A 115343-nucleotide genomic window follows, 5' to 3' on the forward strand; every position below is an offset into this window, starting at 1 on the left:
GGACCTTAGCACCCGCCCCCTTGCTGCCCCGCTGCGGGCGTCAAGCATTCGGAGTTCGTCAGGACTTGATAGGCGGTGAAGCCCTCGCATCCTATCGGTCGCTCTACCTCTTGACGCTATCGCGGAACGCTGCACCTAAATGCATTTCGGGGAGTACGAGCTATCTCCGAGTTTGATTGGCCTTTCACTCCTACACTCACCTCATCCGGAAGCTTTTCAACGCTTATCGGTGCGGACCTCCATCCCGTGTTACCGGGACTTCATCCTGGACAAGTGTAGATCACTCGGTTTCGCGTCTGCCTCCACGGACTCTGCGCCCTATTCAGGCTCGCTTTCACTGCGGCTCGGCGCCTTAGGCGCTTAACCTTGCCCGTGACGGCAACTCGTAGGTTCATTATGCAAAAGGCACGCCGTCACATGCAACGCATGCTCCGACCGCTTGTAGGCGTATGGTTTCAGGGGCTATTTCACTCTCCTCGTCGGAGTTCTTTTCACCTTTCCCTCACGGTACTGGTTCACTATCGGTCTCACGGGAGTATTTAGCCTTGCCGGATGGTCCCGGCGGATTCGCGCAGGATTCCTCGTGTCCCGCGTTACTCAGGATACCGCTATGCCGGCATGAACTTCGCGAAGGGGGCTGTCACCCGCTACGGCCCGACTTTCCAGACGGTCACGCTCGCTCATGCTCGTACAACAGCGCGGTCCTACAACCCCGGATGTGCCTCGACACACCCGGTTTGGGCTCTTCCCCGGTCGCTCGCCACTACTGGGGGAATCATTGACTTATTTTCTCTTCCTGCGGGTACTAAGATGTTTCAGTTCCCCGCGTTCGCCTCATGACATTGCCATGATGACCGCCTTAAGGCGGCCGGGTTGTCCCATTCGGAAATCCGCGGGTCAAGGGTCATTTGCACCTAACCGCGGCTTATCGCAGCTTATCACGTCCTTCATCGCCTCCGTGAGCCTAGGCATCCGCCATACGCCCTTATTTGCTTTTCCTATGAAGATATCATCCCACATTTGCGGAACGACTCATTCAGCTCTGTACTTTAACGTTGTGTTCTCTACTGTTTTGCTTGTGCCAATATGTCAAAGATCGTTCGTCCAAAAAGGACACGTGGAGAATAACGGATTCGAACCGTTGACCCCCTGCTTGCAAAGCAGGTGCTCTAGCCAGCTGAGCTAATCCCCCAAGTCAGGCGGAAAGCCCTTCTCCTGTCTTTCATCTTAAAATATATCAGAAACTGCGCAGTACAAGAAAACAGGAATAAAAAACTTCTTCCGTTTTCTCATTTCCCTTTGCTTTTCTCCTACCATCATCTATGGCGTCCGCTCCAGAAAGGAGGTGTTCCAGCCGCACCTTCCGGTACGGCTACCTTGTTACGACTTAGCCCCAATCACCGGTTTCACCCTAGGCCGACCCTCGCGGTCACGGACTTCAGGCGCCCCCGGCTTTCATGGCTTGACGGGCGGTGTGTACAAGGCCCGGGAACGTATTCACCGCGCCATGGCTGATGCGCGATTACTAGCGAATCCAGCTTCGTGGGGTCGGGTTGCAGACCCCAGTCCGAACTGAGAGGCACTTTATTGATCCGGACGTACTTGCGCACATCCAACTCGCTGTATGCCCCATTGTAACACGTGTGTAGCCCCGGACGTAAGGGCCGTGCTGATTTGACGTCATCCCCACCTTCCTCACACCTTACGGCGGCAGTCTCCACAGAGTGCCCAGCACGACCTGATGGCAACTATGGACAGGGGTTGCGCTCGTTATGGCACTTGAGCCGACACCTCACGGCACGAGCTGACGACAACCATGCAGCACCTTCACAGGAGCCCCGAAGGGCCTCACCATCTCTGGATCGTTCTCCTGCAATTCAAGCCCGGGTAAGGTTCCTCGCGTATCATCGAATTAAACCACATGTTCCTCCGCTTGTGCGGGCCCCCGTCAATTCCTTTGAGTTTCACCGTTGCCGGCGTACTCCCCAGGTGGGATGCTTAACGCTTTCGCTTGGCCGCTGAAATCCAAATCCCAACGGCGGGCATCCATCGTTTACCGCGCGGACTACCAGGGGATCTAATCCTGTTCGATACCCGCGCTTTCGAGCCTCAGCGTCAGTTGCGCTCCGGTAAGCTGCCTTCGCAATCGGAGTTCTTCGTGATATCTAAGCATTTCACCGCTACCCCACGAATTCCGCCTACCTCGTGCGTACTCAAGTCCTCCAGTTCGCGCTGCAGTGCCACGGTTGAGCCGCGGCATTTCACAGCACGCTTAAAGGACGGCCTGCGCTCCCTTTAAACCCAATAAATCCGGATAACGCCCGGACCTTCCGTATTACCGCGGCTGCTGGCACGGAATTAGCCGGTCCTTATTCGTGCGGTACCTGCAATATGGGACACGTCCCACACTTTATCCCCGCACAAAAGAGGTTTACAACCCATAGGGCAGTCTTCCCTCACGCTACTTGGCTGGTTCAGGCTTACGCCCATTGACCAATATTCCTCACTGCTGCCTCCCGTAGGAGTCTGGACCGTGTCTCAGTTCCAGTGTGGGGGACCTTCCTCTCAGAACCCCTACCGATCGTAGCCACGGTGGGCCGTTACCCCGCCGTCTAGCTAATCGGACGCATCCCCATCCGTTACCGCTGAACCTTTAGTCCTAATTAGATGCCCGCAAAGGACCACATACGGCATTAATCCGCCTTTCGACGGGCTGTGCCGTGGTAACAGGCAGGTTGGATACGCGTTACTCACCCGTGCGCCGGTCGCCATCAAAGGATGCAAGCATCCTTCATGCTGCCCCGCGACTTGCATGTGTTAAGCCTGTAGCTAGCGTTCATCCTGAGCCAGGATCAAACTCTCCACTGTAAAATTTCTTTATAATGTGACACAGACCCGAAGGCCGTGTCCGTTAGTCTGTCGCTCAGAACGCCATCCGGTAGTATTTGACCGCGTATACATATTATATATATCACGGCAGAAATTGAACGGTTTTCATTCTTTACCCTCCCTGCAGAACAAGTCCGCAGGATGTTTCTTGTACTACTCTTGTCTCTGTATATTTCAGTATCTCAAAGATCTCTTTCTTCAGTGCTCAGGGAGCGTCAGCTCTCAAAAGCGGATGCAAAAGTACGGGGTTTTCGCCAAACTGCCAAATGTTTTCTGAAAAAAGTTTTAATTTTAGACTGATTTTAACAGTCGTTTACATATTGAGTGCGGATTTTACACCATTCACATTATTATATTTTACAAAAGAAATAGGCAGACTTGTGACACTGGAACGGGAAATAAAACAGGTAAAGATGGATGAAAATTATACACTAATGGCAAATTCCAAAGGCCGATGGCAGAATTTAAAGGAAAAACTGAAATCAGGAAGCATGAAGATTGACAAAAAGCGAAAACACAAACAACACATTCATGCAAAAAATCGGACAGGACAAAAGTAAAATATTGTATGTATGATTTAAAATCCCATTCTGACTGAGAAAAAGGCATGAAAGACAAACTTCTCCAAGAGGACAGGAATAAAAACCATTAAGAGCATTGCCACGAAAAAGGAGGAATCATGAAAATAATATAAAAGAGTATGATGCAGCCAATCTGCCATTAGGATGCAGACGCGTTAAATTCCGCAACCGGACAGACGCTCTCAGGCGCCTAATTATTTTATCTTGAGAGTATAGCCGTCTGCTTTTCGTTGACACAGCCTTACATGACGGCAAAAAAAGAAAACGGAAACACGGGCGAATACGAGACGACAGATTTAGAATAATGAATAAAAATAGAGGAAAAGGTTGTATGATTAAAAAATATTTCGATACATTTGCAAAATTCATAATACAAGTATTTACAAACAGAAGATTTGTCTAAATTTAAAAAACCTGCATTAAGAAAGACATGAGAAAATTTTTTATCGCGGCCATAACAACGGCCATGCTGACGGCAACAGCCGCAATAGCACAGATTCCGCAAAACTATTACAGTTCGCTGAAAGGCAAGAAGGGAGCCGAACTGAAAACGGCAGTGCATAACATAATAAAGAATGCCACTGTGCTAAAATACGGCTCAGGCTCAGGACGCACATGGGAAGGCTTCTACACGACAGACCGCCTGGACGACGGACAGGTGGTTGACCGCTACAGCAACGACAAAAGATACTTCGGCAACAAAGGTCAGGCTGTAAGCGGCATGAACATAGAGCACTCTTTCCCGAAAAGCTGGTGGGGCGGAAGCGAAAACCAAGCATACAAAGACCTGTATAACCTGATGCCGTCGGAACAGAAGATAAACTCGGCAAAATCGAACTACCCGATGGGAAAGGTGAACAATGCCAGCACCGACAACGGATGCACCAAGGTGGGCACGGGCAGCAACGGATATAAGCTGTGGGAGCCGGCAGACAAATGGAAAGGCGACTTTGCGCGAGGATATATGTATATGGCTACGGCATACCAGGACTTTACATGGTCGGGCACGCAGGCCCTGCAGATACTTCAGCAAGGAGACTACCCCACCCTGCGCGAATGGGCATACACCTTATATATAGAGTGGGCCAAGACCGACGGCGTTGACCAGACTGAAGTGGAGCGCAACAACGAAGTGTACAAGATTCAGGGCAACCGCAATCCGTTTGTAGACTTTCCAAACCTCATGGAATATATATGGGGCGACAGCATAGACTATGCCTTCGACCCGGAAAACACCGTAACGACATCTGACTATACTGACAATCCGGACGTTCCTACGGAAGAAACAATATATCAGGCAACATTCACATCAGAAACCGGCAGCTTCACGGCAAAGAACATAAGCGAGCCATACAGCGGATTTGAGGTGTGGATAAGAGACACGAAATATGGATGGAAAGGCACAGGATATGCCAACAACAGGGCATACGCGGCAGAAGCAACGCTGACTTCTCCTGAAATAGACCTTACAGGATTCAGCGAGGCAACACTGACATTTAACCATGCAATAAACTTCTGCAAGTCGCCCGAAAGCACATTCAGCGTAGAAGTAATATGCGACGGAACAACAACCGCACTCGACGGAATAACATGGCCGGCAGGCAACAACTGGACGTTTATCGACTCGGGCGAGATATCGCTAAACAGCTATGCCGGAAAGAAAATCAGCATAGTGTTCCACTACAAGAGCAACGACTCGGAGGCAGGAACATGGGAAATAAAAAGAATGACGATAACAGGCAAAAGGACGACAACTGGAATAGACGGCACAACGGCAGACTGCACGCCGGACATGCAGAAGCCATACAAGGCATACACCGCTGACGGACAGAGAATAGCTTCGCCAAAAGACTATAAAGGAATAATGATTATCGTACAGGACGGAAAGACCTGGAAGGTGATGAACAGATAATACTGAAGAAAAAGGCCACCGGCCTGCGCAGCGTTGACAGTATCTTTTGTCTACGCGTGCGCAGGCCGGCAGAACAATAACGGACATCTGAACAGAAGCACGAAAAAGCATAACGACAAGGACAAGACAAAGCATCAAAAAGAAAAGCACGAAAAAGTGTAAGGAAACTGCTCCTGTTTTATTTCAACCAGGCAAAACTAAACGTCAAAAGCGCAAATAGTGAAAGCAAAACAGTATGAATAAGTTTTAAATCATTAACCTATTGTTTTCATCCCGAAAACGGGCCACTTTTGAAGCAAAAACGGCCGCTTTTTTGAATGAAAACCAATGAGTTTTGAGCAACATCCGCACCACATACTCCAACGCAAGCAATAAACGGCAAGGAAAGAAATGAGAAACTTAACACGAAAACGGCAGCAAGAGCACAAAAATAACATGAAAACATATTGAGATGACGCAGAGACACGTAGTCATACTGCACAGCAATCCCCCAAAAAGCAAAAACACATACTATAGGAAAAAGACAAAAGGCAGAAAGCCTAGGGCATTTATGAAAAGGATATAAAAAAGAAAAAGGCCGGACAAACGGCGCCTGCCGTATGTCCGACCTTATGATTATATTATCTAAGTTCTAATGTTCTGATTATTCAGCACTCTCGGGAGCCTTGTCGATAAGGTCCATGAACTGGTCGAGTTTCGGAGTGATGATGATCTGAGTGCGGCGGTTGCGCTGCTTGCCAACCTCAGTATCGTTAGATGTAACAGGGTTGAACTCGCCACGTCCACCAGCAGTTAGACGCTTCGGTTCTACGCCATACTGATTGATAAGAGCCTGAACAACGCTTGATGCACGGAGACAAGACAAATCCCAGTTGTTGCGGATGTTCTTCATCGCAGCTGAAGATGTGTTTACAGGCACGTTGTCGGTGTTACCCTCGATGAGCACATCATAGTCCTTATAGTCCTTGATGATCTTTGCAATCTTGCTCAGAGTCTCGGCAGCACGGTCGTTGATCTCGTAGCTTCCGCTCTTGTAGAGCATGTTGTCGGCAAGAGAGATGTAAACAACACCCTTGAGCACCTGAACGTCAACCTCTTTCAGCTCTTCCTTGCTGAGCGAGCGTGTAAGGTTGTTTGTGAGGATAAGGTTCAGAGAGTCGCTCTTGCTCTTAACCTCAACGAGGTGACGGATGTACTGGTTTGACTCGTTGATCTGGTCAACCAGCTTAGAGATGTTCACAGTTGTCTGGTTGCTTGCAGTAAGGCTCTTGTCGAGCGAGCTCTGCAGTGCCTCGTATGCGCTCTTAGTCTGAGCAAGCTGCTCCTCAAGACTTGTAACGCGCACCTTGCTTGCTGCAAGTTCAGAGTTAGCGTCAGAGAGTTTGCCTTGTGTTTCCTGATATTTATTTGTCAGTTCCTTGTTCTCAAGCTGGCAGTTTTCCAAGTCCTTTTTACTTACGCAGCTGCTCACCATGAAGCATCCTGCAACCAATGATACAATCAATAAATTCTTCTTCATCATAAATTTTCGTTTATTTTTAGGTTATAATTTGTTGCAAATTTACGTATAAGACGGATAAGTTGCGCTAAAGTTGAATGTCATTAGCATTATTTAACGCCAATAAGCGTGTAAAGTAAACAACCGTTAAACCGAAACAGCCATAAGGCACATATAAATTCAATGCACTCCACAGCCTTTTTACATGCCATGAGGTGCATTGAAAATCAGTTATTTAATCTTTTCCGGCAAGCCTGCAGCTGCTGACTTTCAGCAATACTGAAACTGGTTGACAAGCGGACATTTGGCTATCGTCGTAGACAGCCGGATAACCCATGTTCCGTATATCTGCCTAATATTCTGAGGCAAAAGATTAGCATCTCTCAAACCGGCGAGCAGGAGTCTTAATGGCTTGCCCGGATTTGGAAGAGAATCGTCTAACAAACCGGCACGGGCCAACTCACGGTTGGCTTCCATGTCGTTAATTTCATTCTTGCCTGCAAGCGACATATACTCGTCGAGACAAGTCTGAATAGCTGAGAAATTTTTAAAATCTATCATGATAACAAACTATAAATTGAGACTTCACAAATATAGTTCTTTATTTTCAGAAACAAAAATACGAGGCATAAAAAAAGCGTTACAATTTCATTTTTTAATTATTTTCAAGACAAAAATTACTTTTATTAACTAAACAAACAGTATTTTACACTTTTTGCAATACATATTATTGAAAACAAAAGCAATTTGTCATCAGAAAAGAAACAAAAAGAACATGAAGAATATATGGGAATGAAATCAGTTTCAATGTGAAACACTAAGAAAGACGTCAGCATCAACAAGATAAAAGGAATAAAATAAAACAAAGCAAAATCAGCAGGCAAGATATGTTCTAAATGTTATATAAGCATATCGGTGTATTCTGCCGTCTTCTTGTTTTCTATTGTAGTATTGTTTGTCTTTCCATTAACAGCCCTCTATGGCCAAGAAAACAAAAGCGGAAATACAATCAACATAAAAACTACAGTCTGCTGAATACTGATTACAGCTGTAGTTAAATGAATCATGACGTCATGGCATGGATGCCGGAAAGGCACAAACCATGACGTCATGCATCAGAAGTCAAGTTCACGTGTAAGTATGCTCTCAAGCTGTTCTGCCGACAAGCGCAGGTGGAACTGTCCCTTTATGGCCACCGAAATGCGCCCGGTTTCTTCTGACACGACAATGGCTATGGCATCGCTGTCCTGCGATATGCCCATTGCAGCACGGTGGCGCAGTCCGAGTTCCTTCGGGATATCTATGCTGTGGCTCACAGGAAGGATACATCCCGCAGCCCTGATACGCTTCTTTGATATGACCATCGCACCGTCGTGCAGAGGCGAATTCTTGAAGAAGATATTCTCTATAAGTCGCTGGTTTATGTTTGCATCGATGATGTCGCCGGTTTCAACTATATCGTCGAGCGACGATATGCGCTCGATGACAATGAGCGCTCCGATGCGCGCCTTTCCCATGTTCATGCAAGCCATCACGACAGGCATTATCGACTCCATGTCAACCTTGTCCTTATTATCGCCCGAGACAAAGAGCCTTATTATTCCGTTCACGCGGCGGTGCGCACCAAGATTATACAAGAACTTGCGTATTTCTTCCTGAAACAATATTATTATGGCAATGACACCCACGCTTACCAGCTTGTCCATAATGCTTCCGAGCAGGCGCATCTCAAGGATCTGACTCACGAACAGCCAGACAACGATGAACACCATGATGCCGATAAACACGTTGAGCGAGCGCGACTCCTTCATCAGTCTGTAAATATAATACAGCATCAGGGCCACGCAAAATATATCGACAAAATCTTTTATGCCAAATTCAAACATACTTAAATACTTCTTTTACAATAGTAACAGCCTCAACACACGGCTTTACGTCGTGTACTCTCAGAATTGACGCACCCGAATTGATCATGGCAATGGTGTTGACAACCAATGTGCCGTTGAGCGAATGATCGGCATCAGTGCCGAGCAGGCGCGCAATCATCGACTTGCGCGACACGCCGACAAGCAGCGGAAGATTAAACTCGCGCAACTTCCCCAAAGAGGCAAGCAGTTCATAGTTCTGCTCAAGCGTCTTGCCGAAGCCGAAGCCAGGGTCGAGAATCACGTCCTTAACACCAAGAGAATGGAGCGTCTGCACTTCATGAGCAAAGGCCTTCATCATGCTCATTATGTCGGGCTTGACCGACATGAGTATGTAAGGCACGCCAAGACGGGCCACCATCCTGAACATCTCGGGACAATCACATCCGCCTTCGCCGACCTCATCGCCTGCCGTATAAGCCTCGCTGCCGCCGAAAGCACCGTTGACGTTGCCTTCAGATACATCATTTATTATGCCAGCCCCAAACTCTTCTACAGCCATACGGGCCACTTCGGGTCTGAATGTGTCGACAGAAACGGGGGCATCGGGCTGCACGCTTCTTACGGCTTTCAATGCCATGCGCATGCGTTCCATTTCTTCTTCCTCAGTAACATGAGCCGCACCGGGGCGCGTAGAGAAAGCCCCTACGTCGATAATCTTGCCGCCTTCGGCCATTATCTGGTCAGCCCTTGCAGCAATCTCAGCCTCAGTCTGCTTGCGGCTGCCGGCATAAAAAGAATCGGGAGTGGCATTGAGAATGCCCATAACACAAGGCTCAGACAAATCAATCAGTTGCCCGTTAACGTTCAATATATATGGAATAAAGCTTTTCACAATATAAATTAAAGAATAAAATTAATCTCAACAGATGGCAAAAATACTCATAAATATTGAGACTCTTTATATTTTTGACGTTTTTTATAAAGAATAAAAACAAGTCGGAAAATATATTTATATCCAAGCCGCCTGATTTGGGTTTAAACCTCAATGAGCCGACGGAACAGCCTTACACTTGCCGCTGAACTCAATTATGTCAAGACGTATTATGCCTACACGATGAAACGATTTTTCAGCGGCCTTAATTCCGGCTTCTTTATATTCAGGCGCCAACTTGTCTATCAGCAGTTGCAGTGCGTGCCTCTTTTCTTCATCATCAAGCGCCGTTACAGCGTGACATTTCACCACCACACTTTCATATTCTGTAGTGAAGCGAGACGGCAACAGATTAGTATGGCCAATTATGCAGAACGACGCATCCTGATTGTGCGCCAAGGCCCTGAGTTTCTTTCCTTCAGGAGCACAATGTATATACAAGCTGTGTTCGCCGTCCCAAACATAATTCAGCGGCAGGCCATAGGCTCCACCGTCAGCATCTACCATGGACAACACTCCATATTCGCTGTCTCTAATAAGCTGCAAGGCACGCTCCTCGTTGAGCAGGCGGTCCTGGCGGCGCACCGTTTCGTTTACGTATTTCATTTTATTCAAAAAGTTTCAGATTAGCATTTATAACAATATATCTTTTGTTTCATCAATAATTTTTTCTGTATCAACAGAGTCACAAAGGTAAGAAAATATGTGCAGAACAGATTATTATTTGGCCGCAAAATTGTCATGGTACGATTTTTTGATGTACTTTTGCACCCAATAAAACTATCACACATGGACATATCAGAATTATACAGAATCTTCACTGAGCATCCGCAGGTTACCACCGACAGCCGCGACTGCCCTAAAGGTTCTATTTTCTTTGCGCTGAAAGGCGAATCGTTCAACGGCAACGCCTTTGCAGCCAAGGCTCTTGAACAGGGCTGTTCGTATGCCGTTATCGACGAAAAAGAGTTTGCCGTTGAAGGCGACGACAGGTATATCCTTACCGAAGACTGTCTGACCACGCTGCAGCAGCTGGCCAACTATCACCGCCGCAAACTAGGAACTAAAATCATTGGAATAACCGGTACCAACGGCAAGACCACGACAAAGGAACTCGTGGCAACCGTATTGGCCGAAAAATATAACGTGCTCTACACTCAGGGCAACTTCAACAACCACATCGGCGTGCCTAAGACGCTGCTGCGCCTCACGGCCGAAAACGATATTGCCGTGATAGAGATGGGAGCCAACCATCCGGGCGAAATCAAGACTTTGGTCAACATCGTCGAGCCTGACTACGGCATAATAACCAACGTGGGAAAGGCTCACCTTAAAGGTTTCGGCTCGTTTGAAGGTGTGATACGCACCAAGGGTGAACTCTACGACTATCTGCGCGAGCACAACGGAACGGTGTTCATACACAACGAAAACGAGCATCTGCTGAAGATTTCAAGCGGACTGAACCTTATAAAATACGGCACCATGGACAGCGATGAACTTAGCGTATGCGGAGAGTTTCTGTCATGCGACCCGTTCCTCAACTTCAGATGGCGCCACGGCAAAGAACAGTGGAACGAGGTTAGGACTCACATGATTGGCAGCTACAACATATACAACATGCTCGCTGCGGCATGTATAGGTCTTTATTTCGACGTTACAGAAGAGCAGATATGCCATGCTCTTGCCAACTACGTGCCTACCAACAACCGCTCGGAACTGGAGGTTACGGCAAGCAACAAACTGATTATCGACGCATACAACGCCAACCCGACAAGCATGGAGGCTGCACTGAAGAACTTCAAAGAGATTAAGGCAGACCACAAGATGGCCATAATAGGCGCAATGAAGGAACTTGGCGAAGTGAGCGACGAGGAACATCAAAAGGTTGCAGACATGCTGAAAGCCTTAGATATCGAGCAGGTGTGGCTCGTTGGCGATGAGTTTAAATCTACAGACTGTACATTCCGCAAGTTCAACAACGTTGATGAGGTTAAGCAAGCCATTGACGAGAACAAGCCTGAAGGTTTCTGCATACTCATCAAAGGCAGCAACTCTACAAAACTTTACGAACTGAAAACGAAACTCTAAGAAGTGAAAAGATAAAAGTGAAAAGTGAAGAATCCATTAGCCATTGTATTAAAGCAAGATAGCTAATGGATTTTTCACTTTTATATTTTCACTTTTAACCCAAATCTGGCATTAGTATTCGGCCGGGATTTTTGCTTTATATTGAGCGGATTTTCGTTAGATTTTTCGCAGGCATAGCGGGCTATGTCAAGAAAAAGCGAACAAAAAGACGCCAATAGAAACAAAAATACGGACTGAAAGCATGAATGCACGAAATAGATAAAGCTATATACGGTCTAATGACTGATTTGGGTTTAACTTAATTCAACATCAGGTTCATTTCTGCCCCTACGCCATCAAACAGAAATTCTGCCAGGCCGTTTATTGTCAGCTTCAAGGCATCTGCGTAAGGCTCATCCGTCTGACGCACCTTCCCGTTCTTTATTACATAGTAGGCATTATTCATCGGAATGTCGCCATCGCCTTCAACCCTCAGCACCATATCTTTGTCAGGATTCAGTTCGGCATACAGTTCCAGAGCCTTCTTGGCGTTTATCACGCGCAGCATGGCCTGAATGTTTTTGGCCTGCGGACGATATTCATCACCTGCCAGGCGTATGTCTTCGCGTATAACCTCATAGCCTTCTTCATCATGCAGAAGCACACAACGCGTTGCGCGCTGAATGCGGTCAAACTCTTCAAACGGAGTAGCCATGGCATCTGCCGGCGGAGGCGTGCATGTCATCACGCGGGCATATCCGCACTTCTCATACCATTCATATAACCATTCTTCGGCAGGAATAAGAGAAGCAAATACTATCTCTCTGTAATATATGCGGAAATGTGCCTGCCTCATCAGGTTGTTGCCTATGTCCTGACGGCGGTATTCCGGCCGTGTGCTAACTCCGCTTACATATACAGTCTTCACCTCGCGTCCGTCATAAAGCATGGTGTAAGGCAATGTCTGCAACGCAGCCACCACCTTTCCGTCTATCTGGCAGCACACGTTATACTCGCTGCGGTAGACACGCGAGAAATAAAGGTCGATAAACTTGTCTGGATCGTTGAACACCTGTTTCCATATCTCGCGCGTTTCTTCCTTTATGCGGTCCTGGTCTTCAAATGCCGCCAGCGGATGTTTCTCCATTATCACGTTCTTCTCAAGCAGTATGTCGGGCTTATACGACAGTTTGGCGCGCCGCAGCCCTTCGTCGCCCATATCCTCCTCACGGTTGATATAATAATACTGCTCGGGCAGATGCTTCACAAACTCCTGATTTATTATCGTGAACGCTCCTTCATAGTTTACGTCGGCCTTCTCAACACACACGTCAAACGTACACTGGTTTATCGGGCAGCCGAAGGTGAAGGCCACAAGCTTGTCGTCTACAAATATTGTTCCGCCAACAAGTCCCAGCCTATCCCATCGGTTAAACGCACGCGTCATTGAGCGCAGTTCCTCTGAAAGGTCTTCATCGGGCACATCTCCGTTGTCATCTTTCGATGTGCGGCGCCACTGCCGTTCCAGTTCGAGGCATTGCGGAATAAGTTCCGGCGTAAGCTCGCGGTATCTGTAGTCAGGATAAAGGTTCTTAAACTTGTTTATGTGGTTGCGCTTGCTCTGCAGTTTCTTTCCCGAAAGGTTTATCAGTTTGTCGCGTGTGTAGATATAGTCGCTGAAGTCGCGGTCGGGCTTTATGTCGAACGTGTCGGGAAAATGCTCCTCAATGATGTCGCGCATATAGTTGCACACGCCAAGCATCAGAAACGGATGCCCCATGGCTATCGAGTCGTCGCGTATGGCACGTATCACGCTAACCGAACATTCGTCACACGGCTCCACCTTAAACGTACCGTCTTCTTGCCGCTTCGGCCGCGGCACAGGCATCATGTAAGCCAGATGATGTCCCATGTAGAAACGGAACACAAGATAGTCGTCCACTATCGCAAACTGTGTGTTGTAAAGAAAGCGCCAGCTTATCAGGTTCGAGAACGACAGGTCGCAGTTTTGTCTTTCGCCCCAAAGCGTAAAACTCTGTATCAGTTCCTTGTCGTCTTCTGTTATATCCTTAAACTTTATCATAAAAATTGTCTGTGTTTCAATTGGCAAATTTATAAAAAATAGATGTAAACAACATCAATGCACCGATAAAAAATTCAGGTGCACAAACAGTCCTTGGTAGCTAAGTCCGGAGATAAATGTCTGACTGTCATAAGATAGACTTCACGACATGCTTCCGTTTTATTAACAAAGTTGACAGATATCGGCCAGCTTAAATCTGCATGACCAATGCCCGTCAACGTTATAAAACCCAAATCATCATCAGACCGCATATAGTTTTATCCATTTTATGTATTTCTGCTTCCATCCGTCTTTTTGTTTCTTTTGGCGCAAGGTGCTAAGCGCAAACGAAGTTCAGCGCCAGCTAATTGTTAATTATGAATTATAAAAGTGCCTGCGAAAAATCAAACGAAAATCAGCTCTACACAAGGCAGAAATACCGGTAGAATCATAACTCCAGATTTGGGTTAACACAATGAAAGTAAGCTTCTTAATGTTTATGGCAGCTTCACTCTACTGCATTACGGCATCTCTACTTCGCTGCCCTCGCCTACCGTATATTGTGAGAACTGCTTGGTCTTTGCCTCGCGTGTCAGCACTGATGAGCGGAACACTCCTGTTGAGCGCGCTCTCAGGCGGACGCTGTCGATGTTGGCAGAGGCGGTGAACTCTTCGGGACTGTTGGCCGGCAATGTTCTCAAACCTGCCGAGAATATGGCCAAGTCGTCCAGCTTAACGTTCTTGCCGTCCATCACGAGTTCCTTGATACATGCTATCATGTCTTTCAGCACTCCGTGGATAACACCGGCTGAGAACGGCGAACTGTGTGATGACATGTGAGCCGCCAGCTTCTCTGTATCGTAAGTTTCCTCGCACACCGCGCGTGCATACCATTTACCGTTTGTGTTACTGTTTGAATTGCGGTTCTGATAAAGTTTATACCTAATCATGTTTCTTTCCTTTCTTTTTGGTTGTTATACATTATTTGTTTATTATCTCTCATGCCTTCCAGAACTGCCGCTACGTTCATTTCCGCCTGCCGGCTGTGGCTTTAATATCCGTGCTGCCTTGTTCCTTTCGACATTGCAAAGATACAACAACCAATTTCGCGTTTGCAGATTACTGCAGGTTACGAAAGGTTTAAGAGGATTGTTGGTTGTAAAGGATAAGAAAGTTATATGAAAAGATCGTATTTCCTGTTATTTACCATTCGAACCGGCCAACTCCGCTGATATCATTTCTGCCTGTTTTATCACCGTTTCAGTAGCTAGCAGCTGCATGTCTGGCGGATATCCAAATCTTCTTAACAGCCGCTTAACCGCAACGCGCATCTTTGCTCTTACATTTTCTTTTATCTCCCAGTCAATGGTCACGTTGTTGCGTATTGTTTCCGTCAGAACTACCGCAAGCTCTCTCAACTTGTCTTTACCCATCAGTTCCACTGCACTTTTATTGTCAGCCACAGCCGAATAGAAAGCATATTCATATTCTGTCAAGCCAAGGTCGTGTGCAACCTTGTCTTGTTCTATAATCTGTTTGCTCAGGCCGATAAGCTCGTCAATAACCTCAACGGCCGTGATTACCTTGTTGTGATACTTGTTAATCGAGGCTTCCAGCATTTCCATAAGACTTTTTCCCTGCACCATGTTGTGTTGCATGCGTGCCTTTATTTCGTCATTAAGCAGTTTGCGCAACACTTCAAAGGCTATATTCTTATGCTCCATGCCTTTCAGCTCCATAAGGAACTCTTCCGAAAGTATTGATATGTCAGGCTTTTTTATTCCAGCTGCGTCAAAGATGTCCACAACCTGCTCCGACACCAAGGCTTTGTCTATCACCTGACGGATTGTCGTCTCTATTTCTTCATTTGTCTTGTGTGATGATGTAGCATCAAACTTGCACAAGCGTGCCTTTACGGCCTGAAAGAATGCCACTTCCTCTTTTACAGCCATGGCTCTTTCATGCGGTATGGCTATGGCAAATGCTTTCGACAGGGCATTAACTTCGTTTACAAAACGCTTTTTGCCGTCATCAAGTCCGAGGATGAAATCTTCTGCCTGCAATATCAACGAAAGTTTATGAGAAACGTCTGCCGAAAAATAAGGCTGATAGTCGAATCCGTGAAGAAGATGCTGCACAACTTCCAACTTCTCGTTCATAATTGCCACGGCTTCATCCTGTTGCTCCGTAGGATTGCCTTTTCCTCCCGAATCTGAATAGAACGACAACGCCTTCTTCAAGTCGGAGGCAATGCCCAGATAGTCTACTATAAGTCCGCCCGGCTTGTCCTTATAGACTCTGTTTACACGCGCAATGGCCTGCATCAGGTTGTGTCCCTGCATGGGCTTGTCTATATATAAGGTGTGCAGGCACGGCACATCAAAACCTGTCAGCCACATGTCGCGCACAATAACGAGCTTCAGTTCATCGTCAGGGTCTTTCATGCGTTCTGCCAGCATGCGGCGCTGTTCTTTGGTGGTATGGTGGCGTGCTATCTCTATTTTGTCCGAAGAGGCAGAAGTCATCACCACTTTTATCGCTCCGCGACTGATGTCGTCTGAATGCCATTGCGGCCGTAAAGCTATGATTGCGTCATACAGTTCAACGGCTATTCTGCGGCTCATAGCCACAATCATGCCTTTACCCTCGAACACTTCCTGCCGCTGTTCAAAATGCGTAACTATGTCGCGTGCTATGTTCTTCATTCGCGACGGACTTCCTATCAGTGCTTCCAGTTGCGTCCACTTGGCTTTTGCCAGCTGCACGTCGTTCATGTTCTCTGTTTCCAGTTCACGGTCGAGCGACTCTATCAGCTTTCGGCCTTCGTCGCTAAGTTCAACCTTTGCCAGTCGGCTCTCGTAGAATATGCGCACCGTTGCGCCGTCTTCTACGGCTTTGGCTATGTCGTAAACGTCAATATAATTACCGAACACGGCAGGAGTGTTTACGTCTGCTGTTTCGATAGGCGTTCCAGTAAATCCAAGATAAGTGGCGTTAGGCAGGGCGTCGCGCAGATATTTGGCAAATCCGTATTTCGTTTCTGAGCCTATCACCTCGTCGGCTTCGTTCTTCACTTCCACGGTCTTTGCCTTAAAGCCGTATTGTGACCTGTGCGCCTCGTCGGCCATTACGATCACGTTGCTTCTGTCGGTCAGCGTCTCATACACGTTTCCGCTTTCCGGCTGGAATTTCTGTATCGTTGTAAACACCACTCCGCCCGAAGCCACGTGCAGAAGTTTTTTCAGCGTGTTTCTGTCTTCCGCCTGCACAGGTGTCTGCCTCAACAGCTGCTTGCAGTCGGCAAAAGTGCTGAACAGCTGGTCGTCAAGGTCGTTGCGGTCTGTTATCACTACTATTGTCGGATTGTTCAATATGCGCACCACCTTACCGACGTAGAACACCATCGAGAGTGATTTTCCCGAACCCTGAGTGTGCCATACCACTCCTGCCTTATGGTCGCCAACGGGCTGTTCGTTGACATCTCTCAGACCGTAAGCTGCGGGAGGCTCACTTGCCAGTCCTTCGCCGTGCCTGTTTATTCCCGTTGCGCGTATTGTCGACTCTATTGCTTTGTTCACAGCGTAATACTGATGATAGGCTGCCACCTTTTTCACTGTCTTTATTGTTGTTATCCGTGTTTTCGGATCTTCTGTCTTTGTCTTTTCAAACACGGTGAATGATCGCACAAGGTCGAGCAATGTCTCTTTGTTGAGCATGCCCTGAATCAGTACTTCCAGTTGGCTTACCAGATGTGAAGCCTCGGCCTTGCCGTCGGCGCTCTTCCATGCCATCATTCTGCTGAAGCCAGCCGACAATGAACCGGCGCGGGCTTCCAGTCCGTCGGATATCACTATCAAGGCGTTATAAGTAAACAGCGAGGGTATAGCGTCCTTGTATGTTTCTATCTGTCTGAAGGCGCTTTGCAGCGTTGCGTCTTCGCTGGCAGCATTTTTCAGTTCTATCACCACCAGTGGCAGACCGTTTACAAACAGTATAAGGTCGGGGCGCTTGTTGCGTCCGTTTTCTATTATTGTGTATTGGTTTACTACCGTAAACTCGTTGTTCAGCGGATTTTCAAAGTCAATCAGCCAAACCAGTTCTCCTCTTTCACCGCCGTCATGATGCACTGACACCGAAATCCCTTCTGTCAGCATACGGTGAAACTGCTCATTGTTTGCCAACAGGTCAGGCGATGCTATGCGCAACACTTCATTTACAGCGTCGTCGCAAACCTCAGACGGCAAGTCGCAATTGATGCGGCGAACTGCATTTCGCAACGTTTCTTTCAGCACAACGTCTTCAAACGATGCACGCTGTGCTGCCAGGCCGTCTGGAGCTATGTCTGGGCCGTAAAGCGATTTATAACCAAGCTGCTCAAAAAGCTGAATGGCGAAATCTTCTATTTGGGATTCGGTGAGTTTTGTCATTGCCGTTTAAAAATACATTTTTTTGGCTTCATCTGTTATTTTATAAAGCTTTCGATTAGAACCTTTAGGTATACGCGATATAAGATTTTTTTCTTCTGACATTATCTTTACACGTTTTCCAATTAACTGTGGTGAAATATCTAACTCTTCTGAAATTTCGCTCGCAAAAGTTCCATCTTTCCGCTTATTTAATTCAAATAAAATAGAATAATCTATTTCTGGCAAGAATAATGAGGGATCGATCTTATTTAGATCTTCTTTTATGTCATTCGCAATATAATCAATTTCCACCTTAGAAGAACATTCAGGGCATTGCATATGAAATCGTTTAAACATTTGTATTTCATCATAGGGATATACTTTACCACATGTTGGATTAGTACATACAATTTGTTTTGTATCTTTTAAGAATTCAATTGTATAGCCCGAAAAATCAAATGGACGTGAAATAAAATATTTTCTATAATTGTTACCTTTAGGCTTTCCCCATCTTAAATTATATTTCATTGCCAATCCATAATTTATAGCAAATATAGAAACTTTTTTTCCATCGCGGTCACTTAATTCTGCATATTTGGTTATAAAGAAATTAAGCTCTAAAGTTGATAAAAATGATTCAAAATCAGGAACGATATAAAAATGACTCGTGAAAGGTTGTGTATTATCATAAATAATACTTGTAAGATCACCAGAAATCATTTTTCTTTTTAGCTCCTTAAGTTTTTCAACATATAACTCTATTAATTTTTTTTGTTGAAGAATAGATATTTTATTTCTATACGCCATTACACTATACGTAGACTTATCAAAAAATGGATAGATATTATTTTCATAATAAGTTTGTGCTGCTACTTCAATAGATTTTTTATTTATTGGACGTTTATAGACTAATTGATTTTGAAAACAATAATATAAAATATATCCAAGTATTCTTGGGATATTCATCGAAGTTTGAAATAACATCTCATAATAAACATCCATTGGCTCATTTTTTGTATCGAAAAAACATTCTATCTGTTCATTACAAAAATAAGCAATTCTATTATTTATTAAACGTTTCGTGAAATCTATAGCCCGTTCTTCCATTGATTCTCTATCAACTTTATATAAGTTGAAAAAATCCAATTCGATTATATCTATTTTTCCTCTATCTATATTACCATAATGTATACGACCTGGATAAACTGCTATCTTGAATTTAATAAATTCATCAGACCAGTTGTTTAGAGGTGCAATCAGAGTATCTATGAAAGTTTTTATTGCAGATTCATCAATTTCAGAAACATCATCTAACATGACTATTAGATGTTTAATTTTTAATGTCTCCAAAATATTTTTGATTTGAATAATAACATCTTTTATCTTAAATACTTTTAAGAATATCTTGGAGAATTCTTCTTCACATTTATTACTATTTGTTTCTTGAAGCTTTTCTTGATTATTTAAAGAAGTTTTAAACTGTGAATTTAAACTTAAGTTAAGCCCACAATTAGAGGAAAAAGTGTCCTCTTCATTTTCAATATGATTATCAACAGTTTTAATTGTAACTTCTTTTAGTATTGGTATTTCTACATCTTTTAAGATTTCATTATTCTCTACTTTTTGCAATAAATCATTAAGTTTTTTATTTACTTCTGTTGTTTTTTGAATTCCCAATATTTTTTTTAATTTATCAAACGAACTACTATATTTTTTATTTATTGCGCCAATAATCTTAATTAAAATTTCTTGAATAAATGTCCTTTGAAGGTTGTATCTATCCAGAACATTTTTTGGTAATCTGTCTTTCAAATAATCAGGAATATCTGAACTTACTCCTGATTCATACACAGTCTTAGCGTCTATGTAACAAGCAATATATTTATTATTAGACTTGTACTCTTCTTCAAGTCTAAGAAAAATAGTAGATTTGCCCGTTCCTTTCCGTCCTACAAGAAAAGTCGTATTATCTTTTAAACACGTCCTTATAATCTGATCATTTGGTAAAGCATCTACATATAATTCTTTTATCAGACTATTACCTTTATTGTCTGTAATTTCTGCACGTCTGTATTTTTTTAAAGAATCAACGGCACTAAAGAAACTATTAATATCATTGTCGTTAAGCATAATTTTATATTTTTATTTTATTAAATATTAATCTTGGTAATAAGGTATCTCTCATTTTCATTAGATTACATATCTGTAACTTATTCTTATCTATTTTTGTAAAGTAAGGTGTTACTATTTCACTAAAATTTGCTGCAAAATTCTTGTTAGTTGGCATTTGGTATTGATTATTATACAATAAAGTTTTGTAATCCAAATTTTTTATTCCAGAACTACCATTCTCTATATTAAAAAATTCGTCTTGTCTATATAGATATTGTAAATAACAATAAACGAAATAAGAATATTTTTTTTCAACTCTCAACAATCTACAGAAATTTGAGAAGATAATAGGATAATCGAACAATCCACATACCTCTTTATTAATATATAATGAACGTCCCGTAGATTGACTCTCAGTCCCGCCAGATATTTCTATTATTATGTCACCATCAAGTGGTTTTATCTTTTCATATTTTGACTTTTTAATGAATCTAAGCGGAGTTTTTGATGGAATACCTGTATTCAATGCCGCAATATCAGTCCCCCGTATACATTTTACTGGTTTTACAAAGTCATCTTGTGAAACTTCTTTTCCCCATTCTCCTCCAATTGTATCTAAAATGTAATCTCCTAAATAACCTTGCTTGACAGAACTCTCAGTATTCTCAATAAACCATTTACGGAAAAGAGTTTCTGCCATTGCTTCAAGAGTTTCGTTCTCACGATGAAGCAAATCTATTTTATCATCTAAAGAACCGAGAATAGAGGCTATGCGCTTTTGTTCTGAGAGCAAAGGTATAGATATATTTAATTCATAAACATGATTTCTGTTTAATGATGGGACTGCACTACCTGTATTAAATTGGGTAAAATCAATCGTTTGTAAAAGATAATAGACAAACTTTTCATCATTTCCATGAAAATCTTTTACGTATAAAACAGTATTATGTGCCCAAAAATTACCTTTATAAAATTTCGGTACACCGATATTACCACTACGTCCTATTGTAATTCCCGGACCTTCTGTAGTATATTGATCATGATATCCGATTATTCCATTTGACCCTGCTACTGGTATTTCACCATTTTTCATTTTTGCTCTCGGCAAATCATATCCTCGCTGAAGTGTTATTATCTCTCCCAACTTATATTCTTTCCACTCACTCATACTCACACAATTAAAATATTATTCCAAGAATCCCAAGAACAGCAGCCACTGCGATAGAAATCCAAGTTAAACGTTGCTGCTTTATGAAACGAATTTCTTCTGCTGATTTAAAATTATTCTTAACCAATGTTCTCAGTTCTTCGTTTACAGAAAAGGCTACGTTAAATATATCTCCGATGTTAAGCTCATTATCAGTAAATTTGCACGGCCAATATTTTTGAGGATTAGAAGCGTCGAACCAATTCTCATTTCGGTCTGCAAGACAGATAACCTCGTTGTCATTAACAGAAATAAAATCCGGCCTAAGCCATTTTGATTTTTTCGCACCGATAACTAAAATATCATCAGTAACAAAAGGAATCATCGTTATGTATTTCTTTTTGATTAAAGTGTCTATAATAGAAAGCAGCCCTGCGACATACCCCAAGCCGTTTCTATCGAACCATTCTTCATAGATATCCTTTCGCAGAAATATGATATTTTTACCACAATGCTGCACTATGCCAATGCCTCTTTTCTCCAGCAACCGGCTCTTATTGAGTACGTCTGCCAAAGACTGGGCTTTGCCGTCGTATTTTACGATAGCCCGTATAAATTCTTTATCTGTCTTGTTTAAGTTCATACACCTTCGTACACAAACTGCATAAAATACAGTTACTATCTATAGCTCCGACAAAAGTCCTTTCGTTTTAAGTTCTTCTTTCACATGTTCTTTCCAAATATCAAGGAACACATTATACCATTCCTTTTCTTCTTTTTTCTGATCATCAGATAAATTAAATGACATATCTATCTTCTTTTCAGTAAGCTGCTTTATACATTTTGTTCCTTGTTCCAGGATAGTATTAGACAATTTAATTGCTATTCCGTTATTAATATAATTAATTGCGAATGCGGACAATGTTGTTCCAGCAAGCCAATATGGTAGTTCATCTTTAGCTTTATTAATTTCAGAAGCGATGTTTGCCCATCCTATTGTCGCAACAATATTATATAATACAGGAGAAGAATTTCCAATACTGGCAATACTTTTAAATACATCGTACGGGTTCGGATATTGTTCTCTATCAACTTTATAAAGACTGTTCATAATTATACCATTCTTATAAACACCAGTTGTTAAGTATTTCTTAATAACTGACTTTTACTATAAGTCATTATCTTTATTCTTTTTTTTAGGTAGCTTTGAAGTATCTTTCAAGATATGTTTATCCTCTTTTGCAACTCTACGTTCTACCTTCTTTATATTCTCTGCCGGTGGAAGATTTTCAGGTTTAATGCCTCTCTCCAACAACATGCCACGGACGCTTGTATTATTTTGAACATGTTCGTTTGTTATAGGTCTCTCGCCTCTTAAATCTTTTTGTTCAACATTGTAATTTGTCATTTCTGTAGCCAGATTCTTTGCAGCAATAGTCAATGTTGGCAAATGGTCTGCAAGAGGCCCACTTTTAACGCCAAGACGATTTTTCATTTGCTCTGTAGTCAGTCCGCCAAACAAAGCCGTATCTCCTTTCGAACGTATTCTGGCAAATCCTTTGTCATCAACTCCCCTTTCATAGATATTTTTACTTAATTGTTTTTCTGAATTTTTTAACCTTTCGCGTGTTTCTAATCGTGATAAGAGCTGTAATCTTTCTTCAATTAGTTCTACTTTACGGGTTTGAACGGCAAAATAACTTTGGGCGAATGCTATTTCTTCTTTTTTGGGATCTCCATTTTGTGCAATCAAATAGCAGGCATATCTTGTCAACATAAAATCGTTGACAGGTCTGTTGGTTCCACTTCCTATAGGTACCATTTTCGTGACCTCACGAAAATGGTCGTCGACATTGACATTCTGAGATTTACAAGATGCGATAGCACGTGAGATAGCCAATGAGAAATTTTCCCATCTAGAATAGCCGAGAACTTTCTGAAGTTCACGAGCATACCATACTTCCATCGTCTCATTATTATCATCTAAAGTTTCCTTTACAATAGAATCAAATAATGATTTATATTGATTTATCTTCTTTATATCCATATCTTTCAGATTTTTATTGATGCCAGATTTTCCATAATAAGTTTATTCAAACGTTCCTCTTCTTTCAGCTGCTCCTCAAACTCAGCCTTCAGTGCTGTGAAGCGTTCTTCAAAGTTGAAATCGTCTTCTTCATCCGGCAAGCCTACATAACGGCCAGGGGTAAGCACATAGTCGAGCTCTGCAACACGTGACAGCGGCACTGACGCACAGAAGCCTGCCTCGTCCTGATACTTGCCTCCTTCTTTACGCCAATTATGATACGTGTCTGAAATCAGCTTAATGTCATCAGCAGAGAACTCACGTGTGCGGCGGTTGATAAGGTGTCCCATATTGCGGGCGTCTATAAACAATATCTCCTGGCTGCGCTCTCGGAACTGTCCGTCAGCATGTCTGTTACGGCTCATGAACCATAGAGAAGCCGGAATCTGAGTGTTGAGAAACAGTTTTGTTGGAAGGTTAACTATGCAATCAACAAGTCCGGCATCAACAAGTGATTTGCGGATGTCGCCCTCGCCGCCTATTTTTGATGTAAGCGCACCCTTAGCCAAGACGAAACCGGCCTGCCCATTAGGTGCAAGATGATAGATGAAATGTTGTATCCATGCAAAGTTTGCACTGCTCACAGGTGGTGTTCCATACTGCCAGCGCCCATCGTTGCGCAGCAGGTCGCCGCTCCAGTCGCTGTCATTGAAAGGCGGGTTTGCCAAGACATAATCTACTTTTACGTCGCGGTGGGCGTCGTTAAGGAACGAGCCTTCGGTGTTCCATTTCACTTGTGATGAGTCTATGCCGCGTATGGCAAGATTCATCTTGCACAATCGCCATGTTGTCTGGTTGCTCTCCTGTCCGTAGATAGATATATCATCAACCAAGCCCTGATGCTCCTTGACAAACTTCTCGCTCTGCACAAACATTCCGCCAGAACCGCAACAGGGGTCGAGAACACGGCCCTTATAAGGTTCAAGCATATTGACAAGCAGCTCCACAACGCATCGCGGAGTATAGAACTGTCCGCCCTTCTTGCCTTCAGCCAGCGCAAATTCGCCAAGGAAATATTCAAACACATGTCCCAGCAGGTCGGCGCTGTTGGTAGATGCGTTGAGAGTGCAGTTGCCGACCAAATCTATAAGTTCGCCCAAACTGGTAGGGTCAAGATTAGGACGGGCAAAAACTTTTGGCAAAACACCTTTTAGTGACGGGTTGTCTTTTTCTATTGCATCCATAGCCCCGTCGATAATCTTACCTATCATCGGGTCCTTAGCCTTTGACACCAACGTGCTCCAACGGGCTTCAGCAGGAACATAAAACACATTTTCGGCCTTATACTCCTCACGGTCTTCAGGGTCGGCACCAAGACTCACCTCATCTTTCAGCCTGTTATATAAATCTTCGAACGAAACAGAAATATATCGCAAGAATATTAATCCCAGCACAACATGCTTATACTCAGCAGCATCAACACTCTTACGCAATTTGTCTGCTGCTTTCCAAAGCTGTTTTTCCAAAGGTTCGTTAACTGTTTGTTTTTTCTTTGCCATAGCATCTAATTTATTGTTTTGCGATGTCGCACACCTTTAATGAATGCAGAATAATGCAGCAACTTTATCAAGATACAACATATCCAACTAATGATGCACAACTATAAACACGACTGACCATCTTTTATGTCTTTACTATCAGTCATATTTACTTTTACTTATTCAACAACACTGAAACAGACAGGACAATGTTTCTACTGGTCTGTTGTCTGATTGAATTTATCGCAAAGTTATCTTTTTTATTCTGAATGGTAAAATATTTCATAAAAATTATTTTTTAACATATTCAAAACGCATCAAAAATAGCTTTAAACAGACTATTTAGCGCATTTATGCCATTACTTTATAGCATAGAAACCTTATTTCATAATAATAGAGCAAGGCGGATCTCTATAGATGTATTCGACGTTATGGAACAATACGTCTATATTTGCCTACAATAAAAATAAAAAATCTGTTTACGGCTCCCCCAGCGCCTCAACAATCTCTTTTACCTCGGCAGGTGTCCATGTGCGCGACTTGCCGCTGCCTAACGTCTCGAGACGGGCGGTGAGGCCGGGACTTAGGGCTATCCACTGACGGAGCTTGCGGTAGGCGGCACCGGGAGTCAGTGTGGGACAATAAAGCTGGGCTAGTTCTGTGCGGCCATAGGCGCGAATCCTGAATTCAATCTGTGTCTGTGTATCTTTCATGATATTTATGTTTTTGTTTGTTATCCTTATTTATTTTGCTTACGCCGTCCTGCTTAATCATAAAGCAACTTTTACTGACATTATATATTATACAGCCGGGCACTTATCTGACGCAAAGATAATGCAAATCGAGAGCAGAAGCATCAAGCTAGCTTGAATGTTATGCCGAGATGCAGCTTATCTTGTACAAAGATAACGCAAATCGAGAGCAGAAACATCAAGCTTGCTTGAATGTTATGCCGAGATGCAGATTATCTTATGCAAAGATAACACATCTTGAAAGAGAATGCAAATTTTAACACGCTAGACATCACGCTAGATGTTTACAACAAACTGATTTTCAAATCATTACAAAGCCAGTAAATCAGCACAATGTAAAGATTTAAGAACATTGACATGGTGAGTCAGCTAAGATCAAATCAAATTTGGCGACATCAAAAAGTAGAATAAATTTTGACAAGTCCAAAAAACTGTAAGGAAAATCGTGGATTGTGATTAACATAAACGCAAAAAGAATACAGATTAAGGAATAACTGTAAGCAAAATCATGCGTATTGGTTTCAAATCATTAACCTATCGTTTACGGGTCGTAAATGGCCCACTTTTGATGCAAAAGTGGGCCGTTTTTTAATCGTAAATCAATGTGTTTTCTGACGAAAGTGAAAAAAGAAAAACAAAAAGTGAAAAATCCAATTGCTGAACTACTTTATTGCAACAAGGCATTTGACTTTAACTCCCGTCTCGTGAAAGTGAAAAAAGAAAAATGAAAAGTGAAAAATCTAATTGCTAAACTACTTTATTGCAACAAGGCATTTGACTTTAACTCCTAGCCAACTTGTTGGCGATAACTACTCTAACTCCTTTAACTCCCCTCTTACAAAAAATTGCAGCACTGTTTTACGGCAAACAAAAAAGGGCGGCCGAGAATGTCGGCTGCCCTAGGATGAAGCATTTATTACTATAATGATTAACCATAAATCCACATTAAGCCTAAATCTCGGCGAACGCCTTTTTGAGACGCTCTATGAAATCGTCGGCCATGGATTTGGTGAAGCACAGGGGCGGAAGAAGACGGAGAATGTTTGTTGAGGCACAGCCCGTGAAGCAGTGCTGTGTGTAAACAAGATTCTGACGCAGCGCCTTGTGAGACATGTCGAGGTCGATGCCTATCATGAGGCCGCGGCCACGCACCTCCTTGATGTGAGGCTCCTCGGCCTGAAGTTCCTTCAGTTTAGCCATGAGATATTCGCCTGCCTCATGCGCATTGTCTACAAGATGCTCGCTCTCAATAACGTCGAGCACGGCAAGAGCTGCTGCACATGCCAGATGGTTGCCGCCAAATGTTGTTCCGAGCTGTCCGTATTCAGGCTTGAAGTCGGGCGAGATAAGTACGGCACCCATGGGGAAGCCGTTGCCGATGCCTTTGGCTACGGTGATGATGTCGGGACGTATGCCGATCCACTGATGAGCAAAGAACTTGCCCGAACGGCCGTAGCCGCACTGTATCTCGTCGCATATCAGTACGGCACCATACTTGCGGCATGCAGCCTGAAGTCCCTTGGCAAACTCCTCTGTGGCAAGCTTTATGCCGCCCACACCCTGTATGCACTCTATGATGCAGGCGCAGACGTCGCCCTTAGCCAGTTCGCGCTCCCATGCCTCAAGGTCGTTAAGAGGCAGATAAGTTACGTGATTGTTGGCATTGATGGGTGCGATAATCTTAGGATTGTCTGTCGCTTCAACGGCAAGCGAGGTGCGTCCGTGGAACGCCTTTGAGGCAGACAGCACGCGCGTGCGTCCCGTCTTAAACGAAGCCAGCTTCAGCGCGTTCTCGTTAGCCTCGGCTCCGCTGTTGATCAGGAACAGCTGATAGTCGCCGTAGCCACACGCCTTGCCAATTCTTTCAGCAAGCTGACGCTGAAGGTCGTTGACAACAGAGTTGCTGTAAAATCCGAGAGCGTTGAGCTGCTCTGTGAGTTTCTCTACATAATGCGGATGGCAGTGGCCAATGCTTATAACGGCATGACCGCCGTAAAGGTCGAGATACTCCTGTCCCTTGTCGTCCCAAACAGAACAGCCACGACCTTTTACTATGTTAATGTCGAATAATGGATAAACGTCGAATAAAGTCATTTTATTTAAGTTAAGAGTGAAGAACGAAGAGTGAAGAATTCAATTGCTTTGTTATGATTGATTCACCTCGTTTTTTCACCATATCATTTATTATTTCTTTGTTTTGCCGTTTTTACTGATGCCACCAATATGGCAGTCAGTTCGTTACAGTCTTGCAACATACTTTCGGCTTCCTTGTCATTGATAAAATCAGTATCTCTAAGAAGATTCAACCAATAAAAAGTTTCATTACATTCTTTCAATGCTACTGACAGCTTATTTATGAAGTCAGAAGAACTTTGAGCGAATTCAGCTTCCCTTACCAACGCTCCTATGGCAGTACCAGAGCGAAGCACCTGGTTGGTAAGCGCATATTCCTTGGCAGAACATTTGATATACTTCACCATATTGACTATCCGTATCGAAAATTCATAACTTTTCCGATGTAAAGGTGAATCGCTGCGGTTATATTCGTTTATTATTTTAGTTCCCATGCCATTATATAAATTATACAATTGAATTCTTCACTCTTCGTTCTTCACTCTTCACTTAAAAAGCCGTTGGTTTTAATCTTAGTCCTTCTGTATCGTCAATGCCGAACATGATGTTCATGTTCTGAACGGCCTGGCCTACGGCACCTTTAAGGAGATTGTCTATGCATGAAGTGATGAGAAGCTTGTTGCCGAATTTATCGCAGTGAACGAGGCACTTGTTGGTGTTTACTACCTGCTTCAGGTCGATGGCCTTGTCGACATAATGAGTGAAGGGGGCGTCCTTGTAGAACGACTTGTAGCCCTCTATTATCTCATCAGCCGGAGCGTCGGTCTTCACTACGCAAGTGGCGAAGATGCCGCGGGCGAAATCACCGCGATAAGGGATGAAGTCGATGTCGGCATCGAGCGAGCCTTGCACCTGCGTGAGGCTCTGCCTAATCTCAGGCACGTGCTGATGACTGAACGCCTTGTAGATGCTCAGGTTGTTGTTGCGCCAGCTGAAATGCGTTGTCGCGCCGGGCTTCTGTCCTGCACCCGTGCTGCCCGTAATGGCATTAACAGCCACGTCGTCGTTGATAAGTTTCATGGCGGCAGCAGGCAACAGACCGAGCTGTATGCAGGTGGCAAAGCATCCGGGGTTAGCCACGTGCATGGCGTTGGCTATCTTGTCGTGGTTTATTTCGGGCAGACCATAGACATAGTCGTTGCCCGGCTCTGCCAGACGGAAGTCCTGCGCAAGGTCTATTATCTTGACGTTGGCCGGTATGTCGTGTTCCTGAAGGAACTGACGGCTCTTGCCGTGACCGAAACAGAAGAACACAACATCCACCTTATCAAACGGCATATCCGACGTGAAGCACATATCCGTGTCGCCGTAAAGTCCTTCGTGAACATCAGTAACAGGATTGCCTGCGTTGCTCTCGCTGTTGGCAAACACAATCTCTGCCTGCGGATGATTTATCAATAATCTTATAAGTTCGCCGCCGGTATATCCGGCGGCACCAAGTATTCCGATTTTTATCATTTTAAAGTAGTTAAAGGAGTTAGAGGAGTTATCGCCAACAAGTTGGCTAGGAGTTAAAGTCATATGCCTTGTTGCTATAAATAAAGAGCCAACAATCTGTGAAGCTAAATTCAATTTGCCTACTTCCTATTTTTTATTAATAGGTATGAGTTTCGGATCACAGATCCTGATACTTTATACTGTCGGATTACAAATCCGACAGAACAATAGCTTTGTAGTTTTATTGTCGTTATAGAGCAACTCAGCATTTGAATTGTTCACTTTTCACTCTATCTAAATTCACTCAACCCTGATCATTGCAGTTTTCAAGGAAGTATATTTTTTTCTCGTGGAACGATAAGCCAAAAGACGAGATAAAGAATGAAACCTGTGCCATAACTCACCATTACGGCCAAAGCCCATAATATACGTACAATGGTAGAATCTATTCCGAAATAGTCGGCCAAGCCGCCACATACGCCCGCAATCTTACGGTCTTTATCCGACAAATATAATTTTCGGCCCATCATAGCATTATCTTTCCTCGTCCTCGTGTATTCCGTAATAAACTCTCAATGGCGTGCTCAGTACCTTGATGAAGCCCTTGGCCTCTTCGGCTGTCCAGCCGTGCTGCATCTCGCCGTACTCGCCTAACTTTGACTTGAGCAGATCGTCGGGCGAATCAACACCTACACACTCGAAACCTAACGGACGGAGCTTCAGTATGGCCGTACCGTTTACGTTGCGCTGACTGCTGGTGAGCATAGCCTCGATGTCGGGCATTACAGGCTCAAGATACTGACTCTCGTGCAGGAACATTCCGTACCAGTTGCCCACCTGGTCTTTCCAATACTGCTGCCATTTGCTCAACGTATATTTCTCGAGCATGCGGTGAGCCTCTATTATCAGTTTCGGAGCGGCAGCCTCAAAGCCTACACGGCCCTTTATGCCGATGATAGTGTCGCCAACGTTGCAGTCGCGGCCTATACCGTAAGCCGCACCTATCTCCTCAATCTTCTGTATTGCCTTAACCTTGTCGTCGTATTTCTCACCATTGACGGCAACTATTTCTCCCTTCTTGAACTCTATGCGCAGCTCGCTCTCGTCGTTGCGTGTAACGTGCTTCAGGTAAGCTTCCTCGGGCAGTCCTTTTGCAGAGTCGAGAATCTCGCCGCCACAGATACTCGTGCCCCAGATGCCAACATTGTAAGAGTATTTAAGTTTGGTGAAGTCGGCAAAGAATCCATGAGCGTTAAGATAGTCGACTTCCTCCTTACGCGAGAGGGCATGGTCGCGTGTAAGCGTGATAATCTCAACGCCAGGAGCCATGACGAGGAACGTCATGTCGAAACGTATCTGGTCGTTGCCCGCTCCCGTTGAACCGTGAGCAATGGCGTCGGCACCAATCTGCTTTGCGTAGCGTGCAATGGCAATGGCCTGGAAAATGCGCTCTGACGACACTGAAATTGGATAACAGTTGTTGCGGAGCACATTGCCAAAAATCATATATTTCAGACTTTTCTCATAATATTCGTGTGTAACGTCGAGCGTGACATACTCCTTTGCGCCCAGCTTATAGGCGTTTTCCTCGTTCTGCTTGAGCTGCTCGTCGCTGAATCCGCCAGTATTGGCGCATGCAGCATAGACTTCATAGCCCATGTCGTGCGATAGTTTCATCACTGTGTAAGAGGTGTCGAGTCCACCTGAGAATGCCACAACTACTTTTTTCTTGTCTGCCATAACAAATATGTTTTTTAATCAGTTTCCAATTCTTTTAATTCTCTCAATAACGTTTGCGGGCAACTCTATCGGAGTTTTGTCGCCCTCATGCTCGGCCGGGTCATAAAGCATGCCGGTGCAGATGCAGTAGCGGCGGCCCGTGCGCTTCAGCACGTCTACGTTGATGCAGCCCTCGCATCCGCGCCAGAATGCCTCGTCGTCTGTAAGGTCGGCAAAGGTTACGGGCAGATAGCCCAGCTGCGTGTTCATGCGCATCACGGCCGAACCGCTCGTCAAGCTGAATATCTTTGCCTTAGGCCAGCGTGTGCGGGCCAGCGTGAAGGTCATGTCCTTTATGCGCTTCGACACGCCCATGCCTCTGTAGTCGGGATGAACGATAAGTCCCGAAGTGGTTACATAATGTTTGTTGCCCCATGTCTCAATATAGCTGAAGCCGACAAACCTTCCGTCACACAGGGCTATAACGGCCTTGGTTTCTCTCATCTTGGTTGCCAGATACTCATGGCTACGGCTGGCAATACCCGTTCCGCGCACCTTGGCGGCTGCCGCCATTGTATCGAGAATGGTGTCAACATATTTCTCATGTGACGCATCAGCCACCATTACTTCAATTTCTTTCATCATTGTAACGTTTCTGCCGTAAAGGACGTCAAGTCCCTGCCCGAACCAAATGAGGCACGGGAAAGACCGGACGAAACCGGCATTGATACATTGTTTATATTAAAAAGTTTCTGTTATTTATTATCTATTGCCACCTTTATTTTATGTCAGGAATGACGTTGCGCAGCTCGGCCACAATGTCTCCGTGCCTCACACCGTCCTTTATGACAATAAAAATAGTGTCATCGCCGGCAATAGTGCCCAATATCAATGGTATGCCACTGTTGTCGATGTTGTAAGCCAGACTGCTGGCATAGCCCGGACGTGTCCTTATAACGCCCATGTTGCCAGAAAAGTTGATAGACATAAATCCAGACGTAAGCAGCATCTCGGCAGCCGTCTTAGGGCTCGACACGCGCTTATACATCGTCTCGTTGGGCAGCACATAGAAGTATTTGCCGCTCAAACTTGTAGCCTTTGCCACCTTAAGCTGTTTCATGTCGCGGCTCAACGTGGCCTGCGTAACCTTGTAGCCTTCTTTCTCAAGAGCCTTGAGCACCTCGTCCTGACAACAAAGCTCCTGGCTTGAGATAAGCATACGCAAAGTCTGTAATCTACCGTTCTTTGATTTCATTTGCCTGTATATTTATTCATTTATGTTTGCAAATATACAATCATTCACGTATATATACAAACATTTTTGTATAAAAATACGTCAACAGAACTATTTTTCACATATTTCTGAATATATATTCAACAAAAAAGCAGGATGCACAACTGCATCCTGCTTCAACACTTATAATTTGCACCGTCAAAAGGCGCAACTGATGAATCTTTTATTCTCTGCTGTTTCCGAATATCCTGAGCAGATAAAGGAAGAGGTTGATAAAGTCGAGATAGAGCGAAAGCGAGCCTAAGAGGGCTATCTTTTGTGTCTCCTCGTTAACATCGTCTGCCATAATAAGCATCTGCTTTATCTTCTGAGTGTCGTAGGCTGTAAGACCGACAAAGATCAGTACGCCGACGTAGCTAAGTATAAGACTGAAGCCGCCGCTCTTAAGCAGGAAGGCGTTGACCACAGTGGCGATGATCAGACCGATAAGGGCCATCATAAGTATCTTGCCCAATGAAGACAGGTCGGCCTTGGTGAAATAGCCTATGGCTGCCATAACGGCAAACGTGCCGGCCGTGATAAAGAATACGCTGGCAATAGACTGCATTGTATATACGAGCAGAATAAGCGACAGCGTGGCTCCGTTGAGGGCAGAATAAAGGATAAACAGCAGTGTGGCTGTGGTGAGCGACAGGCGGTTGATGCGTGCCGAAACAGTCCATACCAAAGCCAGCTCGGCTATGAACAAGCCCCAGAACAGCAGTTTGTTAGACACCAGGGCTGTTATTATGCCGGGACTTGAAGCCACGCCATAAGCCACAAAGCCTGTTATGACAAGGGCCAAAGTCATCCACACGTAAACCTTGCGCATAAGCGACGGGAATGCTACCGACGCGATGTTTTCTTTCTCGCGTATGAGATCATACAATCTTTCTTCGTTCATTTTTTCTTTTCGGTTTTGTTGTTTTTATGATTTCTTTTTTATCTCCTAACTTTTAAATGCCCGGCAAAGCAGGCATAATATGTTATGCAAACATAAGCAAAAAAAGCGACAAATGCCTTTGTTTTAATAAAAATCATTGATTATTCACAAATATTCCGTATATACAGACATTGTGACAGACGTAAATGTCGCTGTACATGACAGATAGGCCCCGTGTCAGGCCTCGGCAGGCCTCTCGGCAACACACTCTATCATCACCGGCAAGCAGCCGCCGGCTCCGTCGGCACATACAATGACGTGAGGCACATAAGGGAAAGCCATGGAGAGCAGACGGTCGACATCGGTATAGTCAGAAAAGTCACGAAGATAAGCCACAAAGCAACTTACGTGGTTCATCGTCAGGCCGTAGCGCTTAAGCCTTACGCCCATGTCGCCAAGAATCTGTCCGGTATACTGGCGCACATCGAGCTGACTCATGTCGGCATCAGTCGCAGAAGGAAGTACGAACGGCGGGATGTCAACACGCAACCCGCTGCCTAAATCTACGCCAAGGTCTATACAGCCATAGCCTGCGGCAGACTCATCTTTTGCCGAGCCTTCATCAGAGCAAGGAGGAACGACAGCCTTGGCATCGCCACCAAACGACAGATAGTCGAGAGCCACCACGGCTCCGTCGGCATGTGTTACGCCGCCAACAACCGTAACGGCCATACGCAATTTGCCGGCATCAATGCCATGACGCCCAAACACGTCGTCGCGTGCCTTCTCAACGGCATCAAGACAGCCGTCAGTATCAGCCACATAAAGCCACACGCGCAGGCAGCCAACTCCTGAAGCGTCATCGGCAAGATTAGCCGAACCGACAAACTTTTCGAACAGAGCCACAGCCTGCCCATAGGCATCCTTACCGGCCAGGTCGGTCCCGCAGAGCCTTAAGCTGCAAAACGAAGAAGCCGACGAAGCATCTGACGTGCATACAAGAAGCGAAACCTTCGACCCGTCAAGCGGAGCCTGCCCTACCACGGAACACGGCACATGCGAAAGATAGTCGTGCCACAGCTGCGACTCGAGCAGAGCGGCATATTGGTTGCGGATGTCGCTAAGAAACACCTTAACATAAACGATATGGCGGTTTTCAAGATTCTCCATATCAACATAATCGCCCGTCTTCATGTAGAGATGGCACAGCCGCTCCCAGAAATTTCCCCTGGCAACGGCCGACAGAACAGCATATTTTTCCATAAGCAGATATTCTTTTTAGGCGCAAAAATAATGCTTTAAAATTTAAAGCATACGCAAAAACAGCTTTTTTATCACAAAATTGACATCAAAGACATAATATTTCATTCACACCGGTCAACATCTGCGCATCAAAATATCAGCGTAAGCAAAGGTATGGTGACAACGGAAAGAATGGTAGTGATCAGCGTGCCCTCAACCATCTCGCTCTCATCGCGCCCGTATCTCAGGCAAAACATAGTGCCATAAGAGGCCACCGGCATGCCAATAAGCACGGTGTTGATGCGGTTAATTGTCTCGTCTACTCCGCAAAAGCGCAACAGAAAATATATGGCTACGGGGATTATCAAGAGGCGGAAGGCCGACATGACATAGACCGACCTAGTGCCAAGTATATGGCGTGTATCCATCTGGGCCATCGAAGAACCGATAACAAGCAACGCTCCCGGAACGGTGATGCCTCCCAAAAGATGAAACGGCTCAGACACCACCCTCGGTATGGAATCAAGCCCAAGGGCCACTATAACTATCGAAACATAAGACGCCACCATTGGCGGACAATACAGCGTGCGGACATTAAACTTGTGTCCGTCTGTGCTTCCAAGGACAAACGACAGACCGACAATAAAGATGAAAAGTGTGTTGGGTATGTTGAGCAGACTGGCATAGAATACGGCCTGGCTGCCAAAGATTGATGCCACAACGGGATAGCCGATAAAACCAACGTTTGCAAACATAAGCATAAAACTATACATTCCGCGATAGTCGGCTTTGCGGACAAAATAGCGTGGAAGGAAATAGGCTATCAAAAACAGCAGTACATATGTAATCATGCCTACGCCGAGCAATGGCAATATCATGCCCCGGTCGGGAAAAACGTCGCCCATCACTGACGATATGATAAGACAGGGACACGACACGTTGATAATAAAACCTGACAACTTACGGTCGAAATCGCCGCCCATAAGTCCGCATCTGTTTGAAACAAATCCCGCCACTACAAGCAGCAGGAGTATGATCATCTGTATAACAATGTTATCCATTTTTATTTTTAATATATCCTTTTACTCAGTAAAATGAGTATTAATATATAAATGCCTGAACTATTTTCGGTTGTAGCCATAAAGAATGCAGACCCGACTTGTCATCATCGGCCTGCATTCTCCGTTAGCAAATATGATTTAAAATGTTGAATTCTATAATGACTCGAGCATTCGCTTGATTACCACAGAAGCTGAAATCTCGCGATTGGCAGCTTCTGGAATGACGAGCGAATTAGGACTTTCTATCACATCGTCTGTTACGATAAGACCGCGGCGTACGGGCAGACAGTGCATAAACTTGCCGTTATCTGTAACAGCCATGTGTGCCGCGTCTATTGTCCACGACATGTCCTTGCTCAATATCTTGCCGTAGTCAGACGGACTGGTCACGCCGGGACAGCTCCAGTTTTTGGCATAAACGAAGTCGGCTCCTTCAAGAGCTTTCATCTGGTCGTACTCAACACGGGCATTGCCAACAAACTTCGGATCGAGCTCATAACCCTCGGGATGAGTGACAACAAAGTCTACGTCGGCAGCGTTCATCCACTGCGCAAACGAGTTTGGAACGGCCTGCGGCAATGCACGGCAATGGGGTGCCCATGACAGGACAACCTTCGGACGGGCTTTTGTCTTGTGCTCCTCAATGGTTATTAGGTCGGCAAAAGCCTGAAGAGGATGCACCGTTGCCGTTTCCATGGCAAACACAGGACGGCCGCTGTACTTGATAAACTGATGGAGCACGGTTTCGGCATAATCATACTCGCGGTCGGTCAGGCCTGCAAACGAGCGCACACCGATAAGGTCGCAATAGCAGCCCATCACCGGAATGGCTTCGAGCAGGTGCTCGCTCTTGTCGCCGTCCATTATTACTCCGCGCTCTGTCTCCAGTTTCCACGCACCGGCATTTACGTCGAGCACTATCACGTTCATGCCAAGATTCATGGCAGCCTTCTGCGTGCTGAGTCGTGTGCGCAGACTGTTGTTGAAGAAAATCATCATCAGCGTCTTGTTCTTGCCAAGATGCTGATACTTAAAGCGGTCGTTCTTTATTTCTTGTGCTTCGGCAAGTGCCTGCTGCAGATTGCCGATATCTTCTACGTTTATAAATGTATTCATATCTTTTTATTAAAAATTTCCCTAATACCTGAAAGTTCATAAAAACGTCTGACTTTCCGTCAGACAGTGTAGCAGATTTACAGCCCTGTATTCTGCAAAGTGCGACAGGAGGCCTGCGCATCACGCATGGCAGATGCCGTATCGTCTTACACCTGCTCAACAAATCAGAGTTTGCAGTCTTAATAAAATTCAACATTTACAGCCTCATCGCCCACAAAGAGCAAACCGGCTGCATACTCACAAGGCTAAGCGCCAAGTGCCTTTCGGCTAATCCCGACAGAGGCTTTGGCATAGCTGCCACCATGAGCATTTCTTATCTTCACCTTTGCACAGGCTCCAAATATAACTTGCCAAAAGTAACAATTAAATTTGAAAAATAAGAAACTTAAATAGCGAAATATTCTACAATCCGTAAATTACGGATAAAACTTGCATTATAATTTATCTAATATACAGGTTTCACTGTTATCAGAAATTCATTTTGAAGTTTCAGTCTTATTTCGACATTCCGGCTTTCAGCCCGCGTATCACAGAACTCGTAAATCCGGCATGCTCCATTTCGTTAAGTCCGCGTATCGTCATGCCTCCGGGCGTAGTAACTTTGTCTATCTCAACTTCAGGATGACTGCCATTGGCCTGCAACAAGTCTACGGCTCCCTTCATCGTCTGCATCACTATCCGCTGCGCGTCATGCGCCTTGAATCCGAGTTCAACGCCGCCTTCTGTCGAAGCCCTGACATACCTCATTGCATAGGCTATGCCGCACGATGCAAGCGTAGTGGCAGCTCCGAGCAGCCGTTCCTCCGTAACCATCTGCAATCCGGTTGAGTCAAACAGGGCTGCCATTGCAGCCGTGGCTTCTTCATCTGCATTAACCGGAACGATAAACGTCATCGAACTTTTCACGGCAATGGCTATGTTGGGTATCACTATGAACAGCCGGGGCAGCTTTCCGTCTGTTCCGCCAAGCCATTCCTTAAGCAGGCTACCGCTTACGCCGGCCATAACCGACACAATGGTCTGCCGACTGTAATCAACAGCCGGCCGTATTTCGCATATAACCTGTTCTGCCAGCCATGGCTTCACAACGACAAACACCACATCGCCTGCAGCTGCCGCTGCTTTGTTGTCTGTAGTAACATTAACTCCGAGACTTTTAAAGCGCTCTAGCGTCGCTTCATGAGGAGCCGAAACAGTGATGTCGGCTGCCGCCAACATCCCGCACTTGACAAAGCCTTCCACCATGGCTCCACCCATGGCACCGGCACCAATAACCGATATTTTCATAATCTGCAATATTATTTATAAGTCTGTCAGCCCTGTTATGCCTGTCGCAGCAAACCGACTGCCGTCCGGGCAAAGACATATTTATATTATAAAGACACCCACTCCACCGGCTTCAGCATTTTAATTATCATGCTTAAAGCACAAGCCATGCCCCCGTAATGATACAACGGGCATACAAATATACATAATTGTTGTGCCTTTCTGTCCAAATATCCAACTTTAATAAAGTTTCAAAAACCAAAAGAGGCCAACATGCTGTCTCCAACCTGTTGACCTCTTTTGGTCGGGATTACTGGACTCGAACCAGCGACCCCTACGTCCCGAACGTAGTGCGCTACCAACTGCGCTAAATCCCGATGCCTTAAAAGCGAGTGCAAAGGTAAAGCATTTTTTTGAAACTCGTGCATTTTTTTCAAAAAAAATGCTCAAAAATTTGTATGATTAACAAAAAAGGCATATCTTTGCACCCGCAATCAAGCAATAACGATGGTGCCATAGCTCAGTTGGTAGAGCAAAGGACTGAAAATCCTTGTGTCCCCGGTTCGATTCCTGGTGGTACCACTCTCAACAAACAGAATCCTGATTTCGTTTCGAAATCAGGATTTTTTGTTTTCATTAAACACACAAAAAGCGGCAATAACAAATACATAAACCCATGCCAGGCAATGTAAATATCCAATGAAAGACTAACAAAATACATTGCACAACAACAGATACAAATTATATTTTACATAACTAAATCATTAAAATCATCGTTCTTTGCGGACAATAAGCCGCAAAATATGCGGTTAATTGTCCGCAAAACTGTATATTTGCAAAAAACAATTCTGCCTATGTATATATATGAACATAAAGAATGGCCCCACTTTTCGTGGAACAAAGAACGTGTTGGCGAGGAACTAAACAAAGTTCACAAGGCTGTGGGCTATCTGATGGGGCGTCTTAGCCTAATAGGCTTTAACGACAAGATGTCTGCCGTGGTGGAATCAATCTCCCATGACATCATTGCATCATCAGAAATTGAAGGAGTAGATTTGAACAGCGAGCAGGTGCGCTCATCGGTAGCCCGCAAACTTGGAGTACAAATACAGAATTCTACAGAATCTTCCCGCTATATAGACGGAGTGGTTGAAATGGCACTTGATGCGACCGTTAATTTCAACAAGCCTTTAACCAACGAAAGACTCTTCGGCTGGCATAACTGCCTGTTCCCGACAGGCTGGAGCGGCCCTACAAAAATAGACGTGGCAAAATATCGAAGCGGAGAAATGAAAGTTATATCAGGAATGTTCGGCCGTGAAAAGGTGCATTATATTGCACCTGCTCCTGAAAAAATAAGCGATGAGATGAATTTGTTTCTTGAATGGTTCAATTCAGATACCCATAACGGCTATGTAAAATCGGCAATAGCCCATTTATGGTTTGTATGCATCCATCCCTTCGATGACGGAAACGGACGAATCGGGCGAGCCATCGCCGATATGGCACTTTCACAGGCAGAAGACTCAAAAATGCGTTTTTTCAGTATATCGCATCAAATCAACAAAGACAAAAAACAATATTATGACATACTGGAGGAAACACAAAAAGGAAATTGTGACATTACAGAATGGATTGTCTGGTATCTTGACTGCCTGCTTCGTTCTGTCGAGCAATCTGATGAAACGTTGTCAAAAGTCCTAAATAAGGCAATATTCTGGCAAAACCATGCCGAAACCATTCTGTCTGAAAGACAACGTGAAGTTCTTAATATGTATTTAGACGGTTACCCTGGTAAACTGACAACCAAGAACTGGGCAAAGCGTGTAAAGGTATCGCCTGATACAGCAGCGCGCGATATTAAAGATTTGATAGAGAAAGGCATTCTGATTCCACAGCATGGCCGTGTTCGCGACGTATTTTATGGAATACGGTGCAGCGACTCTATACTTGTCATCCCTATGCCTGAAGATTTATGATTATTATTTATCCTGCATTTTAACAAAATACACAAAACATGGCAAAAATTCTAAGTGTTGACAATCTGCTAAAAATGCCTCTGGTTATTCCTAATTATCAAAGGCCATATAAGTGGACAACGCAAAACATTGACGCATTATTGAATGATATTTCAGATGCAATAAACGATTACCAAAAATACAATTTTAAATTTATAGTCAAAAGTAAGTGAAATGCGAAAAATCATTCAAAAAATAGTATCTTTGCACTATGGAAATTCAGTTGTCGACATCAGAAATGGAAGTTTTGCGTAAACTTCAACGGAATTTAGCCGGAAGTTCCGACTATGCCCGTGTGACTTGCATTCTGATGTTGGGCATGGGTAATACGCCCTCTTTCGTGTCCTCATGTCTTGGAATAGACGTTTCCACTGTATACCGTTATCGTTCCGCTTATTTACATGGTGGTGCTGATGAACTTCTGGAAAACCGTTACAAGGGTTATTGGGGGCTTCTTGACAGCCGTCAGCTGGCAGCCTTGTGCAAGGAACTACGCGAGCACATATATACGGATGCCAAAGGTGTGGCGGCCTGGATAAAGTCCGCATTCGGCGTTGAATACACTCCCCAGGGGGTTGCAGACTTGCTGAACCGCATCGGATTTACCTATAAGAAGACATCGGAAGTCCCTTGTGAGGCTGATGCCTCAAGGCAGGCGGCCTTTGCCGGGAAACTTTCAGAAATTCTTTCCGGTATGCCGGAAGATGCGGTGGTTTATTATGCGGACGGTGTCCATCCGACCCACAACAGCCGTTCCACTTATGCGTGGATAGAGAAAGGCGAGAGACTTGAACAGCCGACCGTCAGCGGTCGTGACAGGGTGAACATCAACGGGTTGCTTAATGCATATGACGTGACAGATGTGATAGCGCATGACTGTGAGAGCGTCAATGCCGAATCCACCCGGGATGTTTATCAGTCAGCCTTGGAAAGGCATCCCGAAGCTTCCGTCATCTATATCATCTCCGACAATGCCCGCTATTATCACAACAAAAAGCTCAAGGAATGGGTAAACGGGACGAAAATCAAACAGATATTCCTGCCGCCTTACTCGCCGAACCTCAATTTGATTGAAAGGCTTTGGAAGTTCCTCAGGAAGAAGGTCATTAACACCGGATTCTACAGGACAAAAGAGAAATTCAGACAGGCCATCAAGGATTTCTTCGACAATATCGGAAACTATAAAGAAGAGTTGGAGTCACTTCTAACTCTCAAATTTCGTTTGTGTAATTCGCAAACCATTTCTTTTTAACTATAAATATCGAGTTGGAACTATAATCTTACACGATAAATCAAACGAATTAAGCTACGACATAGTTGACGGACAGCAAAGAATAATATCTTTGTCCTTAATAAGAAAATGTATTGATAGCAATTTTTCATGCGACATATTCAATATTTCATTTGCCAATAAATCTTCTCAGATAAATATTCACAACAATTTTGAATATATAAAAGAATGGTTCTCTTTAAAAGAAAAGAAGGTTAAAGACAACTTTATCAATGCATTTAGAAATATACTGGAAGTTGTTGTCATCAGTGTAACCAAAGTTTCTGAGGCATTTCAATTATTCGACTCGCAAAACACCAGAGGCAAAGCTCTCGATCCACATGACTTACTTAAAGCGTTCCATTTAAGAGAAATGAAAAAGTATCCATACGAAATGGAAGCAGCCGTAACAAAATGGGAAGCTAAAGATACCAAGAAAATAGGAGAACTGTTTGCCAACTATCTGTTTCCTATATGGAATTGGTCAAGAGGAAGAAAGACGACAACGTTCACGACAAAAGAAATTGACATATATAAGGGTGTTCCGGAATTTTCGGATTACACTTATGCAAAACGTGTAAATAAGGCAACACCATATTTTCAGATTACTGAACCTTTTGTAGCCGGCAATGATTTCTTTGAAATGGTGGACCACTATTTACAATTATTGAGCAATATACAGACGGAAATATGTGTCAATAAGGATTTCAAGGAAATATATAAAATCATCACCATAACAAAAAATCCAGATGCAGATGACAAAGAAAAAGAGTTCATCCAAGTAAAAAAAGACAGTATCGGTTTTAGGCATACACGCAACTTATTCTTTTGCGCCTTGTTGTGTTATTATGACAGGTTTCATAATTTTGATACAATGGCTGTAAAAAAGTTATGCCGTTGGGCATTTGCGTTAAGGCTTGATATGGTATCGTTGGGATTTGACAGCATCAACAAATACGCCATAGGAGATATGAACAATGCACGCTATACAAACAGCATACCTATGTTTTCACAAATCTGCTATGCAAGGAAACATACTGAAATATCTGGATTGCAAATAAAAATTAATGATGTTCCTAATGATGAAAAATGGGAACCATTATATAACATTCTAAAGACTTTATAATATGAAAGATCAGGTTAAGGAATTAAAAGTTCTTGATTTAAAGAACAATACAAATATATTCGATGGCGAATTACAATTCATAATTCCACTTTATCAAAGAGCCTATGCATGGGAAGACAAACAACTTGTACAGTTACTTGAAGACGTCAATGATATTGAAGAAGGAGAAAAATACTATATTGGTTCACTTATTGTCTCCAATACCGGCGAAAAGCTCGAAGTAATCGACGGCCAACAAAGACTGACATCATTATATCTTTTATTAAATTGTCTTGGCATTAATACAAAACACTCTTTATCATTTGCATGCCGTAAGAAATCAAATTACACATTAGAACATATTCATGAAGTGATTAATGAAACTGATGGTGATTTGGAAGGTGAAATGTTGCAAGACAATATAAAAACCGGCATAAAAATTTTAAAAGAGAATATAGGAAGAGAGGATTTTGATAAAAATAAATTTATAGAAAAACTGTCACGTGTTATTCTTTATCAAATAGAAGTACCTGAAAACACTGACATGAACCGCTATTTCGAAATAATGAACACACGAGGCGAACAGCTCGAACAGCATGATATTCTAAAGGCAAAACTTATAGACTATTTGGGAGATAACGCAGAAATGGAAAAAGAAATGTTCTCCATAATTTGGGATGCATGCAGCGATATGGACGGATATGTACAAATGCACTTTATAAGCAAGAATAATGTTGTACGTAAAGAATTGTTTGGAGACAGTTGGAACGATATTCCTATTGACACGCTCCGTAATTACAGCATGAGGATTATTCCGCAATTAGGGAAGAAACAGAACAGTCAAGCACATAAGATATCAGAAATTATTGACCAAGACTTCAAAACAGAGGAAGAAGAAGGATATAATGAAAATGATGAAAGAGTGCGTTTTGAGAGCATAATCAGCTTTCCTTATTTTCTGCTACATGCATTAAAGGTCTTTATTTGGAAAAAAGAAATAACGCACCAAAATCTAAATAAAAAGATTATAGATGATTTATTAGACGACAAAAAGCTCATAACCAGTTTTAATAATGTAATTGAAAATGGAATACAGAAAGGCCAACCGATAAAGAACGACAGGAAAAAATTTGTCCGTGACTTTACTATTTGTCTTTTACAAACAAGAGTATTGTTTGACGAGTATATCATTAAACGTGAATACGCAAATAATAGTAATGACGGTGAATGGAGTCTGAAAACTCTTTATGTATCAGGGCAAGGCTCACAAAAGAAACCATATTTTAAAAATTCTACATTCACAAGAGTTGGCGAATGGGATAAAACGAACAGAAACAGATGCAAAACAAATATCATGCTGGAGTCGGCTTTGCGTGTGTCATATACCTCACCTAAAGTTATGCACTGGATTACATCATTACTCTCTTGGTTGACAGAAGTATGTCTTAACAAAGACGGAAAAATTAATGAACACATTGCAGCATATAGCGAAATAATTGAACAGGAAGCTATTGATGAAGTTAAAAACTTCTTCAAAATAGACAACTGTCTGAATTTAGGGGTAAACACTCCTCATATAATATTGAACTATCTGGATTACTTAATTTGGGAAAGAGATAAAAATTCAGACAGAAAATATGAGGACTTTACATTTGAATTCAGAAACTCTGTTGAACACTGGTATCCGCAGAATCCTTCAAAAGGAACATTTGACGAATGGGACCAAGTGGACAGATTTGGCAATCTGTGCCTTTTACAAAGAAATATCAACTCACAATTTTCTAATATTGCCCCTGAAGCGAAAAAGTCTAATTATAAACCTCAAATAGAAAAAGGAAGTCTCAAATTAAGAGTAATGGCCGAAAGAACATCGACACAACAAAATTGGAAAGACTTTGAATGTGCAGAATTAGAGGAAGAAATGGTTGAATTGCTAAAAAGTAAAATAACGGAACAAGAATAACATCATTAATAAAATATAGCTAAAAGACTTTCACTATATAAAAATTCGAGATAGTACACACAATCTTTAAATTAACTATCTCGAATTTTTTATATCTGTTCATGATGATTATTACGAACCAACTTTCCAGTAAATAATCATGACAAAATATTTTCTCAATCTAGAAAATTAAATTATAACGAAAGTTAAAACAACAGCCTTTACGCAATAGGTATATTAACTTATATTTACTTTTACCTCATAAAACCAAGCTAAAATAATCGTTTTTTACTGCTAAAACGGTTGCTTTTGATGCGAAAAGTGATGGGTAACGCATCGTAAATGGGCCACTTTTGAGTGGTAAACGGCAGAGTAATGTTTTTTAACTATTGATATTTAAGATGTATTTTACGTAAATATCTGTAGGACAACAACTTAACAGAAATGGGCAAAATATGGCGATTTTCAAGGCAAAAAGTGGATTGAGGACGGACATCGCCATTCTGAGAGCGTCAAACGGACGGAAAATGTCATAAATATTTACAAACTCCGTTTGCTTTATTTATCAAAAACACCAAACGCAGAACATGACAGGAGATGTATTTTTCGACGTTACCAAGCCACAATATTTCATTAAGCTATAGATGGTTTTATCTATTTCTATTCATGCCGCCGGTCGTCTTTTTGTTTCATTTTGTCGCCGTCTTATGTCTCACGTTGTTTGTTCCATATATCACATATTATCTACCAAACTTCTGTTTGCTTTCATTTTCGAGTTAATTTTAATTAAAGTATTTCATTTTGCAACCATACATAACGATTCTTTTACTATATTTATAATCTAAACATTTCATCAGGCCAACTTTCGTAAGGTTAAAGGGGGATCAGCCTTGCGGGCGTTCAGGCGTTATTTTCAAGTGAGCCCCAACATTATTATTATGAGGAAGATATCTACGTTTTTACTTTTCCTTATGCTGTCGGTTGTTTCTGCACATGCAGACGCAATCTATACAACAGCATTTGAGACGGTTGACGAGTTCAACGCATGGACCGTGGTTGATGCCAACAGCGACGGCGCCACATGGCTCTTCAACGAAGAAGGCACCCCGTCGAAAGTGGCCTATAAGTACGACTACTTCAACAACGGCGACGACTGGCTGATTTCGCCTGCCATAACGCCAAGCGAGACCGGCACGCTGATAGTGAAATACACATTCAGCGGAAGCATGTATGGCGAGAGCATGGAGGTGTACTCGGGCAAGGGCGGAACCGTGGAAGACATGACCAGCAAGGAGGCTACATACGACAATATAAAGAAAGACGAGCAGTCGGGCTATTTTCTCGTTGACGCCAAGGCCGGCGAGCCTTTCCACATAGCGTTCCGCGCCACATCTACGGCTTACAAGGACTATCTTTATCTCTGTTCGGTTACAGTTGAGCCGATTGCCAACCCGACAGACATAAAAGTTGCGGAGATACTGAGCCCTGCTACGGGCTACGGCCTCGGACAGGAGACTGTAAAGGTGGCGATAAAGAACAGCGGACGCACTAACCTGAGCGGGTTTGACGTAGCGTTTGCAGTTGACGGCAAGGAGATTGCCAACGAGACTGTAAGCGAGCCGCTCGCAGCCGGCGAGACACTTGAATATACGTTCAAGACCAAAGCCGACCTCTCTGCCCCGCTGACCACATACGAAATAAAGGCATGGGCCACTCATTCCGACGACTTCGACCACACGAACGACACATGCTACACCTCTGTAAGGCACAAAGCACCGATGAATGCTCCTTACACAATGGGCTTCGAGGCTTCGGAGAACACGCAGGACTTCACCTTCTACAACCTCAACAACGACGAGGGCACATGGGACGTAAGCATCGAATCAGGTTTCTTCAACATGGCGCACACAGGCAACGGCTGTCTGGCTTACGGCTATGACTCAAACAACAGCGGCGACGACTGGGCCATGCTTGACCCGATAAACGTTGAACCGGGCTATTACGTGCTGAAGTTCTGGTATTCAAACCTCGACTCTTATCCCGAAAAGATGGCCGTATACTGGGGCAACGAGGCCAAGCCTGAGGCCATGACCAACAAGATTGTGGAGTTCAACCCCATTCTGAACAACAAATACGAGGAGTCTGTCAACGTTGTTCATATCGACAAGGCACAGACCATCTATTTAGGCTTCTATGCGTTCAGCGACAAGAACCAGAACCTCATTCTCGTTGACGACGTTTCGTTCGAGAAGGTTGAAAGCAACCTCAACGACCTTGCCGTTTCTGACCTGCAGAGTCCTTACGACTTTGTGCGCGAGAGTAACCTCAAGGACGTGATATTCAACCTGGCCAACAGCGGCGTGGCTGACCTTGACGCCAAAGTAACAATTAGCATCGACGACGTGGCCGTTAAAGACAGCACCATCGCCATGAAGGCTCAGAGCGCCACAACCGTTACGTTCAGCGGCCTGCTGGCAGACATGAGCGACGGCAGCCACAAGCTGAAGGTGGAAGTTGCGAACGACAACGACGAGAACGCCGACAACAACGTGCTGACAAAAGACTTCACCGCGGTAAGCAAGCCAGTGAAATTCTGGGACTTTGAGGACGGCAAACTTCCATCTGACTTCACATTCCGCGCCGAGGACAACGGCACCGTAGACCCGTCAGCCGGCGACGAGTTTAACGCAGATGGATGGGGCCTGTTCAACATCGTAGCGCATAACGTGTTCGGCGAATATATGCTGGCAGGAACATCATGGCTCGAAGGCACCGACCAGGCCGACCGCTGGCTCATAATGCCGAAGGTAAGCATCAAAGGCAAAGACAGCTATCTCGTGTGGGACGCAAACTCTTTCAATCAGCAGTTCCTTGAGGACTATCAGATAATGGTGTCTGCCACCGAAGACAACAGCGCAGCATACACAGAAGTGCTCAACGTTGAGGGCGAGACAGCAGAACCGAAGACACGAGGAATAAGTCTGGCCGACTATGACGGCAAGGACATCTATATAGCAATACGCCTCAGAACCAAAGGCGGCGACTGCCTGCTGCTCGACAACATAGGCATATACACCGGCTCTACAGGAACAGGCGTAACAGCCGTTACAGGCGAGGGCGAAGGCATAATGATATCGGGCAACGAACTGCGGGCCGCCGAAGGCACAAAGAGCATAGCTATCAGCGACACGGCAGGCCGCACCACACTGACTGCCGAAGGCAACGTTGTCAGCCTGTCATCGCTTCCGGCAGGAATATACATTGCCACTGTAAAATCTGCCGACGGCAACGTCAGGGGATATAAGTTTGTGAAGAAGTAAAGACGCCGCATCATGGCAGACCATATTACGGCCGGGGGAAATTTTCTCCGGCCGTTCTTATTTTTATAAACACAAGCCGGCATCGGCAGACGAGCATGGGAAAGACCTATCACAACAGGCTTTCAACATAGGCACGACGAAGCTATGATAACATCAAGCCCAAATCGACCGATTGAAGTTAAGACTATGTAATCCACAAGTTTCTGCCGGCATCAGCAGCCCGGCTTCAATCCAGCTTTTCAAAACAAATTTAAAAAAAAGTTCTTTTTTGATGTCACGTTTTTCCGCGTCATACGTTACCTTTATGAAACAATGATGAAACCGGAAGAATTTAACCGCATAATAATACCCATGCGCGACGAGCTGAAAGGGCTGGCACGCAAGCTTACGGGAGACGACTACAGCGCTGAGGACCTGGTGCAGGAGGTGATGCTCAAGCTCTGGAGCATGCGGGCTACGCTCGACCGGTATGAGAACAAAAGGGCACTGGCCATGACCATGCTGCGCAACAAATACAGCGACCAGTGGCACCACGACCGGCTGGAAGACGGAAAGGCCTCAGCAACAGGCCTGACAGCCGACGACTGGCACAGGGCCGAAGCCAAAGACGAGGCCGACCTGATAAGACTTATCGTTGAACATCTGCCCGAGCTGCAAAGACAGATATTCAAGATGAAAGAGATTGAGGGCTACGAAAGCTCTGAGATAATGAAAATCACGGGATGCACGGCCGAAAGCCTCCGGCAAAACCTGTCGAGGGCACGCCGCAAGATACGTGAGGACTTTATAAAACTTACGGCCATAAGGGCCAAGAGAAAAGATTTACTGACGCTTTGAACGATATTTATAGTGTGATGAAAAAGGAAGAATATATTAAGCAGCTGCTCGACAAATATCTCGACGGTGAGACCTCATCGGCTGAGGAAAGGGCTCTGCGCGGATATTTTACCAACAGGGACAACAACATTCCTGAGGAATGGATGCCATACAGGGCTTTGTTTGCCTACATTGCCGAAGAACGGGCCGACGCCGTCGAGACTGCCCCAACAGCCGACAGCAGCCTCAACAAAGCAAGGAAGACCGGCCGCCACGGATGGATATACACGGCCATTACGGCAGCGGCAGCCATACTTATTGCGGTGGTGATGATCGCGCTGCCGCGCCAGAGCGACAACTATGCCGTAATAGACGGAAAGGTGTACACCAACAAGAAGGTGGTTGAGGAAGAAGCCCTGAAGGCTCTCGAAATGGTATCATCTGACGAGGAAGACAACTTTGGCGCGCTCGAACTGATGCGCCAATGACACTCTCTTACGGCTGAACGCCTCATGCAGGCACATGAAAGACGATAATATAGACAACAATGTAAAAAACATTAACCCGAGATATGAAACAGCAATATTATAACCCGCAACTGCCGGCAACGCATGCTGACGCCATAGATGTTGTATGCGCGATAATGATAACGGCCATGACACGCCTTGCCGCGGCATGCAGGCTGCCGGTTAACACATACTTCGGCAACAGCGAGGCCACACGAAGCAACGCCAAAGGCACAAGCCGCGCACGGAGCGGCATTATGTGGCACGGACTATGCCGCATCTTGCTCATAGCCGCACTGGCCCTTACGGCTGCAACGCCAGCCATGGCGCAGGAGGGGCTTAACGTCAACAAGGTGTTTCAGCGGTTCGGACACGCCAAGGGCTGCAAGATGGTGGAGATGCACAACGCCAAGCTGAAGGGGTATGAGCTGAAGGTGTACAAGAGCCTTACCTACAAGAACATCGGAGCAAGCATAGAGCCTTATCTGAAGGCCGACAGAAAGAACGCCAAGAAGATACGCGAGGTGGTTGAGAACGGCCAGATAGTGAGCGGATACTACATAATGCCGCCAAAGAGCAAGGGCATCAACCGCTACATACTGTTCAGCAAGGTGAAGCCCAACCGGGGAACGGTGATATACATAGAGGGCGAACTCTCGCCCGACGACATAATGAAACTGTGTTACGCATAATCAAAGAAACAAACAATAAATATGACAAATATGAAAAAGACACTACTTCTGGCGGCGCTGCTGCCCCTGACGGGCATGGCCGCCGAAACCGGCGACACTACATTCGTGGTGAACAACAAGAAGATTGTTGTAAACGATTCAGCAGGAAGCACAAAAATATCTGTCTACGGCAGCGACGGCAAGAAGTTTAACCGCACATACGAGACTAACTTTGTTGACGGACAGGAGATTGAGCGCGTATATGTAACGTCGCCCTTCATTCCGCAAAGCCTCAACCGCAAGAAGAGCAAGCCCAGAAGCCACTATCCGCTGTTCTTCATGGGCTTCAGCCAGCTTGCCGGAAGCGTGATGGGCACGGGAGGCAACGCCGGCATGCACACACGCGACTCAAAGTCGTGGGAATATGGTTTCACGCTGACCAGTCTGGCCTTCAGAATAACCAATCCGCTGGCGCTTACATCGGCGTTTCAGATAGGTCAGGTGCATCATCACTTTCAGGACAACTACGTGCTGTCTACAACCGACGGCATAACCTCCATGAGGCAGATAGAGGGCGAGACGCTCAAGAAGAGCTACATAAGCTACACCTTTATCCGCATTCCGGTGATGTTAGAGTGGCAGAAGCGCACCGGCGGCGCTGATATGTTCGCGGCAATAGGTCCGTCTGTCGAACTGCGCTGGAACGACCACTCGCGCTACTTCATCGGAAAGAACAAGACCACCGAAACGGGCGACATAAACATGAATCCCGTAGGGCTCAACCTCGACATACGCGCCGGCTACGGCTGTCTGATGATCTATGCACGCACGGCTCTCACGCCGCTGCTCAAGACAAGCGTCGCACCCAAATGCTATCCCGTGTCGTTCGGACTGGGCATACGTATATAACACAAACAATAACCCTAAAACACATTAATGATGAAACTGCTATTCTTATTTACGGCACTCATACTTTCTGCAACAGCATACGCCGAGGAGGCCAACGACACTACGTTCAACGTGAAAGACAAGAAAATAGTTGTAGACGTGCAGGACAAGAAAACTATTGTAAAGGTGTACGACAAAAACGGCTATGAATTCACAAAGACGCGCGAAATGGAATATGTAGACGGACAGGAAGTGGAGCAAATATATGTCGGCTCACCTTTAGTTCCTACAGAAGTAATGCAGAACCTGAAATTCCGCCCTTACCTGCCGACAATATGGTATGGATACAATTTTATGGGCAATAAAAAATGCTCAGACAATGGTGACGGCATCTACAGCCGAAGAAGCAAATCGTTCGAAATAGGTATAACGCCGTGGTCGTTTGCCCTGCCATTCAATAAGAGCAACACGTTTGGACTAATAGGAGGCGTTCAACTAGCATGGGTACACATGTGTTTCGATAAGAACTACGCAGCAAGCATGCAGGGCGACATGCTTAACTTCACAAAACTTGATCAAAAAGCGTCAGGCAATAATATGAACTACGGAATACTGCGTATACCGGTCATGCTATCATACCAGCTCGATTATTCATCTTATTGCATCAACGTCGGATTCTCCGGCGAAATGCGCACAAATGGTTCATACCGTTTCTCACCTGCTGCAGGCAGCAGTGCGCCTAGTGTACCTGATGGTCTGAAGCTCAACCGTTTCGGCTTAAACTTCGATTTCTCTATGTGTATTGCAGGAATATATTTTGGAACGTCAATAGGTCTTACACCTGTATATAAAACCACAACGGGTGCAAAAGCATTCTACACATCCACACATATTGGTATCAATCTTGCAGAATTTATCAACTTATTCAAGGGATGCAAAAAGAAGAAATAACAAACATCAGATATGACGTAACAATATAAAACATTAAAGAGTTTTTCCGAAATACTACGAATCTAATTAAATAGGCTTATTACAGTACAATGCTTCATGTTCCGGCAGACATTAAAAAATCTGCCGGAATTTTATTTTGTCGCTATATATTCATACTGACTATCGGCACTTAACATCAATCATTAAGCATACGGCAACGCAAAAACAAATAACATACAATGGCGCATAAAGTCAACAGGCAATAGCGATAACACGGGCTATAGTCAACTAAAAACAGGTGTTAGCCTGCATAAAGTCAACCCAAAGCAGGAATATAAAGCGTAATTATTTTTCTTTAAAAACTCATCACTCGTCACATCAGCACATAACCTTCTGATTTACAAAACATTAGAGTGTGACGAGTTGAGATTCCAACTCGTCACGCAAGCCCTGCTGTCTCCGGCGGTGACGAGTTACAGGATCAACTCGTCACACCATAACATTCTGACAAACAGCACATTAAGCCATGATGTGACGAGTGACGAGTTTTTAACAAAAACTTTTTTGCTTATGCTCTTTGCCGCCATGTTACATGGCGCAAAAAGTATACTTTCATACTGCGAAACATACCTTTTCATAATGCAAAAGGCCACCTTTGAGCATGTAAAAAGCTATCTTTTGCAATGCCGTTGATGGCGTTTTGCGTAAAGCGGAATCTGTATTTACGGAAATTATGCAATAAAAAATCCCCTCAACTCACAACAACCGAAGAGCCAAGGGGATATTATCTCAAACAATGTTTATCAATATAACAGAATCAGTCCGGCAAAACCGCTGTAGCATATCATGCGTATCGGATTGATCTTGAAATGCCACGTGCCCACCATGGTTGCCACGAAGAGGAAACAGCTAATCCAGAACTGCCAGGGATTGACAGACGGGGCACTGAAGTTCTCGGGAGTCATAAGCAGCAGAGTGGCAGCGCCGAGCAGTCCGACAACGGCAGGACGAAGACCAGAGAATACGCTCTGAACTGTGGGCGTGTTCATATATTTCATGAACAGGCGCGATATCAGAATCATTAGTATTAGCGACGGCAACACCAGCGCAAAGGTGGCTGTTACGCTGCCGAGGATAGACATCCAGTAGCCGTAGCCGGCATTGTGGACGGCAGTATAGCCGCAGTAGGTGGCAGAGTTGATGCCGATAGGGCCCGGCGTCATCTGACTTATGGCCACGATGTCGGTAAACTCGCCCGTGGTGAGCCATCCGTGATTGTGCACCACCTCGCCCTGAATGAGCGAGAGCATGCCGTAGCCGCCGCCGAAGCCGAACAGACCTATCTGAAAGAACGTTATGAACAAATACAGGTAAATCATAAGAATATGCTCTTTATTTGGTTCGTCATTTTTTTAGATTAATGTCACTCCGTAGGCTTTATATACTTGCCGTAGACATAGCCGCCGATGCCGGCAATGAGGATAACAAGTATGGGCGAGACGCCGAGCAGCCATATAGCCAGCGCACCGGCAATGGGTATCCAGCAGTTAGTAAGAGTGATCTTGGCACTCTGTCCCAGCTTGAACGTAGGCACGGCTATGAGAGCCACAACAGCCGGACGTATGCCACGGAATATGGCCGCAACCACCTTGTTGTCCTCAAACTGATGGAAGAACATGGCTATGGCCAGAATGATAAGAAACGAGGGCAAGGCTGTGCCCAGACTGGTACACACGGCGCCCTTCACCTTCTTCATCTTGTAGCCTATAAACACGCTCACGTTGATGGCGAGCACGCCCGGACAGCTCTGGGCTATGGCTATGATGTCGAGAAAGTCTTCCTTGCTCACCCACTTCTTCTTGTCGACCACCTCCGACTCTATTATAGGAATCATGGCGTAGCCGCCTCCCAGGGTGAACAGGCCTATCTTGAAAAAAGTCTTGAAGCTCTCTAAATAAAAGTTGCTCATCCTTGTTTTAGTTGTTTAAAAACGAAAAGTAAAAAGACACGCGCTCCGCCTTGTCCGGCCTTTGCCGCACCGCCTTGCAGTAAAGGCGCCACGGGCTGTGCTGACGGCCGTCATGACAGGGCTCTTGTCTTTTTACTTTTCAGCTTGCCTGTTTATTATTTGTTCTCTTCAATCCACTTGCGCGCATTGACAAAGGCCTCAATCCACGGCGTAACGTCGTCGTTGCGGCGGTCGGCCGGATACCATGCGTTCTGCCACGGGAAGATGGCGCGCTCAAGGTGAGGCATCATTGCCAGATGGCGTCCGTCGGCTGAACAGATACCGGCAACGGCATAGTCAGAGCCGTTGGGGTTGCCCGGATATTCGGCATAGTTGTATTTTGCAACAACGTTATATTTGTCTTCGCCTTCGGGCAGATAGAACTTGCCTTCTCCGTGAGCCACCCAGATGCCCAGCTTGTTGCCGCTCAGCGAGCCGAACATTACGCTGTTGTTCTGCTGTATGTCAAGGCTGAGGAAGCTGCTCTCAAACTTGTGTGAGTTGTTGTGCAGCATCTTGGCCTTCTTCTCGTGCTCAGGATTGATGAGGTTGAGCTCAACCATCAGCTGGCAGCCGTTGCAGATGCCGAGCGACAGGGTGTCCTTGCGGGCATAGAACTTGTCGAGAGCCTCCTTAGCCTTCGGGTTGAAGAGGAATGCTCCTGCCCATCCCTTGGCAGAGCCCAACACGTCAGAGTTAGAGAAACCGCCGCAGAACACAATCATGTTGATGTCCTCGAGAGTCTCGCGGCCGCTGATAAGGTCGGTCATCATCACGTCCTTAACGTCGAAGCCTGCAAGATAGAGCGAGTAAGCCATCTCGCGCTCGCCGTTGGTTCCCTTCTCACGTATGATGGCAGCCTTGATGCCTGTGCGCTCGCGGCGGTCGGCTGAAATGCCATACTGCTCGAGCTTGCCTGTGAACGAGTCGTTGAACTTCATCTCCAGCGGCTGTTTCTTATAGTTGTCATGGCGTGCGTCGGCACATCCGTTCATGCTCTGGTCGCGGTCGAGCAGATATGAAGTCTTGTACCATACGTCACGCAGAGCGTCGATGTCAAATTCGTGGTTGAACGCACCCTTGGTAACCTTCAGCGTGCGTGTGCCTACAGCCGGCTTACCTATCATGGCGTAGCTTATGCTGTTGTTGTCCATTATGGTCTTGAACTCTTCAGCATCCTTGTCGGCGATCTGAACTATAACGCCGGGGTTCTCAGCCATAAGAATCTTAACCATGTCGTCGCCGCCAATCTCCTTCAGGTCGATGTCCATGCCGCCCTTTGTGTTGGCGAAGCACATCTCGAGAAGAGTGGTTATCATACCGCCGGCGCTGATGTCGTGACCTGCCATTACGAGGTCTTTCTTGATAAGCTCCTGAACGGTGTTGAACGCGTCGCGGAAGTATTCGGGATTCTTCACTGTAGGAACGTCGTCGCCTACCTTGCCGAGGCTCTGTGCAAAGGCACTTCCGCCCAGGCACTGCTCATCGAACGAGAAGTCGATGTGATAGATGCTTGAGTTTGCATCGTTGACAACAACGGGAGAAACCACCTTGCGGATGTCTGAAACCTCACCGCCGCTGCTGACGATAACTGTTCCCGGGCTGATAATCTTTGTTCCGTCGGGATACTGCTGACTCATTGAGAGAGAGTCTTTACCCGTAGGAACGTTCACCTTGATGTCGCAGCAGAAGTCTGACAGAGCCTTGACTGCGCTGTAAAGACGTGCATCCTCGCCTTCCTGTGAGCGGCAGGGCCACATCCAGTTGGCAGAGAGGCTTACGCTGTCGAGACCGTCCTCGAGCGGAGCCCATACTATGTTGGTGAGCGACTCGGCCACTGACAGCACGCTTCCTGCCTCGGGCGAAGCCAGACCTGCCTGAGGAGCGTGTCCGAGGGCTGTGGCTATACCCTTGCGTCCGCGATAGTCGAGAGCTACGACGCCGCAGTCAGACAGAGGCAACTGTATTTCGCCCTGACACTGCTGGCGCGCAATCTTACCTGTAACGCTGCGGTCAACCTTATTTGTGAGCCAGTCTTTGCAGGCAACGGCCTCAAGCTGCAGCACGCGGCTGAGATACTCGTCGAGCTTGTCCTGGCTGTAAGTTACGTCTTCATAGTGGCGCTCTACGGTCTTGTCCACCATATATGTCTTTGGTGAATGGCCGAACATCTGAGCAACGTCGAGGTCGAAAGGCTTAACGCCGTCGCCCTGAACGAACGAGAAGTGAGCGTCGCCTGTGGTCTCGCCTACCACATACAGCGGAGCACGCTCGCGCTCAGCAATCTTGCGCACATGTTCAATATGTTTTTCGTCAATGAGCAGACCCATGCGCTCCTGACTTTCGTTTGCTATAATCTCCTTGCTCGACAGTGTCTTGTCGCCTATAGGCAGCTTGGTCATGTCTATCTGACCGCCGCACTCCTCAACGAGCTCTGACAGACAGTTGACGTGTCCTGCCGAACCGTGGTCGTGGATGCTGACAACCGGGTTTACATCTTCCTCGCACAAGGCACGTACAAGGTTGTAAGCACGCTTCTGCATCTCGGGGTTGGCACGCTGAACGGCGTTGAGCTCAATGCCGTTGCTGTAGCGGCCTGTGTCTACAGAAGAAACGCTTCCGCCGCCGAGACCGATGCGATAGTTGTCGCCACCTACAACGACAACCTTGTTGCCCTTCTGCGGCTCCTTCTTCAGGCAGTCGCGCTTTGTGCCGTAGCCTACGCCGCCGGCAAGCATGATAACCTTGTCGTAAGCATATTTCTCGTCGCCTTCCTTATGCTCGAACGTAAGCACAGAACCTGTGATCAGCGGCTGCCCGAACTTGTTTCCGAAGTCTGACGCACCGTTAGAAGCCTTGATAAGAATCTGCTCAGGTGTCTGATACAGCCATTTGCGCACGGGCAGGATGTCCTCCCAGTCGCGTCCGCCGTTGATGCGCGGATAAGAAGTCATGTAAACGGCTGTTCCGGCGATAGGCCATGAACCTACGCCACCGCCCATACGGTCGCGGATCTCACCGCCTGTACCTGTAGCGGCACCGTTAAACGGCTCTACTGTTGTAGGGAAGTTGTGTGTCTCGGCCTTCAGAGAGATAACGCTCTCGATGTCCTTAACACGGAAATAGTCAGATGTTGACTGGTCTTCCGGGGCAAACTGCTCGATGACAGGGCCCTGAGAGAAAGCCACGTTATCCTTGTATGCACTCAGAATCTTGTGAGGATTCTCCTTTGTCGTCTTCTTGATCATGTTGAAGAGCGACGACTCCATCTCCTTGCCGTCGATGATGAACACACCGCCGAAAATCTTATGGCGACAGTGCTCAGAGTTGATCTGTGCGAAACCGAAAATCTCTGAGTCGGTCAGCGGGCGGCCGAGCTCTTTCTCAATCTTGTGCAGATACTCAATTTCTTCAGGCGACAGCGCCAGACCTTCCTGCTCGTTGTATTCCTCAAGGTTGTCAACGTGCTTGATAGGCTCCGGCTTGTGGTCAACAGTGAAGATGCTCTGGTCGAGTCCGTCGTACATGCGCTGCAGCATTGGGTCGTGGTCGGCATCCTTGCTGCTTACGGGGAAGTATTCCTCTATACGCGAAATGCCGTTCAGATTCATGTTTTGTGTAATCTCAACGGCATTTGTGCTCCAGGGGGTAATCATCTCGCGGCGCGGGCCTACGAAATATCCGCTGAGGCAGTTGTCTTCTACGAGTGTGGCATCGCCATAAAGCCAACACAGTTCCTTTATTTCCTCGTTATTGAGCTGATGGTCAGCTTCGGTAGCAATAACGCTTTGTGATGGAGTTCTGAAAAAAAGAATCATATTTACGGTATATAATTGTTTGTTCTTGAAAGATATTCAGCTGCTCTCCTTGGCCGTCCGGCATAAAATATTTCGAGATGCAGCTTTTCTTGTGCAAAGACAATGCAAATCGAGAGCAGAATCGTCAAGCTTGCTTGAGCGGTATGCCGAGATGCAGCTTTTCTTGTGCAAAGATAATGCAAATCGGGGGCAAGACAAAATAAATTCATTGATTTTTAATGGTTTTGGCTGTTTAATCATAACGCCGGCATGCCTTTCATACTATTGTTGCCGGCAACTGCTTTGCACGCATCGGCTGGGCGCCGGCTCAATGTAAGCTTCTTTCAGACGCAAAGCAACGCCCGGCAATAAGTTATAAAGTGTTAACAATTTATTGAAATTGCAATGCGAACGGTTTAAATTCATATATTTGCAGACAAATATGAACGACCGTTCGGTTTTGTTTGCCGCATATGGTTAACACGATAAAAACACTTTAGAGAAAGACAAAGAATATTTATTGTTTAATTAAAAAAATTGAGTTATTATGAAAAACTTACAGAGAGTGCTTATGCTGGCCCTCGCAGCCATAATGATTACGGCGTGCAGCAAGTCGGGGCTGAAAGATCTGACAGGGGTGAAAATGGACACGGAGAGTGCTGTTGAGAAAGCCAAGTCGATAGCAGCCGACAACATCAAGCCCGACCAGTGGAAGATAATCAGCGTGTCGTGGACAGAAGGCATGGGACGCGACGAACTTTCTAACAACGTTTCTATTTTTACCTATGAGATGGTTGACAAAGACGGACGCGTGTGGAACCAGTCGTTCATGTCTGACCTGGGCTGGAAGGCAACAGAGCTTACTGACGCAGGATGGGAGAAATGGCACAAAAATCTCAACGCCAAAGACGTGCCTGCCATAGACATGGCCAACCTTAACCCTGCCGAAGTGATGAAGGACATTGAGGCTGCAAAGGCACTGATACCGGCCGAATTTGAGTTTAAGTCGATGGACAGCTACACGATGAACACATACGACGACCCGAAAGTTTCAATAAAACTCAACGTCGTAGAGAAAGGTAAGGAGACCGTAAGCAATGCGGGACAGACCTCAACGGTGTTCTATGAACTCGACTTCAGAAAGAACGCCAAAGGAAAGATGGAGCTTGTAAAACCATAACAACACATACAGCCTTGCGGAAACTTGACAAAGAAGATGCCGCAAGGCTGTATTTTTCCCGGCAGATCGCAATATAGAAAAAATTATACCTCACAAAAACAAAGCCCATAAATTGTTCCGGCACAATAAAGACATCTGCTGCAGGCACAGCTTCTGATTACTGATTTGCCTTTTATTAATCTATCTGCAAACCAATTTATTGCTGCATCTTGTCCGGTTGCACATCGTCCGGATAAACACGAAATATTATCGGTATGGTGTATCTTGCATCTATGCATTTGCCGTTACGCTTACCGGGATTCCAGCGCGGCATGCCTTTCACCACGTCAACGGCTACGCTGTCGAAAGCATCGTTAAGTTTCTTAACTACCTTAACATCGGCTATGGTGCCGTCTTTCATAACTGTAAACGAAACTACGCAACGGCCTGCCGACCGGGAGTCGACCGTCAGGTTGCGCTCAGCCATAATAGAGTCTACCGACGACTTGACATAATCTGCCATGACCTTTACGCCTCCCACAAACTGGGGCATAACTTCGTTTATCGCGCCAAACAATTGCCGGTCGTCTATATCGGCAGACAAGCGCGGCTCTGTCTTGCCGCTGTTGTGCACAACCTTGATTGTGTCAACATTTTCCGCAGCCGGATTACGGCTTGACACTTCCGCCGGCTGACAACCTGAGTGGCATGAGCCGCAGCCTTGCCCCGCTCCGCCGCTGCTCTGTGCCGACGCCGTAAGCAGTCCGGCTGAAAGTCCTGCGAGCACCACTGCCCTGCCTGCGGCACGGCGCATGTCGAGCTGACGCCAGAGAGCAGCCGCCTCGGCCTCGCATCGCGGACAAGTGCCGCTGCAGTCGCCTTCATAACGGCATTCAGCTGCAACATATTCTATACCGTTCGCCTCGGCTATACGGCGGCGTATGTCTTTCAGTATTCCGCAAATTTCCTTTCCCCGTGTCATGGTATTTCATAATTAAATTTGTCAAAATGTTCAAAGCCCATATCCCTTAACCTGGCTTCTGAACTGGTGCGGTCGGCATCGGTGTTATATCCGGGTATGAGCGGAAGCCGTATCACGCACCGCCCTGCCCTGCCGCCACCGGCTATAAGCGAGAGATTATCAATAACCTGCGCATTGTCGTGCCCCGTGTAGCGGCGGTAGATGTCGGCATCAAGGTCTTTCACGTCGATAAACCATGTGTCTACAACATCGGCTATGACCTCAACATTGGCGGCTGCCACATTGAGCGAAGTCTCAACATTGATTTTCCACTGCGGTCCGCAAAGTTCTCTGAACCTTACGATAAAATCAGGATACAGCAGCGGTTCGCCGCCGCCGAAAGTTATTCCGCCGCCTGTGGCGAGGAAATAAAGCTCGTCTGCCCTGACTTCTTCATACAGCGTTTCGGGCGTATGCCACAGGCACTGCATATCTTCTACGCGGCACTGCGGATTGAGACAATAGCGACAACCGAGCCGGCAGCCATGAAAGGCGGCAAGCGTGGTAACGCCGTTGCCGTCGGTCGCCATTCTGTGGCGCGACACACCGATAAACGGAACAAACTGCTCTTCGCTCATAACTTCACTTCTTTGTCTTAGGCAAGCGCCTGCACACACTTCTTGCCATAAATTCATCCTGCCGTATATGTGCCCTAACGTATGACATACACCAAGGATGACCATTATGCAAATATAATGATTTTGAAACAAACACGACCACAAATCTGTCATAAATAATATTTACACCTACGCATCAGCATACGGCTGCAAGCAACAAGAAGCTGCAGCCAAAGCAAAGGAGCTAAAGGCACGGCAAAAGGAAAACTATTTACATTATCCGTGTACAGAGTTTTCTGTGAAATAGAAAACTGCAGTATAATTTATGTTAAGAAAGAATGAATAGTCCGCAGAATAATTAACTTTGGTTTACATTTACCACATCTCAATCATCTAAAATCATCGTTTTCGTGGCACAAAACAGCACTTTTCCGCCTTAAAACCCACCACTTTCAAGAGACAAACCTATGGTTAACCGACCGTAAGTGGCCAAGTTATGTTTTTTAACATTTGCGTCTCCATTCACAAAAGCACGTATTTCACAATATATCAGCAACTTAACAAAAACATTCATTTTTGAGCATTTTTCGCATGAAAAGCCGGAAATGAGATGAGAACGGCAAGTCTGAGAGCGTCAAAACAAAAAAGTTTTCTGTCGCAACCGTGCCGTCATGATAAAATTTCCGAACATTAATCAGTCGGATTAATGGGATGCATCAGCAAGCAAGACACAATAGCTTTGTTGCTACATACCGAATTGCAGAGAAACAGCAAGACTAATGTACTGTCGGATATGCCATCCGACAGCATCGAATATCAGGATCTGCGATCCGAAAAACATACCTATTAATCAAAAAATAGGAAGTAAGCGGATTGAAAAATCCTTATATTCAATTCCGGCAGATTGCAAATCAGCCGGCACAATAGCTTTGTTGCTACATACCCGTCGGCACGGGCATGCACGTGTTGTTGAGCGCAGCGAAAAATTCGACAGCATTGAGAAACAGCAAGACTAATGTTTTGCCGGATATGCTATCCGGCTATATCGAATATCAGGATCTGCGATCCGAAAAACATACCTATAAATTAGCAATAGGAAGCAAGCGGATTGAAAAATCACTAGTGTTCGAAAGATTATTTTATTCAGGTTATGTTGCAATGGCTAAAATCCGTTTTACGGAATTCTTGCCTTCAGCCGGATGTCACTATTCTGTTTGTCCGCATGACCGCCATTTAGCACAACCATGAGTTGACAGACCCAATCCTGCATCTCCATAAAGAACATGAATTTGCCTATAGAGAATCCCAGGCCGTTCTCACGCTTGTAAATCATCACGAGCATGGCAGTGATGAGCGTCATGTACAGTATAACCTTAATTCCGTTCTCACTTGTTGACACGAAATGTGAGAAGGACAGGTTCTGCTTCAGGAACTTGAAGAACACTTCTATATCCCAACGTCTCCTGTATGCCTCGGCTACCTGCTTCGGCGTAAGGCCGAAATCGTTGGTTATCAGGAACACCTCGTTCTCAACCCTCCTTACCTTGCCTTTGTTTGCAGGGCGTGTGGTGTCACGCGGATGCTTGAAGCGTGCCTTTATAACGCGGTATGGCGTTTCGGAGTATTTCTTCTCCTCATTGTCGTACAGATGTACAATATTGTCCTCATACAGCTCAAGATTGCCAAGGTCGGTGTCTGTGTCTTCTTTCATGAGGCTTTCCACTACCTCCATGTTGCGGCTGGTCTTTATCCTTCCGACAAATTTTCCATTATACTCGTTTATGGCGTTAAAGTTGTCCAGGGAACTGAGACCGCGGTCTATAACATATAAGTTCGCATGTCTGCTGTCTTTTTTGACAAGCTTGAGTACTACCTTTGGGATGGCCATGTCCTCGCTAAGATATACAGCCTCGTTGAACACCTCGGCCAGTCTGACGGCGAAACCGTCGTATGCCATGGTATACTTTATCTGCTTGCGCGGCTGCCTTCCGTCTCCGGGCTTCTTGCCGACGGTGAAACCGGCCTTGAGCCTGTTGCAGCATTCGGCCACCATGGAACTGTCAACACGTATCAGATACAGATGCATAATTTCCTCTTCAGTGTACAGTTGGGAGAAACGTCTGTATATAATCTCATAGGCTTTCTCAAAGAAGCTCAGGTCTATCTTTGACAGGCGGGTGGGAATGGAACTGTGCGTAACATGGGCGTCTGCACTTATGTTGAACAGCGTCTTGAACATGGAATTGTTGAATACAACCTCAAGTTTGCGCTGACTTATCTGATCTGCCGCCAGGAGGGCAAATACAAGGAGATAGAACATCCGCTCGCCGCTCAATACCTTGGCGCAATAGTCCACCTTTGTAGAACTGGACAGTTTGGCCAGTTCTTCATCGGGTATCATGCGCAGGATGTCTTTTGCATGAACTTTTACATCTTTCATTTCAATATTTTTTGCTCTATTATTATGATGTAAAGATACAAAAAAATATTGACATATGCAAATAAATAGCTGATTTTCAGATAGTTAAAATCTTTCGAACACTAATGATTGAAAAATCCTTATACTTAATTCCGGCAGATTGCAAATCAACCGGCACAATAGTTTTGTTGGTATATGCCTATTGTAGGGAGATTAATTTTATTGATTGTCGGCTGCGCTCGGCATAACCAAATATAATATGCTTCTGCTCTCACTTGCACGACAATTGCAAATCAGCCGGTACATTAGCTTTGTTGCTACATACCAGGCGGCACGAAAATTTGATGCATACATCATTCCACGGCAGTATCTCTTACGAAAATTTACTGACAAAAGAATAAAAAAGACAAGCCTGTGTCATGATTTGTCACAGGCTAAATTGTAACTTTGCAGCGTAACCTAAAAAAACAATAAATATATGGCAGCAAATATATTTGGACGGTATGTATGGCTGATAGACATCCTGCGCAGGTATAAGCGCCTGACATTTAAAGAAATATGTTCGTTGTGGCAGGAAAGCGGACTAAGCTATGGCGAGAAACTGCCACTGAGGACATTCCATCGCCACCAGGATGCAATAAAGGACATCTTTGACGTGTATATAGAATGCGACAAGAAAAATCCTTATACTATATTCCGGCAGATTACAAATCAGCCGGCACAATAAAACAATCGTTTATATTACCTATATTGTTTGCAACTATTTGATCTACAGGTGTAAATACACAAAATATTTGCGAGATTACCATTTTATATTTATATATGTTTTCTAATCCCGAACTCACTTGCGGAATTAATAAAACTAAAATACAATAAAAATAATATTAGAACGTTATATTAACATAAACCAAATAAATTTTACGATTATGAAAAAAATATTTTTTTGTTTTTGATTGCTACGATTTTTATTGGATGTAGTGATGTTAATGAAGATTTAAAGACTTCTTTGCTTGATAAAAGTCCCATCTTAACTGAACAGGATGCTAAAGCTGCCGACACAACAAATTACAATTTTTATTTAAGAAGTCCACAAAACTCAAAAACGCGTACAGTTTATACGAGTGAAGTTGACACGACCGTTTATGGATATACATCACAATCCTCTACAGGAAATGGAACATATGCCTTAAGCCGAAATTTAAAAGATCTTTTGGGTATACCAAGAAATAGTTTCTATATATGCAATTTTTATACATTAAAGTATTCTTTAACAATAGATGGCTTGGCAAATAGAACAACAAAGTTTTCAATAATTGATTCGCCAAAATGTGGGTTGTATCCCGATTATACAGATGAAGAATATGATTTGTGTGGTTATTCTTATACCCAAAGGGGCGATAATATAACACTATCAACAAAAGTTATTCATATTATCTCAGATCAAAGTGGCATTAGCTATGACATTTGGCATCCACGGAGGCCTGAAGAATTAGAATGGGTATTTAATCTTGAACGTGAAAATTAAATATTGCTATGCATAAATTAAGCGTCATATTATTTTTTTTAATTATTCCCATTTCCATTTTTTCTGGAAATGGGAATAAAATCTATTTGAAACCTATTATTGGTTTGAATCTGTATAAAACTACTGACAATTTTGTAAAACACCAAACTTCAACAGAATATAAAAACTCTCCTATTTATAAGTTCGGTTTTATCGTTGGTACAGAAATAATGTGTAGAATGAATAATTCATGGACAATTTCCTCAGGTTTAGAATACAATCAACAAGGATCTAAATACTCAGAATTTTCAACAGGAAATGATGAAGAAAAATGGTTACATACGGATGAGAATTTGGATTTACAGTATCTTAGCATACCGTTTATTCTTGCTTATAACATAGGAAGAACCCATTTTTATATAAAAGCAGGACTTAGACTTGATTTTTTGTTGTCTGCAAAATACAAATATTCAATAAACCATTATATGTTGAAAGAAGGTGTATGGATGATAATACCTGAGGATGTTGATAAAGAGAAAATTGATATTATGAATCTTTGTAATAAAGTTGGTATTAATATTCCTATTGGTGTTTCGTATGAATATAAAAAATTCACAATAGACCTGATGTATGGACTTGGACTTACTAAAATTAACAACACTACAGATAATAATATTTACAACAGGAATATTGTCTTAAAAGTTGGATATAAAATTAATTTGTAACAAAGAGGGATAGTCATGTCGAGCATACCCAAAAATAACGTTGGTCAAGGCATTCATTAACCAACGCTATTAACACAGACAGCTTTTCTAAGCAAAATCAGGAGATATTATCATTCCCATACAATCGGCACGTTCTTCAGCTGAATATACTCGTTGATGGACGACGAGTTGCGGCCTCCGCCGAGATTCCACGGGCCTTTGACAAGTACAAACGACGTAACCGTGGAAGGCACCTCACAGATAGTGGCAAACTTCAGTTTTACAGCCACATCGGGATTAAGGTTCTTCTTGTCGTCATAGTCGCAGCCAGCACCATACTCGTTGCCGTCGGCATCATAAGCCTTTGTAAGACCGGCTCCGCCTACAAGCGCATTCTGTATACTCAGGCTTACGGCCTTTACCTTAACATAAATGTCAACACGGTTGGAGCCCTTGCTGCCCTTGGCCTCAACAAACTCCAGCGTGAAATACTTTGAGCCGGGATTGCCCACCAACACACCCGAGGCTGACGGAAGATAGCTTACAGAAGGAGCATTCTGAGCTGTCGTGGTAGTGGAGGCTGTGCCGGTAGTAGTGGTTCCGGTAACTTCCTGCACGACGCCCTTGGCGGCTTCTTTCAGTTTCTTGAAAAACTGCGCATCGGCCTGCTGAGGTATTGCAAAGAGAGCTATTGCAGCAATGCAAACTGTTCTGATAATCTTTTTCATAACCAAAAAATTTTTAATATTAAACAATCATTTCTATAAAATGCACTTATGCTCGTAACTTCTAACTTTCGCCGTTCCTGCGTTCGGCAATCTTCCGGTTGGCACTGTCGCGTGCCGCCGGATTATGGTGCAGATGTCCGTCGTCATCGCGAAACACCGGTCCGGGAGACTTATGGTTGGCAAACTCGTCAACCATCGAGCTGCCCTTGCCCATTCCGTTTGTAAGTATAAAGAATATCGCGCCACAGGCAGCCACGGTTATAAGCACCTGGAAGAACAGCGCAATAAGGGCTACAAGGAACACGAACACAGCAAGGCAGACGGCAACGACACAGACTGCCGAGAACACGGTGAAGACAACGCCGTGCTTTATACCGACAGACATTATGTTGCGCACAAGCGACCATGCAAGTCCGGCTATGACAAGAATCCAGAAGGCTGTGGTACCGATGCTGTTCTTCGTTTCATCGGAAGCGCCGAAGATGTCTGCTCCGACAGATAGCACAAACACTACGGGAAACGTAAGCACAAAACAGATGAAAAGCAGTTTCATCGAGAGCGACTTGCCCATCATTTCCTCAAGCACACCCTTAAACATGAATATCTGTCCTATCTGAAGCACCACAAACACGGCAAAGGGTATAATGCGGAACAGCTTTGACCAGAATCCGTACTCCTTTGACAGGCACCACCACATACAGTTGTTGCCCACTATGGCATAAATAAGAACCTCGAGGATAGTGGCGGCAAGCATGCAGCCGGCAGCCGTGAGTATAGGCAGGTTGCTTTTACTGCCGTTTCGCCCCTGAAACAACAGGGCTACGAAGCCGCCCAATACCAGCAGGAAGACAAGCCAGTAAGGCAGAGTTGACGTTAACAGAATTTCTTTCATGGCATATAGATTATATTTAACTTATTACAGCGTGCAGGCACATCTGATGTCGTTTGCAACATTTACATAGACGAATGTATATTGTTTTTAATATTTTTTGCAAATATAACTACAAACATATATTTACACAATAACGGAAATCCGTGATTTTATGCACATAAAACCGTTATTCCGTCAACATTTAGCTAAGAATCAATACAAAAACAATATCAGGATATCATAAGCATGGCATAGTATGGCTTAAACCCCAATCGGCAATTAGGCCGCATATTACTTTATCAATTTTGTATATTGATGCTTTAAGCCTGTCCTTTTGTTTCTATTGGCGTCTTTTTGTAAGTTTTTTCTTGACATAGCCCACTATGCCTGCGAAAAATATAACGAAAACCCGCTCAATATAAAACTAAAATACATACCGAATCCTTATGACTGATTTGGGTTAAAAAACAAAAAACCTGCGCCAATCGAACAGAAACGGCATGGCGCAGGTTAAACGACAAGCATCTTCATGCTTGCAGCCCCTATAAAACTAACATCGGTATCAGACCGCTGTTAAACTGTTGTGGGCTTATGAAAAAACTAAGACATTTTCGGTCTTTTTCTCCAAACAGCCGTTACGTTTCAACGGCCAGGAGAGTTATCGCCGCTCCGCCTACAGCAGATTTGCCCGCTGAAGGCGGCCGGCTATATTGTTTAGAACTCGAGCACGAGCACCTGGCGCGGAGTGAGCTTCAGGTCTTTATCAAGAGCCACATTGCTGCCGGTAAGCACATCGTGAGCCTGCTTTGTTTGTCCGATAACCTCGGCATAGCGCTTAACAGAGAGAGCGGCATCCTTGCGTGTGCCGTTGATAACGGTCATTACGGTCTTGCCGTTATACTGACGTGCAATGACATATACGCCCTTATAAGGTATAAACTGCTTCTGGCTGCCCTTGATTATCACGTCGTTGCCCTGACGCCAATGGAGCAGATTGCTCAGCCATGTGAACATTGCGTTCTCGGCCTTTGTGCGTCCTTCAGCAGCAAAGGCATTGCGCTCGTCGCCCTTGAAACCGCCGGGGAAGTCCTTGCGCACGTTGCCGTCGGTAACTTCCTTTGTGCCGTTCATCAGGATTTCAGTGCCATAATAGAGCTGCGGTATGCGGTTTACGGTGAGCAACAGTGCAAGAGCCTGCTTCAGTGCCGTTGTGTCCTTGCCGTTGCCGAGGAAGCGGTCGGTGTCGTGATTCTCAATGAAAGCCATGACGCTCGACGGGTTAGGATAAAGATAGTCGTAAACCAGACTGTTGTATATGCGGTTGTATCCGTTCCACCAGTCGTCGGTGTTCTCCTTCTTCGCCATGTTTATCTTGTCGTAGAAGCTGAAGTCCATCACCGTCTTCAGATAGCTGTTCTTCTTGGCTATCTTAGAGTCTTTCTGCCATGCGGCTGTATATGCCGGCTCAGTCACCCATGTCTCGCCTACAACGTTGAAGTTAGGATATTCCTCGTCGAGAGTCTTCATCCAGAGGGCCATGGCGTCGGCATCGGCATAAGGATAAGTGTCCATGCGTATGCCGTCGATACCAACGGTCTCTATCCACCACTCGCTGTTCTGGATAAGATATTTAATTACATGAGGATTCTTCTGGTTAAGGTCGGGCATAGACGGAACAAACCATCCGTCAACAGTCTCGTGCAGGTCGATGTCGCTCACGTATGGATCAACCACCGGAGTAAGCTTATAGCTTGTCTGCAGATAGAGGTCGTTAATCTTGCCGCTGCCGTCAACATAGCCTGTGGTTACGTCTCTTCCGGTCTTCTCTCCGGCTGAAAGCCATTCGGGAGTGTTGAGCCAGTCTTTAGAAGGCATGTCCTTTATCCATGGATGCTCATAGCCGCAATGGTTGAAAATCATGTCCATAACCACCTTCAGCCCCTTCTGATGAGCCTCGTCGATGAGCTTGCGATACTCCTCGTTGGTGCCGAAGCGGGGGTCAACTTTGTAATAGTCGGTTGTGGCATAGCCGTGATAAGAGCTGTTGACGCCGTTGTCGGGTGAGTCGTTCTCAAGCACGGGAGTAAACCACAAAGCCGTAACGCCCAGTTCCTTGAAGTAGTCGAGGTGCTGACGTATGCCCTCGAGGTCGCCGCCGTGGCGCAGGCTCGGCTGCGAGCGGTCTATCTTGTAGCTGTACTTTGTCTTCACGGCGTTGTTCTTCTGGCTGCCGTCAGCAAAGCGGTCGGGCATGAGCATGTAGAGCACGTCGGCATTGGTGAAGCCCATGCGCTTGTCGCCGCTCATCTCGCGTGCCTTAAGCAGATACTTAACTTTCTTTGTCGAGCCGTTGTTCTTGAAGTTGAGCGTCATTGTTCCGGGCTGCGCTCCGTCAAGATTAAGGTAGACCAAGAGATAATTAGGACTGTCGAGGCGCACCAGGCTGTCCACCTTTACACCGGGATAATCCGTTGTAACGTCTGCTGTCTTGATGCCTTCTCCGTAGACCATCAGCTGCAGTGACGTGTTCTTCATTCCCACAAACCAGTCTGTAGGTTCAATGCGGTCTATCTTTACCGCTGCTTTCATTGTCATAATGCTGAGCAATAAGCTTAAAGATAAAACTAATCTGTTCATGATTATTTGGTTATTTGTTTATGTTATTATTTTCAGTCGGGTGATGTCTTACATTCATCTACGCGGCATGTCAGTCGTGAATGATGAGTGCCGACTGCGCCGGAACGTTCACTTCGCTGCCGCTGACAATGCCGAGTCCGCTCTCGTTGATAACGCCGTCGCGGCAGACAACTGTGTAGCTGCCTTCAGGAACGGCTACGGTGCGTGCCTCCCTGGCAGAGTTGAGCACCACGATGATGTTCTTCCATGCGTCGCCTCCGGCATTGTCTTTCAGGCGGAAGGCCACGAGATTGTCCTGCACGGGCAGGAACTCAAGATGACGGCGCACCTTGTCGGCCGTGCCGAGGCGGAATGCCGGATGATTCTTGCGCAGCGAGATGAGCTTGCAGTAATAGTCCATCACCTGCGGATACTTCTCAAGGTTTGTCCAGTCGATGCGGTTGATGCTGTCGGGCGAGTTAAAGCTGTTGTGCACGCCCTTCTTGTCGCGCAGCATCTCCTCGCCGCTCAGGATGAACGGCATGCCCTGCGATGTCATAACGGCTGTCTGTGCAAGCAGGTCGAGACGTATAAGCTCGTCCATGCCTATGCCCGGAATGCTTGTGCGCAGACGGTCAACGAGGCACATGTCGTCGTGACAGCTCACGTAGCTGAGCATCTGCACAGGCTCTGCAGCCCATGCTTCCTTGCTGTAGTTTACCTTTGTCATGTCTACCTGCGGATGGCAGATTGCTCCGGCTATGCCGAACTTTATGCTCTCCTCATTGCCGGGAACGGCTGCCAGGAATGCACCCTTGTGGTCATCGTTGAACGGACCGCGCAGAGCGTCGCGCAGCTCGTCGCCAAAGGCAGATATGCCGGGCATGCTGCTCATGTTGGCCTTCATTGCCAGCTTATCCTGCGGATAGGCACACGGACCTGCCGACCAGCCTTCGCCGTATATAATTGTGGCAGGATATTCCTTATTGAGCGCAGCACGTATCTGGTTCATCGTCTCTATGTCATGAACGCCCATGAGGTCGAAGCGGAAACCGTCGATGTGATATTCCTTAACCCAATACAGCACCGACTCTATCATAAACTTGCGCATGGCAGGGCGTTCGCTTGCCGTCTCGTTGCCGCAGCCCGAGCCGTCAGACCAGCGTCCGTCGGCTGTCTTGCGGTAGAAGTAGCCGGGATAGGTGCGCTCAAAGTTGCTTCCCTCTATGTTGAATGTATGGTTGTAGACCACGTCGAGTATAACGCGTATGCCTGCCTTATGCAGAGCCTGCACCATCTGCTTAAACTCCTTAATGCGTGTTGCGGGCGTATAGGGGTCGGTCGAGTAAGAACCTTCGGGCACGTTGTAGTTCACAGGGTCGTAGCCCCAGTTATACTGAGGTTCATTGAGGCGTGTCTCGTCTACCGAAGCATAGTCGAACGACGGCAATATGTGTACGGCATTTACGCCCAGTTTCTTCAGATGCTCTATAGCCTTAGGCTCTGTCAGCGCCAAAAACTTACCTTTATTTACAAGGCCCGACGAAGGGTCGACAGAGAAGTCGCGGTGGTGCATCTCATATACAATGAGGTCTGCCGGACTTACAACCGTGGTTATGCGGTCGGTGTCCCATCCTTCGGGATCAGTGGCAGACATGTCTATGATGGCTGCTCTCTGTCCGTTTACTCCCACTGCCTTGGCAAACACTCCGGCGCACTCTCCTGCCCCGGTGTCAAAGGTGTAGAACTTGCCTTTCAGGTCGCCTTTAAGCTCGGCAGAATATGTCTCGGCTGCCGTGCGCTTCATCTTAACGGTCTTCACCGGCTTGCCGCCCTGTCCGTCGTCGTATATGCGCAGCGTAACCTGCTTTGCATTGTCGGGAGCAAAGAGCTGAAAACGGGTAAGCCCGGGAGTATAACAAGCCTCGCTGAAGGTCTGTGCACCGGCCTTTGGTGCCAGCAAGAAGGACAAGATGCCCATAACAAGAATCTTTTTAAATTTCATACTGTGGTATGCTTTATTGTTTTCTGGTATTTTTTTGTCGTTCATATAAAATATTACTACAGCAGGTATAACATCCTGTATGTCAGGGTATTATAAAAGGCCACCTTTCAGGCTCCAAAAGGTGGCCTTTTACATGCAGAAAGACGGCCTTTTGCACCCTGAAAGGATGACTTTTGGAAAACGTCAGGTTTTCTTTCCTCTCCGCATTTCTGTATTTTGTATTGTTATTGAGCGATGAGCGACACGGCAAAGCCTCCGCCGGGAGCTTCCTGCAGCTTGAGCACGTCGCCCTTCTTAACAATCTTGTGTGTTATCTCGTATGCCTTAGGATTCTTCTCATAGTGAGCGTCCTTGGCATCGGCATATATCGTGCAGTCATACTTGCGGCCCTTGTCGAGGAAGTCGAGCTTAACGACAGCCTTATGTCCGTTTTCGTCACACTTACCTCCGACAAACCAGTTGTCTGTTCCCTTTGCCTTGCGTGCAACGGTGATATAGTCGCCCGGCTCAGCCTCGAGATATTTTGAGTCGTCCCAGTCTACGGCAACGTCGCGTATGAACTGGAAGGCATCATAATACTTCATGTAGTTCTCGGGCAGGTCGGCAGCCATCTGCAGCGGACTGTACATAACGAGATAAAGCGACAGCTGGCCTACGAGCGTTGTGTGAACAAACGAAGTGTTCTCGCTCCATGTGTTGAGCTGAGTTTCAAGAATACCCGGAGTGTAGTCCATCGGACCTCCCTGAAGGCGTGTGAACGGCAGCACGACAGTGTGATCGGGACGGCTTCCGCCGAACGCCTCATACTCTGTTCCGCGTGCGCTCTCGTTGCCCACGAGGTTAGGATATGTGCGGCAAAGACCTGTAGGGCGTGTTGCCTCGTGTGCGTTGACCATGATATGATGCTTTGCAGCCTCCTTTACGGCACGCAGATAGTGGTTGTTCATCAGCTGACCGTAGTGGTACTCGCCGCGCGGAATGATGTCGCCAACATAGCCGCTCTTCACGGCGTCGTAGCCATACTTGTTCATCAGCTCATATGCTTTCTCCATCCAGCGCTCATAGTTCCATGCCGACGAAGATGTCTCATGGTGCATCATCAGCTTGACACCCTTAGAGTGGGCATACTCGTTGAGCATCTTGATGTCGAAGTCAGGATAAGGAGTGATGAAGTCGAAGACGTCGAGCTTTGAGTGTCCGAACCAGTCTTCCCATCCTTCGTTCCATCCTTCAACCAGCACCTCGTCGAGTCCGTTGTCGGCAGCGAAGTCGATGTATTTCTTCACGTTCTCGTTGTTGGCAGAGTGTGTGCCGTTGGGCTTGCACTTGCTGTAGTCGGTAACACCGAGATGAACCGACGGAAGGTCGTTGGTGTAGCTCCATGTGCCGCGGCCAACAATCATGTCCCACCACACACCGCAGTATTTTATAGGACGTATCCAGCTTACGTCGTCGAGCGCGCAAGGCTCGTTGAGGTTGAGAATGAGGTTGGAAGAGAGCATGTCGCGTGCGTCGTCGCTCACGATAACCGTGCGCCACGGCGTGTTGAACGGGGTCTGTATATAGCCCTTGTAGCCCTGGGCGTCGGGTGTGAGCCACGACTCAAACACCATGTTCTTGTCGTCAAGGTTAAGGTGCATTGTGGCATAGTTTACGCAGGCTGCCTCATGAATGTTGATGTAAAGTCCGTCGTCGGTCTTCATCTGCAGCGATGTCTGCACGCCTGTCGGCGAGAATGTGGTCTGCGATGAGTTTGGTGTTATGGCACTCTTCATCAGTCCGCGTATCTCCGAGAGCTTCGACTCCACGGTCTCATACTCCTGCGTGTCGTAGTCGCCCGGTATCCAGAAGGCCTTGTGGTCGCCGGCCATGGCAAACTGTGTGTGCTCTTCCTTTATAACGAAATAGTTGAGCTCTTCCTGCTGCGGAAACTCGTAGCGCAGACCCATTCCGTCGTTGTATACACGGAAACGGATAACGATGTTGCGCTTTGTTGCCGGCTGGTTGAGCGTAACGGCGAGCTCATTGTAGTGGTTGCGTATTGTGGCAGTCTCGCCCCACACCGGCTTCCATGTCTCGTCGAATGTTGAAGTGTCAGTCTTGGCAACTACGAAACCGTCCATCAGGCTGGTTTCCTCCATGCCCTTGCTGGCGTGCTTTGTCTTGGCCAGCTCAAGTCCCAGATAACTCGGCTTTACGACAGCCCGTTTTTTGTAGCTAACTTCATAAACAGGTCGCCCGTTGTCGAGCGAGAACTTCACCGACACATTGCCGTTGGGAGATTTTACGGTCTGCGCCATTGCCAGCATCGGCAGAAGCATCAATGCAAATAAAATCTTACGCATATTAGTTAAGTTAATATTGAATATAGGTTAGAAATTCATGTCTGGCATAAAAGACGGCAGGCCTGACTGCCTGGCCTGCACGTCTTCATTGTATCATGATGAAAGAATTACATACGTCCGCTCTCTTTGATAAGGTCGGTTATGTTCTGGTTATAGTCGTGTGCCTCCATGAGGTCTTCAATGCACATATGCATCCTGTAGCGCCAGTAGTGACGCGGATTGGAAGGTATGTTTATGCGCTCTGCATTGGCGTCGGCCAGGCGTATGCTCTCGTCTACAGCCAGCCAGTCCTGCACGGTCAGTATGCACAGCATGGACGGGCACAGCAGATGGCGTGATATGATGTCGCGTGCAAGCCATCCGGGCAGCGGATGAGGCGCAGCGCCATATTTCTGCAGCACGTTGTTATAGTAGTCTTGCGTGCGGCTCGCATCCTCGTCCCACCACTGGCGCAGCGTCGGCGTGTCGTGGCTTGATATCGTGCACACCGAGCGGTAAGGATTGCGCGACAGCACACCGAAGCGCACGCTCGGATCTTTGGGCATCGACTGTAGCTCAAGACTGAGTATCTTAAGTTCGTTCATCACCCACTGAACACAGTCGGGCACCATGCCCAGGTCTTCGGCGCACACCAGCATGCGGGTGGCCTCAACCAGCTTGGGCAGCTTGTTCATCGCCTCGCGATACCAGAACTGGTTGTTGCGGCGATAATAGTAGTCGTTGTATATCTTGTTGAACAGGAACTTGTCGCTGTCGTAGAGCGATTCGTAGATGAAGTCAAACTGCACTGATATGCGCGGATGGAACTTATTGGGGTCCCGATGGTCGCGCACAAAGAGCACGTCGCTTATCAGCGCATACAGGCCGTCACGCAGGTCGGTGTCAGCCTTGTCGGTCTTGCCCTCAAAGGCAGCCTCAACCTTGCGCTGTGTGTCATATTCGGGCTTCATGCGGTAGCGGCCGTCGTGTGCAGGCTCAAGATAAGTGTCGCGCACCATTGCCGCCCTTTCGCCGAACATGCGGTCGAGCACCCAGTCGGTGATGAACGGTTCGGTGAACAGTTCTTCCTGGAAGTGCAGGCCATAGGCCTCAATCTCCTCGCGTGTCATTCCGAGTGCAGGCGAGAACTGGCCCAGCAGACCGTGTACGGCATTGTAAGGTATCTCCCATATACGGAAGAAACCGAGCACATGGTCTATGCGGTAGGCATCAAAGAATTTTGCCATGTTTGAGAAGCGGCGCACCCACCAGCGGCAGCCGTCCTTTATCATCTCGTCCCAGTTGTATGTCGGGAAGCCCCAGTTCTGACCGTTCACAGAGAAGTCATCTGGCGGAGCACCGGCTTGCCCGTTAAGGTTAAAGTAGCGCGGCTCCTGCCATACGTCGCAGCCATAGCGGTTTACGCCGATAGGAATGTCGCCCTTAAGTATCACGCCCTTTGAGCGTGCGTATTCATGAGCGTCAGCCATCTGTGAGTTAAGGATAAACTGCACAAAATAATAGTAGGCCACGTTCTTATATGCTGCATTGCGCTGAACAGAAAGGGCATGACGCTCGCTCTCGTCGAACGCATGATGGTCGGGCCACTTGCTGAAGTCGGCCGTACCATATTTGTCGCGCAGATAGCAATACTGTCCGTAAGGCACCAGCCACGATTCTGCCTCCTTAAAGAAAGCCTTAAACTCGGCAGAAGCCATCACAGTCTTGCCTTCCTGCTCATATATTATGCGCAGATATTCGTTCTTGGCGTTGTTCACGCGCTCATAGTCGATCTGCGGCAGAGCGTTGAGTTCCTGGCGCAGGGCCTCAAACCTTTCGCGTTCGGCCTTGTCGGCAATAGGCGGCAGGGCGTTGAGGTCGGCATACTGAGGATGCAGCGCGAAGATGCTTATGCAGCTGTAGGGATAAGAGTCGGTCCATGTGTGGGTGGTGGTTGAGTCGTTGATAGGCAGCACCTGCAGCACACGCTGCTGTGTCAGGGCAACCCAGTCTATCATCTTCTTCAGGTCGCCGAAGTCGCCTACGCCGAAACTGCTCCTAGACCTTAACGAGAACACCGGCACCTGGGTTCCGGCGCAGCGTATATTGTATATCGGGAAGAAAGCGTCGTCGAGTTCATAAACCATGATGTCGTCCTTTTCCAGCACAGGCACATCGATGGTGCGGTTGAAGCGGTCTTCCCACAGTATCTCGGCAGTGTCGGCCACGTCGACGGCAACAAACTTAAACTCTATTGTCTTGCCTGAAATCTTCAGCGCATTGATGTCTGCCACCCACTCGTTGTAGTTGTGCTCATACATCTGCTGGCCCTTAAACACGTCCCATGTGCCCAGAGTAACCTCGTTGCCCACAAGCACAAGGCGCTCATGGCCGCGGAGCTGCGGGGCGCGCACCTTTATGCGCAGCGTAGCCACATGGTCTGAAGGCGGCAGAGCCGACAGACGGCGACGCTTTATGCAGTCGGTGAAGGCCGAACTGTAAAGATAAGAGTTGTCGGGTATGCCTATCCAGCGGTCGTAGGCAACTATGCGGCCGCCCTTTGCGGCGCCGAGTTCAAGCCTGTGGGGAGCCACGGTCCACTCCTTTCTCACGACGTTGCTCTCGCCTCTCACCACGCTGTAGTAATAATCTATATATTCACCGGTCTTGGCGTCAAGTTTCAGACTGTAGGTCCACACCTTTCCGTCGGACGTGCTCATCCTGTATGGAGTAACAACGTCTGCCCCGTTCTCTCTGCCGTTGATGACATTCAACACGAGTTCTTCGCCAAAAGCCGTATTATAAGCTATGTTTAAAAGTATATTCATAGGTCACGAGTTATGGTTTTCATTGTAAAAGATACATAATGAAATCATGCCCTGCAGGCCACGCCATGGCCTTTGTTTCAAGACACGACTTATCTTACCTGCAAAGATAATAATAAAAAAAATAAATGATAATCTAAATTTATCTGTTATCTTTCAATTAATCATGCGATCGTTTACACAAACCTGTCTGCATGCCCACACCATGCTCTATTTCAAAGATTTACAAGAAGCGTAAATCCGTTGGGCATAACAGCTACATCTACGTTTTTCTTTTTCTCTCCGGTTATCAGGTCGCCAAGCCTGTAGCCGGCTTCGACAGAGAGCACGCCTATGGCAGCACCTGCCACAACATCGCCCCAGTGATGACGGTTGCGCCTCACGCGGTCTACGGCAGTAACGGTGGCCACGGTGAATCCTGCCACGCTTATCCACGGACTCACCTTGCCAAACTCCTTATGCAGTATGGCGGCTCCGCAGAAGGCTATCGACGTGTGGCCCGACGGAAACGAATGGTCGTCGGTGCCGTCAGGGCGCGTAGAATGTATGGTGTGCTTCAGCGCATAGGTTACGCCGGCGTTGATGACAAACGACGTGGCCGAATTGACAAGCAGACGCTTCCACGAACTCTGGGCGTCAACCCCTGCTGCTTTGAGCACATAGGTTGATGCCAGCGGTACATACTGCAGATATTCGTCGATGCCGTCGCCATGATAGCGCTCATACTGCTGCTGTGCGTTGCAGGCCGATGACATAAAGACTGCAAAAACAATTATTATCAGTTTGCGTAGCATGGGTGCAAAGATAGTGAAAGGTGAGAGCAATACAAAATAAAACTTACTTTATTTTTATTGCCGAACCGAATCCTATCTTATTCAAAGATAGTGAAAGGTGAGAGCAATACAAAATAAAATTTACTTTATTTTTATTGCCGAACCACATCCTATCTTATTCAAAGATAGTGAAAGGTGAGAGCAATACAAAATAAATTTACTTTATTTTTATTGCCAAGCCGCATCCTATCCAATCAAAAGATTACAAGATATTTAAATGAAAGACGAAAAGAGAACAAAGAAAACGTTTTAAGAAAGCTAAAACGAGAAAACCATTAATCAGACATAGGAAGCAAGCGGATTGAAAATTAGCTTCGCTGACCGTTGGCTCCTTATACTTTATTACGGATTTTCACTATGCTCATCAACTTGCATAAATCCGTCGGAACAATAGCATTGTTGCCATATATCCGGCATAACGGATTTCCGGCATTATGAGTAAATAATTTTGTCAGGATTTTGTGATTACGTCTATTATGCTTATCTTTGTGAACAGTGATAAAGATAATGATGAAAACTGCGATTTGCCTGGCTCTTCTTACGGCAACGCTAATATCCTGCAACGACAAAAAAGACCTAACCATATTTCCGGCAGGATGCGAGCTAAAGACGGGAGACATTGTGTTTCGCCGGGGAGGAGGCATAAGCAGTCATGCGGTGATGATGGCCGACAGAAACGGACGCTACTCGCATGTGGGCATAGTGGTCGACTCGGCCGGCAAAAAGATGATTGTGCATGCTGTGCCGGACGAACCCGACTTTGAGGGAGACCCGGACAGGGTGAAGATGGAGACGCCCGAGAAATTCTTCTCACCGATAAACGCCAACGCAGGCGAGGTGAAAAGGCTGAAGGGCGACACCATTATACCGCTGAAGGCAGCAGAATATGCCATGCAGACCTACCGCCGCAACACACTCTTTGATCACGACTATGACGACAGCGACACCACGAAGATGTACTGCTGCGAACTCGTGGAGTTTGCTTACGCCAAGGCAGGGCTGACGCTGGCCGGAACGGAGCGCCACGACATAAGTCTGCCGGGCATGAAAAAAATAAGGTGCATGCTGCCGTCTGACATCTGTAACAACAAGTCGCTAAAAAAGATTATTGCATTTTAAACCTATTATTAACAAACAAAAAAATTTTTGAACCATGAAAAAATTAATTGGAATTATGGCTCTTATGGCAGCCTTGTTTATCATGACATCGTGCGGTGGCGGCGGAAACACTCCTAAAGCCGTGGCAGAAAAGGCTGTTAAATGCTTGCAGGACAAAGACTACGACAAATTTGCCGACCTCGTTTATATGAAGGTTAAAGAGGGCGAAGACCCTGAAGCCGGAAAGAAGATGCTGTCGGGCATGATGCAGGGCAAGGCCGACAAAATGTATGAGAAAAAAGGCGGTATAAAGTCGTATGAGGCGCTGTCTGAACAAATAGACGAAAGCGGCGAGAGCGCAGTTGTTAAGATGAAGATTATGTATGGTGACGGCTCTGACAAAGAAGACGACATCAAGCTCAAGAAAGACGAACAGGGCAACTGGAAAATAGACATGGGCAAATAATAACAGAAGCTTAATCATAATAAAAGACAGGGGGCAAGATGCTGATTCATCTTGCCCCCTGTCTTTTATCCCCTATCGGTAATTATACCATATATGGCTTTATTATCTTGCGTATACGTCTGAAATATAACGCCCGACAAAGGTTCATCCTTGAATGTTATTCTGTGATGTCAAGCCGTTACTTCACCACAACCTTCTTGCCGTTAACGATGTAAAGGCCTTTGGCTAGTCCGCTTACAGCCTCGTCGGCCGTAGCACCTCCCGACGTATGGCGCACGAGGCGTCCGTCTATGGTGTAGACACCTGCAGAGGTGCGTCCTTCGGCTTTGTCGGCCACGATACCGCCGATGCTTGTGGCATACTTGTCGGTTACATCTTCAACCTTATACTTGCCGCCCTCAGAGGTTGAAGAAATCTCGAAGTAGCTGTCTTTGCTGACGTTGTTCACGTCAACTGTCTGAGGCGAGCCGCTCGCGGTGCTGAACACGAAGCACACACAATCGTCTGACGAGTTCATCGTGTAGGTCTGATAATACCATGTCTTGCCGCCCACGGTCTTTGTAGCTGTAACGTTGTCGCCGGGCCATGAGCCGTTCACGGGCGAATGTGTGCCGTCGCCGCCCCACGACCAGAAGTTTACGCGGCTCCAGCCTACGTTGTCGGCATTGACGCATACGGTTATCTCATGTGGCTGGAATGCCGTAACGGTGTAGTGGCGTGTTATCATGCCGCTCACTGCGCCGCCTGTCAGCAGGGCAGCCTTGAGGGTTGTGGTGGCGTCGATGCTCACTGTCGCGCCGCTGCTGACCTTCGTGCCGTTAGATGCCGTAGGCTCGCTGCCGTCCGTGGTGTAGACAATCTGTGCGCCGGCATCGGTTGTGAGTGCGCTGAGAGTTACGCTCACGCCGTTGTCGTAAGAGCCGGAAGGAACATCGGCCCATACGCTGCCGGCATTGCGCGAGATATAATATGCAAAGTTCTGCCCCTTGTCAACGAGCTGATAGTCGGCTTCCTTTACGGTTGACGAAGGCCATGAGGTTGAGCCCATAATAACAACCACCGACTTGCCGTCAGTGCCGTTCACCTTGATGGCATACTGCGAGGCGGTGCGGTTCATGGTCTCAAATGTGCTCTCGTTGTTTATGCCGGCCATATTGCGGGCATATATCATCTGCTTTATGTCCTGCTTATATTCCTTCCAGTGAGGCAGGAAGACGCACGGAGTGCCCGGCGCTGCCAGGATAAAGGCGTTGGCAGCCAGGATGTTGGCCTTCACCTCGCCGTCGTTGCCGCGGCCATAGGTGTCGTGGTTGTCAACGAAGGTTACGGCATAGCGGCGATAATACATGTCGTTGGCCAGACAGCTGCCGCCCAGCGTACTCCAGTTTGAAGACGAGTTGCAGCAGTCGCGCAGCAGATATTTCAGCGGGAAGTCGAACGCGGCCGACTGCTTTGCGCCGTTGGCTGTGGTGCCGTCTATCCAGCTCTTTATCTGCGACACGCCGTCCCAATACTCGCCTACCGAATACTGCGGGTTGGCGGCCGTGTTGTATATGCCCGTAAACTCAGGCGCATAGCCCTTCACCATGTCGTAGCGGAAGCCCGTATATCCAAGGTCGTTGAGCAGGAAGTCGAGATATGCCTTAACCATGGCCTGCACGTTGGCGCTGTTATGGTCGAGGTCGCGCGCTCCGTCGAAGTCGTCGCCCGTGTCGGTCTGTCCCGTAGGCTTAACCTCAGCCTGCGCAGCCGTCTTGCCTCCGTCGTCGTTAGAGCAGATGTCGGCAGCCCCCATCGTGTAGGTTACGCCCTTGTAGGTCTCCTCGGGGAAGCTCATCCATGTGCCTGCCATCGACGAGCGGTGGTTGATAACCACGTCGGCTATAGTGCCCAGCCCCTTGCTCTTGAAGGTGCTGATCATGGAGCGCAGCTGCTGCTCGTTGCCGAACGTGCTCGTGTAGTTGTTAAACCAGTAGAGGTCGTTGTATCCCATGGAGTTGCCCGAGCCGCAGTTGCCGCTCTGAGGTATCCATATCAGTTTGAAAAACTCAGACAGCTCGTCGGCCTGACTCTCAAGGTTGGTCCACTGTGTGTCTGAGAACGAGTCCCAATAAAAGCCTTGCAGCATCACGCCCTGCCAGCCCGACGGCCATCCCTGTGCCGAAACCGACAAAGCCATAAGTGACGATACGATTGTGGTAAATAATTTTCTCATGGTATAAAAATGTTTTTTTATGGTGTAAAATTAAAGATATTATGAACATCTTGTTTACACGCCGCCACAAATATCAGCGAAACTTCTGTGCAAACGTTTGTCTTGAGAACTGGATATAAGGATTTTTCAATCCGACAGCGTCCTGTTTATTATGACTTACAGGTATGAATTGCGAATCAAAGATCCTTATATCCGACAGAACAATAGCCTTGTTGCTTCGAAATAAAGACAAGAGTTTCGATTACAACAAGGCATTTGGATTTTTCACTCTTCACTTTTCGTTTTTCACTTATGTCAAAGCACGTCGAGATATTTCTCCAGAGGTATGCCGCGGTTCTTGTCAGTGTTGTCCTTGTTGAGGTCTATCAGCTTATACACCACGTCCATGGCTTTGCGTGTGCTTGGTTTCAGTTCCTTTCCGCCCAGCAGATAGCCTATGAGCACGGCTGAGAAGATGTCGCCGGTGCCGGGGAAATGAACGGGTATCTCGGTGTAGGGCTGTGTGAAATACTCGCCGTTGACGTGGTTGTAGCCAACAACTGACGGCTGGCCGTCTACACGTATGCTCGTTATCAGGGCCGACTTTGTGCCTAACTTCAGAAGTGAGTCGAGCAGTCGACGGGCACCTTCGGCTGTTACTCCGGCAGCGTCATATTGGCTGTCGGTGAGATAGCAGGCCTCAGTATAGTTTGGAAACACAAGATGGGCCACGCTGACCATCTCGCGCATGCTCTTTATGGCCTCGTCGGTAACGCCGTTATACAGCTTGCCCTCGTCGCCCATTATCGGGTCGACATACACCACCGTGCCGTTCTCTGCCTGTTCGCGACAGTAGGCTGCTATGATGCGCGCCTGAGTCTCCGACGCCATGAAGCCTGTGGCTATGGCATCGAACGAGAAGCCGAGCTCGCGCCATACGGGGAACACGCCCTTGATATACTCCGTCGTCTCGAGTATGTTAAACTTTCCGTAGTCGAGCGTGTTAGACACGAGTGCCGTGGGCAAATTATATGTGGGATGTCCCATATACGACAGTATAGGGAGCATGGCTGCCGTGGCCACCTTTCCATAGCCTGCCATATCGTTTATGAGCAATATCTGTTTCTTTTTCATAACATTCTAAGTTTCGGCTGCAAACTTACATAAAACTGACGAATTAACGCAAACAAAATTGAAAATATGGTCAGGCACAAAGCATATTTATATGACAAGCACAAAATGAAAACCGCTAAGCCCCAGCCGGCCATCATACCGCATACTATGTTATACACAACATAAGGCAAAGACACAGGCAGAATAATAACGTCAGACTTCAGTTAAAGCCCTGCCGGATATCAGTCGTTCAATGCGAAACCATCTTCAGTCCGATTATTGAGGCTATCAGCGTGGTGATAAAGAACAGGCGCAGGAATGATGCCGGCTCATGAAAGAAAATGATGCCCAGCAGCACCGTGCCAACGGCCCCGATGCCTGTCCACACAGGATAAGCCGTACCTATGGGCAAAGTCTGCACCGCCTTGGCAAGCAGCACCATGCTCAGGACAAGACACACAAGAAAACCGACGCACCACAGATACCACTCCGTGCCGGAGGCTTCCTTCATCTTGCCAAGACAGAAGGCAAAGCCCGACTCAAAAAATCCGGCAATAACAAGAATAATCCAATTCATCTGCTTTTATTTTTTCTGCATATACAAAATCGCAAACAAAGATACGAATTTTAATCTAAAACAGAATGACATAAAAACCTAATCAGTCGACATACTGCAAATTGCGCTATCACAGGCAACAGTTTTTATTCGCATGCGCAGCTTTATGACGCAAAAAATTAACTAAGATTATCGTCATAAGGCTTAATCTTTTCGCTTAAATTAATTACTTTTGTAAACGGATTGAGAATACTCTGTCCAAAATATATTTTAAGGATTTAAAGAAGCGTTATGCTTTTCTTGTAAGTTGGAAACGTAGGAAATTTCATAACTTGGCACAAGAGAGGGCATAGCAGTTCCCACGCTATAGCGTGGGCTGCTATTATCATATCTGTGCCAAAGGTTTCCTACGACCTCCAACTTAGACATGATGGCATTGCAGTTCCACGCTTTCATATTGTATAACCGCCCGCAGAGGAGCTTATGGGCACAAAACAGACTGATATATGGAACAACACTTCTGCCAAAGTTGCGGAATGCCTATGACGGCTGAAAACAGGGGCACTAACGCCGACGGAAGCTGCAACGAGGACTATTGCGCTTACTGCTACAAGGACGGCAAGTTTACGCAAGACTTCACAATGAGCCAGATGATTGAATTCTGTCTGCAGTTTCTTGCCCAGATTAACCGGCAGGCCGGATGGAATCTGACACCGGCCCAGGCCAGAGAACAGATGCAGAAATATTTTCCGCAACTGAAACGATGGAAAGAGAACGACGGACGGACACTCGCGGAGAAAGCCGCCGCCCTACTAAAAAAGTGCGAAAGCGTCACCATTGCTTCTGTAGACGCCAACGGCTATCCACGGCCCGTACAGATGTCTAAAATCAAGGCAAATGGCTTTAATGAGGTATGGACGGCAACTGGTGCCGACTCTGTTAAGGTGTCTGACTTTAAGCACAACGGCAAGGCCGGACTATGCTATGACTGCTACGGCGACAGCGTGGCGCTGCGCGGAACGGTAGAAATAATAACCGACGATGCCATACGGAAGGAAATGTGGCAAGACTGGTTTATACATCATTTTCCCGGAGGACCAAGCGACCCTAACTATGTCATTCTGCATTTTAAAGGTACAGAAGCCACATTCTGGATTAACGGAGAATTTAATCACTCTACAATTTGATTTACATGAAAACAATAATTTCTGATACACAAAACATTGCGGCCTGCGGCCTTTACTGCGGAGCATGCCGCAAATACCTTGCCGGGAAATGTCCCGGATGCAGGCTGAACGAGAAAGCGTCATGGTGCAAAACACGCTCATGCTGCATGGCAAACAAATTCAACACATGCGCCGAGTGCCCGCGCGACGTGAACGACTGCAAACTGTATTCAAACTGGATAGCAAAAGTGTTTGCCTTTCTATTCAACTCTGACAGGGCGGCATGCATACGCTATATCAAAGAGAAAGGCGAAAAGGCTTTTGCCGAAGAAATGAGCAAACGTAAATGTCAGACAATAAAAAGAAGGTAAAGATATGAAGAACGAAATATTATATGTCCTGCTGGACAACTATGCCGACCACGAACCTGCGTTCCTTGCCTCGGCCATAACATGCGATGAGCGCGGCATGAAAGAGTTTTAGTTATTTTGCACATGAAATATAAAGACTTAAAATCGTAGTCAGAAAGTTATCACGGAACAGTAAAAAGTCAGGACAAAATATTTTTTCAATCTAGAAAATCAACATATAACGGATGTTAAAGGAAAGGCATTACAGCAGCAAAACCTTTAACATCCGTTTGCTTTCCTCATGCAAAAATGGCGCAAAAACATGGATTTTCAGAGCTAAAACGGCTGTTTTTGTGATGCAAAAGGGCAACATCCGAACGGTAAACCTATCGGTTTTGAGTGAAAAGTGGCTGAGTAATATTTTTTAACCATTGCGTTTTAGTTCCGCGAAATGTATAAAACTCTATAAATCAACGCCTTAACAAAAATGTGCAAAATCAGCCATTTTTCACGCCAAACCACGAAACCGTGACGAGCATGGCGATTCTAGAGGCGTTAAACGTTCAATTTAGGAGATATTTTTTTAGAAGTTAAAGTCAGATGCATTGTAACTTAAAAACAAACGGCATATACCAACAAAGCTAATTTTTAGTAGCTAAAGTAGTTATAGAACTTAAAGCCGAACGCATTGTAGCTTAAAAAAACGTGCCGCCGGATATGTAGCAACAACGCTAATGTGCCGGCTGATTTGCAATTGTCGTGCAAGCGAGAGCAGAAGCAAATCTCTTATTGCATAGGTATGAGTCTCGGATCACAGATCCTGATACTTTATGCTGTCGGATAGCATATCCGCCAGAACATTAGTCTTGTTGTTTCTCTGCAATTCTTATATTCAATGCCGCCATAACATTATCCGCTGTTTCCCTGCAAGCGGCATAATACCAACAAAGCTAATGTGCCGGCTGATTTGCAATCTGCCGGAATATAGTATAAGGATTTTCAATCACTAGTGTTCGAAAGATTATTTTATTCAGGTTATGTTGCAATGGCTAAAATCCGTTTTACGGAATTCTTGCCTTCAGCCGGATGTCACTATTCTGTTTGTCCGCATGACCGCCATTTAGCACAACCATGAGTTGACAGACCCAATCCTGCATCTCCATAAAGAACATGAATTTGCCTATAGAGAATCCCAGGCCGTTCTCACGCTTGTAAATCATCACGAGCATGGCAGTGATGAGCGTCATGTACAGTATAACCTTAATTCCGTTCTCACTTGTTGACACGAAATGTGAGAAGGACAGGTTCTGCTTCAGGAACTTGAAGAACACTTCTATATCCCAACGTCTCCTGTATGCCTCGGCTACCTGCTTCGGCGTAAGGCCGAAATCGTTGGTTATCAGGAACACCTCGTTCTCAACCCTCCTTACCTTGCCTTTGTTTGCAGGGCGTGTGGTGTCACGCGGATGCTTGAAGCGTGCCTTTATAACGCGGTATGGCGTTTCGGAGTATTTCTTCTCCTCATTGTCGTACAGATGTACAATATTGTCCTCATACAGCTCAAGATTGCCAAGGTCGGTGTCTGTGTCTTCTTTCATGAGGCTTTCCACTACCTCCATGTTGCGGCTGGTCTTTATCCTTCCGACAAATTTTCCATTATACTCGTTTATGGCGTTAAAGTTGTCCAGGGAGCTGAGCCCGCGGTCTATAACATATAAGTTCGTATGCCTGCTGTCTTTTTTGACAAGCTTGAGCACGACCTTCGGGATGGCCATGTCCTCGCTAAGATATACAGCCTCGTTGAACACCTCGGCAAGCCTTACGGCGAAACCGTCATATGCCATGGTATACTTTATCTGCTTGCGCGGCTGCCTTCCGTCTCCGGGTTTCTTGCCGACGGTGAAACCTGCCTTGAGCCTGTTGCAGCATTCGGCCACCATGGAGCTGTCGACCCGTATAAGGTACAGATGCAGGATTTCCTCTTCAGTGTACAGTTTGGAGAAGCGCCCGTATATAATCTCATAGGCCTTCTCAAAGAAGCTCAGGTCTATCTTTGACAGGCGGGTGGAAATGGAACTGTGCGTCACATGGGCGTCTGCACTTATGTTGAACAGCGTCTTGAAAATGGAATTGTTGAATACGACCTCAAGCTTGCGCTGACTTATCTGATCTGCTGCCAGGAGGGCAAAGACAAGGAGATAGAACATCCGCTCGCCGCTCAATACCTTGGCGCAATAGTCCACCTTTGTAGAACTGGACAGTTTGGCCAGTTCTTCATCGGGTATCATGCGCAGGATGTCTTTTGCATGAACTTTTACATCTTTCATTTCAATATTTTTTGCTCTATTATTATGATGTAAAGATACAAAAAAATATTGATATATGCAAGTAAATAACTGACTTTCAGATAGTTAAAATCTTTCGAACACTAGTGATTTTCAATCCGATTACTTCCTATTTTTTGATTAATAGGTATGAGTCTCGGGTCTCGGATCACAGATCCTGATACTTTATGCTGTCGGATAGCATATCCGCCAGAACATTAGCTTTGCTGTTTCTCTACAACAATTCCCTATAAAATTTTGTATCACTACAATGCATATGAATTATTCACTCTTCGTTCTTCACTTAATTTGTCATATCCGACAGAACAATAGCCTTGCTGATTCTCTACGACAATTCCCTACAAAATTTTGCATCACCACAAAGCATTTGGATTTTTCACTCTTCACTTTTCGTTTTTCACTTACACATGTATAGCATATACAACAAAACAAATATCTTGTGGATTCATAACAATGACAGAATCCACAAGATATTTGTTTTAAATCTTTAAATAAGAAGATTCTAAAGTTCAACCCTGCCGTCTGACGGATACGTGAAGTTGATTTCGTGGAGCGTGTTGTGGCTGTTTATCACGAGAATATACTTGCCGGCCTTCAACGGCCCAACCTCGTAAGAGACGTCGAAGGGACAGATGCAGTTGCAGCTTGTGTCGGTCTCCTTTTCAACAACGCTTATGCGGTTGCCTGTAACGGTCAGCGTAACGTCTATTTTCTCCGAACAGCAGTTGTAAGACACGTTAGCATGGTTGATGTAGACATAACCGTCGCTCTTGCTCTTATACTCTACATACTCTGTATCAAACGGACTGCGTGTTGTTGCGGAGCCGACCTGTGAGGGCTGTCCTTCGGTCTTACATCCCGTAGTGTAGACATTACGGACGTTTACCGTTGTCGTTCCTTCGTCGTCGCTGCTGCATGACGAAACAACGAACGCCGCACACATAGCGGCAAGACATGAACAAATTAGATTTAGCTTCATAGATTAAGGTTTTTTAGTTGAAAAACTCTTGTTGGCTGTAACCCCAATGCACCGCCTTGAGCGCTGACCTGAGGCGAAAGACGCCGACCGCAGTATGAGTCTTTACAAATACTGACGCCGGCGAGAGAGTGATGCGGCCATGAAAAATGTGCCGCAAAAAATCAAATGCGCCACGCACTTTGTATTTAAACAATGGTGCATGGCGCATAACACAAAATCTGATATTATTCTGCTAAGAATACAAATTCAGTGGTAATGTCGTTGAAGTAGACGCTGTAGGTACCAGCCGGAACTGTCATGTTGCCGCCGTTATAGTCGGCTTTGCCATAATAGTTGTCGGCAATGTTGGCACCGTTGCCCCAGCTGTCAGCCCAGTCGTGTCCTGCACGGAACTTGAGTCCGCCGTCAGACGGGATGCTGACCTTGGCATACCAGTTGTGAGGAGTAACCTGAGTGAGGTCTACGTCGCCGCTCCAGCTGTTGAAGTCGCCGATGAGCGAGATTGAGGTGTACTCCTTCGGAGCCTGGTCGCTGAGCTTAGTCCATGTATACTTCATGGTTGTCATGTCGATGGTGAAGGTGTAATACTCGGCAGAAGGAGCAGAAATAGACTGTGCGCCAGAGTTTACGATGTTGCCGGCAGGAGAGTTGTCGCCGTCAACTGCACATCCGTAAGCCTTGTCCCAGTTGCCGAAGTCGGCACCAGCCCAGAACTTCAGGTCGTAAGCACCCTTCCATTTTGTAGTGTAGCTCATCACGGTGCTTGTCTGCGGATAGAACAGACATGTCATGCCTGTAGCCGGGTCGTTGTTCCATCCCTGCAGGTCGCCCACCATGTAATACTCGCCGGCCATCTCTTCGATGGTGTAAGTATAGTCCATCATGTTGACGGTGAGCTTATAGAAGCCCTGTTTCTCTATCTTGCCGGCCTTAGGAGCTGTGGTTACGAGTGAGCCTGTGAGACTCGGGTCGCCGTCAATGGCAACACCCACAACACCGTCTGTTCCCTCATGCCACAAGTCGCCAGAGTCGATGTTGCCCTGCGGAACTATCTTCCAGTAGCAGTCGGCCTTAGGTGTTGTGAACACTACAGAGAACACAGGATCCTCATATACATCGGCACCTGAATGTGAGAACTTGATAGCTGCATCGGCAGCCCATCCGCACATATCGCCAACAAGATAATAAGCGTCGGCAATGTAAGGAGCCTTAGGCGTAACTGAAATCTGAATCTTGCCGGCATCAACCAGGAACGACTGGCCGCCGATGACGATATCAGAATAAACTTGAGCGTCGAACACGCGGGCTGCCGGACGACGTCCGTAGAACTCAACCACGGCGTCCTGAAGCGCAGTGCTGTCGAGCATGCCGTCGGCGGTTGCCTCGAGCGTTTTCTTTGTTGCAGAAGAGCCGTCAGCCGGCAACAGTTCTACACGTGTATGCTCTATCGTGGCACCCTCTGGCAGGGTTGCAGCCGAAAGCGTGAACGCCTTGACGCTTGTGCCGGGGTTGGCCAGGTCGATAGGGTCGGCAGCCGTTGCCGTATAGCCCGGCAACGTAACTGCTTCTTCCTGCGGATTGCTCTGCGGGTCGGCCCAGTCGTCATAATCGCCGTTACATGAAACGAACGTCATGGCTGAAAGCAACAGACCGCCCAAAAATAATATCTTTTTCATAATGATATTTCTGTTAAATGGTTTAGATTATTGGTTATTTTACTTCTCCTCTGTCGTAGTCGAAGTCTACATAGAGTTTCTGACCCTTCTCGCAGGTAACAGAATAGTCGCTGCCTACGTTCTGAGCCCAGTTGTCAGGAATGTCGCAGTCGCGCCAGTAGAGGTCGCCCTTATAGAGAGTGAACTCTGTGCGCCACCAGTCGAGACCCGGCACCTTGATGCTTGCGCGGAGCTCACCGCCGGCAAGGAAGGCAGGAGATACCCACTGAGCAGAAGCATCGGCAGGAGCTGTAAGCTGAGTTGCAGCGTCATGTCCCCATGTAACCTGAGACATAACAGTACCGATGACGTAAGCCTCGCCCGGATAAACAGTGAGGGCAGACTTAATCTGGTTGTTCTCAACCGAAACGTTCATAAACAGAACATACCATCCGCCGTTGGCCACCTGTATGCCGCCGTCAGCACCCTGAGACAAGCCTGCGCCGGCCTGGTCGTCAAACGAGTTGGTCAATGCATAGCCCTTGTCCGGTGTGTCTGTGTCGCCCCACATGAATGTTGAGCCTGCAGCAAGATAAGCCATGCCGTAGAACTGGCCCTCGAATCCGTATACAGCAGCAAGAGGCTTAGCCTCAGAACCGTTGCGGATAGAAGAACCTGCGATATATACAGTCTTAGGCATTGTTGCAACATAAGATACAACAACCTTTGGCAGAGTGATTACGTTAGAGTTGCACCAGCCCTTGTCGCTGTTGGCGATGTGGGCACGCAGACGCACGTAAACAGGCATAACTATGCCGGATGGGTCGGCACCGTTGTTCTTCTCCTGATACATTCTTACAATGGCATTGTTCATTTCGGTAGCATTTACGTTCATGTTAGCCTGGTTGTATGTGGTCTCAAGAGTTGTGTAAGTGGCAGCCTCCACCTTGGTAGCATCGCCAGAAGCGAAGTCTGGGTCGATAGAAACCTGCACCTGATAGGTGGTTACAACAGGGAAGCCATAGTCGGGCTGCGATGTCGTAAGGTTGACATATGTAGAGTTAGCCAAGTCGTATACATTGTCGTTGGCATGAGCCGGCACGTTAAGCACAAACGATTCGGGCTGATTTAATATAGGGTTGCTCTCGTCGTCGGTCTCACATGAAGCCATGAAAGGCAGCACGCCCAACACCAGTGCCGGAACGAACAGTTTCTTTATTATATTTTTCATAATCATTTTCATTTTAAAACTTTATTGCAAACTGATTGCCATGTTATCAATAACCGGGGTTCTGTGTAAGGTTGCTGTTGTTGAGCACGTCGGTTGCCGGTATAGGATAAACATTATAGTGAGAGTCAACGGTTGTTCCGTTAGCGGCTCCGCCCTTCCAGTCCCATAGATATTTGCCTGTCGTGAAGCAGCCAAAACGTACGAGGTCGCTGCGGCGACGGCCTTCGAGATAGAACTCGCGGCACCACTCGTCGAGTATGTCCATGTCAGATGTGATAGAGCTTATCTGCTTTGCGTTGGCACGCTTGCGCAGCTCGTTGATGTCAGAAACAGCCTTCTCGGGCTGGCCTTTGCGATAATAAGCCTCTGCACGTGTAAGATAAACCTCTGCATAACGGAACAGCGGAATGTCTATGTCGGGATATTCGGTGTCGTGTGTGGGCTGACCGTCTGTACGGAAGTTGTTCCACTTAACGATAGAAAGTCCGTCGTTGAAGCTTGATATAGCATCTGTCTGCAGCTTGCGTACACCACCGCCACGGCCGCCGTAGAACAAAGCGCGGTCGTCGCCGGCCTTAGCCACGATCTGAGCTGTTGACGAACCGTCCTGCTGGTCGAGAGCCTTGATTTCGGCCTCTGTAGCTCCGGCAGGAGCCGGCTCTGTGGAAATCGGACAGTCAGACAGTGTGGGGAAGAACTTCTTTACCATTGCTGCACGTGCGAAGATACAGCTCCAGCCGTTAGTTGTTCCCATGTCGGGCATTCCGGCAATACGTGTCGCGCTGACGAGCATGAATGAACCGCTGTAGCTGCGGGTCTTCTGTCCGTCCTGACGGATAGGCAGGATAATCTCCTTCATAGCCTGCGGGTTCTCGTCGTTGTCGGCCATGAACAGCTGTGCATATCCAGAATAGCCGTTCTTGGCTGTCTTTGAAAGTTCGTAGGCTCCGCTGCCAATAAGCAGGTCGCAATAGCTGATAGCCTTGTCATAATCCTTAATCTCGCCCTTGGTGTAGATCTCAGAGTTGAGGGCCAGACGTGCATGCAGCATATAGGCAGCACCGCGGTCGGCACGGCCAAAGTTCTCAGAGTTGCAGTAAGCACCAACCTCGGCCATCTGCGGCTCAATCTCAGTCAGCTCCTGGTCGATCCATGTGTAAAGGTCCTTGCCGCTCTTCTCAACAGGAAGGTCGCTGATGTTGAAGTCGAGCTTGAAAGGTGACTTGCCGAACAGGTCGAGCATGTACCAATAATGGAGAGCACGCAGGAAACGCACCTCGGCACGGTTGAGCTTGTTGGCCTCGTCGTCGGGCACCTGGCTCAGGTAGCTGTTGAACAGAGTGATGTCGTAGGTAAGGCGTGTGTAACCCCACTGAGTACGGATACTGCTTGAGTTCCATGCAATATTGGTAAGCTGCGGAATGTCAGTATCTGTCTGCCAAGCCCATACACACTCGTCAGAGGGAAGCTCCATGCAGTTGAACGTTGTACGGTAGAAACCCGACTCACCCTCGTCGTCGCTCAAGTCGCCATTGCCGGCTACACCTTTCTGACCGGTAAGTCCGAGAGTGGCATAGCATTTAGCCAGCAAAGCCGTAGGATCAGCAGACGGCTTGGTCTGCGGGTCGATTGAGCTTATGTTAAGGTCGTTGGCACAACCGGTCAATCCGGCTGCAAGCACAGCGACTGCCAATGTTCTAAAAAATATCTTTTTCATTGTTATGTCCTTTATTTATTACTTTTATATAAATGCACAACCATTAGAAATTAAGGTTAAGACCAATCTGAACGCTGAATGGACGTGGGTAAGGATTTCTGTCGATACCGCCTGCAACTTCAGGGTCGAGTCCCTTATATTTTGTAATGATGAACGGATTCTGCACAGTTGCGAAAATACGTCCTGAGAAGTAATCCTGTCCTGCATACTTAAGCAGAGCCGGGAACGAATAGCCAAGCGTGATGTTGGTACACTTCAGGTATGATGCGTTGCGTACGAAATAGTCGCTGAGATAATACTCAGTACCGTTTGTTCCGCTGAAGCCGAGGTCAACGGCTGCCTGTGTAGTGTTTGTGAATGCGCTGTTAGAGTAGAGTCCTGATGCGCTTACGGCTGCCCTGTTAGACAGGAAGTCATAGTAAACATAGTTGCCGAGAGATGCGCGGAATGCTGTGCTCAGGTCCCAGTTCTTGTATGTGAACTTCATTGTAAGACCCATGAATACGTCAGCTGCCGGGCTCTTGTAGAAGTAACGGTCATCGTTGTTGATGATGCCGTTGCCGTCGCGGTCAACATATACGCCTTCGAGCGGTTTGCCGTTCTCGTCGTAAACCTGCTGGTAAACCCAGAATGAGTTGGCCGGCTGGCCTACTGTGTGTGCCTGAACGTGAGTGCTGTTACCGCGTGAGATGGTTGAACCAGACTCAACATAATAGTCTTCGTCACCGCCGATAAGCTCTGTAATCTCGTTGTGGTTCCATGCAACGTTATACTGAACGTCCCATACAAAGTCCTTAGTAACGATAGGCTTGGCTCCTACTGTGAATTCAACACCGTAGTTCTCAAGTGAACCGATGTTCTGTGCCATACGCTGACCGAAGTTCATAAGTGTAGGAAGAGTAACCTCCTGGATAAGGTCTGTTGTCTCACGATAGTAAGCATCGATGTTTGCAGTGATGCGGTTGTTCAGGAATGCGAAGTCAAGACCTGCGTTCCATGTTGTTGTTGTCTCCCATGTCAGGTCGGGGTTGTATTTGTTCGGACGCATTGTGTAATAGTATGTGTCGCCGAAAGGATACTGAGCATAAGAGTTGCTGTTTACGTAGAGCGGAGTGTAGAGGAAGTCGTAACCGATATCCTGCTGACCTGTCTGACCCCATCCGAGACGGAGCTTGAACTCGTTCCACCACTTGATGTTCTTCATGAACTTCTCGTCATTGATCTTCCATGCAAGAGCTACAGAGGGGAAATAGCCCCACTTGTGTCCGTCGGCAAAGCGTGAAGAACCGTCGGCACGGATTGTGGCTGTAAGCATATAGCGGTCGAGCAATGTATAGTTGAGACGTCCGAAGTAAGACACCAGAGAGTTGTGTGTGGCCCACTCTGTCTCATTTCTCAGAGCCGGGTTGTTGGCCTCGCCTGTATATGGGTCTGTACCCTGTCCGATGTTGTATCCGCTGCGGTGATAGTGTGACTCCTCGGCACCGGCCATCACGTCGATGTAGTGAGCGCCGAAGGTGTGTGTATACTGTGCATAGGCATTAGCCGTGATGCTGTATTTCCAATAGTAAGTACGGCCGTCCCAGCCATAATAGTTGTTGCTGTAACCGTAAGGAGAATTTATGTCGCTCTGACGGCTTGCAGTATATTGTCCACCATAGCTTGCATGCAGGCGCAGATCCTCAAATCCGTGAATCTTGTAGTCAACCTCAACGTTTGCCGTGAAGTCGTTAGAATGAGCATAGCACTCGTTCTGCTCAAGATATGCAACAGGGTTCTGAGGAGCGTTAGGATTCTTGGTGTAAGCCCAAGAAGGATCGCTGAAGTTTGCCGAAACGATGTTCTGCCAGTAGCCGCCCAGCCACTTGTAAGGCTCGCTGTCGTCCATTACAGGGCGTGTCGGGTCCATTGAAAGCGCACCGCCGATGGCTGCGCCGCTGTCAACATAGCGGTCTTTCTCGGCCATGTACTTGGCAGTGATGTTGAAGTTAAGGTGATCGTCAAGGAATGACGGCGCAAGGTTAACAGAAGCGTTGAAACGGTTCATGAAAGAGTTCTTGATGATACCCTGGTCGCTCTGATAGCCGATAGACACGCGGTAAGGCATGTTCTTGAGTCCGCCGGTCATTGACAAGTTGTGAGATGTGCTGACTGCAGTGCGGAATATCTCGTCCTGCCAGTCGGTGTTTGCATTGCCGAGCATGGCAACGCCGCTCTCGCCGATAACCTTGCCTACGAGTGCGCGGTATTCGTCGCCGTTGAGCACTTCATAGCGTTTCTGAGTTGTTGAAACGGTTACGTCGCCGTTGTAAGAGAATTTAGGACCAGAGCCCTTCTTTCCTTTCTTTGTGGTGATGATGATGACACCATTAGACGCGCGCGAACCGTAGATGGCTGTAGCTGAAGCATCCTTAAGGATGTTGAAAGTCTCGATATCGTTAGGGTTGATCATAGCCAGCACGTTGCTCATACCTGTAGCGGTGTTGTTGTCGATGGTAAGACCGTCGATAACGAGCAGCGGGTCGTTGCTTGCATTAAGAGACGAACCTCCGCGGATGCGGATCTGAGATTCTGAACCCGGGGCACCTCCGCTGGTGATAACATCCACACCGGCAACCTTACCGACAAGCATGTCGGCAGCGTTGTTGGTGATACCTTTACTCATATCATCAGGCTTCATAGCAGAAACAGAACCGGTGAGGTCGCCCTTCTTGACAGTTCCGTAACCGATAACGACAACGTCCTCAAGCAACTGTGAGTCGTCCTGAAGGGCTATCTTCATATTCTGCGATGCTGCCGTCTCCACCGTCTTGTATCCGATGTATGAAACCGACAGCATGCTGCCCGGCTCAGCCTTGATACTGAAGTTTCCGTCAATATCAGTTATCACACCGCCGCCCTGACCTGCAACACGGACAGTAGCTCCGATGATCGGCTCTCCGGAAGCATCTGTAACTTGCCCGGTAATAGTACTTTGGGCAAATGCTCCCACTGATAGGAACAGACCAAACAAGATGGCCAGAATCCTAATAGAGGTTTTCATTTTTACCTGCTTCATCTTCTTGTGGTTTTAAAGTTAACATTAATGATTTATTAATTAAATTGTTTATATTTGCAGTAGTTCAAAAAATAGAGCTTTAAGGTCATTTTTTCTAGCTGCAAAAATACGTTTAGATATGATAAAATTATCTTTTTTTTAGCTAAAAAATACGTTTTGCTCTGTGCAAACGTTTACACAAATAAAACGATATAATAATAATAATGTGAAAGACAAGATAATTGTGTTTTGACTACTTTTGCTTTGTAAAATAAAATCCGATGCCAGAAAAGAACACACCCATAACGATGAAAGACATTGCCAGAGAACTTAAGGTTTCTGTGGCAACGGTTTCGAGGGCACTGAAAGACAGCCCGAGAATCAGCGCAAAAAGGCGCGACGAGATAAGACGATATGCCGAGGAACACAACTTCAGCCCCAACATAATCGCCGAGTCGCTGCGCAACAGACGGGTAATAAAAGTCATTGGAGTGATTGTACCGCAGTTCACCCACTTCTATTTCTCGTCAGTTTTGAGCGGTATCGAAGAGGAGGCCGACAAATACGGCTACCGCATACTCGTGGCGCAGAGCCTTGAACAGTATGACAGAGAGGTGGAAGTGTGCCGCTCGTTCTATGAAAACAAGGTGTGCGGCATACTTGTGTCGCAGGCTATCAACACATCAAAGTACGACCACTTTACCGACCTGATAAACAAGAACGTGCCGCTTGTGTTCTTCGACCGCATCTGCACGGGCATGAACACGTGCCGCGTGGTGGTGGACGACTACATGGGAGCGTTCTCGGCCGTGGAATATCTCATCAAGACCGGATGCAGGCATATAGCCTACTACGGCTCGAGCATGAACCTCGAGATATCGAAGAACAGATACAACGGATGGCACGACGCGCTGCGCAAGTACGGCATAGACCCCGACAGCTGCGTGAAAAGATTCTGCGACAACCGAGAACATGCTGAAAGGATTACGCCCGAGGTGCTCAACATGGAGGACAGGCCCGACGCCTTCTTCGCCGTCAACGACGACACGGCCATCGGCATAATGTACACGGCAAAGCACATGGGACTGCGCATCCCTGAGGACATCTCGGTGTGCGGATTCACCAACGGACAGCGTGCCATTGCCTGCGACCCTATGCTCACCACGGTCGAACAGAACGGCAAAGAGGTGGGCAGACAGGCTGCATCTATTCTGATAGGCAAGGCCGAGGGCAGAATACCGCTCGACAAGATTGAGAAAAGAGTGGTAAGAACAAGACTCGTGGTGCGCGGGTCGACAAAATAACAGCTGAATACACTGACAACTGCGGCACATTAGCCGCGGCAACAGCAAGCATATAATAACATAAATAAAAATAAACGCCTTAAACTATGAGTTCTAACTTGAAGAAGAAACCCGACCTGAGTTTCGCAACGCTCTGGAATCTGAGCTTCGGCTTCTTCGGCGTGCAGATTGCCTACGCACTGCAGAGCGCCAACATCAGCCGAATTTTCGCAACGCTGGGGGCCGACCCTCACAATCTTAGCTACTTTTGGATATTGCCTCCGCTTATGGGCATCATCGTGCAGCCTATAGTGGGCACGCTGAGCGACAAGACGTGGTGCCGCTTCGGCCGGCGCATACCTTATCTGTTTGTCGGCGCACTGGTGGCCGTACTCGTCATGTGCCTGCTGCCCAACGCCGGCTCTCTCGGCATGGCTGTCAGCACGGCCATGGTGTTCGGTCTTATCTCGCTGATGTTTCTCGACACGAGCATCAACATGGCCATGCAGCCGTTCAAGATGCTCGTGGGCGACATGGTGAACGAGAAGCAGAAAGCCCTGGCCTACTCTATACAGAGCTTTCTGTGCAACGCCGGCTCGCTGGTGGGCTATGTGTTCCCGTTCCTGTTCACGTTCCTCGGCATAAGCAACGTGGCTGCAAAGGGCGTAGTGCCCGACTCGGTGATCTATTCGTTCTACATCGGAGCCGCCATCCTCATCCTGTGCGTCATCTACACGTCGGCAAAGGTGAAGGAGATGCCGCCGAAAGAGTATGCAGAATATCACGGACTCGACAAGCCGCTTAACGAAGAGAAGGTGAACGTCGTGAAACTGCTGCGCAACGCGCCGAAGGCTTTCTGGACAGTAGGTCTGGTGCAGTTCTTCAGCTGGGCTGCATTCCTGTATATGTGGAACTACACCAACGGTGCCATAGCCGAAACATGCTGGCAGACCACCGACCCTACGTCGGCAGGATTTCAGGAGGCCGGCAACTGGGTCGGCATTCTGTTTGCGGTGCAGGCAATAGGCAGCGTGGTGTGGGCTATGGCTCTGCCGCGCTTCTCTAACCGCAAGATGGCCTACGCCCTCAGCCTCGTGCTAGGCGGCATAGGCTTCCTGATGATTCCTTACATCAGCGACCAGTATGTTCTCTTCATCCCTTATCTTCTGATAGGATGTGCCTGGGCTGCAATGCTGGCCATGCCGTTCACCATCGTCACCAACGCCCTCAACGGCAGCCACATGGGTGCCTATCTCGGTCTGTTCAACGGCACGATATGCATCCCGCAGATCATAGCGGCAGCACTCGGCGGCGTGGTCCTCACGCTTGTAGGCAGCGCACAGAGCCACATGATGATTGTGGCCGGTGTGTTCCTCATCATCGGTGCGGCATGTGTCGGAATAATTAAAGAGACTATAGGCGAAAGCGAATAACAAGGACATGCTGCGCCACGGCGCCGGCATGAGCAGCTTAATCAGCCTGCGAATACTGCACATGGGGCATACATAAATCGTAAACAGCATTATTCGCAGGCATAAATAAAGCATTTCGCGATTTTGCACTAATCGCAGACAAAATCACTTTTCAAGAGTGATTATTCAAGATTTTGCCGGAGCCGGCCTGCTGTTACACTGCATAAAAAGCATGTAGCAAGCAGACCTGCTCCGGCAAATTTTATGTTACATCCCGAGGTTAAACTAAAGTCTGTCATCAGTATCCGGCAGGAATGCTCTCACGGCAATGCCGCACGCAGACACAACAGCCTGCATGCTGCCATGCCGACAAAGCCGGCGCGGCAGGGCTGTAACAGATAAAAGAATAAAGATGTTGCAGGGCTACGGCACATCAAAGGGCATCATCGTGCATCTGCCTGCCCTCGCTGTAACCCTCGTCGTAACCTTCCTCATAGCCATCTTCATAACATTCCTGAAGCTTGCCTGAGTAGTCTGAAGCGTTTTCGCTGTAGTGAGTTTCGTATTTCTCACCCACTTCGCCGTCTTCCATGCCGTCGTTATATCCGGCCTCCATTCCTTCGCGGCGTGCCGTTTCCTGTGGCGTCTCCTCTGTACGGGGCAATTGTCTTGTAGTTACGGCAGGCTTGTCTGCGGCTGCATTATGGCGCAGCTGCCCGGTGTCGCGCATGATAATCGACGACGGCTGCTGCTGATGCACACTGTCGCCACAACGGTCGAGCGCAAAGACAGACACCAAGACCACAACAACGGCTATAATCGCAATGGTTTCGCCAGTTTCTCCATACCACGGCTTGCGGCGTTTACCATTGCGCCCACGCGTTTCTTCGTCGGCATTATTATTTTTCATAGAACTGCATTTTAAGGTTTTGTCGGTGGCAAAAATAGTTATTTTCAGCAATATACGCAACCACTTAATATTAAAACATAGTTAAATGAGAAAACTTAACATATCCCGTATATGCATTATGAGATATAATCGGCAACGATTATCAGCAGCTTCCCAAACGTAAATTTTAGTTAAACCGATATCTTTTATATTAACACTTTTATGCCTACTTTTTTCATTCCGGAGTCAAAACATCGGTTCAGGATACGAAAAAGCGGGCATAAACGTCATTTACACATAAGCATCTATATATCAACGGTTTACAATAACTAAGCCGTAAATACAAATCGTCTAAAACCCGGATTTGCGCCTGAAATCATGCAAAAAGCCACGTTTCAGAGCGCAAAAGGGTACGTTTTACATCACAACTTAATGCCTTTTAGAAGCTAAAATAGTGATTTTAGCGGTGCGAATAGTATATATAATCACAGCAACTATACATATTCTCACATTTCAACAGGCAAAATTCATAAACAGAAAGCGCATTTTTTAATTTATTAGAGGAAAAACACTGCTCATTAAAATATTAAATACAGAAAGAATAAAATAGCCTATATGCAAACTAACGTTAACAGAATTAGGCATCAACATAATGTTTATTTTACAAGAAAAAGCATGACGGCAGCACTAATGCGGACAAATTATGCCACACTGTACACCCGTGTCATCAGTACGGACAGAAGACCGGCACAGCACTAAAGGCAAAAAATAACCTTAAAGCATGGGCTTGTCTCAGTTTTTTTTAGTAAGTTTGCACAAAACAAACAGCCTCCGCCAAACCGGACGGCAGATAACATAAAGATAACGTAAAAAGAAAAATCAATATGCAGGAAACAAGACAAAACCGCATTGCAAGACTGTTGCAAAAAGAACTGAGCCTGATATTCCAGTCGCAGACAAGAGGCATGAGAGGCACGATGGTGAGCGTTACGCGCTGCCGCATCAGTCCCGACCTTAGCATCTGCACGGCATATCTGAGCATATTTCCGCCCGAGAAGTCGGAAGAACTGATAAAGAACATCACGGCTAACGAGAAAACCATACGCTACGAACTGGGTACGCGCGTGAGAAACCAGCTGAGAATTATCCCCGAGCTGCGCTTCTTCATCGACGACTCTCTTGACTATATCGAGCACATTGACGAGCTGCTGAAGAAATGAATTTTCCATTCTACATAGCACGCCGCTATCTCTTTTCAAAGAAGAGCACGCACGTCATCAACATCATCAGCGGCATCAGCGTCGTAGGTGTGGCCGTGGCCACAATGGCGCTGGTGGTAACTCTCAGTGTGTTCAACGGCTTTCACGACCTCGTGGCGTCGCTGCTGACATCGTTCGACCCGCAGATTGAGATTGTACCTACTAAAGGAAAGACAGCCCCGGCAGACGACCCTATACTGACAAAGATACGCAACCTGCCGCAGGTCGACGTGGCAACGGAGAGCGTGGAAGACCAGGCTATGGCCATATACAAGGGCAGGCAGGCCATGATTAAGGTGAAGGGCGTTGAGGATAACTTCAGCGAGCTGTCGCACATCAACGACATTCTGTATGGCGACGGCGAGTTTTCGCTGCATGCCGCCAATCTCCAGTTTGGCGTTGTGGGCATCCGCCTTGCCGACAACCTTGGCATGACGGCCGACTGGGACGGACAGCTGAAGATATATGCTCCAAAGCGCGAGGGACAGCTCGACCTGATGAATCCTACCGAAGGATTTGTTGAAGATTCGGTGATTTCGCCCGGTGTGGTGTTTTCCGTTAAACAAGCGCGCTACGACCGCGACTACGTATTGACTTCGATAGCATTCGCACGCAATTTGTTCGGTCAGCAGGGCATGCTCTCGCAGCTTGAAATCAGACTCAAGCCGGGCAGCGATCTTGACGCCGTAAAGGCTGAAATGCAGAAAATTGCGGGCAGCAAGTATCGCGTTCTCGACCGTATGGAGCAGCAGGCTGACACGTTCAAGATTATGAAGATAGAGAAGTTTATCGCCTATATCTTCCTTACGTTCATCCTTGCCGTGGCTTGCTTCAACATCATAGGCTCACTGTCGATGCTGATTATCGACAAGAAGAACGACGTGGTTACGCTGCGCAACATGGGCGCGAGCGACAAGCAGATAGTAAGGATATTCTTGTTTGAAGGCCGCATGATATCGGCAATCGGAGCCATACTCGGCATATTAGTCGGCCTGTTGCTGTGCTGGCTGCAGCAGGTTTACGGACTTGTTTCGCTGGGACGCAGCAGCGGCTCATTCATCGTGGATGCCTATCCGGTGAGCGTTCATCCTGAGGACATCATCATAATATTCATAACGGTGCTTGCCGTTGGCTTTGCCTCGGTGTGGTATCCCGTAAGATATTTCGCCAAAAGACTCATTCAATAAAAGATTCTACACTAAGAAAAAATAAAAAAGGAAACATGAATGTTCAGGATTTTTATACCTACATTCATGTTTCCTTTTATTTACTGTCAATTATAAAGGTCTACTGTTATTTAATTTTTTCTGCTGTAAAGCCGGCAGCAACATTCCTTATGCGCCTCCGCGCTCGGCCCAGTCGCTCCTGTCGAGGTTACGATAGCTTATGGCTTCAGCCAGATGTTGCGGCAACACACGCTCTGAAGCCTCAAGATCGGCTATGGTGCGCGCCACTTTCAGTATGCGGTTATAGGCTCGGGCAGAAAGGTTGAGCCTCTCCATGGCCATGCGCAGCATCTCAATGCCGTCTTCGCCGGGCTCGGCATACTGGTGTATCATGCGCTCGCTCATCTGCGCATTGCAGTGAACACCCTTGCATTCCCTGAATCTTTCCTCCTGTATGTGGCGAGCCTTGATAACCCTTTCGCGTATTACGTCGCTGCTCTCGCCCGGTGCTGCACGAGATATGTCCTTGAAGGGCACGGGCGTTATCTCTATCTGTATGTCGATGCGGTCGAGAAGCGGACCGCTGATTTTGTTCATATAGCGCTGTATCTGTCCCGGCGTGCACACACAATGGTGGGTAGGATCGTTGTAATATCCGCACGGACACGGGTTCATCGAGGCCACGAACATGAACGAACAGGGATACTCTATGGTGTATTTTGCTCTCGAAATGGTTATCTTGCGGTCTTCCAACGGCTGGCGCAGCATCTCAAGAGTTGACTTGTTAAACTCCGGAAGTTCGTCGGCAAAGAGCACGCCGTTGTGTGCAAGCGATATTTCGCCGGGCTGCGGATTCATTCCTCCGCCGACGAGTGCCACCTGTGATATGGTGTGATGCGGCGAACGGAACGGCCGCTGTGATATCAGCGACATGTTTTTACCCAGCTTTCCAGCAACAGAATGCACCTGCGTAGTCTCAAGACTTTCGGCCAGTGAGAGCGGAGGTAATATCGACGGAAGGCGCTTGGCCATCATTGACTTGCCGCTTCCGGGCGGACCTATCATTATCATATTGTGGCCTCCTGCAGCCGCAACTTCCATAGCGCGCTTAACGTTTTCCTGCCCTCTAACGTCTGCAAAATCAAGTTCGAAATGGCTCTGATGCTCGTAAAACTCGCGCCGCGTGTCGACAATAGTAGGCTTATAGTCGCCCTCACCGTTCAGGAAGTTCACAACATCCATTATGCTCTCCATGCCGTAGACGTCAAGGTTGTTCACCACGGCAGCCTCTCTTTCGTTCTGTTTGGGCACAATCAGTCCCTTAAACTTTTCCTTACGTGCCCTGATAGATATCGGCAGAGCACCTTTCACGGGCTGTATCATGCCGTCGAGCCCAAGCTCACCTACTATCATATACTCCGACAGCATATCTGGCTTCACCTTTCCGATAGCAGCCAGGATGCCTATTGCCAGCGGCAGGTCGTAGCTGCTGCCTTCTTTACGGAGATCGGCGGGAGCCATATTCACGGTAATGTCGGCAACGGGAAACTTTATACCATTATTCTGTAGGGCAGCCACAATACGGTCGCGGCTCTCCTTCACAGCTGTATCCGCAAGGCCGGAGAGATGATAAAGCACACCTCGCGACACGCTAACCTCAACGGTAACGGTTGTTACGTCGAGGCCATTGACGGCCGCACAATAAGTTTTTACAAGCATATATCACCAATTATCCAATTAATCTTGTGTCAATTACAAATCGAGTTAGCTGCGAAAAACCGCGCTAACTCTACAAATGTATTCATATAGCAATAATGTCTGTAGCTCAGAAACAGACAAAAGTTCATGCTGAAACCCCAACTGCCGGCATCACCAATGTCACAAATTCGCACCTCACAATAATGTGCAGACAATGGCAAACGGCAAAAGCACAGCGTTAATTAAGCAGTACCTTGAGCTTAGTTTCAAGCTCATTGATGTTCAGGCTGCGCTCTACAATTCGTCCTTGCGCATTATATACAATGTTGTCTGCCACGCGTCCAAGGCCGAAGGTCTCAAGAAGCGGACTCTCAAACATAAGCTGATCGCATATTACAGGCGATGCCGTAGAGTCACTGCGCACAGCAAAACTGCATGTACGCTTGCTTGCATCAAGGCTTATGCCCATCAGCGCAAGTTTATTTCCATACTCATTTTTCAGTCTAAGCAGCCTGTCGCGCATGTTACGGCTTTCATAGCTCCACTCTGCCCATGTATAGACAACGGCAACTTTACCCTGAAGATATGAAGCGGAAATGTTCTTTCCGTTGATATCCTGTGCAGAGAACGACGGTATTCTGGCTCCACCCGCATTGTTTTTCATCATCTTCACATAACGCACAATGCGTGCAACCTCACCGTTCTTCGGCTGCGCTTTGTAAACTATATCAGCCAAACTTGCAGCCTTGTCAAGGTTTACATCAGGAACGAGGATAAAGTATTTCTTAAGAACATACACGCTGGCAGCCGTAGCCGGATTGTTTTTCACAAAATTCTCAGCATAAGACATCTCCTCAGGAGGCGACGCCTTTACGAGCTGCTGACGGAAAGCCGTCATAAGTTCGTTCTCCTTTGTACCTTCAATCTCAATTTCCTTAAGGTGTGATGCGTCACCCTTTACGGAAACAGACTTGCCCGGCTCGGCAAAGACCGGCACTTCGGAGAAGTTTGGAAATACGATGACGAGCGTGCCGCTCTCCTTGCATTGCGTCTCAAAAGTGAAGCGTCCGCCTTCAACCTTTATCGTGTCAATGCCGTCGAACACACCGTCAGGACTGTAAACATAAAACTCACCTTGGTTAAGGTTGAGTAGTCGGCCATCCAAGTTGAAATAGCCTCTGCGTGTTCCGCAGGCAACCAAAACCAAGGTGAGCGTAAGATATATCAATCGCTTCATGCGTCAGCGATGTTTACTTGCTTATTTTAGCCAGCTCAAGATCGTTGTTTGCGTATGTTGCAAGTGAAGGATCTTTCTGCAGAGCGCTCTTCAGATAAGAAGAAGCTGCGCTGTCGTTGCCCTGACGAGCATTCAGGATAGCCTGCAGATAGTCTGTCATAGCGTCCTTGTTCTTGATGCTGTTCAGAGTGTTAGCTGCACCGGCATAGTTCTTGTTAAGAATCTGAGCCAAAGCAGTTGTGTTGCAGTTGATACCGTTGAGGTTCTGCTCAGCTGTAGCATAGTCACCCTTAGCGAGGTTCAGAGTACCGAGAACCTTGTTGTAGTCACCAGCTCCGTTAGCCTTAGCGATATAGTTTTCAGCCTCGCTTACGTTGCCGTTCTTCAGTGCCATCAAGCCAAGGTTAGCGTTAGTCTCAGCAGCATTGCCGTTGATTGACTGAGCCTTAGCCAGATAGTTCTTAGCTTCAGCGTCGTTGCCCTTAGCGAACTCGATAGCAGCAACGTTGTTGTAAGCACGGTAATCGTTAGGATAAACCTCGATAGTCTTCTTGTAGATAGCCTCCTGAGCGTCTACGTTGTCCTCAAGAGTAGCTGAGTAAAGAAGTTCGTCAACGCTAAGCTTTGTAGCGTCAGCCTTATACTGCTCCTTAATCTGCTCGTCGCTGCGGCCGATTGTCTCATAGTTGATGATCAGGCGAGAACGACGGAGTTCAGGAAGAATACCGTCAGCGAGCTCACGGAAACCTGCAGACATGTTGCGGATCTGCTGCTCACGCTCTTCAGGATCCTGATACATAGAAAGAACTCGGAGGATTACGTCCTTGTCCTGGATGTCAGAAGCCTGAACAAGCTGCTGGAAGCCTTCCCAGTCCTGTGCAGTATATTTACCGGTAACGTCAGACTGAACCTTAGCGCTCTTAAGCTGTTTCTTAGCGTAGTCTACAGAAACATCCTGACGTTTGCTAGCCAATTTGTCGTTGAAGTCGAATCCACCATCAGGAGAAGCGTAAGCCAAAACCTCTACGTTCTTGATGTTCAGACCTTCCTTATCAGCGTTGATCTTCTTAAGCAGCTCAACAAACTCCTTAACAGAGTTGTTCTTCAGCTCGCTCTTGCGCAGGTTAGCCTGGTTGATGAGGAACTTAATCTGAGCAGCCTGTCTCTGATCTCTAACACGCTGGAATGTGTCGGGAGCGATGCAAGCGCCGCTTCCGGCGAGAGTATTCTTATAAAGTTCAGATGTAGCGATAACACCTTCAGCAACCTTAACAGCAGGAATCTCTACCATCTTCTTCTTTTTGCCAACATAAGCATCGAAAGTCATATAAAGGTCGCTCTTCTGCATTTCGGGAACATACTTGAAGTTAGACTTCATTGTATAGTTACCTCCAGCCTTGTAAGCAATTGTCTGGTCGTTGCCCTCAACCTTTTCGCCCTGGAACTTGGCAGCCTGACCCTGTGCAGCCTGTCCGTTGCCATAACGCAGTTCGGGGATAACTGTAACCATAGCCTTTTTCTTCATGTACTTCTCGGGGAATGTACCATTGATTGTTACAGCCACCTGTCCACCTCTAGACTCGAGCGGATTAGGTGTAACATTGAAATTGTCAGCAGACAACTCTCCAAGCTTAGAAGAGCAAGAAGACAGTGCAATCACTGATGCTGCCGATAAGAATAAGATAAGATTTTTTTTCATAATGAAAGGTTTTAGATATAAGTGCCGCGAGCGGGACTCGAACCCGCACAGCCATTACTGGCCAAGGGATTTTAAGTCCCTCGTGTCTACCAATTCCACCATTGCGGCTCCACTAGAGCGGAAAACGGGACTCGGACCCGCGACCCCGACCTTGGCAAGGTCGTGCTCTACCAACTGAGCTATTTCCGCATTAGAGCAGTGCAAAGATAAGTTTATTTCTCGAAAGAGCAAACTAATTTACACATTTTAATACTCTCACTGCCCATTAATGACCGAAAGCACGCCTGTCGGGCCCGTTGTACTGCATCTGTAGCGTATAAGTTTGTCTCCGGGATCGCCGCTGGATATGATTCCACCGTTGTTCATGTCGTACACGCGCTTGCAGCTCTTGCATGTCGCCTTGCCGGTTGTGTCCATCGTAAGTCCGTAGCGCGGCAGGTTGCTCTCCTTGTAGCAGTTGGGGCACTGATTGTCGTAGGCATAGAAGATGGCCGGCGAGTTTAGGTTGCCGTAGCCCACGATAATTCCACTCTCGTTATATGCCCCGAGGATTAGCGTGCGCTGCTCGTCGACGGCATTGAATGCCACGCGTTCGGTCTGTCCGGGAGCGGTGTTTGTGTTGAACACGAAATATCTTCCGCTAACTGCCGCATGGCAGAACACGCCGGGCGAAAGCGAATTCATGGCCGTGCCAAGCATAGGACTGCGGTTGGCGCTGTTGTCGAATATGAAGTAGCAAGAGTCGCTGCTGAACTCAAACTCGGCATCGTCACACGACACGAAGAGTGCCAGAAGGACTATTATATAATAGGTGTACTTTTTCATTTCAGTAAGTTTTTCTCAGCATTTTCCATTTTCTCGAAGTGGAAACCGTCGAGACACTGCTCCATGAGAGCCTGTATCTTGTCGTTGCAGAGGTTTCCGATAGAGCCTTCGTGGGTGTGGTGTATGTTCTTGTCGGGCACGAACTGACCTGCCTCGATGTCGAGTCCAACCTTCTTGTAAGCGTCTCTGAAGGGCATGCCGGCAGCCGCAAGGCGGTTTACTTCCTCAACGGAGAACATGAGGTCGTACATCTTGTTGTCGAGGATGTTGCGGTTTACTTCCATCTTGTTGATGATGTAGGCAGCCATCTGCAGGCAGTCCTTAAGCTCGTCGAAAGCAGGAAGGAACGACTCCTTGATAATCTGCAGGTCGCGGAAATAGCCGCACGGCAGGTTGTTCATTATCAGCACAATCTGCTGCGGCAGGGCCTGCAGCTTGTTGCATTTGGCGCGTATCAGCTCGAACACGTCGGGATTCTTCTTGTGGGGCATAATGCTGCTGCCTGTGGTACACTCCTTCGGGAGCTTGACGAACGAGAAGTTCTGGCTGTTGAACATGCAGGCGTCGAATGCCATCTTGGCCACCGTGCCGGCTATCGACGCCATGGCAAATGCCACGTTGCGCTCTGTCTTGCCGCGCCCCATCTGGGCGTACACCACGTTATAGTTCATCGTGTCGAAGCCCAGCAGCTCGGTTGTCATGGTGCGGTTGAGCGGGAACGACGAGCCGTAGCCAGCAGCGCTGCCCAGCGGATTGCGGTTGGTCATGCGCCATGCAGCCTGCAGGAAGAGCATGTCGTCGGCAAGGCTCTCGGCATAGGCTCCGAACCAAAGGCCGAACGAGCTGGGCATTGCCACCTGAAGATGGGTGTAGCCTGGCATGAGCACGTCTTTAAACTGATTGCTCTTTTCTATCAGCTCATCGAAAAGCACCTTGACGAGCATTGCGATGTCTCTGATTTCATGACGGATGAAGAGTTTCAGGTCTACCAGCACCTGGTCGTTGCGCGAGCGTCCGCTGTGAATCTTCTTGCCCATGTCGCCAAGCTTGCGCGTAAGCATGAGCTCCACCTGCGAATGAACATCCTCTACGCCGTCCTCAATGACAAACTCGCCGCGCTCGCACACGGCATAGATGTTCTTCAGTTCGGCCAGAAGTGCCTTAAGCTCGTCGCTGCCAAGCAGTCCGATCGACTCGAGCATGGTGATGTGTGCCATTGAGCCCAGCACGTCATACTTGGCCAGATACATGTCCATCTCGCGGTCGCGCCCTACGGTGAACCGCTCTATATCTTCGTTAATTCCGTAATTTTTCTCCCAAAGTTTATTTGACATCGCAATACTAATTTTATCATAATGCCCCACTGCGGCCGGCGTCTGCGCGCCCGGCCGTAATGGGGCTGCATTTATTATATAAGGTATAAGCCCTAAACTCCGCGGCCTACTCGTAAGGAATGGCTGCCAGCGCGTCGGCAATCTTGTCAACGCCGTCCTGCAGCTTGCTGCCTATCATGGGCTTCAGGAACATGGGTATGTCGGCCTTAACCGTAACCTTCATCTTGCTTGTGGTGTCGGTTACGGGCAAGAGCTGTATCCACATGGTGAAAGGCACGGGCGAGTTGGCCGTCTCGAACTTTATGCACTTGGGTTCTTCGCGCTCGATGATGTTGAGCGTTATGCTGCCCACGGGCGGCACGCTCACCGACACGCTGTCGCGACTGAACGTCAGGTCATTGATCTTGTCGGCCGGTATGCGGTCTTTCACCTTCTCGATGTTCTCGAGATTGCTAAGCCGCTCATAAACATTCTGCTGCGGATATGGTATCTGCTTCACTCCGCTCTCATACTTGCTGCTCATGTCTCTATTTGTGTTATCCACACCGCCGCAGGCTGCGGCGTATGTGCTGTTAGTGTTATTTCTTCCAGTTAGCAGGATCCTTGCGCCACTCGTGCAGCAGCTCTACGTCGGCCTCAGAGATATATCCTGTCTCAACAGCCTCAGCCACTACGTGCTCATAGTCGGTAAGAGTTACCAGCTCTACGCCGGCATCCTCGAACGCCTTCTGTGCAACGGGGAATCCGTAAGTGTAAGATGCAACCATACCTACCACCTCGACGCCTGCCTGGCGCAGAGCCTCAACAGCCTTAAGGCTGCTTCCGCCTGTAGATATAAGGTCTTCAACGACAACCACCTTTGCGCCTTCGGGCAGCTCACCCTCAATGAGGTTGCCCATGCCGTGGTCTTTAGCCTTGCTGCGGACATAAACGAACGGCAGACCGAGAGCATCGGCCACGAGCGCTCCCTGAGCTATGGCTCCTGTGGCAACGCCGGCAACGGCATCAGCCTGCGGGAAATGCTCAAGCACTGCATGCACAAGCTCGAGCTTCACATAGCTGCGCAGGTCAGGATACGACAGGGCCTTGCGGTTATCGCAATAGAAGGGCGACTTCCATCCCGAAGCCCATGTGAACGGATTGTTTGGCTGAAGCTTTATAGCCTTTATCTTCAGCAGCTTTGATGCAAATGCTTTTTTCAGTGTGTCCATATTTGTATTGTTTTTATTGTTTTATATTATGCCGGGCGGCGCGCCGGTCTTCATGCCTTGTTTGCCGTCGTGCCCGGCTCACCGCCTTTTCATCCTGCAAAGTTACGTTTTTTTGGGTGCAAAACCAAATTATCCGGCCTTTTTTGCCCTAAACGTGCGCATCACGACTATGTTACGCCCCAGACACCGCGGCGCATCCGGCATCTCCGGAAAAGTCTTTCAGAGCATGGTTTCCATCGTCCTTCATAACCGTCTGATATTCAACGCATTGCAAAAGGCCATGTTTTAGGCTCTAAAAGGCCGTCTTTTGCAGGCTAAAAGGTGCCCTTTTGCAATGCGAAAGGACACCTTTTAGAAAACGTCCGATATTCTGCCGTCTGACAGCGTGCCGCGGCACGGGTATGTCATACACGTAGTACACCCGGCACAGGGACATAGTACACCTAATACACCTTATTATATTGCATATCTCACTACCAGCCGGCATGCTTCAGCATGGCTATTGCGGCTTCATAAGCGGCATTTTTCTTAAATTCCGTTTATATTTCCGCAATATTCAGCCATAAATCGCAAACAGACGTTAAAAATTACACTTTATTTGCATTTTCTTGTCCAAATGCTTGGAAGTTATATTTTATTAGCCTACATTTGCAGTGTACTAATAAACTAGTACACTATAAGACATTAACAGACAAACAATTATTGACAATTAAAGACATTAACAATTATGAGTACTATTATCACAACAGCAACAATCATGGCGATGTATCTTAACGCCGCCGGAAGCGCCAACTCGCAATATGCATATAACGCCGACATTGAGAATGGACAGGTCAGCACAATGTATGTAATGAACAAGAGCGGCAAAAGCCTCAGCGGAAAACTGAAATACAGCTACACTTACGACGCCGCAGGACGGCTGACGGCCAAGACGGCAAGCCGCTACAACAGCCTGACGGGCAAGTATGTGCCGGCCTTCCGCCTCGACTTCAGCTACACGGCCGACGGATATGCCGTTGAAAGATGCACATGGAACAGCCGCAGCAAGAGCTTCAACCGCCCTGACAGCCGCACCGAATACCGCCATGAAATGAGTAATGTGATGGCCGTTACAAGCTATGAATGGAGTGACGCCGAGGGCAAGATGCTCGCCGTGGACAACATGCTGGTGATGACACAGGCCGACGGCTATCTGCTGGCAGAACTGCTGTAAGAGGAGTGCGCAGCGGCAGCGGTAATCACCCACAGCTGCCTCATCCCTCCCATTACCCCCATCTCTCCCATTAACAACAAATACCCCTTAAAATAAAACGAAACGATATGATAGAAATAAGCAACCTTAAATACAGATATGCAGGCGCAAAGCAATATGTGTTCAACAACTTCAGCCTGTCTCTCAGCGAGAACAACATCTACGGACTGCTCGGCAAGAACGGCATGGGCAAGTCTACCCTGCTCTACCTCATCAGCGGACTGCTGCGCAAGGAGCAAGGCACGATAACCATAGACGGCATAGAGACCGACCGCCACGACCCTGCCGTGCTGAGCGAGATATTCCTCGTGCCCGAGGAGTTTGAGCTGATGCCGATGAGCCTCGACGCCTATGTCAAGATGAACGAGCCGTTCTATCCGCGCTTCAGCCGCGAGGTGCTCAACAGCTGTCTGAGCGACTTTGAGCTTACGCCCGACATCAACCTCAAGGAACTTTCCATGGGACAGAAGAAGAAGGTGTACATGAGCTTCGCCCTGGCAGCCAACACCAAGCTGCTGCTTATGGACGAGCCTACCAACGGATTAGACATTCCGTCGAAGAGCCAGTTCCGCAAGGTGGTGGCAAACAACATGAGCGACGACCGCACCATGATAATATCAACCCATCAGGTGCACGACGTTGAGTCGCTGCTCGACCACATCATGATACTCGACCACTCTGAGCTGCTGCTCAACGAGTCGGTGGCCGACATCTGCAGCAAGTACAGCTTTGAGTTCCGCTCAATGGGCGAGCCGGCCGACGACGTAATCTACGCCGAGCCGTCGCTGCAGGGCAACGCCGTGATAACACGCAGACGCGAGGACGAAGACGAAACTCAGCTCAACCTCGAACTGCTCTTCAACGCCGTAACAAAGAAGCTGCTGCCGCGCGAATAACTGCCGATGCAGCACAAGACACACATAGAACATAAGATTAAAAACGATTCAAGATGAGCAACTTTAATACAAAACGATTCATACAGACACTCAAATGGTCGATGCAGGCCACCAAGAAAGAGATAGCAACCATAGCCGGATGCATGTTTTTCCTATACCTGGTGCCGTTCATAATATCGGTGATGTCAAGCCACGGCGAGCCCGACATTATAGTTGAAAGCAACATACAAAGCGCAACAATCACATGCACCTTCTTTTTCACTTTCTACTTAACTATCAGCGGATGCTGGATTATGAACAACATGAAGACCAAGGAGCAGCGCATAACATTCAAGATGCTGCCGGCATCCGACCTCGAGAAGTTTATCGTCCGCGTACTCTACATCACGGTGGTATGGGTGCTTATCGGCGTCGTAGCATTCTGTCTGGCCGACTTCTGCCGCATGCTGATTTGCTTCATCTCAGGCTCTCACGGAACCTACAGCACCATACCCGACGTGCTCAACATGTGGTTTGGCCCGGCAGACACACACTCAATGCGCATGACAGCCTGGGGGCTGGACTTTATAGCAGGCGTTATGGCCGTCAATGCATGGGCATTTTGGGCTCACTCGTTCTACGTTCTGGGCGGAGCCTTCTTCCGTCGCCGCCAGTTTATACTTACCTCATGCGCTCACTTCGCGCTCGGCATACTGTCGCTGATAATAATATCCTATATCCCTAAGGAAAGCATCTTTCTGTCAATCGAGAAGAGCCAGAATCTCGTGAACACCATTGCTTATGTTTATACGGCCGTCGCCATAATGGTCGGTCTGCTAAACTGGTGGCTGACCTACAGGCTGTTCAAGCGCTCGCAAGTTATCAACAATAAATGGATCAATCTATGAGCAATTTCAACTATAGCCGTTTCGGCATCACATTCAGATGGATTGAGCGATACTCACGCAATACAATGATAAGAGTATTGTTCCTCGCTCTCGCAGTATATCTGTTTATTCTTCTGATGAACACCGTCACTGCAAGCTACAAAGGCATTCCGGCCGACATGCAGCAGCTTACGCTGATAAGGGCGATAAGAAGCTGCGGCATGGCCTACTTCTTCTGGGTTATCATCAGCGGAACATGGTTTTGCCAGAACATCAAGACCAAGCAGCAGCGCATAACGGTAAAGATGCTGCCGGCAACAGCCCTTGAGAAGTTTCTCTCTCACATGGCATGGCTCGCCATACAGCTTATAGGCATGGCCCTGATGTTCTGCCTTGCCGACGTGATACGCGTGGCGCTGTTCGCCGCATTGGGACTCGACTGGATACAATGGGGCATCCCTGTGTTCTTCAACATAAGCCGCGTGGCCGGCGACATGTACATCCTTGGCGTCAAGTCGACAGCCGTCTATGCGGCATGTGCGGCATGGCTGCTTTGGGCACAGTCGCTCTATGTTCTCGGAAGCATATTGCTAAACCGCTACAATAGCGTCATCGTCTCAGCCATACACGTCATACTCATCGTTGCACTGGTATGGATTGTATCCAAATCCGGCAGCGGTACGACAACAGCAGATATTACAATGACGGCAGAAACCGCGGCATATACAGCAATGACGGCATTCGCCCTATTGGGCATATTCAACTGGGTTATGGCCTACAGGCTATACAGCCGCATGCAGGTGATAAACAACAAACTGATTAATTTATGAAGTTCAACAACGACAAAGCCATATACGTACAGATAGCAGACCGCCTTTGCGACGAGATTCTGACCGGTAAGTATAACGACGACGAGCGCATTCCGAGCGTACGCGAATATGCCGTGCTGCTCGAGGTGAACACTAACACCGCCGTAAAGTCGTATGATCTTCTGGCATCCGCCGGCATAATATACAACAGGCGAGGCCTGGGCTACTTTGTAACGAAGGGAGCCAAGGACATGATTCTGCGGGAAAGGCGCGAACAGTTTATGGAGGAAAAGCTGCCCGAACTGTTCCGCAACATGGAGATGCTCGGCATAACAATAGCCGACATAAGCGAAGCCTGGGACAAAAGAGGCTGACAAACATCATGCGTGCCACGGCAAGCGGCAGGCGCACTGGCCGCCGGGAACGGGCATACCGCCACTCTCTCTAACCATCGAAAAACCACAATTGACGGTATCGCCGACACCTGCACACGTTTGCCGGGGCATCGCATGAAAAAAACATTGCTCATGATGCAACCTGAAACCAGGTTATTACGTCTAATGATATAAAAGGAAAATACAATGATACATCTGAAGGACATCAACAAGACCTACAATAACGGACAGCCGCTGCACGTGCTCAAGGGCATCAACCTCGACATAGAGCAGGGCGAGTTTGTGTCTATCATGGGGGCGTCGGGCTCGGGCAAGTCCACGCTGCTCAACATTCTGGGCATTCTCGACAACTACGACTCGGGCGAATACACCCTGGCAGGCACGCTGATAAAGGATCTGTCGGAGACGCGCGCCGCCGAATACCGCAACCGCATGATAGGTTTCATCTTCCAGTCGTTCAACCTCATTGCCTTCAAGACTGCCGTTGAGAACGTCGAGCTGCCGCTGTTTTATCAGGGCGTCGGCCGCAGGCAGCGCCACCGCATGGCGATGGAGTATCTCGAAAGGCTCGGACTGGAGCAGTGGGCAAACCACTATCCCAACGAGATGTCGGGCGGACAGAAGCAGCGCGTGGCAATAGCAAGGGCTCTGATAACCAAGCCGCAGATTATTCTTGCCGACGAACCTACCGGCGCGCTCGACTCTAAGACCAGCGTTGAGGTGATGAAACTGCTGAAAAAGCTCAACGAGGACGACGGCATGACCATTGTTGTGGTTACTCACGAGAGCGGTGTTGCCAACGAGACCAACAAGATTGTTCACATAAAAGACGGTCTTATCGGCAAGATTGAGACCAACTTCGACCATCATGCTTCGCCGTTCGGCATCAACGGAATGATGAAGTAACATGGCGCAACGCGTATTATATGGCGGCCATACGGCTGCCTGCATAATTAATGAGAAACATTCAACGACAATAACATGAGAGACGTTTTAGCTGAGATATGGAGCACCGTAAGGCGCAACAAACTGCGCACCGCGCTTACAGGCTTTGCCGTGGCATGGGGAATCTTTATGATTATCTTCCTGCTTGGAGCCGGCAACGGACTCATCAATGCCCAGAAAGTACAGAGAGACAGATTTCTCGACAACTCTATGATGGTTGGTCCGGGATATACGTCGAAGGCTTACGACGGTCTGCAGGAAGGCCGTCGAATAACCCTCAACGACAAGGACAAGGAGCTTACCGACAAAAGTTACAAGCAATATATAGAGGACACGGGAGCCGAACTGCAGCAGAACAGCGTAACGCTGACCAAGGAGGCCAACTACGTGAGCGTTACTCTTTCCGGCGTTTATCCCAACGATGTGAAGATAAACAAGAAAGAGATGCTCTACGGCAGGTTTATCAACCAGATCGACATCGAGCAGTCGCGCAAGTCGCTTGTGCTTAGTGAGGACGACGCAAAGGAGCTTTTGCCTGGCGACGTGAGCAATCTCGTTGGCCAGTATGTCGACGTCGGCGACATGGCGTTCCGTGTAGTGGGCATCTACGAGGCCGACAAGAGCGGCATGAACAGGGGAGCGTTCATCCCGTTCACCACGTTCCGCACCATATACAACAAAGGCGACGAGGTAGGCAACATAGTTTTCTCCTTCCACGGTCTTGAGACAGAGAAGGACAACGAGGAGTTTGAGACACAATACAGGGCGCGCATCAACGGCAACCACCGTGCCGCTCCCGACGACGAAGGTGCCGTGTGGATATGGAACCGCTTCACTCAGAACATGCAGATGAACAAGGGCATTGGCATAATACAGACAGCACTGTGGATAATAGGTCTGTTCACGCTGCTCAGTGGCATCGTAGGCGTGAGCAACATCATGCTGATAACCGTGAAGGAACGCACCCGCGAGTTCGGCATACGCAAGGCCATCGGAGCCAAGCCGTTGTCTATCCTGCGCCTTATCATAACCGAGAGCATCATCATCACAACCTTCTTCGGCTATGTAGGCATGGTACTCGGAGTGGCAGCCAACGCATATATGGACGCAACTATAGGCCGTATGAAGGTTGACAGCGGACTGTTTGAAGCCACTATATTCTATAATCCCACTGTGGGCATCGGCACATGCATATCGGCAACGGTAGTGATGATAATTGCCGGAACGCTTGCCGGCCTTATTCCTGCACGCAAGGCTGCCAAGATAAGACCTATCGAGGCGCTGAGAGCAGAATAAATTTTCTAATTCATAATTCACAATTCATAATTCATAATTGGGATGGGAGAAATTCACAATTCATAATTCACAATTGGGATGACAGAAAACAATAAAGGAATATTTTCTTAATTCATAATTAGAATGACAGAAACAGCAAAGGCATGTTTTCTTAATTCTTAATTTTTAATTCTTAATTAGAAAACTATGAGATTTGACATAGACCGTT

91 protein-coding genes, 5 tRNA genes and 2 rRNA genes (2 of these 98 only partly in view) are annotated in these 115343 nt (G+C 47.0%); 35 read left to right on the plus strand and 63 right to left on the minus strand.

The window, feature by feature from the left end; genetic code table 11:
• The 3 genes from EJL04_RS10285 to EJL04_RS10295 form a co-directional block, all read right to left on the minus strand.
• Nucleotides 1-999, minus strand: a 23S ribosomal RNA gene (locus EJL04_RS10285); it reaches 1891 nt to the left of the window's first position.
• 119 nt (nt 1000-1118) lie between these two features.
• Nucleotides 1119-1192, minus strand: a tRNA-Ala gene (locus EJL04_RS10290).
• 146 nt (nt 1193-1338) lie between these two features.
• Nucleotides 1339-2868 (minus strand): 16S ribosomal RNA (locus tag EJL04_RS10295).
• The 16S and 23S rRNA genes sit together here with 1 tRNA gene alongside, the layout of an rRNA operon.
• Nucleotides 2869-3155: 287 nt before the next feature.
• Here EJL04_RS10295 and EJL04_RS10300 point away from each other — a divergent pair.
• Both EJL04_RS10300 and EJL04_RS10305 read left to right on the plus strand, forming a co-directional pair.
• Nucleotides 3156-3449, plus strand: coding sequence for a hypothetical protein (locus tag EJL04_RS10300; protein WP_125104869.1), 294 nt, complete (start codon nt 3156-3158; stop codon nt 3447-3449).
• A gap of 451 nt (nt 3450-3900) precedes the next feature.
• Nucleotides 3901-5382 (plus strand): endonuclease, encoded by a 1482-nt coding sequence (locus tag EJL04_RS10305; RefSeq protein WP_125104870.1) that lies wholly within the window; start codon nt 3901-3903, stop codon nt 5380-5382.
• 643 nt (nt 5383-6025) lie between these two features.
• Here EJL04_RS10305 and EJL04_RS10310 read toward each other — a convergent pair.
• The 5 genes from EJL04_RS10310 to EJL04_RS10330 form a co-directional block, all read right to left on the minus strand.
• Complete coding sequence (locus EJL04_RS10310) at nt 6026-6901, minus strand: OmpA family protein (protein WP_021854543.1); 876 nt, start codon at nt 6899-6901, stop codon at nt 6026-6028.
• A 249-nt stretch (nt 6902-7150) separates the two neighbouring features.
• The gene (locus tag EJL04_RS10315) at nt 7151-7441 is read right to left on the minus strand and encodes a hypothetical protein (RefSeq protein WP_125104871.1); all 291 of its coding nucleotides are present in this window, start codon (nt 7439-7441) and stop codon (nt 7151-7153) included.
• A 554-nt stretch (nt 7442-7995) separates the two neighbouring features.
• The gene (gene cdaA / locus EJL04_RS10320; protein ID WP_021854541.1) at nt 7996-8766 is read right to left on the minus strand and encodes a diadenylate cyclase CdaA; all 771 of its coding nucleotides are present in this window, start codon (nt 8764-8766) and stop codon (nt 7996-7998) included.
• Nucleotides 8759-9571: a dihydropteroate synthase gene (locus EJL04_RS10325; RefSeq protein WP_125105344.1), complete on the minus strand. Its 813-nt coding sequence runs from the start codon at nt 9569-9571 to the stop codon at nt 8759-8761. Before EJL04_RS10325 ends, cdaA begins: the two co-directional genes overlap by 8 nt.
• A gap of 219 nt (nt 9572-9790) precedes the next feature.
• A complete protein-coding gene (locus tag EJL04_RS10330; RefSeq protein ID WP_125104872.1) occupies nt 9791-10285 on the minus strand; it encodes a pyridoxamine 5'-phosphate oxidase family protein in 495 nt (164 codons plus the stop codon).
• A gap of 183 nt (nt 10286-10468) precedes the next feature.
• On the opposite strand from EJL04_RS10330, the gene EJL04_RS10335 reads away from it, so the two are divergent.
• Nucleotides 10469-11767, plus strand: coding sequence for a UDP-N-acetylmuramoyl-tripeptide--D-alanyl-D-alanine ligase (locus tag EJL04_RS10335; protein ID WP_125104873.1), 1299 nt, complete (start codon nt 10469-10471; stop codon nt 11765-11767).
• A 298-nt stretch (nt 11768-12065) separates the two neighbouring features.
• Here EJL04_RS10335 and EJL04_RS10340 read toward each other — a convergent pair whose 3' ends face one another.
• From EJL04_RS10340 to EJL04_RS10450, 23 genes are all read right to left on the minus strand, one after another.
• Entirely contained in the window at nt 12066-13829 is a 1764-nt protein-coding gene (locus EJL04_RS10340) for a GNAT family N-acetyltransferase (protein ID WP_125104874.1), read from the minus strand.
• A gap of 500 nt (nt 13830-14329) precedes the next feature.
• Nucleotides 14330-14758 (minus strand): HU family DNA-binding protein, encoded by a 429-nt coding sequence (locus EJL04_RS10345; RefSeq protein WP_021854535.1) that lies wholly within the window; start codon nt 14756-14758, stop codon nt 14330-14332.
• A 249-nt stretch (nt 14759-15007) separates the two neighbouring features.
• Nucleotides 15008-18235, minus strand: coding sequence for a type I restriction endonuclease subunit R (locus tag EJL04_RS10350; protein ID WP_125104875.1), 3228 nt, complete (start codon nt 18233-18235; stop codon nt 15008-15010).
• A gap of 6 nt (nt 18236-18241) precedes the next feature.
• A complete protein-coding gene (locus EJL04_RS10355) occupies nt 18242-20344 on the minus strand; it encodes a winged helix-turn-helix domain-containing protein (protein WP_206429377.1) in 2103 nt (700 codons plus the stop codon).
• A gap of 4 nt (nt 20345-20348) precedes the next feature.
• The gene (locus EJL04_RS10360; RefSeq protein WP_125104877.1) at nt 20349-21494 is read right to left on the minus strand and encodes a restriction endonuclease subunit S; all 1146 of its coding nucleotides are present in this window, start codon (nt 21492-21494) and stop codon (nt 20349-20351) included.
• A 10-nt stretch (nt 21495-21504) separates the two neighbouring features.
• Entirely contained in the window at nt 21505-22116 is a 612-nt protein-coding gene (locus tag EJL04_RS10365; RefSeq protein WP_125104878.1) for a hypothetical protein, read from the minus strand.
• A 39-nt stretch (nt 22117-22155) separates the two neighbouring features.
• Nucleotides 22156-22584, minus strand: coding sequence for a hypothetical protein (locus tag EJL04_RS10370; protein WP_125104879.1), 429 nt, complete (start codon nt 22582-22584; stop codon nt 22156-22158).
• 57 nt (nt 22585-22641) lie between these two features.
• The gene (gene dinD, locus EJL04_RS10375; RefSeq protein ID WP_125104880.1) at nt 22642-23520 is read right to left on the minus strand and encodes a DNA damage-inducible protein D; all 879 of its coding nucleotides are present in this window, start codon (nt 23518-23520) and stop codon (nt 22642-22644) included.
• A 5-nt stretch (nt 23521-23525) separates the two neighbouring features.
• Nucleotides 23526-25058, minus strand: coding sequence for a type I restriction-modification system subunit M (locus EJL04_RS10380; RefSeq protein WP_125104881.1), 1533 nt, complete (start codon nt 25056-25058; stop codon nt 23526-23528).
• Nucleotides 25059-25516: 458 nt separating this feature from the next.
• The gene (locus EJL04_RS10385) at nt 25517-25750 is read right to left on the minus strand and encodes a DUF4248 domain-containing protein (RefSeq protein WP_021855432.1); all 234 of its coding nucleotides are present in this window, start codon (nt 25748-25750) and stop codon (nt 25517-25519) included.
• A gap of 990 nt (nt 25751-26740) precedes the next feature.
• Complete coding sequence (locus tag EJL04_RS10390; protein WP_125104882.1) at nt 26741-27883, minus strand: aspartate aminotransferase family protein; 1143 nt, start codon at nt 27881-27883, stop codon at nt 26741-26743.
• An 83-nt stretch (nt 27884-27966) separates the two neighbouring features.
• Entirely contained in the window at nt 27967-28356 is a 390-nt protein-coding gene (locus EJL04_RS10395; protein WP_125104883.1) for a four helix bundle protein, read from the minus strand.
• Between the two features lie 55 nt (nt 28357-28411).
• A complete protein-coding gene (gene argC / locus EJL04_RS10400; RefSeq protein ID WP_125104884.1) occupies nt 28412-29380 on the minus strand; it encodes an N-acetyl-gamma-glutamyl-phosphate reductase in 969 nt (322 codons plus the stop codon).
• A gap of 305 nt (nt 29381-29685) precedes the next feature.
• On the minus strand, nt 29686-29889 hold the full coding sequence (locus EJL04_RS10405; RefSeq protein WP_277595976.1) for a PspC domain-containing protein: 204 nt from the start codon (nt 29887-29889) through the stop codon (nt 29686-29688).
• Nucleotides 29890-29893: 4 nt separating this feature from the next.
• Nucleotides 29894-31099, minus strand: coding sequence for an argininosuccinate synthase (locus EJL04_RS10410; protein ID WP_125104885.1), 1206 nt, complete (start codon nt 31097-31099; stop codon nt 29894-29896).
• A gap of 18 nt (nt 31100-31117) precedes the next feature.
• Nucleotides 31118-31720 carry a GNAT family N-acetyltransferase gene (locus EJL04_RS10415; protein WP_125105346.1) on the minus strand — a complete coding sequence of 201 codons (603 nt, stop codon included), beginning with the start codon at nt 31718-31720 and terminating at the stop codon, nt 31118-31120.
• Nucleotides 31721-31856: 136 nt separating this feature from the next.
• A complete protein-coding gene (locus EJL04_RS10420) occupies nt 31857-32333 on the minus strand; it encodes an arginine repressor (protein ID WP_021855425.1) in 477 nt (158 codons plus the stop codon).
• Nucleotides 32334-32535: 202 nt separating this feature from the next.
• Nucleotides 32536-33255, minus strand: a complete 720-nt coding sequence (locus EJL04_RS10425; protein WP_021855424.1) for a Bax inhibitor-1/YccA family protein — start codon at nt 33253-33255, stop codon at nt 32536-32538.
• A gap of 216 nt (nt 33256-33471) precedes the next feature.
• A complete protein-coding gene (locus EJL04_RS10430; protein WP_125104886.1) occupies nt 33472-34497 on the minus strand; it encodes a hypothetical protein in 1026 nt (341 codons plus the stop codon).
• A 128-nt stretch (nt 34498-34625) separates the two neighbouring features.
• Complete coding sequence (locus EJL04_RS10435; RefSeq protein ID WP_125104887.1) at nt 34626-35537, minus strand: AEC family transporter; 912 nt, start codon at nt 35535-35537, stop codon at nt 34626-34628.
• 153 nt (nt 35538-35690) lie between these two features.
• Complete coding sequence (locus EJL04_RS10440; RefSeq protein ID WP_125104888.1) at nt 35691-36653, minus strand: Rossmann-fold NAD(P)-binding domain-containing protein; 963 nt, start codon at nt 36651-36653, stop codon at nt 35691-35693.
• Nucleotides 36654-37148: 495 nt separating this feature from the next.
• Complete coding sequence (locus EJL04_RS10445; protein ID WP_125104889.1) at nt 37149-37940, minus strand: pyrroline-5-carboxylate reductase family protein; 792 nt, start codon at nt 37938-37940, stop codon at nt 37149-37151.
• A 280-nt stretch (nt 37941-38220) separates the two neighbouring features.
• A tRNA-Pro gene (locus tag EJL04_RS10450) sits at nt 38221-38296 on the minus strand.
• A gap of 132 nt (nt 38297-38428) precedes the next feature.
• Between EJL04_RS10450 and EJL04_RS10455 the strand changes: the two genes are divergently transcribed.
• The 12 genes from EJL04_RS10455 to EJL04_RS10510 all read left to right on the plus strand — a co-directional run bounded on the left by EJL04_RS10455 (nt 38429) and on the right by EJL04_RS10510 (nt 51406).
• Nucleotides 38429-38501, plus strand: a tRNA-Phe gene (locus EJL04_RS10455).
• Between the two features lie 272 nt (nt 38502-38773).
• Nucleotides 38774-39898, plus strand: coding sequence for a Fic family protein (locus tag EJL04_RS10460; protein WP_164511750.1), 1125 nt, complete (start codon nt 38774-38776; stop codon nt 39896-39898).
• 38 nt (nt 39899-39936) lie between these two features.
• Entirely contained in the window at nt 39937-40110 is a 174-nt protein-coding gene (locus EJL04_RS10465; RefSeq protein ID WP_125104891.1) for a GmrSD restriction endonuclease domain-containing protein, read from the plus strand.
• Nucleotides 40111-40148: 38 nt separating this feature from the next.
• Nucleotides 40149-41189 (plus strand): IS630 family transposase, encoded by a 1041-nt coding sequence (locus EJL04_RS10470; protein WP_125103825.1) that lies wholly within the window; start codon nt 40149-40151, stop codon nt 41187-41189.
• Nucleotides 41167-42333 carry a DUF262 domain-containing protein gene (locus tag EJL04_RS10475; protein ID WP_125104892.1) on the plus strand — a complete coding sequence of 389 codons (1167 nt, stop codon included), beginning with the start codon at nt 41167-41169 and terminating at the stop codon, nt 42331-42333. Before EJL04_RS10470 ends, EJL04_RS10475 begins: the two co-directional genes overlap by 23 nt.
• A 1-nt stretch (nt 42334) precedes the next feature.
• A complete protein-coding gene (locus EJL04_RS10480) occupies nt 42335-44275 on the plus strand; it encodes a GmrSD restriction endonuclease domain-containing protein (protein WP_125104893.1) in 1941 nt (646 codons plus the stop codon).
• Between the two features lie 917 nt (nt 44276-45192).
• On the plus strand, nt 45193-47574 hold the full coding sequence (locus EJL04_RS10485; protein WP_125104894.1) for a T9SS-dependent choice-of-anchor J family protein: 2382 nt from the start codon (nt 45193-45195) through the stop codon (nt 47572-47574).
• A gap of 312 nt (nt 47575-47886) precedes the next feature.
• The gene (locus EJL04_RS10490) at nt 47887-48411 is read left to right on the plus strand and encodes an RNA polymerase sigma factor (RefSeq protein ID WP_125104895.1); all 525 of its coding nucleotides are present in this window, start codon (nt 47887-47889) and stop codon (nt 48409-48411) included.
• A gap of 17 nt (nt 48412-48428) precedes the next feature.
• Complete coding sequence (locus EJL04_RS10495) at nt 48429-48878, plus strand: hypothetical protein (RefSeq protein WP_125104896.1); 450 nt, start codon at nt 48429-48431, stop codon at nt 48876-48878.
• Between the two features lie 83 nt (nt 48879-48961).
• Nucleotides 48962-49588 carry a DUF6108 family protein gene (locus EJL04_RS10500; protein ID WP_241209983.1) on the plus strand — a complete coding sequence of 209 codons (627 nt, stop codon included), beginning with the start codon at nt 48962-48964 and terminating at the stop codon, nt 49586-49588.
• A 30-nt stretch (nt 49589-49618) separates the two neighbouring features.
• Entirely contained in the window at nt 49619-50476 is an 858-nt protein-coding gene (locus EJL04_RS10505) for a hypothetical protein (protein WP_053398795.1), read from the plus strand.
• Nucleotides 50477-50503: 27 nt separating this feature from the next.
• Nucleotides 50504-51406, plus strand: a complete 903-nt coding sequence (locus tag EJL04_RS10510) for a hypothetical protein (protein WP_125104897.1) — start codon at nt 50504-50506, stop codon at nt 51404-51406.
• A gap of 782 nt (nt 51407-52188) precedes the next feature.
• On the opposite strand, the gene EJL04_RS10515 is transcribed toward EJL04_RS10510, so the two are convergent.
• The 3 genes from EJL04_RS10515 to purL all read right to left on the minus strand — a co-directional run bounded on the left by EJL04_RS10515 (nt 52189) and on the right by purL (nt 57211).
• The gene (locus EJL04_RS10515; protein ID WP_021855401.1) at nt 52189-52764 is read right to left on the minus strand and encodes a chromate transporter; all 576 of its coding nucleotides are present in this window, start codon (nt 52762-52764) and stop codon (nt 52189-52191) included.
• 44 nt (nt 52765-52808) lie between these two features.
• The gene (locus EJL04_RS10520; RefSeq protein ID WP_021855400.1) at nt 52809-53354 is read right to left on the minus strand and encodes a chromate transporter; all 546 of its coding nucleotides are present in this window, start codon (nt 53352-53354) and stop codon (nt 52809-52811) included.
• 155 nt (nt 53355-53509) lie between these two features.
• Nucleotides 53510-57211 (minus strand): phosphoribosylformylglycinamidine synthase, encoded by a 3702-nt coding sequence (gene purL, locus EJL04_RS10525; protein WP_125104898.1) that lies wholly within the window; start codon nt 57209-57211, stop codon nt 53510-53512.
• 526 nt (nt 57212-57737) lie between these two features.
• On the opposite strand from purL, the gene EJL04_RS10530 reads away from it, so the two are divergent.
• Nucleotides 57738-58370 carry a hypothetical protein gene (locus tag EJL04_RS10530; protein ID WP_125104899.1) on the plus strand — a complete coding sequence of 211 codons (633 nt, stop codon included), beginning with the start codon at nt 57738-57740 and terminating at the stop codon, nt 58368-58370.
• Between the two features lie 196 nt (nt 58371-58566).
• On the opposite strand, the gene EJL04_RS10535 is transcribed toward EJL04_RS10530, so the two are convergent.
• From EJL04_RS10535 to EJL04_RS10545, 3 genes are all read right to left on the minus strand, one after another.
• The gene (locus EJL04_RS10535) at nt 58567-59331 is read right to left on the minus strand and encodes an energy transducer TonB (RefSeq protein WP_125104900.1); all 765 of its coding nucleotides are present in this window, start codon (nt 59329-59331) and stop codon (nt 58567-58569) included.
• Nucleotides 59328-59948 (minus strand): radical SAM protein, encoded by a 621-nt coding sequence (locus tag EJL04_RS10540; RefSeq protein WP_125104901.1) that lies wholly within the window; start codon nt 59946-59948, stop codon nt 59328-59330. The genes EJL04_RS10535 and EJL04_RS10540 overlap by 4 nt, the downstream gene beginning before the upstream one ends.
• A gap of 1153 nt (nt 59949-61101) precedes the next feature.
• Nucleotides 61102-62367, minus strand: a complete 1266-nt coding sequence (locus EJL04_RS10545; protein WP_125104902.1) for an IS4 family transposase — start codon at nt 62365-62367, stop codon at nt 61102-61104.
• 457 nt (nt 62368-62824) lie between these two features.
• Here EJL04_RS10545 and EJL04_RS10550 point away from each other — a divergent pair, with 457 nt between their 5' ends.
• The 3 genes from EJL04_RS10550 (at nt 62825) to EJL04_RS10560 (ending at nt 64575) form a co-directional block, all read left to right on the plus strand.
• Nucleotides 62825-63073 carry a hypothetical protein gene (locus EJL04_RS10550; protein WP_338142721.1) on the plus strand — a complete coding sequence of 83 codons (249 nt, stop codon included), beginning with the start codon at nt 62825-62827 and terminating at the stop codon, nt 63071-63073.
• Nucleotides 63074-63289: 216 nt separating this feature from the next.
• Complete coding sequence (locus tag EJL04_RS10555; protein ID WP_125104903.1) at nt 63290-63871, plus strand: hypothetical protein; 582 nt, start codon at nt 63290-63292, stop codon at nt 63869-63871.
• 86 nt (nt 63872-63957) lie between these two features.
• A complete protein-coding gene (locus tag EJL04_RS10560; RefSeq protein ID WP_164511751.1) occupies nt 63958-64575 on the plus strand; it encodes a porin family protein in 618 nt (205 codons plus the stop codon).
• 110 nt (nt 64576-64685) lie between these two features.
• Here the strand turns inward: EJL04_RS10560 and EJL04_RS10565 are convergent, their stop codons facing one another.
• The 7 genes from EJL04_RS10565 to EJL04_RS10595 form a co-directional block, all read right to left on the minus strand.
• Nucleotides 64686-65282 carry a hypothetical protein gene (locus tag EJL04_RS10565; protein WP_125104904.1) on the minus strand — a complete coding sequence of 199 codons (597 nt, stop codon included), beginning with the start codon at nt 65280-65282 and terminating at the stop codon, nt 64686-64688.
• Between the two features lie 61 nt (nt 65283-65343).
• The gene (locus EJL04_RS10570; protein WP_125104905.1) at nt 65344-66174 is read right to left on the minus strand and encodes a hypothetical protein; all 831 of its coding nucleotides are present in this window, start codon (nt 66172-66174) and stop codon (nt 65344-65346) included.
• Between the two features lie 693 nt (nt 66175-66867).
• Nucleotides 66868-68790 (minus strand): alpha-amylase family glycosyl hydrolase, encoded by a 1923-nt coding sequence (locus EJL04_RS10575; protein WP_125104906.1) that lies wholly within the window; start codon nt 68788-68790, stop codon nt 66868-66870.
• A 70-nt stretch (nt 68791-68860) separates the two neighbouring features.
• Entirely contained in the window at nt 68861-70774 is a 1914-nt protein-coding gene (gene pulA, locus EJL04_RS10580) for a type I pullulanase (protein ID WP_125104907.1), read from the minus strand.
• 224 nt (nt 70775-70998) lie between these two features.
• Entirely contained in the window at nt 70999-73119 is a 2121-nt protein-coding gene (locus tag EJL04_RS10585; protein ID WP_125104908.1) for a glycoside hydrolase family 97 protein, read from the minus strand.
• A 107-nt stretch (nt 73120-73226) separates the two neighbouring features.
• Complete coding sequence (locus EJL04_RS10590) at nt 73227-75926, minus strand: 4-alpha-glucanotransferase (RefSeq protein WP_053399276.1); 2700 nt, start codon at nt 75924-75926, stop codon at nt 73227-73229.
• A 212-nt stretch (nt 75927-76138) separates the two neighbouring features.
• Nucleotides 76139-76717, minus strand: a complete 579-nt coding sequence (locus EJL04_RS10595) for a phosphatase PAP2 family protein (protein WP_053398948.1) — start codon at nt 76715-76717, stop codon at nt 76139-76141.
• A gap of 546 nt (nt 76718-77263) precedes the next feature.
• On the opposite strand from EJL04_RS10595, the gene EJL04_RS10600 reads away from it, so the two are divergent.
• Both EJL04_RS10600 and EJL04_RS10605 read left to right on the plus strand, forming a co-directional pair.
• Complete coding sequence (locus EJL04_RS10600) at nt 77264-77875, plus strand: YiiX/YebB-like N1pC/P60 family cysteine hydrolase (RefSeq protein WP_125104909.1); 612 nt, start codon at nt 77264-77266, stop codon at nt 77873-77875.
• 34 nt (nt 77876-77909) lie between these two features.
• Entirely contained in the window at nt 77910-78320 is a 411-nt protein-coding gene (locus tag EJL04_RS10605) for a DUF4878 domain-containing protein (protein ID WP_082335276.1), read from the plus strand.
• A gap of 178 nt (nt 78321-78498) precedes the next feature.
• Here the strand turns inward: EJL04_RS10605 and EJL04_RS10610 are convergent, their stop codons facing one another.
• The 3 genes from EJL04_RS10610 to EJL04_RS10620 all read right to left on the minus strand — a co-directional run bounded on the left by EJL04_RS10610 (nt 78499) and on the right by EJL04_RS10620 (nt 82204).
• Entirely contained in the window at nt 78499-80535 is a 2037-nt protein-coding gene (locus tag EJL04_RS10610; RefSeq protein WP_125104910.1) for a chitobiase/beta-hexosaminidase C-terminal domain-containing protein, read from the minus strand.
• A gap of 294 nt (nt 80536-80829) precedes the next feature.
• Nucleotides 80830-81648 carry a pyridoxamine kinase gene (locus EJL04_RS10615; RefSeq protein WP_021853378.1) on the minus strand — a complete coding sequence of 273 codons (819 nt, stop codon included), beginning with the start codon at nt 81646-81648 and terminating at the stop codon, nt 80830-80832.
• Between the two features lie 229 nt (nt 81649-81877).
• Complete coding sequence (locus EJL04_RS10620; RefSeq protein ID WP_021853377.1) at nt 81878-82204, minus strand: DMT family transporter; 327 nt, start codon at nt 82202-82204, stop codon at nt 81878-81880.
• Between the two features lie 485 nt (nt 82205-82689).
• Between EJL04_RS10620 and EJL04_RS10625 the strand changes: the two genes are divergently transcribed.
• Together EJL04_RS10625 and EJL04_RS10630 are read left to right on the plus strand one after the other, a co-directional pair.
• A complete protein-coding gene (locus EJL04_RS10625) occupies nt 82690-83370 on the plus strand; it encodes a zinc ribbon domain-containing protein (protein ID WP_125104911.1) in 681 nt (226 codons plus the stop codon).
• Between the two features lie 5 nt (nt 83371-83375).
• The gene (locus EJL04_RS10630) at nt 83376-83720 is read left to right on the plus strand and encodes a DUF3795 domain-containing protein (protein WP_125104912.1); all 345 of its coding nucleotides are present in this window, start codon (nt 83376-83378) and stop codon (nt 83718-83720) included.
• 1040 nt (nt 83721-84760) lie between these two features.
• On the opposite strand, the gene EJL04_RS10640 is transcribed toward EJL04_RS10630, so the two are convergent.
• From EJL04_RS10640 to EJL04_RS10665, 6 genes are all read right to left on the minus strand, one after another.
• Nucleotides 84761-86026 carry an IS4 family transposase gene (locus EJL04_RS10640; protein WP_125104913.1) on the minus strand — a complete coding sequence of 422 codons (1266 nt, stop codon included), beginning with the start codon at nt 86024-86026 and terminating at the stop codon, nt 84761-84763.
• Between the two features lie 520 nt (nt 86027-86546).
• A complete protein-coding gene (locus EJL04_RS10645) occupies nt 86547-87023 on the minus strand; it encodes a hypothetical protein (protein WP_125104914.1) in 477 nt (158 codons plus the stop codon).
• A gap of 224 nt (nt 87024-87247) precedes the next feature.
• A complete protein-coding gene (locus EJL04_RS10650; protein ID WP_125104915.1) occupies nt 87248-88699 on the minus strand; it encodes an Outer membrane protein SusF domain-containing protein in 1452 nt (483 codons plus the stop codon).
• A 34-nt stretch (nt 88700-88733) separates the two neighbouring features.
• Nucleotides 88734-89909 (minus strand): SusF/SusE family carbohydrate-binding protein, encoded by a 1176-nt coding sequence (locus EJL04_RS10655; protein WP_164511752.1) that lies wholly within the window; start codon nt 89907-89909, stop codon nt 88734-88736.
• Nucleotides 89910-89955: 46 nt separating this feature from the next.
• Nucleotides 89956-91626 (minus strand): starch-binding outer membrane lipoprotein SusD, encoded by a 1671-nt coding sequence (gene susD, locus EJL04_RS10660; protein ID WP_125104917.1) that lies wholly within the window; start codon nt 91624-91626, stop codon nt 89956-89958.
• Between the two features lie 43 nt (nt 91627-91669).
• Nucleotides 91670-94684: a SusC/RagA family TonB-linked outer membrane protein gene (locus EJL04_RS10665; protein ID WP_125104918.1), complete on the minus strand. Its 3015-nt coding sequence runs from the start codon at nt 94682-94684 to the stop codon at nt 91670-91672.
• 260 nt (nt 94685-94944) lie between these two features.
• On the opposite strand from EJL04_RS10665, the gene EJL04_RS10670 reads away from it, so the two are divergent.
• Both EJL04_RS10670 and EJL04_RS10675 read left to right on the plus strand, forming a co-directional pair.
• Nucleotides 94945-95967 (plus strand): LacI family DNA-binding transcriptional regulator, encoded by a 1023-nt coding sequence (locus EJL04_RS10670; RefSeq protein ID WP_241209984.1) that lies wholly within the window; start codon nt 94945-94947, stop codon nt 95965-95967.
• Between the two features lie 98 nt (nt 95968-96065).
• On the plus strand, nt 96066-97379 hold the full coding sequence (locus EJL04_RS10675) for an MFS transporter (protein WP_053398970.1): 1314 nt from the start codon (nt 96066-96068) through the stop codon (nt 97377-97379).
• 412 nt (nt 97380-97791) lie between these two features.
• Here EJL04_RS10675 and EJL04_RS10680 read toward each other — a convergent pair whose 3' ends face one another.
• Nucleotides 97792-98268 (minus strand): hypothetical protein, encoded by a 477-nt coding sequence (locus tag EJL04_RS10680; protein ID WP_021854377.1) that lies wholly within the window; start codon nt 98266-98268, stop codon nt 97792-97794.
• 863 nt (nt 98269-99131) lie between these two features.
• On the opposite strand from EJL04_RS10680, the gene rbfA reads away from it, so the two are divergent.
• Both rbfA and EJL04_RS10690 read left to right on the plus strand, forming a co-directional pair.
• Complete coding sequence (rbfA, locus tag EJL04_RS10685) at nt 99132-99467, plus strand: 30S ribosome-binding factor RbfA (protein WP_021854376.1); 336 nt, start codon at nt 99132-99134, stop codon at nt 99465-99467.
• Nucleotides 99464-100693: an FtsX-like permease family protein gene (locus tag EJL04_RS10690; protein WP_021854375.1), complete on the plus strand. Its 1230-nt coding sequence runs from the start codon at nt 99464-99466 to the stop codon at nt 100691-100693. Before rbfA ends, EJL04_RS10690 begins: the two co-directional genes overlap by 4 nt.
• Before the next feature lie 147 nt (nt 100694-100840).
• Here the strand turns inward: EJL04_RS10690 and EJL04_RS10695 are convergent, their stop codons facing one another.
• From EJL04_RS10695 to pyrE, 9 genes are all read right to left on the minus strand, one after another.
• Complete coding sequence (locus EJL04_RS10695; RefSeq protein ID WP_125104919.1) at nt 100841-102391, minus strand: YifB family Mg chelatase-like AAA ATPase; 1551 nt, start codon at nt 102389-102391, stop codon at nt 100841-100843.
• Nucleotides 102392-102608: 217 nt separating this feature from the next.
• Nucleotides 102609-103607 carry a DUF4369 domain-containing protein gene (locus EJL04_RS10700; protein ID WP_021854373.1) on the minus strand — a complete coding sequence of 333 codons (999 nt, stop codon included), beginning with the start codon at nt 103605-103607 and terminating at the stop codon, nt 102609-102611.
• Nucleotides 103608-103620: 13 nt separating this feature from the next.
• Complete coding sequence (locus EJL04_RS10705; protein WP_125104920.1) at nt 103621-105306, minus strand: hypothetical protein; 1686 nt, start codon at nt 105304-105306, stop codon at nt 103621-103623.
• Nucleotides 105307-105328: 22 nt separating this feature from the next.
• A tRNA-Leu gene (locus EJL04_RS10710) sits at nt 105329-105414 on the minus strand.
• Nucleotides 105415-105422: 8 nt separating this feature from the next.
• Nucleotides 105423-105495 (minus strand) — tRNA-Gly (locus EJL04_RS10715).
• A 66-nt stretch (nt 105496-105561) separates the two neighbouring features.
• Nucleotides 105562-106131: a hypothetical protein gene (locus EJL04_RS10720; protein ID WP_125104921.1), complete on the minus strand. Its 570-nt coding sequence runs from the start codon at nt 106129-106131 to the stop codon at nt 105562-105564.
• Entirely contained in the window at nt 106128-107465 is a 1338-nt protein-coding gene (argH, locus tag EJL04_RS10725; protein WP_021854370.1) for an argininosuccinate lyase, read from the minus strand. The genes EJL04_RS10720 and argH overlap by 4 nt, the downstream gene beginning before the upstream one ends.
• A 106-nt stretch (nt 107466-107571) precedes the next feature.
• On the minus strand, nt 107572-107988 hold the full coding sequence (locus EJL04_RS10730) for an SRPBCC family protein (RefSeq protein WP_021854369.1): 417 nt from the start codon (nt 107986-107988) through the stop codon (nt 107572-107574).
• A 55-nt stretch (nt 107989-108043) separates the two neighbouring features.
• Nucleotides 108044-108676: an orotate phosphoribosyltransferase gene (pyrE, locus tag EJL04_RS10735; RefSeq protein ID WP_021854368.1), complete on the minus strand. Its 633-nt coding sequence runs from the start codon at nt 108674-108676 to the stop codon at nt 108044-108046.
• 724 nt (nt 108677-109400) lie between these two features.
• Between pyrE and EJL04_RS10740 the strand changes: the two genes are divergently transcribed.
• The 8 genes from EJL04_RS10740 to EJL04_RS10775 form a co-directional block, all read left to right on the plus strand.
• Entirely contained in the window at nt 109401-109889 is a 489-nt protein-coding gene (locus tag EJL04_RS10740) for a DUF3836 domain-containing protein (RefSeq protein ID WP_277595992.1), read from the plus strand.
• 107 nt (nt 109890-109996) lie between these two features.
• Nucleotides 109997-110824 carry an ABC transporter ATP-binding protein gene (locus EJL04_RS10745; RefSeq protein ID WP_125104923.1) on the plus strand — a complete coding sequence of 276 codons (828 nt, stop codon included), beginning with the start codon at nt 109997-109999 and terminating at the stop codon, nt 110822-110824.
• A gap of 53 nt (nt 110825-110877) precedes the next feature.
• Complete coding sequence (locus EJL04_RS10750) at nt 110878-111711, plus strand: hypothetical protein (protein ID WP_125104924.1); 834 nt, start codon at nt 110878-110880, stop codon at nt 111709-111711.
• Nucleotides 111708-112520 (plus strand): hypothetical protein, encoded by an 813-nt coding sequence (locus tag EJL04_RS10755; protein WP_125104925.1) that lies wholly within the window; start codon nt 111708-111710, stop codon nt 112518-112520. Before EJL04_RS10750 ends, EJL04_RS10755 begins: the two co-directional genes overlap by 4 nt.
• Nucleotides 112517-112873, plus strand: coding sequence for a GntR family transcriptional regulator (locus EJL04_RS10760; protein ID WP_125104926.1), 357 nt, complete (start codon nt 112517-112519; stop codon nt 112871-112873). Before EJL04_RS10755 ends, EJL04_RS10760 begins: the two co-directional genes overlap by 4 nt.
• 207 nt (nt 112874-113080) lie before the next feature.
• The gene (locus EJL04_RS10765; protein WP_125104927.1) at nt 113081-113800 is read left to right on the plus strand and encodes an ABC transporter ATP-binding protein; all 720 of its coding nucleotides are present in this window, start codon (nt 113081-113083) and stop codon (nt 113798-113800) included.
• A gap of 75 nt (nt 113801-113875) precedes the next feature.
• A complete protein-coding gene (locus tag EJL04_RS10770) occupies nt 113876-115135 on the plus strand; it encodes an ABC transporter permease (protein ID WP_125104928.1) in 1260 nt (419 codons plus the stop codon).
• Nucleotides 115136-115321: 186 nt separating this feature from the next.
• Nucleotides 115322-115343: the beginning of an ABC transporter permease gene (locus tag EJL04_RS10775; RefSeq protein ID WP_125104929.1), read on the plus strand. 1223 nt of this gene lie beyond the right edge of the window; the window shows 22 of its 1245 coding nt (coding positions 1-22); the start codon lies at nt 115322-115324; its stop codon lies beyond the right edge, outside the window.

Source organism: Prevotella marseillensis (genome assembly GCF_900625065.1).
In the GTDB taxonomy this organism is placed as follows: Bacteria; Bacteroidota; Bacteroidia; order Bacteroidales; family Bacteroidaceae; genus Prevotella; species Prevotella rara.

What these genes read in the sequence shown, in the direction of transcription:
- EJL04_RS10300 (WP_125104869.1), top strand. Translation starts at nt 3,156, where the DNA reads ATGTTTTCTGAAAAAAGTTTTAATTTTAGACTGATTTTAACAGTCGTT.
- EJL04_RS10305 (WP_125104870.1), top strand. Translation starts at nt 3,901, where the DNA reads ATGAGAAAATTTTTTATCGCGGCCATAACAACGGCCATGCTGACGGCA.
- EJL04_RS10310 (WP_021854543.1), bottom strand. Translation starts at nt 6,901, where the DNA reads ATGAAGAAGAATTTATTGATTGTATCATTGGTTGCAGGATGCTTCATG.
- EJL04_RS10315 (WP_125104871.1), bottom strand. Translation starts at nt 7,441, where the DNA reads ATGATAGATTTTAAAAATTTCTCAGCTATTCAGACTTGTCTCGACGAG.
- cdaA (WP_021854541.1), bottom strand. Translation starts at nt 8,766, where the DNA reads ATGTTTGAATTTGGCATAAAAGATTTTGTCGATATATTTTGCGTGGCC.
- EJL04_RS10325 (WP_125105344.1), bottom strand. Translation starts at nt 9,571, where the DNA reads ATGGGCATTCTCAATGCCACTCCCGATTCTTTTTATGCCGGCAGCCGC.
- EJL04_RS10330 (WP_125104872.1), bottom strand. Translation starts at nt 10,285, where the DNA reads ATGAAATACGTAAACGAAACGGTGCGCCGCCAGGACCGCCTGCTCAAC.
- EJL04_RS10335 (WP_125104873.1), top strand. Translation starts at nt 10,469, where the DNA reads ATGGACATATCAGAATTATACAGAATCTTCACTGAGCATCCGCAGGTT.
- EJL04_RS10340 (WP_125104874.1), bottom strand. Translation starts at nt 13,829, where the DNA reads ATGATAAAGTTTAAGGATATAACAGAAGACGACAAGGAACTGATACAG.
- EJL04_RS10345 (WP_021854535.1), bottom strand. Translation starts at nt 14,758, where the DNA reads ATGATTAGGTATAAACTTTATCAGAACCGCAATTCAAACAGTAACACA.
- EJL04_RS10350 (WP_125104875.1), bottom strand. Translation starts at nt 18,235, where the DNA reads ATGACAAAACTCACCGAATCCCAAATAGAAGATTTCGCCATTCAGCTT.
- EJL04_RS10355 (WP_206429377.1), bottom strand. Translation starts at nt 20,344, where the DNA reads ATGCTTAACGACAATGATATTAATAGTTTCTTTAGTGCCGTTGATTCT.
- EJL04_RS10360 (WP_125104877.1), bottom strand. Translation starts at nt 21,494, where the DNA reads ATGAGTGAGTGGAAAGAATATAAGTTGGGAGAGATAATAACACTTCAG.
- EJL04_RS10365 (WP_125104878.1), bottom strand. Translation starts at nt 22,116, where the DNA reads ATGAACTTAAACAAGACAGATAAAGAATTTATACGGGCTATCGTAAAA.
- EJL04_RS10370 (WP_125104879.1), bottom strand. Translation starts at nt 22,584, where the DNA reads ATGAACAGTCTTTATAAAGTTGATAGAGAACAATATCCGAACCCGTAC.
- dinD (WP_125104880.1), bottom strand. Translation starts at nt 23,520, where the DNA reads ATGGATATAAAGAAGATAAATCAATATAAATCATTATTTGATTCTATT.
- EJL04_RS10380 (WP_125104881.1), bottom strand. Translation starts at nt 25,058, where the DNA reads ATGGCAAAGAAAAAACAAACAGTTAACGAACCTTTGGAAAAACAGCTT.
- EJL04_RS10385 (WP_021855432.1), bottom strand. Translation starts at nt 25,750, where the DNA reads ATGAAAGATACACAGACACAGATTGAATTCAGGATTCGCGCCTATGGC.
- EJL04_RS10390 (WP_125104882.1), bottom strand. Translation starts at nt 27,883, where the DNA reads ATGACTTTATTCGACGTTTATCCATTATTCGACATTAACATAGTAAAA.
- EJL04_RS10395 (WP_125104883.1), bottom strand. Translation starts at nt 28,356, where the DNA reads ATGGGAACTAAAATAATAAACGAATATAACCGCAGCGATTCACCTTTA.
- argC (WP_125104884.1), bottom strand. Translation starts at nt 29,380, where the DNA reads ATGATAAAAATCGGAATACTTGGTGCCGCCGGATATACCGGCGGCGAA.
- EJL04_RS10405 (WP_277595976.1), bottom strand. Translation starts at nt 29,889, where the DNA reads ATGATGGGCCGAAAATTATATTTGTCGGATAAAGACCGTAAGATTGCG.
- EJL04_RS10410 (WP_125104885.1), bottom strand. Translation starts at nt 31,099, where the DNA reads ATGGCAGACAAGAAAAAAGTAGTTGTGGCATTCTCAGGTGGACTCGAC.
- EJL04_RS10415 (WP_125105346.1), bottom strand. Translation starts at nt 31,720, where the DNA reads ATGAAAGAAATTGAAGTAATGGTGGCTGATGCGTCACATGAGAAATAT.
- EJL04_RS10420 (WP_021855425.1), bottom strand. Translation starts at nt 32,333, where the DNA reads ATGAAATCAAAGAACGGTAGATTACAGACTTTGCGTATGCTTATCTCA.
- EJL04_RS10425 (WP_021855424.1), bottom strand. Translation starts at nt 33,255, where the DNA reads ATGAACGAAGAAAGATTGTATGATCTCATACGCGAGAAAGAAAACATC.
- EJL04_RS10430 (WP_125104886.1), bottom strand. Translation starts at nt 34,497, where the DNA reads ATGGAAAAATATGCTGTTCTGTCGGCCGTTGCCAGGGGAAATTTCTGG.
- EJL04_RS10435 (WP_125104887.1), bottom strand. Translation starts at nt 35,537, where the DNA reads ATGGATAACATTGTTATACAGATGATCATACTCCTGCTGCTTGTAGTG.
- EJL04_RS10440 (WP_125104888.1), bottom strand. Translation starts at nt 36,653, where the DNA reads ATGAATACATTTATAAACGTAGAAGATATCGGCAATCTGCAGCAGGCA.
- EJL04_RS10445 (WP_125104889.1), bottom strand. Translation starts at nt 37,940, where the DNA reads ATGAAAATATCGGTTATTGGTGCCGGTGCCATGGGTGGAGCCATGGTG.
- EJL04_RS10460 (WP_164511750.1), top strand. Translation starts at nt 38,774, where the DNA reads ATGTATATATATGAACATAAAGAATGGCCCCACTTTTCGTGGAACAAA.
- EJL04_RS10465 (WP_125104891.1), top strand. Translation starts at nt 39,937, where the DNA reads ATGGCAAAAATTCTAAGTGTTGACAATCTGCTAAAAATGCCTCTGGTT.
- EJL04_RS10470 (WP_125103825.1), top strand. Translation starts at nt 40,149, where the DNA reads ATGGAAATTCAGTTGTCGACATCAGAAATGGAAGTTTTGCGTAAACTT.
- EJL04_RS10480 (WP_125104893.1), top strand. Translation starts at nt 42,335, where the DNA reads ATGAAAGATCAGGTTAAGGAATTAAAAGTTCTTGATTTAAAGAACAAT.
- EJL04_RS10485 (WP_125104894.1), top strand. Translation starts at nt 45,193, where the DNA reads ATGAGGAAGATATCTACGTTTTTACTTTTCCTTATGCTGTCGGTTGTT.
- EJL04_RS10490 (WP_125104895.1), top strand. Translation starts at nt 47,887, where the DNA reads ATGATGAAACCGGAAGAATTTAACCGCATAATAATACCCATGCGCGAC.
- EJL04_RS10495 (WP_125104896.1), top strand. Translation starts at nt 48,429, where the DNA reads ATGAAAAAGGAAGAATATATTAAGCAGCTGCTCGACAAATATCTCGAC.
- EJL04_RS10500 (WP_241209983.1), top strand. Translation starts at nt 48,962, where the DNA reads ATGAAACAGCAATATTATAACCCGCAACTGCCGGCAACGCATGCTGAC.
- EJL04_RS10505 (WP_053398795.1), top strand. Translation starts at nt 49,619, where the DNA reads ATGAAAAAGACACTACTTCTGGCGGCGCTGCTGCCCCTGACGGGCATG.
- EJL04_RS10510 (WP_125104897.1), top strand. Translation starts at nt 50,504, where the DNA reads ATGATGAAACTGCTATTCTTATTTACGGCACTCATACTTTCTGCAACA.
- EJL04_RS10515 (WP_021855401.1), bottom strand. Translation starts at nt 52,764, where the DNA reads ATGATTTACCTGTATTTGTTCATAACGTTCTTTCAGATAGGTCTGTTC.
- EJL04_RS10520 (WP_021855400.1), bottom strand. Translation starts at nt 53,354, where the DNA reads ATGAGCAACTTTTATTTAGAGAGCTTCAAGACTTTTTTCAAGATAGGC.
- purL (WP_125104898.1), bottom strand. Translation starts at nt 57,211, where the DNA reads ATGATTCTTTTTTTCAGAACTCCATCACAAAGCGTTATTGCTACCGAA.
- EJL04_RS10530 (WP_125104899.1), top strand. Translation starts at nt 57,738, where the DNA reads ATGAAAAACTTACAGAGAGTGCTTATGCTGGCCCTCGCAGCCATAATG.
- EJL04_RS10535 (WP_125104900.1), bottom strand. Translation starts at nt 59,331, where the DNA reads ATGACACGGGGAAAGGAAATTTGCGGAATACTGAAAGACATACGCCGC.
- EJL04_RS10540 (WP_125104901.1), bottom strand. Translation starts at nt 59,948, where the DNA reads ATGAGCGAAGAGCAGTTTGTTCCGTTTATCGGTGTGTCGCGCCACAGA.
- EJL04_RS10545 (WP_125104902.1), bottom strand. Translation starts at nt 62,367, where the DNA reads ATGAAAGATGTAAAAGTTCATGCAAAAGACATCCTGCGCATGATACCC.
- EJL04_RS10550 (WP_338142721.1), top strand. Translation starts at nt 62,825, where the DNA reads ATGGCAGCAAATATATTTGGACGGTATGTATGGCTGATAGACATCCTG.
- EJL04_RS10565 (WP_125104904.1), bottom strand. Translation starts at nt 65,282, where the DNA reads ATGAAAAAGATTATCAGAACAGTTTGCATTGCTGCAATAGCTCTCTTT.
- EJL04_RS10570 (WP_125104905.1), bottom strand. Translation starts at nt 66,174, where the DNA reads ATGAAAGAAATTCTGTTAACGTCAACTCTGCCTTACTGGCTTGTCTTC.
- EJL04_RS10575 (WP_125104906.1), bottom strand. Translation starts at nt 68,790, where the DNA reads ATGAACAGATTAGTTTTATCTTTAAGCTTATTGCTCAGCATTATGACA.
- pulA (WP_125104907.1), bottom strand. Translation starts at nt 70,774, where the DNA reads ATGAAATTTAAAAAGATTCTTGTTATGGGCATCTTGTCCTTCTTGCTG.
- EJL04_RS10585 (WP_125104908.1), bottom strand. Translation starts at nt 73,119, where the DNA reads ATGCGTAAGATTTTATTTGCATTGATGCTTCTGCCGATGCTGGCAATG.
- EJL04_RS10590 (WP_053399276.1), bottom strand. Translation starts at nt 75,926, where the DNA reads ATGAATATACTTTTAAACATAGCTTATAATACGGCTTTTGGCGAAGAA.
- EJL04_RS10595 (WP_053398948.1), bottom strand. Translation starts at nt 76,717, where the DNA reads ATGCTACGCAAACTGATAATAATTGTTTTTGCAGTCTTTATGTCATCG.
- EJL04_RS10600 (WP_125104909.1), top strand. Translation starts at nt 77,264, where the DNA reads ATGATGAAAACTGCGATTTGCCTGGCTCTTCTTACGGCAACGCTAATA.
- EJL04_RS10605 (WP_082335276.1), top strand. Translation starts at nt 77,910, where the DNA reads ATGAAAAAATTAATTGGAATTATGGCTCTTATGGCAGCCTTGTTTATC.
- EJL04_RS10610 (WP_125104910.1), bottom strand. Translation starts at nt 80,535, where the DNA reads ATGAGAAAATTATTTACCACAATCGTATCGTCACTTATGGCTTTGTCG.
- EJL04_RS10615 (WP_021853378.1), bottom strand. Translation starts at nt 81,648, where the DNA reads ATGAAAAAGAAACAGATATTGCTCATAAACGATATGGCAGGCTATGGA.
- EJL04_RS10620 (WP_021853377.1), bottom strand. Translation starts at nt 82,204, where the DNA reads ATGAATTGGATTATTCTTGTTATTGCCGGATTTTTTGAGTCGGGCTTT.
- EJL04_RS10625 (WP_125104911.1), top strand. Translation starts at nt 82,690, where the DNA reads ATGGAACAACACTTCTGCCAAAGTTGCGGAATGCCTATGACGGCTGAA.
- EJL04_RS10630 (WP_125104912.1), top strand. Translation starts at nt 83,376, where the DNA reads ATGAAAACAATAATTTCTGATACACAAAACATTGCGGCCTGCGGCCTT.
- EJL04_RS10640 (WP_125104913.1), bottom strand. Translation starts at nt 86,026, where the DNA reads ATGAAAGATGTAAAAGTTCATGCAAAAGACATCCTGCGCATGATACCC.
- EJL04_RS10645 (WP_125104914.1), bottom strand. Translation starts at nt 87,023, where the DNA reads ATGAAGCTAAATCTAATTTGTTCATGTCTTGCCGCTATGTGTGCGGCG.
- EJL04_RS10650 (WP_125104915.1), bottom strand. Translation starts at nt 88,699, where the DNA reads ATGAAAAAGATATTATTTTTGGGCGGTCTGTTGCTTTCAGCCATGACG.
- EJL04_RS10655 (WP_164511752.1), bottom strand. Translation starts at nt 89,909, where the DNA reads ATGAAAAATATAATAAAGAAACTGTTCGTTCCGGCACTGGTGTTGGGC.
- susD (WP_125104917.1), bottom strand. Translation starts at nt 91,626, where the DNA reads ATGAAAAAGATATTTTTTAGAACATTGGCAGTCGCTGTGCTTGCAGCC.
- EJL04_RS10665 (WP_125104918.1), bottom strand. Translation starts at nt 94,684, where the DNA reads ATGAAGCAGGTAAAAATGAAAACCTCTATTAGGATTCTGGCCATCTTG.
- EJL04_RS10670 (WP_241209984.1), top strand. Translation starts at nt 94,945, where the DNA reads ATGCCAGAAAAGAACACACCCATAACGATGAAAGACATTGCCAGAGAA.
- EJL04_RS10680 (WP_021854377.1), bottom strand. Translation starts at nt 98,268, where the DNA reads ATGAAAAATAATAATGCCGACGAAGAAACGCGTGGGCGCAATGGTAAA.
- rbfA (WP_021854376.1), top strand. Translation starts at nt 99,132, where the DNA reads ATGCAGGAAACAAGACAAAACCGCATTGCAAGACTGTTGCAAAAAGAA.
- EJL04_RS10690 (WP_021854375.1), top strand. Translation starts at nt 99,464, where the DNA reads ATGAATTTTCCATTCTACATAGCACGCCGCTATCTCTTTTCAAAGAAG.
- EJL04_RS10695 (WP_125104919.1), bottom strand. Translation starts at nt 102,391, where the DNA reads ATGCTTGTAAAAACTTATTGTGCGGCCGTCAATGGCCTCGACGTAACA.
- EJL04_RS10700 (WP_021854373.1), bottom strand. Translation starts at nt 103,607, where the DNA reads ATGAAGCGATTGATATATCTTACGCTCACCTTGGTTTTGGTTGCCTGC.
- EJL04_RS10705 (WP_125104920.1), bottom strand. Translation starts at nt 105,306, where the DNA reads ATGAAAAAAAATCTTATCTTATTCTTATCGGCAGCATCAGTGATTGCA.
- EJL04_RS10720 (WP_125104921.1), bottom strand. Translation starts at nt 106,131, where the DNA reads ATGAAAAAGTACACCTATTATATAATAGTCCTTCTGGCACTCTTCGTG.
- argH (WP_021854370.1), bottom strand. Translation starts at nt 107,465, where the DNA reads ATGTCAAATAAACTTTGGGAGAAAAATTACGGAATTAACGAAGATATA.
- EJL04_RS10730 (WP_021854369.1), bottom strand. Translation starts at nt 107,988, where the DNA reads ATGAGCAGCAAGTATGAGAGCGGAGTGAAGCAGATACCATATCCGCAG.
- pyrE (WP_021854368.1), bottom strand. Translation starts at nt 108,676, where the DNA reads ATGGACACACTGAAAAAAGCATTTGCATCAAAGCTGCTGAAGATAAAG.
- EJL04_RS10745 (WP_125104923.1), top strand. Translation starts at nt 109,997, where the DNA reads ATGATAGAAATAAGCAACCTTAAATACAGATATGCAGGCGCAAAGCAA.
- EJL04_RS10750 (WP_125104924.1), top strand. Translation starts at nt 110,878, where the DNA reads ATGAGCAACTTTAATACAAAACGATTCATACAGACACTCAAATGGTCG.
- EJL04_RS10755 (WP_125104925.1), top strand. Translation starts at nt 111,708, where the DNA reads ATGAGCAATTTCAACTATAGCCGTTTCGGCATCACATTCAGATGGATT.
- EJL04_RS10760 (WP_125104926.1), top strand. Translation starts at nt 112,517, where the DNA reads ATGAAGTTCAACAACGACAAAGCCATATACGTACAGATAGCAGACCGC.
- EJL04_RS10765 (WP_125104927.1), top strand. Translation starts at nt 113,081, where the DNA reads ATGATACATCTGAAGGACATCAACAAGACCTACAATAACGGACAGCCG.
- EJL04_RS10770 (WP_125104928.1), top strand. Translation starts at nt 113,876, where the DNA reads ATGAGAGACGTTTTAGCTGAGATATGGAGCACCGTAAGGCGCAACAAA.